This is a genomic window from Flavobacterium sp. (genome assembly GCF_035299245.1).
Taxonomy (GTDB): Bacteria; Bacteroidota; Bacteroidia; order Flavobacteriales; family Flavobacteriaceae; genus Flavobacterium.
This window is the reverse complement of sequence record NZ_DATGWY010000014.1, coordinates 230,685-346,027: the sequence shown is the minus strand read 5'-3', so window position 1 is coordinate 346,027 and position 115,343 is coordinate 230,685. Positions and strand designations below refer to the sequence as shown.

The window sequence follows — 115,343 nt, the reverse complement described above, 5'->3', positions numbered from 1 at the left end:
ATTCCACGTGTCATCACAGGTGTAAAAAGAAGCCACTTCCATTCCGTCAAAGCCAAAAGCATTCACAATGGCGTTGTGTAAATCTTCTAAAGTATCAGTTTCAAGAATCGCGATGTCTCTAAAAACATCTTCTTCAGCATCGAGAATTACTCTGAATTTATAAACCATAATCCATATTATTATTGAGAGCGCAAAGGTAAAATTTAATTGTGAATAACGAATTGTGAATTGCGAATTGTTGATAAGATTTTCGACCGACTTTAAGTGGTTGTAAATTAATTAACGAACGAAACTCGACTTGATTTTTAAGGCAATTCCTTTTATCGAAGTGATATTTAGCGGAAATTCAAAAAAGACATGAATTAGGCTGAGGAAACTCAACACTATAAATCCAATCTTAAAGTTGTAAAGGTACAACCCGACGCTGATGGCCCAAATGCCCAAAATGGTAATCAGTTTTGATTTCGAAATACCTTTATCCCATTTGATGATAGAGGTTTTGGAAAACCAGTTCAAGTAATGATAGGTATAGGCAAATGCGACAAAAATCTGGATTTTGATTCCCATTACAGAGAAAAAAACAAACTTGTCTTCTTTCTTGGAAAGGAACAATTCTGAAATCCGCATGTTCAATCGGCTAAAGTTACTTCCGTCGTACGAATTCCTTATGGATTCTGAAACATTAGCATATTCCATCAAGTTTATTTTGCTGATCATGATGATGAACGGAGCCAGTATCAACAGTAGTATTGCAATCATTCCCGCCGTACTTTTCGAATTCAAGTATCCGTAAATCATGAATAAAAGAGTAAAAACATACACGTGGATTACCGTTGGTACAAAAACCAATGTAGCAATGGCAATGGTGGGAAAATAATTCAATAGGAAAACCGAAAAGACAGTACTTCCGATAAGGAAAAGCGTTAGCGTGATTTTATCCTTGAAATAAATCAAACCGATAGCAAACAGTAATGAAATCAGTAATATCTCATCCGAATAACCAATGATTCCAGAAGCTATCTGTTTGTTTAACGAAGGTTCCATCAGATTGGAGAAAATAGGCAATTTCAAAAAAATCGGAATGGAAAATATTAAGGCAAAAACCAAAAACAGCCACATCCATCGCACTTCTTTAATAAAATAATTTTTTTCCCTGAGCCAGTTGATTTCGGTTAAATAATGCAACGGACCCAAAATGGCATACGAAAAAATAAACAGATGAAACGGAATGCTAAAAGCCAATGCTAAAGAGACTACGATAAGAATAACGTTCAGAATATCGATTTCTTTGGTGTTCATTAGGTTTTTGAGTTTTAGAATCCTTTTTTCGCAATGGTTTCATGAATTTCATTTACTTTCATCAAAGCAGCGCTACAATACCAAGGAGTCAATTCGTATTCGAATATTTTAGCAACCACAGCTGGATCTGACTCAACCAACGCTTTGGCTTCTTCTACTGTAGCTACATTAAACACAAAAATGCCACGGTAGTTTTTATCGTTTTTCATAAAAGGTCCGGCAATTGCCAATTTACCTTCTTTAGCCAAACGCTGAATATTTTCCATATGACCTTTGAAATAATTGTTGCGTTCTTCGGGAGTTGCCGTAGTATTGGAACCCGTTTTTAAGATGCAAAAAACGTATTGTTTCATCCCGTAATCGTCGGCATTTAACGATTTAGCTAATTGTTCATCGTATTTTGATTCTTGAGAAAATCCAAATTGGAATACAGCAAAAAGTAGTATAATTAGTAGTTTGTTTTTCATGTTGCACAGTGTTTAAAATCAAAATTACACATTTCTAAAACTAATTTTACAATTCATCTGCAAAAATCTACAATTCGGTAATTATAAATTTTATAGTTTTAGCATTTGATGCAACTTTGCTTCATCAAAATACAGCAACCATGAAATCAATTTTTACTTTACTCGCTTTTGTAGTTTCAACACTACTTTTTTCACAAACCAAAGTGACTGGAAAAGTCATCGACGAAAAAAATAATCCTATTTCTGGAGCCAATGTATTCATCGATGGTTCCTACGATGGCGGTTCTACCGACGACAAAGGCGAATTTGCATTTACTACAACTGAAACTGGCTCAAAAAACCTTAAAGTAAGTTTCCTTTCGTATGAAACAGCAATTATTGCGGTTGATTTATCGAATTACCAATTTGTGACCGTAAAAATGAAAGAAAGCGTTAATATGCTCGACGCTGTTGTAATCAATGCCGGAACTTTTGAAGCGGGTGACAAAGCCAAAGTTACCGTTTTAAAACCATTAGATATTGTTACCACAGCGGGTTCCAACGCCGATATTGTGGCAGCTTTGCAAACTTTACCAGGAACACAAACCGTTGGAGAAAGCGGTCGATTATTTGTTCGCGGAGGTGAAAGTGACGAAGCACAAACGTATGTTGACGGAATTAGAGTGGCACAACCGTATGGCGCAACTACTCAAAATTTGCCCACTCGTGGCCGATTTTCACCGTTTTTGTTCAGTGGAATTTCGTTTTCCACTGGAGGTTATTCGGCTGAATATGGCGAAGCTTTATCGAGTGTACTTTTATTAAATACTATTGATGAGGTGACCGAAGAAAAAACCGATATTTCGTTTATGACGGTTGGTTTAGGTTTGGCTAATACTCAAAAATGGAAAAACAATTCGATTAGTTTCAATACGGCTTACATCGATTTGGCTCCGTATCAATTAATTGTGCCACAAAATGTAGATTGGAACCGAGCGTATCAATCATTATCAGGTGAAACGGTGTACCGTCATAACTTCAAAGAAGGTTTGTTAAAAGTGTATGCCGCTTTTGATACTTCACGTTTCGATATCAATCAAGAAACCATCAACAGTACTGAAAAAACACGAGTAGACCTGAACAATAATAACTTCTATCTCAACACTTCATATAAAGTGAATTTAATGAGAAGATGGCAGTTGAGTACTGGATTGAGTTACGGTTATGGTAAAAATAAAATTGGTTTAGATACTGATAAAGTAAACAATACGGAACACGCTTCTCATCTTAAAGTTAAAGCAAGAAAATCATTTTCAGATCGAGCTAAATTGACTTTTGGTGCGGATTATTTCATCACACAATTTGATGAAGATTTCAACTCTACTTTTAAAAGTGGTTATGATGCCAACATTGCTGCCGCATACTCCGAAATTGATATTTTCTTTTCTAAAAATTTAGCTGCAAAAGCCGGATTGCGTGTGGCCAACAATGATTTACTCAACCAAGCGGCGGTTTCGCCAAGAGCATCATTGGCATACAAAGTAAGTAAAGCCAGTCAGTTTTCATTGGCGTATGGCGAATTTGAGCAAGCACCACGTCAGGATTATTTGAAATACAATTCCAATTTCATCAATGAAAAAGCGTCGCATTACATTTTGAATTATCAATACAACCATAATAAACGTACTTTTAGAAGTGAAATTTATTTTAAAGATTACCGCAATTTGGTTAAGTACGATTCTGATTTTGTGGCATTCGATTCGGAGTTTAACAACAATGGTTATGGGTTTGCCAAAGGATTGGATATTTTTTGGAGAGACGGAAAAACCTTTAAAAATTTAGAATACTGGATTTCGTATTCGTACATTGATACACAACGCGATTATAAAAACTACAGAGCCGAAGTAACACCAAGTTTTGTAGCCAAACACAACTTATCAATTGTAACCAAATACTGGATTGACGACTGGAAATCGATGGTTGGTTTTTCGCATACGTTCAACTCCGGCCGACCTTACGATAATCCAAATGAAACCAGTTTTATGAACGGGAAAACCAAAATGTACAACAATTTGAGTTTCAGTTGGGCCTACTTATTATCACAACAAAAAATTCTGTATTTTTCGGTGAATAATGTTCTCGCTACAAAAAATGTTTTTGGTTATGAATACGCTAATACACCCAATAGTAACGGAGTTTTTGACCGAAGAGAAATTACGCCAACTGCCGATCAGTTTTTCTTTGTAGGCTTCTTTTGGACCATCAGTGAGAACAAGAAAGACAATCAGTTGAATAATTTGTAAAATTAAAGCTTCAATTTATCAAAATCTAAGAAGTCTAAGTCAGTCTAAAAAACAATTCATCCTCAAAAAACAACAGTTCAGTCACAATTAGTTTTATACAAAGCAAAAGCAACCGAAATTTGTCTCATCAAACTAAAAGAAATTTTAAAACCATATTAAACAATATCATTATGAAAACAATTATCACAACAATTACATTATTCGTTTTGAGTCTGGTATCAGCCCAAAGTCAATTTGAGCAAGGAATGAGCAAAGCCTTCAGTTTATGGGGCGAAGGAAAATCAACAGAAGCTTCGGCACTTTTTGAGCGCATTGCTTCGGCAGAAAAAAACAACTGGTTGCCTAATTATTATGTAGCGTTAGTGAATACAACCGATGCTTTCGATCCGAAAAACAAATCAAATGCTCCAGCATTATTAGACAAAGCTCAAAAAGCATTAGATGAAGCAGCTGGAATTAGTTTTGACAACCCAGAAATAATGGTGTTACAAGCTTTAATTTATACAGCATGGTTGGTTCAAGATCCGATGACCAACGGAATGAAGTATTCGGCATTAGCCATGAAAGAATACGAAAAAGCATTGGCAATTGCACCGAACAATCCAAGAGCGGTATTTGGGAAGGCCGAATTTGAAATAGGAGGCGCCAAATATTGGGGAACCGATACCAAACCAATGTGTGAGCAAATCGCTAAATCAATTGAACTTTTTGCTAACTTTAAACCAGAAAGTGAATTCCACCCAAAATGGGGTTTAGATAGAGCGCAAGAAACATTAAAAACATGTAAATAATTTGTCGTTTCATCTGAGTAAAAGCTAAAGTCATGATAAACAAAATTATAAAAGAACTTCCAAGAGCTATAGTAATCTCAATTGCCATTTTCTTTGTATTAGTGGTAATTCGATTGATTGCTGGAGTCAAAATTCAATTGGATGAGAATTTGTTAATCAACTTTGGTTACTCAATGCTTTACGGACTTTCATTGTATCTGGCCAATGCAGCAATATTCATCTACTTGGATACTGTTTTTACAGCCGAACGATTTACCAAAAGGAGAGTTTTTATAGGGTTTACCGCTTCGTTTTTAGCATCCATTTTTGTGATTTTTTTGCTGCGTGTTTTTGAAGATGTAGTAATGAAAGGAGCTTCTTTTAGCACTTTTCTTTCTCAAGAGAAAATGGCTAATTACTTGGTTGCAATTATACTAACATTTGTAGTTACACTGGCTTTCCATGCTTTTTATTTCTACAAAGCGTATCAAGAAAATCGGGTAAAAGAGCAGAAAATCATTGCCGGAACTGCATCCGCTAAATTCGAAAGTTTAAAAAACCAAATTGATCCGCATTTTTTGTTCAATAGTCTGAATGTACTGAGTTCGTTAATAGAAGAAAATCCAGATAATGCACAACGTTTCACCACTTCATTATCAAAGATTTACCGCTACGTTCTTGAGCAAAAAGACAAAGAATTAGTTACCGTTCAAGAAGAATTAGCATTTGCAAAAACGTACATGAATTTACTTAAAATGCGATTCGAAAACAGCATTTCATTTGAATTGCCTGAAAATTTTGAAAACTCAGATGCCAAAGTAGTGCCACTTTCGTTACAATTATTATTGGAAAATACGATAAAACACAATGTGGTAAGCGAGCAAAAACCGTTGCACATCAAAATTTTTATTAAAGATAATTATCTAGTCGTGCAAAACGATTTACAGAAAAAAGAAGTTTTACAAGATCGAAAAGGAGTTGGATTGCAAAACATCATCAGTCGCTACGGAATTCTAACCAATCGCAAAGTACTGATTGACTCAAATGAAAGCATTTTTGCCGTTCATCTTCCCATTTTAACCAAACAAGTATCAACTATGGAAACAGTCTATACAAACAATCAAAATACGGCGTATTACAAAGCCAAAAAGCGAGTGGAAGAACTCAAAGGATTTTACGGAAATTTAATTTCGTATTGTGTGGTTATTCCGATTTTAATTTATGTAAATTTAACCTATTCGCCTCATTTTCATTGGTTTTGGTTTTCTGCAGGTGGTTGGGGTTTCGGATTGCTGATGCACGCATTCAAGGTTTTTGGCTACAGCTCCAATTGGGAAGAACGCAAAATTAAAGAGATTTTAGAAAAAGAAAATACAACTAAAAACTGGAAATAATGGAAGCAAATCAAACCTCAATTGAAGAAAAAGAACTGCTCGAATTGGCCAAGAAAAGAGTAAAACTGCTCAAAGACTTTTACATTCACTTGTTCATTTATGCAATTGGAATTACCATTTATGTTTTGAAAACGTACTACAGTTTTCCGTTCAATTTCTTTCCCATTCAGCACATCAACGGATTTGTAATGGCCGTTTGGACGTTCTTTCTGGTAGTTCAAGCTTTTCAACTATTTGTTAGTGAATTTGTATTTGGAAAGAAATGGGAAGACAAAAAAATCAAAGAAATTCTATCAAAAAAATCAGAAAAACAAACCTGGGAATAATTTAAAATGACAATTATGGAAACAAATTATAACGAAGAAGAACGCTACTATCAAGCCAAAAAAAGAGTAGAAGAAATCAAAGGATTTTACGGAAATTTAACCGCTTATGTTTTGGTAAACATCTTTTTAATCGTATTGAATTTAGTAACTTCACCCTCGTATTTATGGTTCTTTTGGCCATTGTTAGGTTGGGGAATCGGAGTTGTTTTTCACGGATTGAGCGCGTTTAAAGTGTCTCCTTTTTTTGGTAAAGAATGGGAAGAACGCAAAATGAAACAGTTCTTAGAAGAAGAAAAAAGAAACATCGAAAAGTGGCAATAACCAAATAATACAAACTTTATGGAAGTCATCAACAATCAAGACAGCAATCGAGAAGCCTATGAAATGGCTCGAAAAAAAGTAAAGAAGCTAAAAAACTTTTATACTCACTTAATTGTATATATTTTAGTGAATACTTATCTATTAATTAAACGATACAATAATTTAGATGATGGTGAACTATTTTTAAGCCTCGAAGCATTTTCAACTGCATTTTTCTGGGGAATTGGTTTAGTGGCGCATGCGTTTTCAGTTTTTGTACCGCATTTTATTCTCGGAAAAAATTGGGAAGAAAAAAAGATCAACGAATACATGAAGAATGAGCAAAATAAGAAGTGGGAATAGTTTGAAGATATAATTGTAGCAAAGTTATTGAGTTGTAAAGTTGCAGAGTTTCAAAGTTTCAAAGTTTGAGAAAAATATAATTTATAAACCATATAGACAAAATACTAGCCATGAAAACCTTTAGAGATTTATTAATTTGGCAAAAAGCCATGACTTTAGTTACCAACTGTTATTCAATTTCATCAAGTTTTCCTAAAGAGGAAATGTTCGGATTAACTTCTCAAATCAGAAGATGTTCTATTTCTATTCCGAGCAATATTTCTGAGGGTTATGGAAGAGGAACAAATAAAGATTATCATCGTTTTTTGACCATCTCTCTTGGATCGCTTTTTGAATTTCAAACCCAACTGGAAATTGCCTACAATCTGAAATATACATCTCTAGATAACTTTAATACACTATATGAAGACAGTAGAGAGCTTGAACGAATGTTAAGTTCTTTCATAAGCAAAGTAAAAGAAACTCTTTAACTTTGAAACTCTGCAACTCAATAACTCAGCAACACAACAAATGAACATCATCATCATCGAAGACGAAAAACCCGCAGCACGATTACTTCAACGTAAAGTTGAAAAACTCGGATTGCAAGTCAACCAAATGTTGCATTCGGTAGAAGAATCAATTAACTGGTTTCAAAATAATTCACATCCCGATTTGATTTTTCTCGACATTCAATTGTCGGATGGTTTATCGTTTGAAATTTTTGAAGCAATCGACATCAAAAGTGCTGTAATTTTTACCACAGCATACGATGAATATGCATTGCGCGCTTTTAAACTCAACAGCATAGATTATCTGCTAAAACCTATTGATGAAGACGATTTATCAATTGCAATAACAAAATTCAAAAATCAATTTCAAAAAAGTGGTGTTGGTGCATTGGATTTTGAAATGATTAAAAAAATGCTAATCAACCCAATTGATCGCATCTACAAAAAGCGTTTTACCATTAAAATGGGACAACAATTAAAAATGATTCCAATTGAAGAAGTTGAATGTTTTTTCAGCGAAAATAAAGGAACGTATTTACATACTTTTGACAACCGCGATTACCTCTTGGATGGAACCTTAGAGCAATTAGAAACCGAACTCGACCCAAACGATTTCTACCGCATTTCCCGAAAATTCATCATTCCGATGAAAGGAATTAAAGAAATTCAAATGTACAGCAATTCGCGTTTGAAAGTCATTTTACCTACTTATAAAGACGATGAGGTCATCGTTGCACGTGAAAAAGTAACCGATTTTAAGAATTGGTTGGGGTAATTCCAAATGCTAAATTTGATTTAATTTTTTGTTAACTAGCGAATTACTTCTTCGTTTAGTTAGTAACTTCGTGCATCAGTTATTTTCAAATTGATGTATAAGGTATGCGCATCTTAATTTCACTGTTTTTTTTCTCTTCTTTAGTACTTTGTCCAACAGTCAAATGTCAGGATTTGCTAACATTTGAAAAGTTTGAAGAATTAGAAAAAGAACTTGTAAAAGAAAACGATACTTTGTATGTCATCAATTTTTGGGCAACTTGGTGCGCTCCTTGTGTAAAAGAATTGCCTTATTTTGAATCGTACAACAATGAAGTAAAAGATCAGAAAATCAAGGTGATTTTGGTCAGCCTCGATTTTAAAAAGCAAATCGACAGCCATTTAAAACCTTTTTTGAAAAAGAAAAATTTCAACTCTCAAGTGGTTTTGTTGAACGATAAGGATTACAATTCGTGGCTCACCAAAGTGGATGATGAATGGTCAGGCGCGATTCCAGCTACTTGGCTCATCAAAGGCAATCGCCGATTATTTGCCGAACGCGATTTTGAAAATGTTGCTGAATTGAAAGAATATGTGAATTCATTTACTAATCAATAAAATACTATACTATGAAAATGATTGCTCTTATTGTTGTATTCTTCACAACATTGTTTACATCTAATCCGCCGGTAGCAAGTGGTTACAAACCTGGCGATAAGGCTACCGATTTTAAATTGAAATCGGTTGACGGAAAAATGTACAGCATGTCGGATTACAAAAATGCCAAAGGCTTTATAGTGGTTTTTACGTGTAATCACTGTCCGTTTGCCGTAAAATACGAAGATCGAATTATTGATTTAGCTAAAAAATACGAACCGAAAGGATACATTTTATTGGCCATCAATCCAAACGATCCTGAAGCACAACCCGCCGATAGTTATGATTTAATGAAAGTGAGAGCCAAAGAAAAAGGATTTACATTTCCGTACTTATTTGACGACGGACAAAAAATTTACCCACAATACGGTGCTACTAAAACACCACACGTGTTTTTATTGGATAAAAATTTAATTGTAAAATACATCGGAGCCATTGATGATAATGTGGAAGACGCTTCGGCTGTAAAAGAAAAATACTTGGAAAATGCGATTGCCGCTTTAGATAGAAATCAAACGCCATCGCCTGAAACAACCAAAGCAATAGGTTGTTCCATCAAAACGAAAAAATAAATTAATTGTAATGGGTTAATGAGAGAAGAGTGGAAGCTTAGGTTTTCACCCTTTTTTTTTACGATTTGATCCAAATCTTTCTGATGGCAATCATTACCAAAATCAATACAGAATAAGCAATAAAAAATAAACCAATGTATTCGATGCAATCAAAAGTAAGCATTACTGCGATGATTAATAGTTGAAATCCCAATCCGTAAAGCGAAAGTAACGTCATGAACCAATTGGGAAAGGTTTTGACTTTGTAAGCATCCTGATCTAAATAATGAATGATTTTATCAAAAACACCATAAACAACAGTATAAATTCCGAATAAAATCGTAACCGATTTCTGAGTTTCGCCTGGTAGAGCTTTAGGTGTTTTGTATTCGAAAATTTTGCTAGTAGTATCGCCACCAACTGATTTATTTCTCAAAATAACATAGTAGTAATTGTACAATGTTCCTTGCAATTGAATACCGATAAACGCTAAAATTACCACCCAGAAAGAAGTGTTGGAAACATAACAAATCGCCATCAAAAAAAGAAAGTTCAAAATGATGTCAAAAACACTATCCAAATACCTTCCAAAATACGATGGTGTGTTTTTTAGACGCGCCAATTCGCCATCGGCAGCATCAATTCCGGATTTTAAAATGATGAAAAAACCGGCTAGAAAAAAATAATTATTTGTAATACAAACAATGGCCAATAAGCCCGAAATTCCAAATAGAATTGTAACGTGAACAGGAGTAAATCGAGTGTTTTTTAATTGATTAGCTAAGAATTTTCCAAAAGGTCTTCCGTAATCGGATAAGTCAAGAAATTGATCTTGAGCTGTAAGTTTTGACATTTAAAGGTTATAAAAAGAACTGCGACAATATAGTCTGTAATTTATTTGCTCAATCGGTGTAAAGTGTACGTCATCGCACTCAACAAGAAGAAAGCGGTAATTTGATGAATCAATCCCAATGCTAATGGAACCGAATAGAGTAATGTAAAAACGCCCAATAAAAATTGGAGGAAAACCAATCCAACAAGCGCATTCAAACCTCTTCTTTGTTGTAAAGTAAGTACAAATTGTTTACTTTTTATATACAAGAATACAATCAACCCTACAACAACATATGCCATAGTTCTGTGTACGAATTGAACACCGCTTTTTCCTTCGGTTAGGCGCAACAACCAAGAGTCTTTTTCGAGTACAATACTTTCGTGAAAAAATTGTCGATCACTCATCATCGGCCAATGATTGTGAATCAATCCGGCATTCAATCCAGCTACAAATCCGCCGTAAATAATTTGAATGATCAATACAACTAAGGCAATTCGAGCCCATTTTCTTAACGGAAGAATTGCTTCTCTTTTCGTCGGATAAATCAAATCCAATGCTACCCAAAGTGTGTAAGCAAACGTAATGAAGGCAAAAGTTAAGTGTAAAGCCAATCTAAAATGACTCACATCGGGATTATCTATCAATCCGCTTTTGACCATAAACCAACCCAAAAATCCTTGAAAAGCGCCCATTCCTAAAAGGATAACACATTTGTTAATTGTGGCTTTGTCCAGTTTCTTTTTAATCAGAAAATAAACAAACGGAATGATAAAAACGATTCCAATAATTCGACCAATAAAGCGGTGAAACCATTCCCAGAAGTAAATGAATTTGTAGTCGTCTAAGTCAAAATCATTGTGAATATTGATTTTTTGGTATTCGGGAAATTTCTTGTACTCGTCAAATGCGGCTTGCCATTTTTCTTCGCTCATCGGCGGAAATGTGTCGGTTACCAAATGCCAATCGGTCATTGATAATCCGGAGTTAGTCAAACGCGTAATTCCGCCCACGGTAACCATTATGAAAAGTAAAATACAACCTGAAAGTAGCCAGTAGATAACTGATTTATTTGAATTCATTTTTTAAGTTCTTAATGACTGAGCAACCGAGTTGCTAAGTCAGATGTGCAAATTTATATAGAAACTAGTTTTTTATTATGCGAACAATTTATAATTATTTACTAATTAATTTTAGAAGAACTCAGTCGGTTACTCAGTCGCTTTTTTCAAACCCATTTTGGCTGCTTTTGCCATAACAAAGTCGAATGCTGCTTGGTATTCATTCGGAATCTCACCTTCTAGAATGGCTTCTTTTACAGCTTCTTTCAACACGCCAATTTCACGTGATGGCTTTAAATTGAAGAGTTCCATGATTTCTTCGCCTGATATTGGTGGTTGGAAAACACGTACTTTATCGCGTTCTTCTACTTCAATTATTTTTTTGCGAACAATGTCAAAATTGTTGTGGTATTTTTTGAATTTCGCCGGATTCTTAGTCGTAATATCGGCTTCGCACAAGGTCATTAGATTATCAACATCTTCACCTGCATCAAAAACCAAACGACGCACGGCCGAATCGGTTACGATATCTTCCGACAAAACAATTGGTCGCGAACTCATCATGACCATTTTTTGAACAAATTTCAATTTATTGTTCAATGGCATGTGCAAACGTTCGAAGATTTTTTTGACCATTTTTCCGCCCAAAAATTCGTGTCCATGAAACGTCCAACCTTGTTTTTTGTGAAATTTCTTTGTGGGTGCTTTTCCAATATCGTGTAATAATGCAGCCCAACGCAACCAAACATCATCGGTATTCGGACAAATATTATCTACAACTTCTAAGGTGTGGTAAAAATTGTTTTTGTGGGTGTGACCTTCAATTTCTTCTACATTATTTAATGCTGTCAATTCAGGAAGAATAAGGTCTAGAAGTCCGGTTTTGTACAAATGCAAAAATCCAATTGATGGTTTTTCTGTAGATAAAATTTTATTCAATTCATCAACTATGCGTTCACCAGTTATGATTTTCAAACGTTCGCTGTTTCTTTTGATGGCTTCGAGCGATTCGGATTCAATTTCAAAGTTGAGTTGAGTAGCAAATCGAATGGCGCGCATCATTCGCAACGGATCATCCGAATACGTAATGTCGGGATTCAAGGGTGTTTTGATGATTTTATTCTGCAAATCCGCTAATCCATTAAACGGGTCAATTAATTCGCCATAATTGCTTTCATTCAATGAAAATGCCAACGCATTGATGGTAAAATCACGTCGGTTTTGATCGTCTTCCAATGTTCCGTTTTCTACAATTGGGTTGCGACTTTCTTTGTTGTATGATTCTTTTCGAGCTCCAACAAATTCAATATCTATTTCTTTGTAGCGCAACATTGCGGTTCCGTAGGTTTTAAAAACTTGAACTTTGGGTTTGTTCGGAAGTAATTCGGACACTTTTAAAGCCAATTCAATTCCGCTTCCAATGGCAACAACATCAATGTCTTTTTTAAAATCGCGTTGCAACAAATAATCACGCACAAATCCGCCAATGACATAACTGTCAACACCGAGTTCTTTGCTCGCTTGCGCAATAATTTTGAAAATAGGGTTTTTAAGAGCTTCTTTATGGTTGTTTTCCTTAGCCACGAATTCACGAATTTTTAAAAAAAAGAAATAACTATAAAATTATTCTTTTGTATTCTAATGAGTCATTATTGAAGTTAACTATCAAAGCTAATTGATTTCCTGATACTTTAAGATAATTTATTGCTTGCGCAATGTGCGAATCGGAAATTGAACTAGCTGATTTAACTTCTAAAATTATTTTATCCATTACAACAAAATCAGCATAAAATTTATGCTTCAATTCTGTTTCTTTATATTGTATCGAATACTCTTTTTCTCTTTCGAAAAAAATCTTTGATTTTTCCAATTCGTATTCAATTGCATCTTTATAAACTATTTCGAGAAAACCTTTCCCTAAGTTGTTATGAACTTCAAAAAGAATCCCTAAAAGTTTATAGCTTTCAGTTTTATAAATGATATTTGGCATGTAAATTCGTGCATTCGTGGCTTATATTAATTTATATATTTCTTACTTTCTGATAATTTTCACTTGATTATCCAACGTCAGTTTGATGATTGTTGAAGGTTTGTCACAGATTTTATCGTGGTGCAAATTTACTACATAGTCAACTCCATTTACAATTTCGGGGCTGATTTCTTTGAATGATTTGGGCGTAAACATTCCCGATATATTAGCAGAAGTCGAAACCAATGGTCTTTTCATTCGCTCCATCAATTTGAAGCAAAAAGGTTCTTTTACCAATCGAACTCCAAGTGTTTTGTCTTCGGCGATGATGTTGGGAGCTACATTTCGAGGATTATCTAAAATGAGTGTAGTTGGTTTCTCGGATAAGTCGAGGATTTGCCATGCAGTTTCTGGAACTTCCTTAAACACATTGTACATCATTCGATCTCCATTCATCAAAACAATCATGCTTTTCGAATCATCGCGTTGTTTCAACTTGAAAATTTTAGCGATAGCTTCTTCATTGGTAGCATCACATCCAATTCCCCAAACCGTATCAGTAGGATAAAGAATGATTCCGCCGTTTTTTATCACCTCAAAGGCATTGTGAACTTCGGTATTAATGTCGCTCATCTTATGAATTCAATTTGTTTTTTATGTAGTTGTAATCGGCTTCTAAGAGTGATTTTCTCTTGATGGTGTATTTTTTCTTAATGATGTACTTAAAGAACGATTTTAGGAATTTTGGTTTTTCAATTCCGAATTTAATTTGGTCGTTACTTAATTTTTTTGAAGTAAAAATATGTAGATTACCGTTTTTGCAATAGTAATTTTTATTGAAATGTTTCGCTATCAATTGCATGGCTTCTTCCGAATAAAAAGCGATGTGTTGCCCAGTTTCTTCCGTAATGTACCACCAATTTTCAATTTCTTTGTTGGTTTTTGGAGTGATTTCGGTCGAAAAAATAGCGTTATCCGAGTATTCGAAAATGGTAGCAATGTCATTCATCGGATCGTTAAAATGCTCCAGTACTTCAAATCCAGTAACCAAATCAAATTTTTTAATGTTGGTATCAGTTACATCAAAATAGTTGGCAAAAATATTATCACAGTAATCGTCTTGTCGATAAAAATTGAACCCTTCATCTCGCATCAATCGAACAAAAGCGCCGTATCCACCAGCGTAATCCAGCATGGTTTTGGCTTCAGGAAAGCAAATATTGATGATGGGTTTAACTTCTTTTGCCAAATGATTGTTTCGGTAAATCAAACCAATGTCTAATGAAGTAATAGCCGACTCATACGCTTCTTTCAACCAGGTTACTTCGTCGGTTTGAACAAACGAACATTGAGTACATTTATAATAATTAGTAGGGTATTTTTGAAGAATGGTTTTCTCGAAAATTTTTTCGGATGGGCTTTTACATATTTTACAATTCATCCTTTAGTTTTATTAAATGAAATCTAAATTTATATTATATCTTTGCTCAAATTTGGTCGCTTTAAGCCTCGACAAAATTAGTGAAAAAATATTACTTGTATGCGAATACTTTTAGAACCTCAAATATTTAAAGACCAAAAATTTGGCGGAATATCGAGGTATTTTTCTGAAATTTACAAACACATCCGAAATGAGAACAGCGACTCAATTCAACTTCCACTTGATTACACCGAAAATTTACATATCAAAGACCAAATAACAGCCGAAATTCCTTTTTTGTACAATTTGGGAATGAAAATTCCTTTTTTGAAGAAAAAATGCCGCAAAAAATTGGTCAAGCTTTCAGTAAAAAAAGCCAAAAAAATACTCAAACAACAACAGTATGATTTGGTGGTTCCAACGTATTACAATCCGTATTTTTTAGAACTTATTGGCGATAAACCTTTTGTTTTAACTGTCTATGATATGATTCACGAAACGTTTCCGAATTATTTCAAAGACGACCATCATACTGTACCCAACAAAAAGTTGCTTATGGAAAAGGCAAATAAAATCATTGCCATTTCACAAAGCACCAAAAACGACATACTCAAATTCTATCCTCATATTGATGCCAAAAAAATAGAAATAATTTACTTGTCGCAAAGCATCGATACTCAAAATTACGTATCGGTTGATTTGCCTGAAAATTTCATTTTGTTTGTTGGAAATCGTGGTTTGTACAAAAACTTTACTTTCTTTATTGAAGCCGTGGCCGATTTAGTGCTTGAAAATCCAGATTTACATATAGTTTGCGCTGGCGGAAATGCTTTCAAACCCGAAGAAATAGAACTGATCAATCGTTTGCAATTAACTGACCGAATCATTCAACGCAATTTTGAGGATGACGAGTTGGCTTCGTATTACACCAAAGCAAAATGTTTCGTTTTTCCTTCAGAATATGAAGGATTCGGAATTCCAGTTTTGGAATCGATGGCATGTGGTTGTCCTATTGTTTTAGCACATCACAGTTCTTTTCCCGAAGTTGCAGGCGATGCTGGAGTGTATTTCGAACTCAACAATAAGCACGATTTAAAAGAAAAAGTAAGCTTACTTTTGCACGATGAAAATGTACGTAAACAATATGTTGCAAAAGGATACGAACAAGCTCAAAAATTCAGTTGGAAGAAAACCGCTGAAGAATGTTATGCCTTATTTAAAACCGTAATTTAATGACAAAAAGAGCGATAATATCTGGAATTACGGGACAAGATGGATGCTATTTAGCCCAACTTTTATTGAACAAAGGCTATGAAGTTATTGGTCTTTCGCGCTCTTTAAATCATTTAAATGATAGTGGATTAAAGTACCTTGAAATCAGAGATAAAATAACTTTAGTTGATTGTGATTTGTTGGATGTCAATCAGATTTTTGATTTACTTACTAAGTACCAACCCAACGAGTTTTACAACCTCGCCGCTCAGAGTTCGGTTTATTTGTCGTTCAAAGAACCGATTGATACCTTTCAATTCAATACTCTTAGCGTTTTTAATTTGTTGGAAACCATAAAAAAAGTCGATCCCAACATTCGTTTTTACCAAGCCAGTAGCAGCGAAATGTACGGACGCGTAAATAAATTACCCATAACGGAAGAAAGTGTTTTGCATCCGTTAAGTCCTTATGCAATTTCTAAAGCTGCAGCGCATTTCACTTGTATTCATTACAGGGAAAGTTACGGAATGCACATCAGTTGTGGTGTTTTGTTCAACCACGAATCGTATTTGCGACAAGAAAATTTCTTTGTGAAGAAAGTCATACGAGAAAGCATCAAAATCAGCAAAGGTCAACAAGAATTTTTACTTGTTGGAAACATTGATGTCAACCGCGATTTTGGTTATGCACCCAAATACGTTGAAGCCATGTATTTGATGCTGCAACAAGAAAATGCCTCGGATTATTTGATTTGCTCAGGTCAATCAATTAGTTTGAGGGAAATTGTAAATTATGTGTTTAAAAAATTGAATATTCCAGAAAGTGCTTTAAAAATTAGCGAAGATTTGTACCGACCAGCCGATATTGAAGACATGTACGGTAGCAATACAAAGGCAAAGTCAAGTTTAGAATGGAACTATAATTTGACTATTTTTGACACATTGGATTTACTCATAGAAGAAGAAGTAAAGAATAGTAATTAATACAGAAGAAAAATGAAAGTAGCTTTGGTAACTGGGATTACAGGGCAAGATGGAGCCTATTTAGCCGAATTATTATTGTCTAAAGGGTATATGGTGCATGGTGTAAAAAGAAGAAGTTCGTTGTTTAATACACAACGAATTGACCACATTTATGAAGATCCACACATTGATAATCAACATTTTCGTTTGCATTATGGCGATTTGAGTGATTCGACCAATCTCATCCGAATCATTCAAGAAACACAACCCGATGAAATTTATAATTTGGGCGCAATGAGTCACGTAAAAGTGAGTTTTGATATGCCCGAATACACCGCAAATGCTGACGGAATTGGAACATTACGTATTTTAGAAGCTGTTCGTTTGTTAGGTTTAACCAAGAAAACTAAAATCTATCAAGCATCTACTTCTGAATTGTACGGATTAGTTCAAGAAGTTCCGCAACGCGAAACAACGCCCTTTTATCCGCGTTCGCCTTATGCTGTGGCCAAAATGTATGCCTATTGGATTACCGTGAATTACCGCGAGGCTTACGGAATGTTTGCGTGTAACGGAATTTTATTCAATCACGAAAGTCCGTTGCGTGGTGAAACTTTCGTAACTCGAAAAATCACACGCGGAATTGCTCAAATGGCTATGGGAATGCAAGACACGCTTTTCATGGGAAACATCGATTCTAAACGCGATTGGGGTCACGCCAAAGATTATGTAGAAGCCATGTGGATGATTTTGCAACAAGATCAACCCGAAGATTTTGTAATTTCAACGGGAGTAACTACCACAGTCCGCGATTTTATTAAAATGGCTTTCGCCGAAGTAGGAGTAGAGCTTGAATTTACAGGAACTGATGTTAATGAAATTGCTACTGTAAAATCAACTTCTAATCCTGAATTTGCTTTTAAAGTAGGTCAAGTGGTCATCAAAATTGACCCAACTTATTTCCGACCAACTGAAGTAGATTTGTTGATTGGTGACAACACCAAAGCCAAAACTAAATTGGGTTGGGAACCAAAGTATACTTTAGAAATGCTCGTAAAAGAAATGATGCAATCGGATGTTGATTTGTTCCGAAAAGAAAAGTTTTACAACGAAAATAAATAATGGAATTACATTCTAAAATATACGTTGCCGGTCACCGCGGAATGGTAGGAAGTGCCATCGTAGCCAATTTAAAGGCCAAAGGATTCACCAATATTATTGAGCGAACATCTTCAGAATTGAACTTAATCAATCAGGAAGATGTGGCCAATTTTTTTGAAAAAGAACAACCCGAATACGTATTCTTAGCAGCAGCAAAAGTGGGCGGAATTGTAGCAAATAATACCTACAGAGCCGATTTTATCTACGAAAATTTGATGATACAAAACAATGTCATTCATCAAAGTTATAAAAACGGAGTCAAGAAATTAATGTTTTTGGGTTCGTCGTGCATTTACCCAAAATTAGCGCCTCAACCGCTAGTTGAAGAATCACTTTTGACCGGTTTGTTAGAAGAAACAAACGAACCGTATGCCATTGCCAAAATTTCGGGAATTAAAATGTGCGATGCCTACCGCGACCAGTACGGCTGTAATTTTGTATCGGTAATGCCGACCAATTTGTACGGTTTTAACGATAATTACGATCTACAAAATTCGCACGTATTACCTGCTTTACTTCGTAAATTTCACGAAGCCAAAATCAATAACTCACCATCAGTAACGGTTTGGGGAAGCGGAACGCCTTTGCGCGAATTTCTTCATGCTTCCGATATGGCCGATGCGTGTGTTTTTTTAATGCAGAATTACAACGAAAAAGGATTTGTAAACATTGGTTCTGGAGTGGAAATTTCCATCAAAGATTTGGCTCATTTAGTCAAAAATATAGTAGGATTTACAGGTGAAATTGTTTTTGATACTTCAAAACCCGACGGAACTCCACGAAAACTAATGGACGTTTCCAAACTCACCCGTATGGGTTGGAACTACAAAATTGGTTTGGAAGAAGGAATTAGAATGGTGTACCAACAAAAGTTTATCGAATAAGAATGAAAATATCCATCATCACAGTCAATTACAATGATAAAGTTGGGTTGGAACGAACGATAAACAGCGTTCTTTCTCAAAACAATAAAAACTTTGAATACCTCGTTATTGACGGTAACAGTAATGATGGTAGCGTTGAAGTTATTGAGAAAAATAAAGACAAAATTGACTTTTGGGTCAGCGAAAAAGATTCCGGAATCTACAATGCCATGAACAAAGGAATTCGAACTGCCAAAGGTGATTACTTATTGTTTTTGAATAGTGGCGATTGGCTTTATGACGATAATGCCATTAGCAATGTTGAATTACTCATTGATGGTTCAAAAGACATTTATTACGGAAATGCCATTTTTAAGTTCGACAAAAAAGATAAAATAGTCAAATACGACCAACCTATTTCGTTTGAGTTTTTTACGTATGGGAATTTTTGCCATCAGGCAACTTTCATTAAAAAAAGCCTATTCTTTGATATTTCTTTTTACAACGAAAAGCGAAAAATCGTTTCCGATTGGGAGTTTTTTGCAGTGGCAATTTGCTTAAAAAATGCCTCACATCAGTACATGGATGTCATTGTGGCGAACTATGATTTAACCGGAATTTCATCGCGTCCAGAATTTGAAGAACTCAAAATGAAAGAGCGAAATGACGTGTTTCAAGAGTACTTTCCGATGTTCATCAACGACTACAAAAGCATCAATGAACTCAATTCCAAACGAATTCAGAACGTGTTACACATTAAGAAATTTTCGTTTGCTTGGAAAGTCTTCAAGGGAATTCTTAACCTTTTTATGCTCTTTCTTCCCAAAGAAAAAAAGTAGATTGAGAGATTAATCTGTGAATCTGTGGCAATTTAATAACTACCAATTGTTGCAATAATCGACTTTAAGTGTTCTACTGAAAACGGTTTCAAACTGTCTTCCGAATGATTTTGCAATTCCAACCACAAGTTTTTATCGGTATACAATTCGATGATTGCTTTGGCAAAACCTTCTTTGGTATCGTCAATCAATGCATTTTTTCGGTCGACTAATTTCATTCCTTCAGCACCAATTGAGGTTGTGACAACAGGTAAATAATATTCAAATGCCTGACCAATTTTTCCTTTTACTCCGGCGCCAAATCGCAACGATGCTACCATAATTCTATTGTCGTTGAAAAACGTTTCAACACTCGGAACATAACCGTGAAACACAAAATTGGGATGTTGAATGTCGTCGATGGTTTCTCTCACATTTCCGACTACATTTACTTTTACATCGGGCAATTGTTCCCAAACTATCGGCATGATTTCGTTGTATAAAAAGTACAATGCATCAATGTTAGGCGTGTGCGCCGAACCGATAAACAACAATCCATCGCGTTCTTCAAATGATTTGGTGGTAGATTTTTCAACTTTCGGATAGTGAATATTTGAAACTGTTATGAGTTTTTCGGGTTGAATGTACTGACTCATGATTTCTTTTTCAAGGTCGGAAATCGGAACGACTAAATCGACTTTTTTGGCCAATTGGGTTTCAATTTTTAAGTATTTTTTATAGCGTTTTCGGAGTGAAATTCGGGTTGGATCCAATTCAATGGCACGTTGGTAACGCAAAAAATGTATGTCAACCATATCAAAAATTGATTTTGAATGAGGTAGAATTTTAGATACTTTTTTGAAATTGTCTTTTAATGTATTCGGACTGTAATACCAAATGTAATCTACTTTCGGAATCGATTTTAAAAATTCAAAATACGACTTGTAGTGTTTCGTTTCTACATAAACAATCAAACCTAAGTTGACATAAAATTGAATGTATTCGTCGGTTCTATACGCATTTTCTGTACAAATTATGCAATTAAAACCTTCTTCTTTAAAATTCAAAATGATTTCTTTCAAACGATTGGAACCCGAATCACGATCGTGAGTAGGCATACTTCCATTAATGAAAACAATGGTTTTTTTGGATGCATCGTACTGATCAAAATTCGGAATCGAATGATCCAATTGTTCTTTTACAATCTTTTTCTTCTTGAGATAGAGCTTTATTTTTTTGAATAAACCCATTTTAATCGACGATTTTTTGTTTTAGTTTGAGTGATTTTGATAAAGGTGCGCCCGCCAAAAGCACTTTAAAAATAGGCCAATATTTGGGTTTAAAAATGCTTTTGAAGAAAAACTGTAAACGTAATTTATTGAGTAAAATCTGATGCCAAAAATAGCCGTAATGTTTACGAATTACGTACAAAAACGAAATTTTCAGTTCGGTTTTTATGGCGGTATTTTGCGGTGTACTTATTCCGTGATAGTGAATGAATTCGGCTTCCGGAATCAAATAGGCGTATTTGTTGATAGTTCGCAATCTCTTACACAAATCGGTTTCTTCGAAATACAAAAAGATATTCGTATCAAATCCGCCAACTTGATGGAAATCAGTAGCATTGACCACCATAAAACTTCCCGCAATAAATTGACCACGTTGCGGTTGCGTGTATTTTATCGTTCGTTTTGGATAGTAATTCGGATTGATTTTTTCGAGTAAATTACGTCCGAAAAATTCTTTCGCAGGTGAAGCAAAATGATCTAAAGTTGGTAGCATTTCGCCGTTTTCTTTGTAAGCGAATGGTCCGCAGATGCCAAATTCTGCATTCGACTTCATCGTTTTGATAATAATCGAAAGACAATCATTCATCAGAACCGAATCATTATTCACAAAAGCATAAAAATCAGCATTAGAGTAATGAACACCCAACATATTTCCGCCACCAAAACCTTGATTGATGTGATTGCGAATGAGTTGTGTGTTTGGGTGTTTTTTTGAATTAATGTAGTTTTCCAACGATAAATAATCGTCTTTTTGAGATGCATTATCAATAATTACGATTTGGTAATTCAAATCAGAAGCCGTTTTTTCAATAATACTTTCAATGCATTGCTGAGTGTAGGCACTGGAATTATAATTGATTAAAATTACGGCAACTTCATATCGTTTTGAATCCATCATAAATACTGATTTATTCCTTTTTCTATAAAAGTAAGTTTTTTTTCTGTGGTTTGACGTTCGATTTCATTATTGATTTCGATGTGACTTTTGGATTGCTCTTTGTGGTAAATATGATAAGCAATTCCGGCGTATTTCAAGCGTTTTCCTTTGATTCCGATGTTGTGTAACCGTTGAATCAATTCGGAATCGTCAATTCCCCAACCCACCAAACCTTCGTTAAAACCATTCACTTTAATGCAATCATCCCGCCAAAACGACATATTGCAACCGCGTAATTTTCCGGAACGCATGTCGTGCAATTTGGCCCATTTCATCATAAAAGGTAACCGAATCGTTCGTCCACGTTTCTTGATTCCGCTTGCAAATAATCCAAAATGGATGGTTTTATTTTTGAATATAGATTCTAAAGCGGATTGTTGAATATTTACTCTCGAACCAAACAAATAAACACCTTTTTCAGCATTTTCAAGATGATCTTGTACAAAATGACGATTCATAATAATATCGCCGTCAATTTCAACAATGTAATCATATTGGGCTTTTGCAATTGCCTTATTCATAATTTTTGGCTTTTGGTTTCCGTTGTCGGGATGCCAAATATGAATGAGTGGAATTGGGAATATCTTTTGAAATTTTTCTATAAGTTGTTTGGTTTCTTCTTTTGAACCATCATCAGCAATTATGACTTCGTTGGGCAAATGCGTCTGATTAAGTACACTCAGCAAAAGTAACTCTAATGCTTCGGGCCAATTATACGTTGGTGTAACGAGCGAACAAGTAGGTAGATTACTCATGATTATTCTATTTTTCGATACATCATCCACAGTTGTAAATAGCGTTTGAACACTGAAAATGAGTGAACATACGCTAAAATAAATCCTTCTTTACCATCTAAAACTCCCAATCGAAAAATGTATTGCCACAAGAAACGGTAAGTTGGCCGAATGAAAAAATGGTACAAATTGGGCCTCTTTTTTAGTTTGTATAAATTTTCCGCTTGTAATTTGCTGTACAAATTGAGTTTGTCATTGTAGTTATCAAAATTCTTATAACTAAAATGATCCAATTTGTTTTTTAAAACACTCGTTTTTCCGCTGCTTTGCACTAGTTCGTGAACCAAACCGTTGTACTGACACTGATTTTTATTAAATAAACGAATCGCTTTATCGTTCTGCCAACCGCCATATTTGATACGCTTTCCCATAAAATAAAAGTTACGCTTGATGTAAAATGCAACGATGTCTTTTGGGTTTTCAAGTGTCAATTTGATTTCTTTTTCTAAGTCGGCAGCAATGATTTCATCCAAATCAAAAAACAAAATCCAATCGTTGTTCGCTTGTTGAATGGCAAAATTACGTTGGTTGGAAAAATCATCAAATTTACGTTGAATGACTTTTACGCCCATTTGTTCAGCAATTTCAATGGTTTTATCAGTGCTTTGTGAGTCTACGAAAATAATTTCATCTGCAAAAGACAAACTTTCAACATAGCGCTTGACGTTTTCCTCTTCGTTATAAGTGATGGCTAAGGCAGTAATTTTTGGTACCAAATTATTTCGTATCTTGTAGTGTATATAATCACAAAAGTAATAATTTTACACAAACTATTTATTCCAAATTCATAGAAATGGCGCGATTACCCGTTTTAATGTACCATAATGTAACACCCAACATCAACGAAAGTGTTGAGTTGACCATTTCTACGAGCAAATTTGAAGAGCAATTACAGTATTTAGCCGAGAAAAACTATACTGCCATTTTTGCTTCTGAGTTGATGAATTCAAATGAAATTCCGCCCAAAAGTGTGGTGCTGACTTTTGATGATGTTACCGAAAATCAACTCCTGTATGCTTTGCCGTTGTTGAAGAAATACAAGTGTAAAGCAACTTTTTTTATTCCGTTTGCTTACATTGGAAAAACAGATGCTTGGAACGATGGTTGTGAAAAAATAATGAGCATCGAACAATTGCAATCACTCGATTCTGAGGTGGTTGAATTGGGTCATCATTCGTATTTGCATCGAAAATATGCTTCGTTAACAGCTGATGAAATTCAAGACGACTTTGATCAGAGTTTTGAAATCATTCACCAAAATAATTTAACTGTAGTTCCTGCTTTGGCTTATCCGTATGGAAATTTTCCAAAAAAAGGAATTCAAAATGAAGTGTTTTTTGAATTATTAAAGAAAAACGGAATCCAATTGGCGTTTCGAATTGGGAATAGAACCAATAAATTTCCATTGAGAGACAATTATAAGATAAAGCGAATTGACATCAAAGGTCAAGATAGTTTGCTCACTTTTAAATGGAAATTACGCGTAGGAAAACTGCGTTTATTTTAAGTCTTTTTCGATTAAAATCATCTTTACATAACGCGAAAAAACGCCGTAAGCATCAATGGTTGCAACGGCCAAACCTGGAATTCCATCCAAAAATCCTCGTCGAATAAAATAGGTGTGAAAAAAGCGGTAAAACGGCTTGAAAACCAAATGCAAATAGGTTGCTTTTTTGTTTTTGTCTTTACTCATTTTTGCCTGAAACCAAGCGTACGAATCTTTCTTTTTGATGTAATGAAACAAACCTTTGTAGGTATAATGAATCATGAAATTGTTGAGTAAACCAACCGTTCCTTTATGAATGAGTTTTTCATGAACTTCGCCTTCAAAATACACACCATCATTTTTTACCAATCGTACCACTTTATTTTCGGTATGGTACAAAAACCGATTCATATAAAAATGCGGAAACTTGATCTTGTAGGCGTTGTGTTTCGGGTTTTCGATGGCTTCCAACAACTCGTATTTTAATTTGTGAGGTACGCGTTCATCGGCATCTACAAATAAAATCCAATCGCCTTTAGCTAGTTTTATTGCTTCGTTTTTTTGATTAGAAAAATTATCAAATTGGCGTTGAATGATTTCGCAATTGAAGTTTTTGGCAATGCTAAGCGTATCATCAGAGCTGAATGAATCTACAATAATAATCTGATGAGCAAAAGCAACCGAATGCAAACAATCTTGAATGTATTTTTCTTCGTTGAAAGTCGGAATGATTACAGTGAGCGTTTGCATAGTATTTTTGGTAGAGTTCAAACATAGAAAAAATATTTTATCTTTGCAATCGAATGAAAAAAGATATTTCAGTAATAATAAGCACTTACAATTCGCCCGAATGGTTGGCCAAGGTTTTGTATGGTTATAATGCGCAAACATTTCGAAATTTTGAAGTAATTATTGCAGATGATGGTTCGGATGAGCGTACAAAAAAGTGCATTGAAGAACTGCAAAAGGAAGTTTTTTACCCAATTATTCACGTTTGGCACGAAGACAATGGTTTTCAAAAAACGATTATTCTCAACAAAGCCATTTTAGCTACTACTACTGATTATATTTTAATGACTGACGGCGATTGTGTTCCGAGAGAAGATTTTGTAGAACACCACGTCAAACACCGTGAAGAAGGTTATTTTTTGTCGGGCGGTTATTTCAAATTACCGATGCATTTGTCACAGCAAATCACAAAAGACGATATTTATTCCGGACGTTGTTTTGACATCAATTGGTTGCGAAGAAACGGAATAAAAATTTCATTCAAAAACAATAAACTAATCGCTAGTGGTTTACGAAGCTGGTTTTTGAATTTTACTACTCCAACTACTCCAAGTTGGAACGGTCACAATGCTTCGGGTTGGAAGACCGATTTTCTCGAGGTCAATGGTTTTGACGAACGCATGCAATACGGTGGAGAAGACAGAGAATTTGGTGAGCGTTTGGTTAATAATGGATTGAAGTCAAAACAAATTCGATATTCCACGGTTTGCATTCATTTGGATCACGCTCGCGGTTATGTTAAACCCGAAATGATTCAAAAAAACCTCCAAATCCGTAAAGAAACCAAAGAGCAAAAGAAGAAGTGGACGGAATTTGGTATTAAAAAATAGCGATCCAAACCGCTAATTGCTAAAATCATATAGTATCATTTTTTTTACCACAGATTCACAGATTATAAATCATTTAAAATCAGTGACACGAGGACGAAGGACGAACTGACGAAGTAATCTGCGGAAAAAGATTTTGAAATGCTTTTAATGCAAGTTATCTTTCAAAAAGGAATCCAATTCAGGAATGATCATTTCGGGAGTTAATTTCAAATACAATTCGCGCGGATTCTTCTCGATTTCCTTGTATTTTTCATAGGTCAATTCGGAAATCGCATTCGGTAAAAAATCGAGTAGGTGTACTGATTTGTGGAATTTCCCATCTTCAAAACTCGACCAATCGTCTTTGTTAATATACGGAGAAAATATCGTGAACGTAGGTTTATTCAGCGCTTTGGCAATATGAACTGTTCCTCCTTCGTTGGAAACGAGAACCGAACATTGATTCATCAGCACTGCAAAATCGCGAATACTCGGCGCATAAATGTCTAAAATAATGTTGGATTTGTGCGTGCACAAGTTGTAAATCTTGTCGGCTTCTTCTTTTTGACTGGGCGAATAATTAAATAGAAGATAGCAGTTGAATTGCTCTGAAATATGATCCACCAGTTGCGCTACGTATTCGTAAGGCATTGATTTTTGAGGAGTACTTCCCAAGATTCCGAGCATGATTATGGGTTTGTCTTGGTAGTTGTAGGGAACTTTAAATTGCTGTTCTTCTTCGGTTAAAAAGATTTTCGGTTCGTAGTTGATCGTATCAAGTGAGATTACTTGTTGCAATAAATGAATCCGATCTTCAATGGCTTTTCCGCAGATTTGGGTTTTCTCTTTCAGAATTTCTACTGGATGTGTGTAATAACCCAAATTACCTATTTTCTTGCGGCTTTTGTGACCAACGGTTTGTTTTGCACCACCAAATTTGCAAATGAGTCTGCTTTGTAATTTAGAATACGGATCAAAAATAATATCGTATTTTTCTTTCTGAACTTGTCGGATGGTTTTGAGCAGATTTTTGAATTTTTTCAACTCTTTTTCATTGATGGAAATGATTCTATCGATGTTGGGATTGTTCTGAATCACACCATGAGTGAACTCGTACGCCATCAAATGTACTTCGCTGTCGGGGAATTTTGCTTTGAAATTATTAGCAATAACCGAACTGATGAGTACATCACCGATGCGTTTGTTTTGGATGATTAAAATTTTTTTCATACGACTAATTCTTGGTGCAAAGTACTATTTTTTTTATACTTTTAGAGCAAATTATACTGCGATTGTGAAAATTACGATTCATCCCAAATACAAAGAACAACACGAAGCCATTGTCAACTTAACAAAGACCTTCTTTCAAAATAATCGCGTTTTGGTTGAAGGTTCGCGCAACAGTATCAAAACCAGTTTTTTGGGTGATGAAGAAGTAAACATCAAATTTTTTCAGAAACCCGGTATTATCAAATCCATCATTTATTCGTTTTTCAAAGCAACCAAAGCCAAACGTTCATTTGATTATGCGAGTTATTTGATGCAAAATGCTATTTTGACTCCGTTTCCGATTGCTTATATTGAAGAGCGAAAGGCATTCGGATTATTAGGAAATAGCTTTTACATCAGTCATCAAGTGAATTGCGATTTTACGTTTCGCGAATTAATTCACAATCCTAAATTTCCAGAAAGAGACGAAATTCTAAAACAGTTTACTGCTTTCACGTATAAAATGCACGAGGCTAAAATTCACTTTCAGGATCATTCGCCCGGAAATACCTTAATTGTAAAAAAAGAGAATGGTTTGTACGATTTTTATTTGATTGATTTGAACCGAATGAAGTTTGAAGAATTATCGTTAGAGCAACGTATGGACAATTTCAAAAAGTTGTGGCTGTCCAAACAAATGATTCAGATTGTTGCCAAAGAATATTCCCAATTAGCTCAGCATCCGGAAGAGTTAGTGTTGAAATTGTTGATGGAAAAATCGAGGTTATTCAAGCAAAAAACAGCCCGAAAGAAATACATAAAAAAGTTTCTTGGGAAAAAATAGATTGCCTTATCGCGTTCCCCATTCCCACAAACCGAAAGCAATTTTTTTATCAATTGGATGTCCCGATTGTTTCAAACATAAAACAATTTGTCCTCTATGATGACTTTCATGCGAAATAATATAACCCAAAAATGCCGTCGGATGTGGTTTAAAACCTTTTAATTTGCCTTCGTTTACTGCTTTTTCTATCATTTTTGTAATAGCAACTCCACTTTGATTCAGTTGATTGATAAGAAGATCTTTGGTTATGTTCTCTTTATCAATTTTTTCAACAGAATCCAACAGTTCAGGCATACCCGATTTTAACCACATCAAACGTACATTGTGTATGTGAGCGAAATGTTCGGCTACAGTTCGACCTTTAGAGAGAGAAACGGATGATAAATGAGCTTCTTCAATCGAATTCAATAGATACAAATTGATTCGATTGTGGATTTCCCATGTTTCAACAATTTCGTTCATACTATATATTTAATATTAAACCGCTACATTGTATTCTCTCAACGCATCGTTGAGTGAAGTTTTCAGATCGGTTGAAGGTTTGCGTTTCCCGATGATCAAAGCACAAGGAACTTGGTATTCGCCTGCTTCAAATTTTTTGGTATAGCTTCCTGGAATCACAACTGAGCGCGCAGGAACAAATCCTTTGTATTCAACAGGTTCATTTCCAGTTACATCAATAATTTTTGTTGAAGCTGTCAAACAAACATTAGCTCCTAAAACCGCTTCTTTTTCTACGCGAACGCCTTCCACTACTATACAGCGCGAACCGATGAAAGCGCCGTCTTCAATAATGACTGGTGCTGCTTGCAATGGTTCCAAAACGCCACCAATTCCAACTCCGCCACTCAAATGAACGTCTTTACCAATTTGAGCACAACTTCCTACGGTTGCCCATGTATCAACCATCGTTCCTTCGTCAACATAAGCACCAATGTTTACGTAACTGGGCATCAAAATTACACCTTTCGAAATGTAAGCTCCGTGACGCGCAACGGCATGTGGAACAACTCGAATTCCTTTTTCGGCATAACCTCTTTTCAACGGAATTTTATCGTGGTATTCGAAAATTCCAACCTCAAAAGTTTCCATTTTTTGAATCGGAAAATACATGACTACGGCTTTCTTCACCCATTCGTTTACTTGCCAACCATTTTCATTAGGTTCGGCTACGCGTAAAGTTCCCGCATCCAATAAATCAATGACTTCTCTGATGGCTTTTGTAGTGGATTCTTCTTGTAATAAAGCACGGTTTTCCCATGCTTTTTCTATTGTTGATTGTAGTTCGTTCATAAAAAAAATTTTTCACAAAGATAACTGATTTGTGCTATTCTAAAAACAGAGTGGGTTGAGAAATGTATTTTCAACAATTGTGAAGAAAACCCCAAATAAATTATGTATATTACTATTTTATAGTAGATTTGTTATCAATTTAAATAAAATAGCATCAATGAAATTAAAATTTACCCTTTTAGCAAGTTTCTTTCTTATTCTATCACAAGCTCAAACGCCATGTACTAATGGTTTTGCAGGAGTTTATCCGTGTGATAATGTTGATTTATTAGCCCGAATGGATTTTCCTCAAATAGGAGGAAATACCAATACAGAAGGAAATGATTCTTGGGGTTGGACTGATCCACTAAATGGTAAAGAATACGCCATTATGGGTTGTACTAGTCATACGGCTTTTGTTGATGTCACTAATCCTACTAATCCGATTTATTTAGGTAAAGTAAATTCACACAATAACATTAGCAGTATTTGGAGAGACATAAAAGTGTACAATAATTATGCGTTTATAGTTTCAGAGGCAAGTGGCCATGGGATGCAGGTTTTTGATTTGACTCGATTGAGAAATGTAACGACACCTCAAACTTTTTTACCCGACACTCGTTATCCTGGATTTGGCAATTGTCATAATATTGCTATTAATGAAGCAACAGGTTTTGCTTATTGTATTGGGAGCAATACTTTTTCTGGTGGGCCACATGTTGTAAATATTCAAGATCCATTGAACCCAACCTTCTCCTTTGGCTATTCTTCTGAAGGTTACACTCATGATGCTCAAATTGTAAACTATAATGGACCAGATACCGAACACATTGGTAAAGAAATTTATTTTGGTTGTAATGAAGATAAAGTAATTGTTTTGGATGTTACTAACAAGTTGAATCCGATTCTGATATCCACGTTTTTTTATTCCAATACCGCTTATACACATCAAGGCTGGTTAACTCAAAATCAAAAATACTATATAGTTGGAGATGAATTAGATGAATTGGATTTTGGTTTTAACACTCGTTCGGTTGTAATTGATATGTCCGATTTAGATAATCCTACGTTAAAATTTGATTATTCGGGCGCAACGCCAGCCATCGATCATAATGGTTACACCACTAATGATAAATTTCACTTAGCCAATTACAGAGCTGGTTATAGAGTAATGGATATTTCTCAAATTGATAACGATGAAATGACTGAAGTAGGTTTTTTCGATACTTACCCAGCCAATAATAATGCTCAGTTTAATGGAGCATGGAGTGTTTATCCTTATTTTTCAAGCGGAACAATAGTTGTAAGTGACATCGACAGAGGTTTATTTTTAGTTCGATTGAATGCCAGTTTAACTAATTCTTTGTACGAGAAAAAAGAATTTGCTATGAGTCCGAATCCGGCTCAAAATACCTTTTCTGTGAAAAGTGAAACGGATATTGAAACTATTGAAATCATTGATGTTTTAGGTAAAACAGTATACCAAAACAAAGCTGTATTTGCAAACGAATTTACAGTTGATGTAGAAGATTTGCAATCGGGAATGTATTTTGTAAAATTCAATTCGAATTCGATTCAAAAACTACTAATTGAATAAATTAAGATCATGAAAAAATTAGCGTTTATTGGCTTATTAGCTGTATTGTTTTCTTGTTCTAAAGACGAGGAAGCGCAGCAACAAGGCATGAGCGGAACCATAGCTTGGGCAAAAACGCTCGGCGGTTCGCTTGACGACACTACTGCTGGTGTTGTGGCAACTCCCGATGGAGGTGTAATTGTTGTGGGTTATTCCAAAAGTACGGATGGAGATGTGAACAAAATATTCAATCTAAATGATATTTGGATCACTAAATTGGATGCTAATGGAAATGTTGTGTGGAATAAAACCATTGGTGGTTCGGGAGATGATTATGCCATCAATATTATTAAAACCAACGATTCAAATTATGTAATTGCAGGTTATTCGGGAAGTTCCGATTATGATGTTCCTAGAAATTTAGGAATGCACGATTTTTTCATCTTTAAAATAAATGAAAGTGGCAACACCATTTGGTCTAAAGTATACGGTTTCAGTAGCCACGATCACGCGCACAAAATTATCCAAACCCGGGATGGTGGATTTTTTGTTGCGGGTTATGCTGATTATGCAGGTTTAAGCGGACAACCCGACAATGGCGAAGGTCATCAAATGGATCGTAATTCGTACAGCGTTCAACATGGAGTAGGCGAGTTTTTCGGAATTAAATTGGATGCACAAGGCGAATTTCAATGGTATCGTTATTATGGCGGAACTCAAAATGATCGTGTGAATGATATTGTAGAGGCCAACGATGGTGGTATTATCATGGTTGGTTATTCGGAAAGTAGTGATTTTGATGTGGAAGGTGCTAAAGGCAGTTACGATTACTGGGTAATCAAAATTGATGAAATGGGTCATTTGCATTGGAAGAAAAACTACGGCGGAAGCGATATCGATCAAGCATACGGAATTGTCAAAACCGATTACAATTCGTATTTAATTGTTGGTCAATCCAATAGTACTGATGGCGATGTTTCCCATCCCAAAGGCAATAGTGATGTTTGGGTGATTCACATTGATGATCACGGACATTTAATTTGGAATAAATCGTTTGGTGGAAGTCAGTTTGAAACGGGTTATGCCATCAAAAAAATGGCTAATAATCAATTCATGATTGCAGGACACACTAGAAGTAATGATAATCAGATCGAAAATAAAGGCCAAAACGATGCTTTTTTATTGACCATTGATGCACAACCGAATTCGGGTCTTCTTTGGCAAAAAACAGTCGGTGGTTCGAGTTTTGATTTAGGAAATGATTTCACACAAACTAAAGACGGAAGTATAATAATAGTAGGCGACACACAAAGTAGTGATGGCGATTTCACTCTCAATAAAGGAATGAATGATCGGTTTGTTGTCAAAATAAAATAAATAAAAAAATCCCAGTTTTGAGCTGGGATTTTTTTTATGATTCGGTTTTCAAATTTTGATTTTCGCTAATTTTATTTTCAGTATTGGGTTTTGCTTTGCGCATTAAAATCAAAGAACAAATTAAGGCTACTATAATTCCCAGCGGTAAGATTTCCATAAAAGTGAGAAGAATAATATAAAGTGGGTTTTTATACCATTCTTTCATCATGTTGACTTCGGCTAATTTTGCATTTATTTGTTGTGCACTTTCTCCTGCAGCTTTTGCATCATCAACTACACATTTACTGTACAAATCCATAAAATCAGGAATGAAATTGTAGTACAGAATTAACCAAGCCAAAACATAACAGGTTGAGGCAATCAAGGCAATTAAAGAGCCAATTTTAAAGGCTTTTCCAAATGAGATCGCACCATTATTTTCATTATCACGATAGCTTTTTATTCCGATAAAAATAAAAGCAAAAGCGATAAGCATTCCGGTAAAACCATAAACAGCGGTGGGTTTAAAATTGGGATCGGTTTTCCATAAATAAGTTGAAATAACCATAAAGAGCACTACAAGTGCACTTGCAATAAGTCCGTTTTTAATAATAATTTTTTTCATACGATTGAGTTTGATTAGGTTGCAAAATTGAAGGTTATTCTAATAAAATCAGTCATACTTTAGAATGATTTTCAAAAAAATACTACTAAAGTGCTATTGAATTAGTTCTAATTTTTTTGCGGTTTCAATTGCTTGGGTTCGGCGCTTAACTTCTAGTTTTTCAAAGAGATTAGAAGAATGAGTTTTGATGGTATTGAGTGATACAAATAGGCGAGAGGCAATTTCTTGATTACTCAAACCTTCGGCCATGAGTTCCAACACTTCGAGTTCGCGTTTGCTTATTTTTCGTTTCTCCAATTCCATTTGATTAATTGAAAATGCTAAGTTTTTTTGAACTACAATTTCTTTTTCAATAACTACTGTTTCCACTTTTGGCTTGGATAATTTTTGCGACACCCAAACGCCGAGTAACGTAAAAAACAAAGCAATTAGTCCGATGTAAAATTCAGTTTGACTTTTTAAAAACAAAAAATGATATTCACTCCAGCGCAATATCAAAAGCAGAAATGCCATCGAAATTCCGTAACCAATAAACTCTTTATGTTTTTTTATCAGATTCAAATGAAATAAATAAGAATACCAAAAATAGATAAAATTTTCATTCTTGAAGTGCTTTCATCCAATTAGAAATGATCAAAATTAAAGCGCTTTCATTAGCTTTTACTTCTTCCAAAGTGGTAAAAGTTAGTATAGCTCTGTCGTTGGCTGCCCATTTTAGTAGCTTAGAATCGTCAGTGATTAAATGATCTTTAGGCTGTTCTTTGACTTTGGCACCACGATGAAAAATGAGTTGAATGTTTTTGGGTGGAAATAATTTAAACGTTAGAAAATCGGTTTCATTTGTTTGGTAACTTGGTGCATTCCATTTAATGACTTCATTCAATTGCGGAAAGTGATTGCAAATGAGACGTCTAATTTCTATGAATACATTTTTTAACGGATGTTCTAATTCGGTTATGTACTGATCTACTTGACTATTCATCGTATATTGTATTGTTTCTTGTAAAAATAATTAAATAATACTGTAAATTTACGCTAACCATTTACAAACAAAAATTAGAATCATGAAGAAAGAAGATTACTCACAATTGACTATCGAAGAGCTTACTAAAAAAGAAAAAACGGCAAAAACAGCAACCGTCATGCTAGCGGTTGTAATTGTGCTTCAGTTTTTGGTTGGTTTGTTTTTAACGTTCAAGCAAGGCTTCAATGTTTTTACAATTTTACCAGTAACTTTTTTACCTATACTGATTGTAAATTATTCTATCATAAAAAAAATCAGAGAGGAAATCAATTCGAGAGACAAAAACTGATTGTTTACTGAAGCTATTTTTTGCTTTTTTTTGCCAACGGATTGAAATCTAAGCACAATTGCAACCAATGTTCTAAATCTTTCGGGCTTTTAATTCCGTTTTCAGTAACATAAACATAGCCTTTCATTGGTTTTCCTGTGAATTCCATCGGAATGCAGTTTACGATTTCTAATGCTTTTTCGTATTCATTTTCACCAATCCGGCACAATAGAACGTCTTCGTTATTTTTTTTATCGACGTGAGTTCCACAACACATTTTATCATCCACCATAAAACAAATTCCACTGAACATTTTCTTTTCAGTAAAAACTATATTTTTTTCATAAAACGCATTTCGAATGCGAATGGCTAAGGCTTCGTTGTAAGGCATTTTTTAAGAAATTGATTAGTAAATGTATAAAAAAAAAACAGAGATTACTAGTAAAAGTAATCCCTGTCAACAAATAATAAGCTACTATCTCAATTTTATTCACACCAAGTGACCATTGTAATTTCTACAACACCATTTGAATTTACTAAACTTGGAGTAAGTGTTACTGTAGCACTTCCTGTTCCACAAAGGCTTCCTTGTGAGGGAAATGAGAAAAATTCATAAGTGCCAGATGGTAAATTCACAAAACAATTTCCGTAGCCATAATCTTGTCCATTTGGATCACCAGGATAAAATAGCTCTCCAGTTGTGGTGTTTTGCGCTCCAAATCCACCATCTATAGCAGTATTCCCTTGAGAGTCTGTAAGATATAAACAAACATTGTAGGTTCTGATGGCTGTTTTTATTGCCTCAATATCAGTTATAATTTTGCCTGATCTGTTGAATTGTTTAGTCAAAGCTGAACGAATGGGTTGTACTAAACTCAACGCCAAAGAAGTATTGTTAGCATTAATTGCAGCTGTCATTTGAGTTGTTAGTGCCATGATGATGTCGTTTTGATTGACCAATTCATTGCAATCATTTACAATTGATGTAGAAGAAAATGGAATTGACGAATTGCTTTGTGCTAATCCAACAAAATACTGAACATCATCTGAATTATTCAAAACAGAATTTACGTGATAATTCATTTTCGATTCGAATAAAGCAGCATTTGGAGTTCCTAAAACGGTCAATTGTTTTACTAATTGATTTACAGCTTTACGAGCCACAGTAACTTCTTGTTGAACATTTTCAGCCGATTGAATAGCCGAATCCAAGTTCTGTTCTGCAACCGATTGAGCAACCGATTGACCAAAAGCAAACACGCTTAGTGTAAAAGCAAAAAGAATAATTTTTTTCATGATTAGATTTTTTAAGATTAATACTAGTTCAAAGGTAAATTTGACTATTGAATTGGAATCTTTTTTTGAATTATCTAATCGTTAAAATTACTCATCTAAATATGAAAAACTTATTGATTTATAAATGTTTAAATAATTGGTTTTTAACTTTTGAACTATAATTTTAGTAGTTTGTAGCTGATGTTTTTTGTGCTTTTAAAATTTTATTTTTTTCGAAAGAAAACCCAATAATTACTACAATAGTGAAAGTGTTTAATTTAATACAATCTTGTTTTTTGATTAATTCTAGTTTAACACTACTGAACCAAATTTGCCACATCAATTTTAGTTGAACGGTTATTGACTAAAAGTGACAATAAAGTAAGTAGTAGGTAGTTTGTTTGTAGAACCCTTGGCGCAAGTTGAGGGTTTTATTTTTCGTAAAACTCAATGGGTAATCCATCAGGATCAGAGATGAATGTGAATCGTTTTTGAGTGAATTCATCAATGCGAATGGGTTCTGCTTCAATATTATTTTGATTGAGATGCTGGATGATTTTTTCAATATCGTCCACTTCAAAAGCTAAATGACGCAAACCGCAAGCTTCAGGATACGATGGCCTTTTTGGTGGATTGGGAAATGAAAACAACTCGATGATGTACGTTCCATTCAAAGTCAAATCCAATTTGTACGATTGACGTTCTTCTCGATATACTTCACGAATAATTGTTAATCCTAAAACATCAGTATAGAACTGTTTGGATTTTTTATAATCCGAGCAAATTATGGCGGTATGGTGAATGGAGTTAAGCATTTATTTTTGAATCATTTTTTTTAACAAAACAACCTGTCCCAAATGATAATAACTGTGTTCAATCATTGCGTCGATGTTTCTTAAATAGGTTCCGTATTTTTCATCTACAAAAGAGCGATTGAGTTGTTCATCAGACATTTTTTCTATGAAAGAGGTAAATTCTTCGGCATCGTTCCAAAATTGTACCAAGAAAGTTTCCCATTGATTTTGTGAAGTAATAGGAGCAAAGTCAAAACTAAATTGGTCTCTTATGTCTAGATTTCCACCTCTAAAAACATTTAATATTCCGTTGATGTAATAATGAATATGTTGCGCTAATACAGCAATTGTATTGAAAGAACCAATTTGGGTTATTGCTATTTGATGATCTAAACCATCCAATTGGTCTTTGAAATTGGTATTGGCAATCCAAGTTCCGTTGAGAATGACTTCGCGGAAACGTAAAGCGGTTTGTTGTGCAATTGTATTCATGTTGCTTCTATTTGTTAAACTGACCAATGTGCCACAAAATTCCCGATGGATCGTGAAGATAACACACGCTTCCCCAATCGTGCTTTTTAACAGGAAGTAGTCGTACAGTTGGGTATTTTGATGGTAAATTTAGAGCAGCGATTTGATTATAAAAGAAATTTACATCTTCCACTTCCATAAAAACCATAGTATTATCAATCCAGTCTTTTACGTAAGCATCTTGCAAATAAAAACCAATGGTTTCATTTTGAAACAACGACATATTGGGAAACAAAACCACTTCTTCAAAACCCAGATCACGGTAAAACTGCCTTGAAACTTCGTAATTATTAGCTCCGATAAAGGGTCGAATGGATTTGGTGGGTTGCATAATCTTCTTTTGAACAAATATAAGAATTTATGCTTTTGCAGAAAAAGAATTAGCGGTTCAAAAGCTCTTTTAGAAGTGTTTGCAAACTGCTACCAAACGAGTTTTTGCTGAGTATTTTTCCGTTGCTGTCCAAAACATAAAGTGCGGGAGTAGTGGTCACATTGTAATTGGCAACTACTGTCGATTTTTTAATGGGAACCATTTCACAAACGTTTTTCCAGTTTTTGTTTAAAGTTGTAACCTTTTCCCAATCTTCTTTTTTTTCATCCAAAGAAACAGCATAAATGCCCAAACCGGCTGACTTGTATTGGTTATATAGTTCGTTTAGTTTTGGAATTTCAGATTGGCATCGAGCACACCAACTGAGCCAAACTACAACTAACGTTACTTTGTTTTTAGCTGTATATTCTCTCAGCGAATGGTATTTCCCTTCTTTGTCAGGAAGCGATATTTCGGGAGCCAAACCGCCAACCGACAATGCTTGTAGGGTTTGGAGTTTTTTCAACTCTTCAAAAGGCAAGTTCAAAGCACATTCATTACCGTATTTTTCCATTAAGTATTTTGATAATGGTTCACTCTCTAATTTGATGAATGTTTTTAAAAGTAAATTGTAAGTAAAACTTGAAAGTTCGGAATTGCTTTTTAATGTTTGCATTATAATATCAACCCCTTTTTTAGTTCCTTCCTCGTTTTTATCACAAAAAGTACTCAAGTAGTAAAAGATTTTATCCTGAAAAGCGTAATGATATAAGTTTGAATTGTCTTTAGTGTTACAATGCATGAAAAAATTTTGATGCAAAAACGAAAAATAACTATCGTACTGCTGCGCCCATTCTTCTTTGACCGACCGAACCGGTATCAATGCTAAAGGAATGAGAGTTTGCGTTACATAGGTGTTGGGGTATAATTCACCTAATTTGGCTAATTTGTTGTTGTAATTGTATTGAATGTTTTCCGTTTCGTGCTCAATTTCAATTGCCTTTTGTTTGCTGTTTGGATCAAATAATGAATTAGATAATCGCTTTTTTACTAGTTTTTCTAAAGTATTTTCAAATTCATTTCTCAACAAGTTGAACTTGGTATAGACTTCATTTTCTCTTGATTTTTCGATACTCAATTCACCATTTTTAAGTTGGTAAAAGTGTGCATCCATTTTTAAATTTTCCGAAGGATTCCAAATAAATTCAGCTTTATTGATTTCTTTTTCACTATTATCACCAATAAAAATAGTGTACAATCCAGTGGCTGAGGAATTGGGTATTTCAAAAGTAAAAACAGCCACCGTGTCTTTTACTATGGATTGATGGGCAAAATGATGAAATTCTCCGTCGTAGTAGCGGCCTAAAACTAATTCATAATTTTTGCTAGCGGCAACTCCTTTGTTGGGGATACTGTGTAAGGTAAACTGCAGTTTTGATTGTCCAAAGGATGATGTTATGGCTAATAAAAGCGCAATTATAAGTGTTTTTTTCATCCAGAAATTAATCAAAGTTCATGCAAATTGCTGTACAATTAGTGGCAGTTGTATCGGCAAAACCTTCTAAATACATAAACCAATTTGGGCGCTGATTGAATTGGTAAGTAAAAAAACTATCCCATTGATTGGCTTCACCAGCATCAGCATGAGCATTAGGATAAACTGAGCATTGTACATCATCGTCTTCGTCTGTTGCTGCATTTACATTTCTAAATCCAAATGCGCCTACTGCACAAAAATCCCAAGCGCCTAAATTATGTGTTTGCGAACCCCAACCAAATCCAGCAGTACTTCCGTAACGATTGATCCATCGATAGTTTTTACGCATGCGAATTCCTCCGTCTTCTATATCCAAACCTGTGGTGCCTGTTCCACCACCTGCAGATCGATATGCTGAATTTATGATTACTCTAGAACCGCCAGGAGGTGAAAGATGCAAATTACTGTTAGTTGATAATACGCGACCTTGTATCACTAAATCGCCCCAATTTGCTCCTGCTCCGTCAGTAATATCATAAGCATTGGCAAGGCCACAATCATTACAATCAAATAAAACGGCTCGATTGATAGCGGTTGTTCCGTTTCCATTGATGTTAATTCGATCAGCCGCTGACAATCCGGTTCTAAAAGCAATATCATCGTCGCTGTCGTTAACATTAGCGATAACAAGTTTGGTGTTTTCTCCCGCTTCCACATAATGACGTATGTAAGCTTCATCTCCACCGCCGCCACCCGGATTTGGTGGGAAATAGATTCCTGAAGTTAAGTTGTTTCCCGTTTGAGGCATGATAGAACCACCTACTACTTGTAAACGAGCACCAGCAGCGGGAACGGCGATCCCTATTCCTACATTTCCTGCGGAAGTCACCCGCATTCGCTCCAGATTAGCAGTGCGAGTAACAAAATCAACAGCATCTGAAGTTCCAACAAAATTTACACTTGCATTGGTACCGCTATTTCCGAATAATGTCCAAGCATTTGTGTTCATATTTCCAGTTGTAATTAATCGAGTCCAGCTTTGTGTTGCTGAATTGTTGGTTTTTCTGAACCAAAGTTCTTGGTCAAAGAAGCTACCCGCAATTTGCAATGCATAATTATTAGCATTATTCGAATGTCGGGTGTCAATTAGATGCCACCAACTAGTTGCTCCAGCAGGAAAATTTACTGGATTGGCTGCTTCAAAAAAACCGGATTGACTGGTTCCGAAAGCACCTGCATTGTCTCGAGTTTCAGTTCTAGAACGATACGCACCTGATGTACCATTTCCAAAACCGAATGTAGAACCTAATTCCAACCCATAAGCTGGATTAGTCATGCCCATTCCTATATTTCCCGCTGAGGTAACCCGCATCCTTTCAGTATTGTTCGTACGTGTTACAAAATCTACCGGATTGGTTGTACCAATGAAATTAATCGCAGGATTTGTAGTGTTGTTTCCCGTCGTAGTCCAATCAACAGAATTCCCACTTTGTAAACGAACCCAACCTGTACCACTCCAATAATAGTATCCTGGAGTTACATCGCCTGCTGTAGCAGTATTGAAGACCAATAAAGAAACATCTGGGGCTGCTATAGGAGAAGCACTGGTTGTTAATGATAAAGCAACTCTCGGGACTAATAATCCTTTATTGGTGGATACGACATCAAGCATTGAACTGTCACTTGGGCTAGTTGTTCCAATTCCTACTTGTGCAGTAAGAGTAAAACAGAAAAGAAATAAAAATGCTGTTAAAAAACACTTTTTCATTTTGATTATTGTTGGGTTAAACATAAATATTATTTGAAACTAATTTAGTTTCAAAAAAGTAGTTTACGAATTTGATTTTGGGAATCGGTTGCTAATTTAGATAAACTTTTTTTGGTAATAAAAAAAAATAATTAGCACAAGTTGTTCATCGATAAAAAAAGTTTTACATCTATCAAAAAGAAATAAGGCTATTATTAAATACGAATTTTCTTAAAGAAAAAACCAATGGTTTGGTTTTGGAGCAGCACACATTGTGGAACAAAACCACCTATTCAAAACCCAAATCACTGTAAAATTGCCTTGAAACTTCGTAATTATTAGCTCCGATAAAGGGTCGAATGGATTTGGAATTGTGTTGCATAGTTTTGCATTTTATATGCTAAAGATAGTGTAAATTTAAACTCTAAGTAAGCCTCGAAAACCACGTGCAGCATAATACGATTGCGCTCCATTATGATAAAAGAACACTTTGCCGTAACGGTAATCTGCAAAAAGTGCTCCACCCAATTTTCTTATTTCAGATGGTGTTTTAATCCAACTTGACGTTTTGGAGTCAAACTTACCCAATTGTTGTAAGTTGAGGTAATCTTCTTCTGATACAATTTCAATTCCCATCTCATTAGCCTTATCAACAGCGTTGTTTTCGGGTTTGAATTCTTTTCGCGATTCCAATCCTTCTTTGTCGTAACACAAACTTCTTCGTCCAGCTGGACTTTCAGTCGAACAATCAATAAAAATGTATTCACCTGATTGCTCATCAAAACCCACAACATCTGGTTCGCCTCCTGTTTGTTCCATTTCATTAAGCGACCATAATTTTTCTGGATTGTTTTCTAGCTTTTCTTGAATTGTACTCCAGTCCAAATTTTTGTGGCGAATGGTGTTTTTTTCGAAACGAGTTTTTAGGATGTTGAGCAATTCTGCATGTTGTTCAGCTGATAGTTGTTTGTTAGAACTTTTTTCCATTGTGATTTTTTTTTGCAATTAACAAATATAAAGAAAAAGCTATCACATTTTTATAGCTCTTAGAACTCTTGTTTTTGCAAAAGACGTTTCTCAACTAGCCCCGATTGGAGCGGCACGCAGTAAAGCGTAAAGCGGGAAAATGGATTACAAGAAAGCCCAAGCCATTTGCTACAAAAACTAAAAAAAAGCCCTAACAGATTCACTACCTGTTAGGACTATCAAACCAATTACTAATTATGAAAATTTATTTTACAAAGTCAAAACTCTATATTCTATTGTCTCTTTTCTCAGGCACTCAATTACTCATTCGCTCCATTCCTAAAAACGAGCTGACCATCAAAACAATCGAGTAAAATAATACTGTCAACTGTTACTTTTCCTGCTAGAATTTCTTTGGAAAGTTGGTTTAACACTTCACGTTGAATCACTCTTTTTACAGGTCGTGCTCCGTATTGCGGATCAAATCCTTTTTCAGCCAAATAGCCTATGGCTTCTGGAGTGGCATCCATAGTAATGTTTTGTTGCGCGAGCATTTTGATAACATTTTTCAACTGTAAACTTACAATTTGTTTGATGTTGGCTTCGGTCAACGGCGTAAACATTACTATTTCGTCAATACGATTGATGAATTCAGGTCGAACCGTTTGTTTTAATAAACCTAACACTTCCAGTTTGGCTGCTTCAGTTGCAGCTTCAATGCCGCCTTTCAAATTTTCAAACTTCTCTTGAATGATATGACTTCCCATATTCGAAGTCATGATGATAATGGTGTTCTTGAAATCGGCAACGCGACCTTTATTATCGGTCAACCTTCCTTCATCCAACACTTGCAATAAGATGTTGAAGGTGTCGGGATGCGCTTTTTCGATTTCGTCTAATAAAATTACTGAATACGGTTTTCTGCGGACTGCTTCGGTCAATTGTCCACCTTCGTCGTAACCCACATATCCTGGAGGCGCACCTACCAAACGACTCACACTGTGGCGTTCTTGGTATTCACTCATATCGATGCGCGTCATGGCATTTTCATCGTCAAATAAATATTCGGCAAGTGCTTTGGCTAATTCGGTTTTTCCTACACCTGTTGTACCTAAGAAAAGAAAACTTCCGATGGGCTTTTTCATGTCTTGCAATCCTGCTCGACTTCTGCGAACCGCATCACTCACGGCTTCAATGGCTTCTTCTTGACCAACAACTCTTTGATGTAATTCGTCTTCTAATTTCAACAGTTTTTCGCGTTCACCTTGCAGCATTTTCATTACTGGAATTCCCGTCCATTTGGCAACCACTTCGGCAATGTCTTCGCGAGTAACTTCTTCTTTAATCAGTGAATTTCCTGCCTGATTTTCGGCTAATTGTTTTTGCAATGCATCCAAACGCTCTTGTGCTTCCTTGATTTTTCCGTACCGAATTTCGGCTACTTTTCCGTAATCGCCATTGCGTTCGGCTTGCTCGGCTTCGGTTTTGAAATCCTCAATTTCGAGTTTTACCGTTTGAATATTATCGACTACATCTTTCTCCGATTTCCATTGCGTAAAAATCTCGTTGCGTTCTTCTTTTAAGTTGGCCAAATCCAAACCTAAACTTTTGAGTTTGGTCTCGTCATTTTCGCGTTTGATTGCTTCAATTTCGATTTCCAACTGCATAATTTTTCGATCCAAAACATCGAGTTCTTCGGGTTTTGAATTGATTTCCATTCGCAATTTTGACGCAGCTTCGTCCATTAAATCAATGGCTTTATCGGGCAAAAAACGATTGGTAATGTAGCGTTGCGAAAGTTCAACCGCGGCAATAATAGCGTCGTCTTTGATGCGCACTTTGTGGTGTGTTTCGTATTTCTCTTTGATTCCGCGTAAAATCGAAATGGCACTTTCAGTATCGGGTTCGTCAACCACCACTTTTTGAAAACGGCGTTCGAGTGCTTTGTCTTTTTCGAAGTATTTTTGATATTCGTCTAAAGTTGTGGCACCAATTGCACGCAATTCACCGCGCGCCAAAGCAGGTTTTAAAATATTCGCGGCGTCCATCGCACCTTCGCCACCACCAGCACCAACTAAAGTGTGTATTTCGTCAATGAAAAGTACGATATCACCTTCGGCTGAAATGACTTCTTTGACTACCGATTTCAATCGCTCTTCAAATTCACCTTTGTATTTTGCTCCAGCTATGAGCGCACCCATGTCGAGTGAATAAACGATTTTATCTTTTAGATTTTCGGGAACGTCACCATCTACAATTCGGTGTGCCAAACCCTCGGCTATAGCGGTTTTACCAACTCCAGGTTCACCTACAAGCATCGGATTGTTTTTGGTACGACGCGTTAAAATTTGCAGTACACGTCGGATTTCTTCATCACGACCAATTACAGGATCAAGCTTGCCACTTTTAGCTAGTTCGTTGAGGTTTTTAGCGTATTTACTGAGCGAATTGTAGGTTTCTTCAGCAGAAGCAGAGGTTACACGTTCGCCTTTTCGCATTTCTGAAATAGCGGCTTCCATGGCTTTCTCAGTTACACCTTGGTCTTTTAAAATTTGGGCTACTTTGCTTTTTGATTTGAAAATGGCCAACAGTAAATGCTCAATAGAAACGTATTCATCGTTCATTTTTTTGGCGATGCTATTGGCTTCATTCAGCATTGTTCCTGCATCTCGAGAAAGCATAATATCGCCACCCGAAACTTTCGGAAAACTTTGAATAGTGCTGTCCAAGACTTTTTTGAACAAATCGACATTCACATTAACCTTTTTCAAAATAAAAGGAGCAACGTTTTCGTCCACTTCCAAAATACCTTTGAAAATGTGTTCGTTTTCGAGCTGTTGTTGCCCGAAACTTTGTGCAATTTGCTGCGCTTGTTGCAAAGCTTCTTGCGATTTTATGGTTAAATTATTAAAATTCATTTTAGTTTTTATCTGGTTTACTGTTGTTTGGTCAATTTATGTTCCATTATTAAAAACAAGTCAAAATGACGTATTTTGGAATATATTTACCGTAATTTTGCGTCAATTAGTCTGATTTAATGACAACATATGAGTTTTTTTAAAAATATATTCGGAAGTTCGGAAGACGAGGCGGTAAATTCAAAAGTACATTGGCGCGAATTGACTGATTTAGGTCAGTTGAATGAAATCATCAATGAATCTACAGAGCAACCTGTAATTATTTTCAAGCACAGTACACGCTGCAGCATTAGTCGTTTTTCCTTGAAACAATTTGAATCGGAGTTTGATTTACATGATAAAATAATTCCGTATTACCTTGATTTATTGAATCATCGCGATATTTCCAATGAAATAGCCAGTCGTTTTGACATCGAGCATCAATCGCCACAATTGATTTTGATTCAAGACGGAAAAGCAATTTACGATGCGTCACATGATGCGATTTCGGTTGCTGGTGTTAAACGTAATTTAGAATAATTGCTAATGAAAATTACCAGTAAACTTCTTTTACTTTTTTCAATTCTATTGATGAGCTGTTCCACTTCTAAAAACAACACTTATTTAGTAGGTACGTATACCGAAAACAAAAGTCAAGGAATCAACATCATCGATTTTAATGAGGCTTCGAAAGTAATTTCGTTACAAAAAGTAGTAAATGAAATCGAAAATCCGTCGTTTGTAATTACGAATAAAGCCAAAACGATTGTAGTTGCTGTTGAAGAAACGGCAAGTACAATAGGAGGAAAGGTGACTTCGTTTTCTTATGATTCTAAGTCATCCACTTTCAAAAAAATCAATTCACAATTTACGTTGGGAGATCATCCGTGTACGGTGGCTTTTAGTTCGAATGAAAAGTTTGTTTTAGTTGGAAATTATTCAGGAGGAAATTTGTCCGTTTTCCCAATTGATGCCACGGGGAAATTATCTGAAGCGAATCAAACCATCACTTTTCAAGGAAAAAGTAGCAATGCACAGCGTCAAGAAAAACCACACGTTCATTGCATTGTTTTTCATCCAACAGATAATAAAATAGCGGTTGCCGATTTAGGAAGAGATGCAATTGATGTGATTCCATTTGATGAAAAGGCTCCTTTATTTTTAATTGAAAACAAAATTATTTCTACCAAAGTTCCTGCTGGCTCGGGTCCGCGTCACTTGATTTTTAATTCCAAAGGAAATCGCTTGTACGCTACTTTTGAATTGACCAATGAAGTGGCTATTTTTGATTATTCAGATGATAAATTACAACTTTTGAAGACGCTTTCTTTGACAAAAATTCCAACACAAAATGGTTCAGCTGCTGAGGTTCGGTTGAGTGATGATGAGCAATTTTTGTATGCTTCGGTACGTGGAAATGACAATCAATTAGTTGTAATTCAATTGAACGATGGTAAAAATGCCAAAGTAATTCAATCTATTTCTACTGGAACATCACCGCGTAATTTTATCATTTCTAACAATCAAAAATCAATTTTAGTTGCCAATCAATTTTCCAATTCGATTATCGTTTTTGATCGAAATAAAAAAACAGGCTTGCTAACGCCAACTTCATCTGAATCTGAATTGACCATTAACCAACCGGTTTATTTTTATCCTTTTTAAGAAGTTATCGTCGGAACTTATTCCGAACAATGATGTCTTTGAGTTTGGCTTTTAAATCTTCACCCGAATCGTAAACCATTTGTTCGTTGCTAGGAAACGCTACTGCACGTTTATCAAAATAAGGCAAATAACTGTCGTCACACGCTCTTCTATCTCCGTTGTATGTTGAGTAAATGTGTTCAAAAACAAATTCGCTAGCTAAAGGAAAAGTATCGATTAATTGATTTGTTTTAAAATCGATGTAATCTACTTTTGCCGTAACTTGGGTGGATTTGAATTGACGGAATTCGTAGATGTTAATGCGAATTGTTTTGAAATTATCCACCATAATCACATTACCCAAACTGTCTTTTACTTGTTGACCTTGGGCGTTGACCAATGGTTTTTTTCCGTCTTTGATTTGCTTTTCTTTAATGAATTCTTTTTCTTTCACTTGTTCAGGAGAAATGTTGATTTCTCTAAAATTAACGATTAATCCATAATCATAATTAATGTCTTTCATGCGATTACTGTGGTACACAGTCCATTTATCATTCAAACCAAACGTACTGAAATCCAATAAATCGTTTTGCAAACGTACAGGAATCACCATATTGGTTTCGTTTTTGGTGAATACACTTACGTAATCGGTTCCTTTGAATTTGGCTTCGTCCATTAATTTGGCTACATCTTTATAACCCGGACTTAATTGATCCAAATACACTAAATCATCGTAAGCGCGACGAATACTCATTTTGTCTTTTGAACCTAAAAGTGCTTTCGAATTGTCGTATAAATGTTTCGATAAGGCATTTTTACTACTTACAATCTGATCCGTATAATCATCAAAAGGGAAAATAGCGTTTCGACCTTCTTTTAATAATTTTAAAGGTAATAATGGTCGAATCAATTCCTGACGATTGTTCAATTGCTGATAAGTATTGAATATTTTTTCTAAGTTATTAGGATTAGCGTCTTTAAACCAAGTTGCAATGTTACGCAAATCACGTTCTTTAGCTTTAGCAAACGCCTCTTCTAATAAGTACACATAATCTTGTTTTCCTTTGGCATCTTTGCGGTTGCGTAATCCTTCAACAGCATTTTGAATGGCTGAATCATAATCGCCTGAAGTGAGCGATTCTCTAGTTTGTCGTACTCCACATGAAGTGATGAGAACAAAAAAGGTGAGTAATAAAGTAATTTTCTTCATGGTGTGTAGTTTTAAAGTTCTATTTGAAATAATCCAAATATTGAGCCACAATTATTTTCTCACAAACGGCGGCAATAACTTACTCGAAACTTCACCAAAACCAATACGAACAGAACTATTCTCACAATAGCCTTTGAAAGTCACAGTGTCATTATTATTGATGAATTTGCGCTCGGTTCCATCACTCATTTTTATTGGGTTTTTTCCACCCCAAGTCAATTCTAGCATCGAACCAAAACTATCGGGTGTTGGTCCGGATATGGTTCCAGAACCCATCATATCGCCCGAATTAACGCGACAACCATTAGAAGTGTGGTGTGCTAATTGCTGTGCCATTGACCAATACATGTATTTGAAATTGGATTTAGAAACCAAAGTGGGTTCTGCTTTCTCAGGCTGAATGTACACTTCTAAATTGATATCGTATGAGTTTTTTCCTTTTTGTTGTAAATAAGGAAGTGGAGTAGGATCTTGGTTCGGACCTTTGGTTTTGAAGGGTAATAAAGCATCCATCGTAACAATCCATGGAGAAATGGATGAAGCAAAGTTTTTCGCCAGAAACGGTCCAAGTGGAACGTATTCCCATTTCTGAATGTCGCGCGCACTCCAGTCGTTCAGTAATACCATTCCGAATATGTACTCTTCAGCTTCACCAACTGGAATATTTTCTCCCATAATGTTGGCATCAGTGGTAATGAAAGCCGTTTCCAACTCAAAATCCACCAAACTCGAAGGTCCAAATACAGGAGAGCTTTCCCCATTAGGTAAAATTTGTCCCATTGGACGATGTACCGGAATTCCTGACGGTACAATTGTAGAACTTCTTCCATGATAACCAACCGGAATGTGCAACCAATTGGGCAACAAAGCATTATCAGGATCGCGGAACATTTTTCCAACATTGGTAGCGTGTTCTTTGCTTGAATAAAAGTCAGTATAATCACCAATTTGAACAGGTAAAAGCATTTCGATGTCTTTAATATCAAAAATAACTATGCTTCGATGTTCTTCATTATCTCTTAATTCTGGATTATTGATGTCGAATAATAACGCTAAACGATTACGAACCATTCGCCACGTTTTCTTACCATCAGAAATGAAATCATTTAAAGTGTCTTGCATGAACATATCGTCTGTAAGTTCGATGCCTTCAAAATACCCGAGTTGTTGTAAAGCTCCCATATCAATGGCAGAATCTCCGATTCTAGTTCCAATGGTTACTACATCATCTTTGGTTAAAAAAACTCCAAATGGAATATTCTGTATGGGAAAATCACTGTTTTCAGGTACTTCAATCCATGATTTTCTAGTTGGGTCGTTGGCTATATTTGGCATATTTTGGGCTGTTGATTTGTTGTTGAAAAATTTGTAATCAAATATATCATTTAGAATTTATATGACAAACATATTTTGTAATTTTGGAAAGTTTTAACGAAAATCCAATAAAAATGCAACGCGACGAACAAATTTTTGACCTAATTTTAGACGAACAAGACAGACAAATTCACGGAATTGAACTTATTGCTTCTGAGAATTTTGTAAGCGACCAAGTAATGGAAGCTGCAGGTTCCGTTTTAACCAATAAATATGCTGAAGGTTATCCAGGAAAACGCTACTACGGCGGATGCGAAGTAGTTGATGTTGTGGAGCAAATCGCTATTGACAGAGCCAAAGCACTTTTTGGTGCTGAATACGTAAACGTACAACCTCATAGTGGATCACAAGCCAATACTGCTGTTTTTGCAGCTTGTTTGAAACCGGGAGACAAGATTTTAGGTTTTGATTTATCGCATGGTGGACATTTAACGCACGGTTCTCCGGTTAACTTCTCAGGTAAATTATATACTCCTTCTTTTTATGGTGTTGAGCCTGATACAGGAGTGTTGAATTACGATAAAATTCAGGAAATTGCTACTAAAGAACAACCAAAAATCATTATAGCTGGAGCTTCTGCGTACTCTCGCGATATGGATTTTGCACGTTTCAGAGCGATTGCTGATTCAGTTGGAGCGCTTTTAGTAGCCGATATTTCACATCCTGCTGGTTTGATTGCAAAAGGATTAATGAACGACCCAATTCCGCATTGTCATATTGTAACTACTACAACTCATAAAACGTTGCGCGGACCAAGAGGTGGAATGATTATGATGGGAAAAGATTTCGAAAATCCATGGGGATTGACGACTCCAAAAGGAGAAATCAGAATGATGTCACACATTTTAGACATGTCGGTTTTTCCGGGCAACCAAGGCGGACCATTGATGCACATTATTGCCGCAAAAGCAGTTGCATTTGGCGAATGTTTATCGGATGAGTTTTTCCAATACGCAATGCAAGTTCAAAAAAATGCCAAAGCTATGGCTGATGCTTTTGTAAAAAGAGGTTATAATATTATTTCGGGTGGAACTGACAATCACATGATGTTGATTGATTTGAGAAACAAAAACATCTCAGGAAAAGAAGCCGAAAATGCTTTGGTAAAAGCTGAAATCACAGTAAACAAAAACATGGTTCCATTTGATGATAAATCGCCTTTTGTGACTTCAGGCATTCGCGTTGGAACACCAGCAATTACAACTCGTGGTTTAGTTGAAAGTGATATGGAAACCGTTGTTGATTTAATCGATAGAGTTTTGATGAATCACACTAATGAAGACGTTATAGAGCAAGTAGCCAATGAAGTAAATGAAATGATGAGTGAGCGACCAATTTTTGTATTCTAATTTTGAAACAAACGCTCTTCATAACCAATGATGGTTCAACATCCATTCGTTTGGATGAGTTAGACGAAACGTACCATTCTAAACACGGTGCCATTCAAGAAGCTTATCATGTATTTATAAAAAACGGACTTTCCTTATTTGAAGGAAGGTCCGTTTCTGTTTTAGAAATAGGATTTGGTACAGGCTTAAATGCTTTAATAACATTAAAAGAAGCTCAGAATTTAAAGCAAACTATCGATTATGTTGGAATAGAAGCACATCCAGTTTCTTTTGATATGATAATGCAAATGAATTACGTGCAGCAATTGGATCAAGATAACTTGAAATCGAGTTTTGAACTCATGCATCATTCGGATTGGCAAAAAAGAATTGCAATAACACCTAATTTTAGTCTTATCAAAGAGAAAAAATTATTCCAAGAAATCAACAATGAAAACCAATTTGACCTGATTTATTTTGATGCTTTTGGATTCAGAGTACAGCCTGAATTATGGTCGGTTGAGATTTTTCAGAAAATGTATAAAGCGTTGAAAAAAGATGGGGTTTTGGTCACTTACGCGTGCAGAACTTCAATTAAAAATGCTATGAAAGAATGCGGTTTCACTGTTGAAAAACTTCCCGGAGCACCTGGAAAGCGTGAAATGTTGCGAGCATTTAAAATTTAACAAACAATTAAAAAATCAAATTTCATTATTTTTTATATTTGTAACAATAAAATGTACTATTCTACGTTTTATGACAAGTTCTTCAAATAATTCTAACCAATTTAGCTAATTTTTTATGTCAAGATTAATTTATGACTACACTAAGTCAGTTCTTGAAAGAGTTAGTTTCGATTCTAAACTTTTTCGAAAAGAATTAGAAAAAGCAATTAAGGTGCTTTTACCTTATGAAGTTGAGCAGTTGACCGAATGGTTACTCAATTTTACTAAAGAGAAGCCCGAATTAAGGCAATGTTTACTGAGTATCAATAAATAAAAACTAAAGGAGCTTAAACGGCTCCTTTTTTATTGGAATCAATTAGGGTATTTTATTTTCAAAATGTTATAGTAGTAAATGGAAAGTGAAATAGAATATTAATTATAAAAATAATCTTACTTTAAAACTTAAAATATGTTTTTAATCGATAAAAATAGTTTTTAAACGATTTTAAATTTTGTTTTTTAAAGTTTTACTATTAGTTTTACTCTACGTTCTTAAAACAAGATAACCCTAAATCTTAACAACCTATGCCAAGAATGATCTATGATTACACAAAATCTACGTTGGAAAACGTGAGTTTTGACCCCAACCTTTTCAAAAAAGAATTACGAAAAGGAATTAAAAACCTAATGCCTTACGAAATAGAATTACTTGGCAGGTGGTTGATGTATTACACATCAAATAGACCCGATTTAAAAAATTGTTTGAGTGAGTTTAGTTCAGATTTCAACGAAAGAGGAGTCGCATAAAGCGATTCCTTTTTTATTTTACCGTTTTCGGACTTACGATTTGTACGTTATTAAAAACTATTGCGCCTTTTACAACTCCAGCAATCGTGCTTCTCAAGGCATCAATAATATGAATTTTTAATTCACTTTTTGGGTAAATCAAACTCACCTCGCGAGCCGGTTTTGGTTCGCTGAATTGCCTTAGTTTTAATTGGTCTTTTTCCTTCAAATCCAATGTATGTAAATAAGGTAAAAGTGTGGTTCCTAAACCTTCATCGGCTAATTTGATTAAGGTTTCAAAACTTCCACTTTCCAACTGGAAATGATTGTGCTCTGAGTTTTTGTTATTTCTACACAAGTTTAAAACGCTGTCTCTAAAACAATGTCCGTCTTGTAATAGCAATATTTCATCCAAATTCAAATCGTCAATTGTGATTTCCTTTTTATTGAAATGATTGTGATGTTCTGGTATGTACGCCACAAAAGGTTCAAAATACAACACTACTTCTTTTATTTTCTCTTCGTTCAAAGGTGTAGCAGCAATTGCCGCATCTAAATGTCCATTGTTGAGTTTGAAAATAATGTCTTCGGTATTCAACTCTTCAATAATCAATTTTACTTTTGGGTATTTTTTGATGAAATTATTCAAAAACATTGGTAATAATGTAGGCATTATTGTCGGAATGATACCCAATCGAAATTCACCTCCAATGAATCCTTTTTGCTGATGAACTATATCTTGAATGCGATCAGCTTCATTGACGATATTTTTTGCCTGATTCACAATTTTCTGACCAATTTCGGTCAACTGAATGGGTTTCTTGGTTCGGTCAAAAATTTGAATACTGAGTTCTTCTTCTACTTTTTGAATTTGCATACTCAAAGTAGGTTGCGTCACGAAACATTTTTCGGCGGCTAAAGTGAAATTTTTGTGCTCGGCTACAGCCAAAACGTATTGAAGTTGAGTAATTGTCATTTGGATAGTAAAATTTGATGCAAAGATAAAAACTATCAATTTAATTTATGGTTAAAATTGACTTTTTATTAAGAAATTTGTTAATAAAATTAATAGAATCATGAAACTTAATAGCATTGGTTTACCCCAAAAAGAAGCTGAAATTGTGGCTGCCGAATTGAATATTTTACTAGCCAATTTTCAGGTTTATTACCAAAATTTGAGAGGATTGCATTGGAACATACGAGGCAAACGTTTCTTTGATTTACATTTAAAATTTGAAGAATTATACAATGATTCTCAACTAAAAATTGATTTAATCGCAGAGCGAATTTTGACTCTAGATGGAATTCCGTTGCATACTTTTGACGATTACATCAAATACAATAAATTGGAAATTGGTAAAAACATCAATAATGATGAAAGAGCCATTGAGTTGATTTTGCAATCATTAACCCAATTACTAAAAATTGAGCGTGTTATCCTCAAAAAAGCAAGTGAAATTGAAGATGAAGGAACCACATCAATGATGAGCGATTTTATTGTTGAGCAAGAAAAAACCATTTGGATGATGAAAGCGTGGCTTGAAACCGAAGCCTAATTAAAATAATTGTTAAAAAATATTAAATAGCTTTTTATTACTGTAATGAAAAGCTATTTTTGCCATATGAAGTTAATAGCTCGATTCATATTATTCATTTTTGTAGCTTTTCTTTCAACACCAACTATTGTCACGTTGATTGAAAAGAATTCAGATGTATCGATGTTTTATAACTTCGCTGAAGAGGAAAATCACAAAGAAATTAAAGAAATCAAAGCCGATTTAAGCTTGGGTTTCGATTATCCTTTTATTGAGTTGCAACAAAATTGTGATTCCAAAATTACTTCAAAAAACTTACTACGTCATGACAACATCGCGGAAGAAATATTCATTCCGCCCCCAGAATTAGTTTAATACTGCATTTTTGAATGTTCGCTTGTGCGAATGCTTTTAGTATTAAATTAATTTATGGTATGACAAAAAAAATCAATCTTTTTGCTAACCTTAAGTCTGATTTCGCATCAGGTTTAGTGGTTTTTTTAGTGGCTTTGCCACTGTGTCTCGGAATTGCATTAGCAAGTGGAGCACCTTTGTTTTCTGGAATTATTTCAGGAGTTGTGGGCGGAATTGTGGTAGGTTATTTAAGCCAATCTCATTTGAGTGTTTCGGGACCAGCAGCAGGTTTAACAGCCATCGTTTTAACCGCAATTTCCGATTTAGGAGCATTTGATGTGTTTCTTCTCTCGGTTGTATTGGCAGGATTGATTCAGTTAGCTTTAGGCTTCATTAAAGCGGGTTCTATTTCCAATTACTTCCCAACTAATGTTATTGAAGGAATGCTAGCCGGAATTGGAGTCATCATCTTTCTAAAACAAATTCCACATGCCTTTGGGTATGATAAAGACTATGAAGGAGATTTGGCTTTTCTTCAACCCGATGGTGAAAATACATTCTCAGAAATGTTTCAGGCTCTGAGTCACATTCAATTAGGATCGGTAATTATCACATTAATTTCGCTTTTCATACTAATAGCGTGGCCTAAAGTTGATTTTCTCAAAAAAATAAAATTACTTCCACCTGCCTTAATTGCGGTAATTGTAAGTATAGTTGTAAATGAGATTTTTATACGTACAGGAAGCAGTTTTTCCATCAAAAAAGAACATTTAGTTAGCTTACCAGTGCCAACATCTATAGAAGAATTTAAAAATATTTTTATACTTCCAGATTTTACTGCCATTGCAAACACAAAAGTGTGGATAGTAGCCATTACAATTGCTGTAGTAGCTTCGATAGAAACTTTATTGTGTATTGAAGCTTCCGATCGTATGGACGCTCAAAAACGATATACGGATACCAATGTCGAATTAAAAGCACAAGGAATCGGAAACATGATTAGTGCAATGTTAGGAGGTTTACCAATGACATCTGTGGTTGTGAGAACTACCGCTAATAATTCTGCCGGTGCCAAATCAAAGATGTCAACTATAATTCACGGCTTCTTTTTAATGGTGAGTGTTCTTGCTATTCCTGTAATTTTGAATAAAATTCCACTAGCAACATTAGCAGCCGTACTTTTATTAATCGGATACAAATTGGCAAACCCTAAAACCATCAAACACTTTTGGGAAAAAGGAAAATACCAATTCATACCTTTCATTGCCACCTTTTTAGCGGTTGTTTTTACAGATTTGTTAAAAGGCGTAGCTCTGGGAATGATCATCAGCGTGATATTTGTTTTGAAAGGAAACATGAAACGTGCTTACAATTTTAGAAAAGAGCAATACCATGATGGTGATATTATTCATATTGATTTGGCTCAAGAAGTGTCTTTTCTTAATAAAGCAGCAATCAAAACAACTCTAGCATCCATTCCAGAAAATTCAAAGGTTATTATCAATGCATCAGATACCGTTTATATTGCTCATGATGTGTTGGATTTGATTAAAGAATTCAAGAAAACGCGCTCTAAAGAAGAGAATATTAAAGTAAAATTAGTAGGTTTTAAGAAGGCTTACGACTTAGTGAACACAGGTGACGAAGAAAAACACGTTTTTGTTGAACATAAATAATTAAAATACTATAAAATGAAAACTTTAAATAAAGAATTACAAGCTCAAATTACGCCAAGAAAAGCGTTAGAATTATTACAAGAAGGAAACAAAAGATTCATCAGCAATTTAAAAGCTCATCGTGATTTATTGGAGCAAGTAAACGAAACTCGCGATGGTCAATGGCCTTTTGCTACTATTTTGAGTTGCATTGACAGTAGAACGTCGGCCGAATTGATTTTTGATCAAGGTTTAGGCGATATTTTTTCAGTTAGAATTGCCGGAAATATAGTAAACACTGATATTCTTGGAAGTATGGAATTTGCTTGTAAAGTAGCAGGTTCTAAACTAATTGTGGTGTTAGGTCATAGTAAATGTGGAGCAGTAAAAGGTGCCTGCGATCATGTTGAAATGGGTAATCTAACGGAGTTGTTGTCCAAATTGCAACCTGCAGTATACCAAGAAACGGCGACAAAAGAAAACCGAACTTCCAGCAATTCACCGTTTGTTGAAAATGTAGCCCAAATCAATGTAAAACGCAATGTAAAAAACATCATTGAGCGCAGTTATGTATTGGAGCAAATGATAGAAAATGGCGAAATCGGAATTGTAGGTGCAATGCACAACATTGAAACCGGTGAAGTTACTTTTTACGACGATGTTGTTTACATTAAAGACGAATTAAATCCAGCTTTTTCTGTAGCTGAGTTACGATAATTTTTTGGTTAATTAGGTTAATAGTTGCCATTAGCCACAAATCCAAACGATTGTGGTTAATGGCTTTTTTATTTCACTATCTTTGATTTTTATCTACCATTATGACTGATTTTTACAAAAGAATTCTTGACAACAACAAAAAATGGGTGGAAGACCAACTCGCCATCGACCCAGAATATTTCAACGATTTATCCAAAGGACAAAATCCACCACTTTTATGGATTGGTTGCTCCGATAGCAGAGTTCCAGCTAACGAAATAATAGGTGCTAAACCCGGTGAAGTTTTTGTTCACCGAAACATTGCCAATTTGGTTATACACACCGATATGAACCTTTTGAGCGTTTTGGATTATGCGGTAAATGCCTTAAAAGTAAAACACATTATTGTTTGCGGACATTACGGTTGTGGTGGTGTGAAAGCGGCTATGGGAAATGAATCCATTGGAATTATTGATAACTGGATTCGACACATCAAAGATTTGTTCCGAATTCACCAAGAAGAACTACTAGCTATTCAAGACGATGAACAACGTTTCAATCGTTTGGTTGAGCTTAACGTGATTGAACAAGTATACGATTTAGCCAAAACTTCCATTGTACAAAATGCTTGGAAAACCGGACAAAAATTGAATCTTCATGGTTGGGTGTACGGACTCAATTCGGGCTATGTAACTGATTTGAATGTGAATTTCAGTTGTGATAAAGATCTCGACGAAGTATTCAAACTCGATTTCTAATCCTCTAAATTTTCATTAAATGCCGATGGCAATAACTGCGGAATAAATTTTATCAAAATCGGCAATAACAATCCGCCACCAGGAAGTAAAAAAATAGTCAACGACGGAATTGATTTGCAAATATCTAAAATCTGTTTTTTTACTTTCTTTTTTTCTTCCGGACTCAAATCTTTGCTCGTTGATTTGGCCAAAAGCTGCATCAATTCTTTGCTTTCCGAAATTTCTTTGGTCAGACGTTTTTTATTTCGAGTAATCAAAACCTGAACTCCAGTTGTGGTTTGGTCGTAAAAATGCTTCACCGGATTGGAGTAGTGGAAGTACTGAATTTCACTTTTGTATTTGGTGATGAACGCGTCTGTGTCGGTTACACTTTCGTTGACAAAATCATCTGAAATGCTTATTTTTTCAGCTAATTTGTGTAAAAAATACAACTCATCATTTTCGATAACTGCGTCGTTCCAAAGCGTCAACCCAGCCAAATCCAGTATGTAGTATTTTTCTAAATCAGCTGAAAGATGATCAAAATCAAGGGATTCTAACACCTTATTCTTCGATTTTTCATTGTCGATGGAAAACTTGCTGTAACGCACCGACGACTCAAAAAGTTTGATCAGCAAATCATCGTTTTGCGATTTGATGGTTTTTACTTTCAAAGCCAAAGTGACTACGCTGAGAATAATTTCCTCGATATTCTTGATGTATTTATTCGAAATTTTTCCCGTCATCAAAAATTGACGAAACGCCAAAACATCCACAAAAAGCAACGCATTAGTGACTATGTGCGAAAAGTTTTTACTGATGATGTCTTTGTTGGTTTGGATGCGTTCTCTGATGATGCTTTCCAACTTTGAGCTGTTCGAATGCGATAAAATTTTATCAAAAAGATCAAAACCTTTCGGACTCAGTTGATTGTAAAATTCGATGGTTTTTTCGACGAATATTTTGAAATCCGAATCATTCTGAGTAAATAAATACATCGAATACAAATGAGTCAACAAAGCCACTTTCGAAATTTCATCCGATTTCCAATGCGAAATATCAAGGGTTAACGATGGGTCAATCTCTACCACATGTCCGTAAATAAACCCAGTTTTCCGAATGTTTTTATACAACGACAATTCATAGGTAAAGTTGTTGGTCATTAACTTTCCTTGCTCTTGAAAAAATTTGTCAATCCAGCCGTTTGCCGATGGGTTAATCATAGTGGTAATTTGAATTGTAAAACTAAGTTTTTTTATGAATGTGAAGAGTAAATCAACTTTAAGTTTTGGTAATTTTTGTCAAAATTTATTGACGTGATTTGATGTTTTTAGCACACAAATCAATGATTTCGGCAATTCGATTTTGTCGTGTTTCTTCACGTTTGGCTTGATTGAGCCAATACAGATAACTTTTTTTATACGTTTTACTGAAATTGTTATAGTTGTTGAAAGCCAATGGGTTAGTATCAAATGCACTTTGTAAATCAACTGGAATTTCTAAATTTTCCACCGCATCTAATGATTCCCAAGAGCCATTTTTCTTAGCAGTTTCAATTTTTCTTAACCCGCTTTCGTGCATCAAATTTTCTCGGATTAACTCTTCAATGTACGTTTTGTTGAGTTTACTCCATACGCTTTTGTCTTTTCTGGGAGTAAATAGTTGCTTACGGCGTTCATCATCCATTCGTTTTACAGTCGAATCAATCCAACCGTAACAAATAGCCACTTTTACGGCTTCTTCCCAACGCATACTTTCAAATTCGCTATCCACTCGATAAAAAATAAGAAAAACACTGTTGTGCAAATGATGATTTTCGTGCAACCATTCGCGCCATTCTTGAGCATTTTTGAAGTAGAGATGTGGTTTTTCAGACATACTATTCTTTTATGATTAGTTCGTATTTATCCAATAATCCTCTGATGTTATACGTCGAAAAAATCGCTCTTTTCAATTTGTTTTTTTCAGGATCGATGGAAAAATTGTAGCTGGTATACAAATCGGCTTTGTTCATAATAGTTTCACTAAAAACAGCCAAGCGTAAGTTGCAATTGTCAAACAATGACTCACTCAAATCACTCGCCATAAAATCGACCGAAACCATGCTGCAATTGATGAATTGTATTTTTTTCAACTTCAATTTGTAAAACTGAGCGTAATCCAGCAAACAATCTTTAAAGTTGAATTCGTAAATCACTTGATCGGTCATTGCAAAATTAACACTTGTAAAATTGCATTTCGTAAACCAAACACCACGCAAGGATACGTGATTGATTTTGGTACTTTGAAAGTTACATTCGATAAAATTACAATCTGAAAATGTCACAGCCTGAAAGAAACACGCTCTAAAATCACAGTCAATAAACGTGCAATTCTCAAATTCAGTTTCCCTAATTTCTTCCGAAGTAAATGCGTGATTTTTGTATTCTTTATCGAAAATAAAATGCAATCCCATTGTGTAGTATTTTGGTTCAAAAATAACGATAAAAAGTGTAGTTTACTGTTAATAAAAAGACACTTTCTTTTAATAACTAAATGTGCATTTTTTGCATTAAAACTCTAACTTTGACAGTAAACTAATGTGAATTATGAGAATAGAAACCGACTTAAAATTAGGATTTAAAGATGTAATGATCCGACCCAAACGGTCTACTTTAAACAGCAGATCAGAAGTGTCTTTGGAGCGCGATTTTAAATTTTTACACAGCACGGTCGAATGGAAAGGAATTCCAATTATGGCAGCCAACATGGATACGGTTGGAACATTTGAAATGGCAAAAGCGTTGGCTGAGAAGCAGCTGTTTACTACCATTCACAAACATTATACTTTAGAAGATTGGAAAAACAATTTGTCGGATGTATCGGCTGATTTTTTCAATTATATCGCCGTAAGTACAGGAACGGGGAAAAACGACCAAGAACATCTGAGTCAGATTTTGAACGCTTTTCCACAAATTGATTTCATCTGTATCGATGTGGCTAACGGTTACTCAGAACATTTTGTGAAATTCGTCAGTCAAACACGCAAAAACTTTCCCAATAAAGTAATCATCGCTGGTAATGTAGTTACAGGCGAAATGGTCGAAGAACTTCTCATTTCAGGTGCTGATATTATTAAAGTCGGAATTGGTCCGGGTTCGGTGTGTACGACTCGAGTAAAAACAGGCGTGGGTTATCCGCAATTATCCGCCATTATAGAATGTGCCGATGCAGCACACGGTTTGGGCGGACAAATCATTAGTGATGGTGGTTGTACAACTCCAGGTGATGTGGCTAAAGCGTTTGGAGCTGGAGCCGATTTTGTGATGTTGGGCGGAATGTTGGCTGGTCACGTAGAAAGTGGCGGTGAATTAGTCGAAGTCAACGGCGAAATGTACAAACAGTTTTACGGAATGAGTTCGGAAACCGCCATGAAAAAACACGTAGGTGGCGTTGCCAATTACCGCGCCAGCGAAGGTAAAACCGTTCGTATTCCGCTCAAAGGAAGTGTCGAATTTACCATTCAAGATATTTTAGGCGGAATTCGCAGTACGTGTACGTATGTAGGTGCTTCTCGTTTAAAAGAACTAACCAAACGCACGACTTTTATACGCGTAGCCGAACAAGAAAACCAAGTCTATCCCAAATAAATGATTGATTTCTCAACCTCGTTTTTTACATTTTGCCCTAATTGCAAATCGCAACATTTTGATTTCAAGCAATTAGTCAAATTTCAGTGTCATGATTGCGGATTTGTTTATTATCATAACATTGCTGCAGCTGTTGCAGTGATTTTAAAATTCGAAGATAAAATTCTTTTTACTGTCAGAAACGTCGATCCCGACAAAGGTAAATGGGATTTGCCGGGCGGTTTTATAGATCCAAATGAGAACGCACAAGAAGCCGCTTGCCGTGAAATCAAAGAAGAATTAGGTTTGGATTTACAACCTTCTGATTTGCAGTTTGTAACCACTTCACCCAATAATTATCTCTACAAAAATGTTCCTTACCGAACCATGGATTTGTTTTTTGAATGTGAATTACAATCCGATACTATAAACATTACTGCCGAAGATGAAATCAAAGAACTGCTTTGGGTAAAAACAACCGAAATTGAGTTGGAAAAAATCGGCTTTGTATCCATTCGGAAGGTGATTGGAGAACAGTACGGACTTTAACTAAAAATTAATAGTCGTTCTCGAGTTCGGTTTAACTTTTAGTAGTAATTTTAACTCTATGGAAACGACGAAAAGAAAAGGGTTTTACTTCAAAACCTACGAAGCACCCAACTTATCTCCATTTGATCGTCTCTTTGAGATTTTCAAGGAGTTGATTACCTATACATCGGGTGATTTTGATGAGGCAATCGATTGGCTGCGTCAGTTGGATGTAGAATACAAGCTTACGGATGAAAACTATACTATCGATGATTTTATTGAAGATTTAAAGAAAAAAGGATACATCAGAGAAGAGTTAAAAGACGATGGAACATCCGGAATCGGAATTACCTCCAAAACAGAACGCGCCATCAGACAGCAAGCTTTAGATCATATTTTTGGAAATCTCAATAAATCGGGTTCTGGAAATCACAAAACAAAATACTCGGGTACGGGCGATGAAAAAACAGGTGAGTTCAGAGCCTATCATTTTGGCGATGGACTGGAGAATGTGGCACTAACCGAAAGCCTACGCAATGCTCAAATCAATAACGGAGCAGCCGAATTTCGATTAACTGAAAACGATTTGGTAGTGGAAGACACGCAATTCAAAGCGCAAATGAGTACTGTTTTGATGATTGATATTAGTCACAGCATGATTTTGTACGGTGAAGACCGAATTACACCAGCCAAAAAAGTGGCGATGGCGTTGGCCGAACTAATCACCACTCGTTACCCTAAAGATACCATTGATATTTTAGTTTTCGGAAACGACGCTTGGCCCATCAGCATCAAAGATTTACCGTATTTAAAAGTGGGACCATATCATACCAATACGGTTGCTGGACTCCAATTGGCAATGGATTTGCTCCGAAGAAAACGGAATACCAACAAACAAATTTTCATGATCACCGACGGAAAACCCAGTTGCGTGCGTGAAAAAGACGGAACGTATTACATGAATTCCAATGGTTTGGATTCGTACATCGTGGAGCAATGCTACAACCAAGCGGCGCAAGCACGGAAATTGCACATTCCGATCACAACCTTCATGATTGCCAACGATCCGTATTTACAGCAATTTGTCAATCAGTTTACCGAAGCCAATCAAGGGAAAGCATTTTACACCGGACTAAAAGGTTTGGGTGAAATGATTTTTCAAGATTATGAAACCAACAGAAAGAAGAAGATTAATTGAGAACGCAGAAGGCAGAAAGCAGAATTTAGAAAATAGAAGATAGATAATAGAGACTTCAATACAAAATTGAAACATGAAAGTAGAAAACATAAAAACATTCGGCGAATTAAAACAATCAGACTATGTATCGCGCAGTATTAAAGATGAATTACGCGATAATTTACGAGCTAAAATAAAATCGGGGCAACCCGTTTTTGAAGGTGTTTACGGATTTGAATACACCGTTATTCCCGAACTAGAACGAGCCATTTTATCGCGCCATAATATAAATTTACTCGGACTCCGAGGTCAGGCAAAAACACGTTTGGCTCGAAAAATGGTCGAATTATTAGACGAATACATGCCGATTGTGGCAGGTTCCGAAATTAACGACGATCCGTTCCAACCAATTTCCCGATTTGCCAAAGATCTTCTCGCCGAAAAAGGGGATGCAACTCCAATTCAATGGATTCACAGAAGTGAACGTTTTTCTGAAAAATTAGCCACACCCGATGTAACGGTTGCCGATTTAATTGGCGATGTTGATCCTATTAAAGCCGCTAATTTAAAGTTATCTTATGCCGATGACCGCGTGATTCACTTCGGTATGATTCCGCGTGCCAATCGCTGTATATTCGTTATCAATGAACTACCCGATTTACAAGCCCGAATTCAAGTAGCTTTATTTAATATCTTACAAGAAGGCGATATTCAAATACGCGGATTCAAACTGCGAATGCCTTTGGATATGCAATTTGTATTTACAGCCAATCCAGAAGATTACACCAATCGCGGTAGTATAGTAACGCCTTTAAAAGACCGAATTGGTTCTCAGATTTTGACACACTATCCTGAAACTATTGGCATTGCACGAACCATTACACAACAAGAAGCGAGACTAAATAAAGAACAATCGGAAACCGTTTACGTTCCATCATTGGCCAAAGATTTGTTAGAACAAATCAGTTTTGAAGCACGTGAAAGTGAATACATTGATGCCAAAAGTGGTGTGAGTGCTCGTATGAGTATCACAGCGTATGAGAATTTAGTCAGTACAGCCGAACGCAGAGCATTGCAATCGGGTAGTGAGCAAACTACGGTTAGGTTATCCGACTTTTTAGGAATTATTCCAGCTCTTACAGGCAAAGTCGAATTGGTTTATGAAGGCGAACAAGAAGGTGCTGCAGTAGTTGCACAACATTTAATTGGTGATGCAATTCATACTTTCTTCCCTGCATTCTTCCCGAAAATTGAAAAACTTGAACGCGATGCCGATGCGAGTCCGTATGCCAAATTACTCGAATGGTTCTTTGCCGAAACCGGCTTTGAATTGCTCGATGATGCTTCCGATGATGAGTACAAAAAACAATTGGACGCTATACAACCCTTGGAAGATCTCGTTCAAAAATACCAACCTGATTTCCCAAAAGAAGACATTTGTTTCCTGAAAGAATTTCTATTGTGGGGTTTGGTCGAGTACCAAAAGCTCAGTAAAGACCGAGTAGAATCAGGCTATCAATTCAAAGATTTGTACGGAAGTTTTATCAGTAAACTTTAGTATCATTAAAAAAAAATATCCTCCGCAATAATCATTTGATGTTGCGGATTTTTTTTTTTGGAAGCAAATTAGCTTGGGCTTTCTTGTAAACGTCTTTCCCGCTTTCCGTCGCACGCGGTGCTTCCTGCAATCGGGGCTAATTTCAGCAACGTCTTTTGTTAAATAACCATTTTGCAACACAAACTCAATTGTGATTTAATTCTAAAAAGTTATTTTTGATGAATTAAACGTTGTGATATGTCGTCCCAATCCAATAAAATTTCATCCATTTTCCAATTGATCAAGCAATCGCTCAAAGGCGAAGAACACGATTATACCAAAGGAAATGTAAAAATTGCCATACTATTACTTTCCGTTCCGATGATATTGGAATTGAGTTTGGAATCGGTTTTTGCCGTAGTCGATATTTATTTTGTGGGTCATTTACCTAATGCCAATGTAGCCGTAGCAACAGTCGGTTTGACCGAAGCCGTAATTTCGCTAATCTACACACTCGGAATCGGTTTAAGTACGGGCGCAACCGCAATTGTAGCGCGTCGAGTAGGTGAAAAAGATTTCATCGAAGCTTCTAAATCGGGAGCACAAGCCATTACAGTTTCGTTTTTGATTTCTCTCATAGTTGCTTTTTTAGGCGTTTATTTTGCCTCCGATATTTTGGCTTTAATGGGTGCACAACCCGAAGTTATAACTGAAGGAACCATTTTCGCTCAAATCATTTTTGCCAGTAGTCCGGCAATTATTTTACTCTTTCTAATCAACGGAATTTTCAGAGGTGCCGGAGATGCCGCCATGGCAATGCGAAGTCTATGGATTGCCAGTTTGATTAATATTATTCTGTGTCCGCTTTTAATTTACGGTTACGGTCCATTTCCCGAACTCGGACTCATGGGCGCGGCCATTGCGACCGCCACAGGAAGAACCATCGGAGTAATCTATCAATGCTATCATTTGTTCGCCAAAAGCAGAACGATTAAGATTTACAACCACTATTTCAAGCCCAATTTCGAAATTATTAAATCATTGCTGAACATCTCAATGCCAGCCATGCTACAATTTTTCATTCAAAGCGGCAGTTGGATTGTCTTGACGTATTTGGTTTCCATCACCGGAAGCACCGATGCCAGCGCAGGCTATCAAATTGCCATCAGAAATTTAGTATTTTTCATACTTCCCGCTTGGGGTTTAAGCAATGCCGCAGCAACTTTAGTGGGTCAAAATCTCGGAGCCAAACAGCCCGACAGAGCGCAACTAAGCGTACTCTTGACCACCAAATACAATATCATTTTTATGAGTTTGGTAACGTTCTTGTTTGTGTTTTTCTCTGAGTTCATCATCAGTCTTTATACCGAAAATGCTGTAATCGCCAATTACGGCAGCCAAGCGCTCCGAATCATGGGATTGGGCTTTATTTTTTACGGCATCGGAATGGTAATGATTCAGTCATTAAACGGAGCAGGCGATACCAAAACACCAACGTGGATCAACATTTTCTGTTTTTGGATCATTCAAGTGCCGCTGGCTTGGTTGTTGGCGGTGTATTTTCAACTCGGACCCATAGGCGCATTTATTGCGATTCCAACGGCAGAAACCGTATTGGCATTATTAGCGTTTTACTTTTTCAAAAAAGGAAAGTGGAAAACGGTTGAGGTGTAGGTTTTGTTATAGAATAAAGATTTATTTTTTTGAAGCTATTCCTGCTGTTCGTTGCAAGTCCTCAGTAACCGCTGTGTTTTTGTAAGTCGCCCACAAGCTTCCGTTGGTCGCTTTTGTGCATCAACAAAAACTACAGCTATTACTTGCGGGCTTTTCACTTCCATCAGGGCTAGGTTGTGTAAAGCATGAAAAAGTTTTGTGTTTGTTTTTCACGACTGGATTTTGCTGCGCAACATCCATCAAAGCTCCGCTTTGATAATAGTACAAAAGAAAAAATAACTTCAAGCAAAACTAGGTAATTGAGAAGTTTCACGACAGGATTTTGCTGCGCAACATCCATCAAAGCTCCGCTTTTATAGTATTCATTCGTGACCTCGACAGGATTAACTTCGTTGTTCCAGAATGCGCTCCGTAGTGGTAATGAAAAGTCTTTTTCAATCAGAGATTGAAAAACTTTTTTTGTTTTAATTTTTAATTTTATGTACAAGCTCAACATTAGAAATTAAAACAAAAAAAGCTCTGATGTTCATCAGAGCTTTTTATTCTTAAGTGACCTCGACTGGATTCAAACCAGTAACCTTCTGAGCCGTAATCAGATGCGCTATTCAGTTGCGCCACGAGGCCTTTTTTGTGGGTGCAAATATAGACATAATTGTGTAACTTGCAAACCAAAATTACGATAATATTAAAAAATATGCCACTAAAACAATACATCCGTGATATTCAGGATTTTCCAAAACCCGGAATTGGCTTCAAAGACATCACGCCACTTTTGATTAATCCGATTGCCCGAAAAGAAACACTCAACATCCTACTTTCTACTCTAAAAGATCAAAAAATTGACAAAGTAATCGGTGTAGAAAGTAGAGGCTTTTTCTTCGGAATGTTGTTGGCGGAAGAATTGAACGCTGGATTTATTCCAGTGCGTAAACCCAATAAATTACCTTATAAAACCATTTCAGCTTCGTACGACTTGGAATACGGTTCGGATAGTCTGGAAATTCACATCGACGCCATTCAAAAAGGCGATAGAGTAGTCATACACGATGATGTCTTAGCAACAGGCGGAACCGCCAAAGCAGTTTGTGAATTGGTAGAACAATTGGGCGGAACAATCGTTCAAGTCAACTTTTTAATGGAATTGTCGTTCCTGAACGGAAGAGAAAAATTAGGTAATCTACCTGTATTTTCAGCCATAAACTATTAGAAGTCAGACAACCGATAACTGAAATCCGACAACTATTTTTTTAAAGCACGAATTGTGACATAATAACGCCAACCAATGATTGCCATTTGCCATTTTTTGGCTTTTGATAAATCCAATTGCTGTTTGGTGAAACTGGGTAAAATCAGCTTGTTTATTTTGGCTAGAATTTTGTACATCGGATGATTTTTTTACAAAAATAAAAAAGACCACTCAATTCGAATGGTCTTTTTCAATTTTAGTATGAAATAAAATTGTGGATTTTAATCAATTAAGCTTTACGCACTTTTAATGACGATTTTGCTTTTTCCAATTCGGTTTTGGCCTTTTCCATTTCTTCTTTTGCTTTAATCATCTCTTCTTTGGCCTTGATCATTTCCTCTTTGGTTTTCTCCATTTCTTTAACATCTTCGCTTTCTCCTTTTGATGAGCCATTCATTTTACTCATCTCTTCACGCATTTTTTCAAATCGTTGTTTGATGTTTTCATCCGATTCTGAATTAAAATTGAAACTGTAGCTTTTTCCATCACCATACGAATCCATTTTGTAGCTTTTTTTGAATTCTTCAATTTCTTCTGGACTGTAATCATCAGCGCCTTCAATTACTTCACCATCTTCAATAACTAGAGGTTTTTTGCCATCTTTTTGAATTCTAATTTGTGTTTTAGAACGCGATGACATCGAACCATCACCTTCTGGAAAATCGAAAAACTGAGGCATTTTCTCAAAATTGAACTGCTTCATAAAACTGTCGCCACCCGCAAAACCGTTGAACGGACTTACACTAAAACCATTTCCATTGGACGGTTCACCAAAACCAATTTCATCATTGAATTTGAAGAACTTAATCGTATTGATTGGGTTTTGATTGTTCAATTCCATACTGCCTTTATTGCCTTTTCGATCGGAATATTCCACTTTTAGAGCAATAATTTCGTCTTTAGAATTTCGTTTTACACCCGAATACTTGATGGTGATTCCTTTCTCAGCCAAGGCTTTGATATCGTCTTTCATTTCACTTTCGGGCGTGTTTTTGTTCCACGTCATAACAATGTTATCGCTCGATGCTTGATCATCGCTCCAAGTAAACGACTTTTTGTCTTGAGCCATACCATTCGTTTGAAATAACAACGCTACAATGAGCATTGGAATCATGAAGGCAAAATTTCTAACTTTGGTTTTCATTTTTATTCTGTTTTTAATTAATTACTAAACAAATTTATAAATAGATTAAATTCAGTAAAATAGATTGACAAATTTTTAACTTTTAGCGTCTTAGTTCTGCTTTGGCTTTTTCTAATTCGGCTTTTGCTTTTTCCATATCGGCTTTCGCTTTCATCATTTCTGCTCTGGCTTTTTCCATCTCAGCTCTGGCTTTTTCAAATTCGGGACTATTTTTTTCGATGATTCGCATTTCTTTTTCGATTTGCGGAATAGCACGTTCCATTTGCACTCGTGCTTTTTCCATTTGATCTTTAGAAATAATCATCTGACCTTCTATTTGCTTCATTATTTCAGGTCGAATTCGTTTCAATTGCTCTAATGAACTATCCAAAGCATCGCCTTTTATTTTTTCAATGTTCAAATCGGTAAGCATTTTCAATTGTCCGTTATTGAATTGGTATGCAAATCCTTTTTTGAGTTCGTCAATTTCTCCATCCGAAAAACCTTCACCCAATTCGATTACTTTTCCATCAATCATGATCAATGGTTTTTTACCGTCTTTTTGAATGACAATTTTTGAAGTAGTTTCATCCACTATTTTTTGGATTTCATCTTCGTCAATATCCACATCAATATCGATGTCAAAATCCATACTGTCTTTCATTTTGAAGTTGAGTTCTTTTTCTGCAATTACATCATCAGAACCATTGCCTGAATAAACAATTACGCTATTGCTTTTTCCAAACCCAATTTTGGTAGGAGTTTTGTAAAAATAAATCGGTTTTATCGGCTCGTTTCCATCAAATTGAGTGGTTCCAGTATTGCCGTCTTTGTCTTTGTAAGTGACTTTAATTCCGGTTATTTCGCCATTTGCATTGCGCTTTACTTTTGAAAACTTCAGTGTTACGCCGTATTTTTCTTTGGCAAAGGCAGCGTCTTTTTTCATTTCGGCATCGGTGGTGTTTTTGTCGGTGGTGATGTAGATGCCGCTTTTAGAATTTTGAGATACTTTTACAATTTCGCGTTCTTGCGCAACGGTTTTTATTTGAAATAAAAATACAAAGGCAATGAGCGCCGGAATTACAACGGTGTACTTCCATGAATTTCTTTTGTGTGATTGATTTTTGTTTAACATAACGATTCGTTTTTTGATTAATGATTGATAAAAATGATTAGTAATAGGCAAGCAGTTCTGATGAGAAACTACCTTTAAGAGTGTTAATTGATATAATTTTTTGTCGTTGACTTCAATCGCTTTTTGGTCGGCGATGTATTCTAAATTTTGCACAATGGCTTTTTTGTAGAGTTGCATAAACGGATTGAACCAAAATACAATCGAAAAAAGCTTGGTAAATAATACATCTATTGAATGTTTTTGACTGCTGTGAATTTTTTCGTGTGATAGTATATTTTGCAATTCGTTTTCAGTGTACAATTTAGAATTGAAAACGATAAAATTGAAGAACGAAAACGGTGCGATGTCTTCTTCAACATCCACTAATGAGAAATTTTCTGTTTTATGAATGGTTCTTTTGTGTAAGGTTTTAAACAAAGAAAAACTATTGTAAATCACTTTAATTAAAAGGAGCAAAGCCACAATTCCGTACACCCAAAAACCTACTTGAAACCAATTGATTGGAGTAGCTTCTGCTGTTTGCGAAACCACAGTAGACGAACTTTGTGGTAGCTGAACGAGTTGATCCCAATTCATTGGAGTTGATTCGATGTACACTATTTTTTTAATGAAAAATAGAGGAAGCACAGCAGAAACAACTAATCCCATCAACAAAAACCATCGATTTGTGTTGAAAAAAGTTTCTTTGCGCAATAATAAATGATACACTAAAAAAAATAGTGTGATTAGAGCACTTGATTTTATAAAGTAGATGAAAAGAGTTTCCATACTATTTCTTTTTTTCGATGATTTCAAGTATTTCACGAAGTTCTTCGGCCGAAATTTTATCTTCTTGTGCAAAGAACGAAACCATACTTTTATAAGAGTTATTGAAATAATTCTCAATAGCGTTGTTCATGAAACGTTTTCTGTAGTCTTCCATAGAAACCACCGGAAAATACTGGTGCGTGTTTCCATAGGCGTTGTGCGATACAAATCCTTTCTCTTCCAAATTTCTAATAATGGTAGAAAGTGTGTTGTAGTGCGGTTGATCTTCAGTGATTTCGGCTAAAACATCTTTTACGAAAGCTTTTTTTAACTTCCATAAAATGTGCATGATTTCTTCTTCTTTATTCGTGAGTTTTTGCATGATTTCAATTTTAATAAATCAAACTTACAACTATGTTTTTAGTTTTACAACTATATTTATAGTTATTTAACTAAAAATTAAGTTTTATATTGTGTAACTGCACACGGAAATTAATTTTAAATACAAATAATAACAAAAGGAAAATAGTTGTAAATCATTGTTTTTTAATTTTTTAAATAGATGTGTGTGTTTATTTATCAATGTACTATAAGTTTATTTTGCCACGAATGCACAAATTCAGTTTAAACTTTCAAAGTAAAATTTGCTCATTTTAAATGAGCATTCGAATTAAATAAATATTTAAAATAGAAAATTCGTGCATTCGTAGCTCATAATTCAAAGCTTATGATTGAACTCATTTTTAGAGGTACTATAAAACGTTATCTTTGCCATGATGACAACAACAAAATACAATCGGACCAATTTTCACAAGCATACGTTTTGTGTTTTTCAAGAAGAGGATGTAACTATAGTTGGTAGTTTGCAACTGAATTACAAAAGCAAATCGGGGAGTAGTTATTTTTTTACCGATGATGGTGTGTATCGGTTATCGAATCATTGGAGTAGAGTGGCCAATTGCCGATGGCGATTACAAGAAAACCCCAAATTGCAAAAAACGAATCCCAATCGAATTAAGTTAGGCTTTGCCAAATGGACGGAATTTTATGCCGATAATGAACTAGAGAAACTGTATTTTATTGAAGTTGATTTTGATGAAAAAACGGCTGCTTTTCATCATAAAGAGAGTGATAGTTTTTCTGAAGATAAAATGCTCAGAACGGCATCTGAAACAGCCAAAATAATCAAGCAAATCCGACTTTTGTTGCTCGAAGATGCTTGGGCAAAATACCTTAAACCTATTGGTATTGATGAATTGCGAAAAGAAATCATTCAACAATTGATACAAACCAATCAATCGTTCAATGAAATTCGAAGAAAGTTCTTGGTTTAAATTTCGCGTTCGCCACCATCGGCTGGATGTGAGAAAAGGAATTCTTCTTTTTCGGTTTTGTATTTGGATTGTAATTGCTCTTCTTTAACCATTTTAAGCACCCAAAAACCCAATAATGTTCCGATTACACCCAAAACACCCATAAATGCCCAATTGATTTGGTAACCCATTTCGTATCCGTATCGTTTACCAAAAAAATCAATGATACTCATTCCAACTTTAGCACTCAATATGTGTGCTAAACTATAACTCATGGTAAAAATAGCCATATAACGTCCTTCGTGTCCTTTCGGAGCTCTACTCATTGCAAAGGAGTTGGAAAACGGAAACGAAAACATTTCGGCAAACGTCATAAACAACATCATCAAAAGCAACATTCCCGCCCAAAAGTTAATGAGAAGAATAAACATACTAATGGCCATCATTAAACAGCCTATAGATACTATTTTTACTTTATTGAGTTTTTTGCGTTCAATATAGCTTACAATTGGCATTTCTAAGAAGAAAACCAATACACCATTTAGTGTTAATAGTAATCCGGTTTGGAACTCGGTTAAATTGTATTGGTCTTTATGGTACAGCGGAATGGTTGTAAACAATTGAAAGAACAGTATTCCCGAAATCACACAGCTGAATAAAAACACCCAAAAAGGTTTGTCTTTGAACACCGATTCGCGATTGGCTTCTAACAATTGCTTTTCCTCTTTAGAAATAGGAATGCTTTTCTTTTCTTTCACCAACAACCAAAAAACAAGTATAGCAATGATGCACGTTGCCCCATCAACCCAAAACAATCCTCCATAACCAATTCCCATAATGATTAAACCACCAAAAGCGGGTCCGGCTGCAAATCCTAAATTAATAGCCAAACGAACCAACGTCAAAGCACGAGTTCTGTTTTCGGGTTTGGCATACGCACCAATCGATACAAACATGGCAGGGCGAAACATATCGGCGATGGTCATAATCACAAACATAGCAATGCATAATCCAACAAAACTAGTTATGTATTGCAGTGCAAAAAACAGCAAACCGCTGGTGAATAAGCTGAAAATCATGATTTTGTAAAAGCCTATTTTGTCAGAAAGTTTTCCGCCTAACCACGATCCTAACATCGATCCAATACCGAAAAAAACCATAACCCAACCTACTTGGCTGTAGGAAAAATGCAAATCTTCTTTTAAATATTTGGATAAAAAGGGCAACACCATCGTTCCGGCACGATTGATAAAAGTAACCAACGTCAATATCCAGATTTCTCTCGAAAATCCTCTGAAATTATCGATGTATTTACGAATTCCTCTTTTTAACATGAAAGTATTGGTTAGGTGACAAAGGTAAAAAACTTTGTGGCTTTTCTACTTTGCGACCTAACACTTTTACGCTATTTTTGTAAAAAAAATGTACCATGAAAAAGGCTTTGCTGATTGTAATGATTTTGAATGCTTATTTTGTTGCATCTCAAGAAAATGCACCGAAACAAACCTCAAAAGAATTTCAAGAGGAATTGAATCGCGACTATGCTGATTCTACTAAAAGTCCGCTGACCGAAGCCGATTTAAAAGTATTCAAGGAATTGGATTTCTTCCCAATTAATGAAAAATTCATTGTAAAAGCCCAATTTAAGCGTACCAAAAAAGCCAAAGTATTCAAGATGAAAACCTCTACATCGCGAACACCCGAATACAAAAAGTACGGCGAGTTGTATTTTACAATTGACGGAAAAGAATACCAATTGAACGTCTACCAAAGCATCGATTTATCTAAAAAAGAAGAATACAAAGACTACTTGTTTTTGCCATTTTCAGATTTTACTAATGGAAAAGAAAGTTACATTGGTGGACGATACATTGATATGAAAATTCAGGATGCTAAAGTATGGGAAATTGATTTTAATAAAGCCTACAACCCTTATTGTGCCTACAATCATAAGTATTCGTGTCCGATTGTTCCTTTGGAAAATGATTTGGATGTAGCCATTTTGGCCGGTGTTAAAAAATTTCACGACTAATGGAGTACTTCAACTTACATACGCACCGACGTACTTATGACGCCAATACATTGGAATTGCTGAACCAATATCCGTGGGAATTTGACGCTACTTTTCCGCAATATTCCATCGGAATTCATCCGTGGCACATAGACGAGAATCGTTTGGAAAGCGATTTAAACATCATCGAAGAGAAGTTGCAATTAAACGAATGTTTGGCTTTGGGCGAATGTGGTTTGGATAAGCGAATTGAAATTCCAATGGAATTGCAAATTTCGGTTTTTGAACGTCAGATTGCTCTAGCCGAAAAATACCAAAAACCGTTGGTGTTGCATTTGGTTGCAGCGTTTCAGGAGTTGATCGAAATCAAAAATAGGTTGAATATTTCGGTTCCGATTGTGATTCACGGATTTTCAAAAAATGAACAAGTAGCGAAACAGCTAATCGATAACGGATTTTATATTTCATTTGGAAAATATTTATTGAGAAATCCGGAGTTGAAATCAGTTTTTCTATCAGTTCCCGATGATCGTTTTTTTCTCGAAACCGATATGATTGAAGAAACATTAGAACAAGTATATAATCTAGCTGCGAATTATAAAAACATAACTTTAGACGATTTGAAACGAATAGTAAATACTAATTTTGCCACCGTTTTCAAACAACTTTAAACTCTTAATAAATTAAATATAGAATATGGCAAAGTGGCAAGAAAGAGCGGAGCTTTTATTTAAAACAGAAGGATTAAACAATTTAAAAAATGCCAACGTTTTAGTGGTTGGATTGGGCGGCGTTGGCTCGTTTGCAGCCGAATTTTTAGCTCGTGCTGGAGTGGGAAATATGACTATTGTTGATGGAGATGTGGTCGATATTACTAATGTTAATCGTCAATTACCAGCATTACATTCAACCGTGGGAATGCCAAAAGTACATGTAGTTGGCGATCGATTGATGGACATTAACCCAGAATTGAATTTGACACGATTGGAAGAATTTTTATCGCCCGAAAGAGCATTAGAAATTGTAACACCTGAGTATGATTATGTGTTGGATTGCATCGATAGCATCACGCCAAAATTGAATTTATTAATAGCATCCAAACGCAAAAAAGTAAAAGTCATCTCGAGTATGGGCGCTGGCGGAAAATACGAAGCGAGTAAAGTCAAAGTGCGCGACATCAGTCACACCGAATATTGTCCGCTAGCCAAAAACATTAGAAAAAGATTAAAAGAACATAAAATTTCCAAAGGAGTCAAAGCTGTTTTTTCAACAGAAATGCCTGATCAATCCAGTGTGAAATTAACCGATGGTAAAAACTACAAAAAGTCGTTTTACGGGACCAATAGCTGGATGCCATGCCTTTTCGGATTGCATGCAGCAGAAACGGTGGTAAAATATTTACTAAAGAAAAACTCGGCAACTCAGTCACTCAGCCACTCAGCCTCTTAATATGATACAAACCGTAATTTTTGATATGGATGGCGTAATTGTGGATACCGAACCGGTCCATCATTATGCATACAACCAGCAATTTAAACAATTAAATATTGAGGTTTCTCCCGAAATGTATGCTTCGTTTACAGGAAATTCGACCAAAAATATTTTTGAAAAGTTAAAAGCTCAATTCAATTTAGAGCAAGATGTTCAAACGTTAGTTGAAACCAAACGAAGTTTGTTCAATGAAGCTTTTGACAGCAAAGAAGATTTGTATTTGTTGGATGGAGTAGAAGAGTTGATTAAAGATCTGCACAGCAACGGAATACAATTGGTATTGGGCTCGTCTTCGGCAAAAGTGACCATCAATCGAATTTTTAATCGATTCAATTTACATCGTTATTTTACTCATATTGTTTCGGGAGAAGATTTTCCTAAGTCAAAACCACATCCTGCTATTTTCCAACATGCGGCATATTTAGCAGCAACTCCAGTTGAAAATTGCATCGTGATTGAAGATAGCACTAACGGAATATTAGCAGCAAAAGCAGCCGGAATTTATTGTATTGGATACGACAGTTTCCATTCCAAAATGCAAGACTATTCCAAGGCAGATTTAGTTATCCGACATTTTAATGAGTTGAGTTTTGAGAAAATTATAAATCTGTAGAATCCTTTTCTCTTTTAAGATAGTTTAGTATTTTTTTAATTTTAATGTACCCTAAATTACTTTCAACTTCTTTTACTTTAAGTCGAATATTATTTTCTTCACCTGCCATTACTGCGGGAAGTGTAGCTAATTCCTCGGAATTTGTTAAAAGCAGTATTTTTTCGCCTATTTTTGACTTCTTAACCCGATCAAAAACAATCACTTTTGTAATTAATACGGCAGAATCGAATTTTCTTTCTCTTAGGTAAATTTTGGGTTTCAAATACTGTATATCATAGGCATATACTATGTATTTCGAATTTTTAACTTCATTGAATTCTTTTGTAAACAGTGCTATTTTTTCCTTTTTTTGATTAATAGTAATAGAATCGTGTCGATCATAATTTGATTCTTTTTCGTTATGAGCATCCCAAATTGCAAGAAAGTTGATCGAAATTAATCTTTCGTCTTCGTTAAAAAAATCCAAATCAAACTTATATTTTGTAGCAATGGATGAAGTATCGTTTTTAAATCCAAAAAGACTTAAGCCATCATATCTAGTTACCAAAATGGTAGTTAATGGATCGAATTTGTATTCTTTATTCAAATAAGTAGAATCCGTAAGCAACTGAGGAAGTATTTTAAACATAAAGTCTTCACTGCTTTCTAAACTATCTGCGATACTAATTTTTTGGTCAAATGTCTTTTTAATGTCATCAAACAACTCGATTTCTTGACAGATGTCAATTAAGATTTTTTTGTTTTTATTATAAACACTGTCTAGAACTTTTGCTTCAGTAGTTATATATTTATCCTTATTAGATCCATTACAGGAAATAAGTAACAAAAGAACTGCTGAAATTAGGCTAATGATGTACGTCTTCATAAAAAAAACATATAATAACACAAACATAATTATTTTCGTCATTTCTTGTCACTTAATTTGCTAAATTTATAAAATCTAAAGTTGCATCAAATAACAATAAACTCAAGAAATATGAAAAAAAGCCTTGTTTTTTTGCTAACTCTCTTTTTATATCTCACTGCTTTTTCTCAAGAAAAACCTTTCTGGGATGAAATTCAAGCCTTCAGAAAACAAGATAGCTTGCAACCACCCAAAGACGGAATGATTCTCTTTATTGGTAGTTCTTCTTTTAGATTGTGGAAAACACTCAACGATGATTTTGATAATGAAACCATAGTCAATAGAGCATTTGGAGGTGCAACACTTTTGGATTTGATTCACTATCAAGATGATGTAGTATTACAATACAAGCCCAAAAAAATCTTTATTTATTGTGGAGAAAATGATGTTGCCAGTTCTGAAAAAGTGAGTGGTTTAGCGGTTTTCGACCGATTTATGATGCTGCATGCTACTTTGAGGAAAAAATTTCCAGTTACTCCAATTGTGTTCGTATCAATAAAGCCGTCTATTTTAAGATGGTCGATGAAAGAAAGGATGATTGCTGCCAATACATTAATTAGGAATTATTTGAAAAATGATTCTAATGCAACTTTTGTAAATGTTTGGGATTTGATGCTTGAAAATGGCCAGCCTATGAACGATATTTTTGTTGAGGATAATTTACACATGAATGCCAAAGGATATGCTATTTGGACCAAAGCGATGTATGAATTAGTCAATGAATAATTTTTTTTAATAAAAAAAGCCAGTTCAAACTGGCTTTTTCTTTTGTATTTTATAATGAAGTTTACTTTTTAACTTCAATATCTACCGACTTACCTTTAATGTCAACTCCATTACTATCAATTTTCACAGAGGTTCCATCAGTTTCAGTAGGCTCAGCTACTACGGTGTCAGTTTCTTTAACAACGGTGTTTGTCTCAATAGTTTCGGTTGTTTTCTCTACCTTTTTTTCACATGCTGATATCATTAAAAATGAAATCAATCCTAAACACAATACAATCTTTCTCATGAGCTATACTTTTACGGTTAGTTGTAAAGGTAGTCATAAAAACATCATCAAGTCATTAAATCTTATCCAACCGCTACTTTATAGGTTTTCAGGCATTTTTCTCGTGCTTCTTTATGATCCACAATCGGGTTTGGGTAATCTAAACTGTTGAGTTCGGGTATCCATTTTTTGATGTAGACTAAGTCTTTGTCGAATTTTTTGATTTGTTCGGTCGGATTGAAAATTCGGAAATACGGTGCAGCGTCGACACCACTTCCGGCTGCCCATTGCCAATTGCCCACATTACTAGCTTGTTCGTAATCCAATAATTTAGAAGCAAAATAACTTTCGCCCCAACGCCAATCAATCAATAAATGTTTGCATAAAAAACTTGCTACTATCATGCGCACTCTGTTGTGCATGTGACCTGAGTTATTGAGTTCGCGCATTCCTGCATCGACAAAAGGATAACCTGTTTTTCCTTCGCACCATTTTTGAAACAAATCTTCATTGTTTACCCATTGAATTTCATCGTATTTGGGTTTGAAACTTGACTTCACGGTATGCGGAAAATGCCATAAGATTTGCATAAAAAATTCACGCCAAATCAATTCTTTTAGAAACGTTTCGTTTTTGCTTTGCAGCGCTTTTGCTACCATTTTTCGGATGGAAACCGCGCCAAATCGAAGATAAATACCCAAATAAGAAGTTTTATTTAAAGCGGGAAAATTCCGAGTTGCTTCGTAATGATCTATGAGTGAATCGGAAACATCAAAAGGAGTGACTTTGATGGATGAGGTTACAAAACCAATGTCATTCAAACTCAAAAACGGATAGGAGTGAAGCGCTATTTTATTCAAAAAATCTTCCGATTGATAGTGAATCAATGGAGTTTTTTTGAAAAGTTCTTTCCATTTATTAGAATAGGGTGTGTACACTACGTATGGTTTTCCATCGTCTTTTACGACTTCACTTTTCTCAAAAATGACTTGGTCTTTACTGGTTTTAAATTCAATTCCGTTTTCTTTAAACAAATGATACAATTCCAAATCGCGTTTACGTGCATAGGGTTCGTAATCGTGATTAGTGAAAACTGTTTTTATGGAATTTTCAGATATTAATTTTTGATACACTTCAAATGGCGTTCCGTGAAAAACAGCCAATGATTTTCCGATTGCTTTCAGTTGGTTCTGAATTTTTTCCAGTTGCTGATGAATGAAAGTTACTCGAGCATCATCTTTATCTAGTTGTGAAAGAATACTATGATCAAAAATAAAAATAGGAAGTACTTCTTCACCGCTTTTTAAAGCATGAAAAAATCCGATATTATCGTCTAAACGTAAGTCGCGTCGAAACCAGAAGATGTTCATATATTAAAGTGCAATGTCAATGACAAAAATCAAATTCAAATTCGAGTAATTAATGTTGTCATTGAATTTTGTAATTGTTATTGATTTACTAATAAAGTTGACATTCCGCCATCTACATGGAAAATTTGACCCGAAATCCAACTGCTTTTATTACTTAATAAAAAAGCGGCCATATTTGCAATGTCTTCGGGTTTTCCGTATCGTTTTAACGGATGACGCTCAGCCGATTTTTCCTGCTTGGTTTCGTTGTTTAAAAATTTATCTGCCAATGGAGTATCCGTCAACGATGGTGCAATTACATTCACTCTGATTTTGGGCGCATATTCCGCAGCTAATGCCTTGGCAAAACCTTCAATCGCTCCTTTTGCAGCTGCAACGCTAGTATGAAATGGCATTCCCATACTGGCGGCTACCGAACTAAAAACTACTATACTCGATTGTTCGGAAGCTACTAAATTAGGTAAAACACTTTGAATTACTTTCACCAAACTAATGAAATTTACCTGTAAATCAGTTTCAAAACTTTCTGGTTTTAAACCTTTAAAAGGACGTAAATTAATGCTTCCAGGCAAATACACCAATCCATCGATCACTTCTGGAAGTAAACTGGTGTCTAATGTGTCAGTAGTAGCATCAAACGGAATGTGAGTGATGTGCATTTCTTCAATATTTTCCTTGGTTCGAGAGGCAATAAAGACTTTATTCTCAAATTGTAATTCTTTTGCAAGCGCTAATCCTATTCCGTAAGAACCACCAATTAAAAGTATGTTTTTCATATCTTATCCTTTAAATTCACCAAAAAGTTCGATTAATTTTTTTCTTCTGAAATCAAATATTTCTTTGAGTTTTGGGGCAACTAAAATGGGATGCACTAATTGGCCTAAAATTCCCATTGGCACTTTATAATCAACAATGTCTTCCATTTCAACACCGCCCGGAATTTCCTTTAAAAAATGTTTGTGATGCCAAAGAGCGTATGGTCCGAAACGTTGTTCATCTACAAAATACTTTTTGTCTTGCACGTGCGTAATTTCAGTTACCCATTTCATCGGAATTCCAAAAACCGGAGTCACAATATATTGTATAATTTGACCAGGAAACATGGCTCTGTCATCTCCCGAAAGTGTTTTAAATCCCATATAATCAGGCGTAATGGTTTTTAGATTTTTCGGGTTGGATAAAAATTCCCAAGCCTCGTCTAAGGTTATTGGTAAGTTTTGTTTGGAATGTAAAGTGTATATTTTCATTATTGTTATATTTCGATGTAAAATTACTAAACGTTTAACGATTAAACTAAAAAGTTAAACAAAATATTCATTCATTTAAGTTTAAATTAACATTTCAAAAAATTACAATTTGTAATTTTGGACATCTAATCAATATATCATGAAAAAAATTATCTTTTTTATCGTAGCTGTAATTGCTAACTTTACTATTGAGGCTCAAGTAAAAACGCCTCAACCGAGTCCGAAATCAACTTTAAATCAAACAGTTGGGTTGACGGAAGTTGTTGTAGAATATTCTAGACCAAGTGCTAAAGGAAGAGTAGTTTTTGGTGATTTGGTACCGTTTGGAAAAATATGGAGAACGGGTGCCAATGCCAATTCTACCGTTTCATTTAGTGATGATGTTACTATAGGTGGAAAAACACTCAAAAAAGGAAAGTATGCTATTTATACATTGCCAAAAGCAGACGTTTGGGAAGTTGATTTCTACAGTACTACTGACAATTGGGGAACACCTGAAAATTGGGATGAAAATAAAGTAGCCGTAAGCGTTATGGTGGATCCAATTATGTTAGGAAACAACGTAGAGACATTTACAATCGCTGTGAATAATATCACCAATGATAGTGCAACTTTGGATATTTCTTGGGAAAAAACTATGGTTTCTGTGAAATTTGAAGTTCCGTCTCACAAAATGGCAATGGCTAGTATTGAAAAAGTATTGGCAGGTCCAACGGCGGGTGACTATTTTTCATCGGCGCAATATCTGTTACAATCTAATGGCGATTTAAACAAAGCGTTAGAATACATCAACAAAGCGGTTGCAATGACTAAGCCAGGAACTGATGTTCCGTTTTGGTATTTGAGACAAAAATCATTAATTCAAGCAAAATTGGGTGACAAGACGGGAGCTATTGAAACTGCAAAACTTTCTCTTGCTGGCGCTACCAAAGAAAAGAATGATGATTACGTTAAAATGAATAACGACAGTATTAAAGAATGGAGTAAAAAATAAATTACTTTTTCATCTGGACAGAACCACGAATCTTAAATTTAGGATTCGTGGTTTTTTTATGCTTTAATTGTTTCTTTTTTAGATACAACTTGAAACAATAATCCGAGTAGAATGGTCAGAATTGCCCCGATGAAATTCAGCCATAGATAGCCTAATTTTTCATCGCCTGGATGAATATGAATCGCAAAATAATAAATGACAATAATGGTCGATTGACTGATGATAGCACTCCAAAACATCGCATTTGCTTTTACGTATTTAATATAGAAACCGACTAAGAAAATTCCCAATACAGTTCCGTAAAAGACCGAACCAATAATGTTTACCAACTGAATTAAATTCTCAAACAAAGCACTCACACACGCAAATAGTATAGCTATAATTCCCCAAAGTATGGTAAAATATTGCGTTGCATTTACAAAATGTTTCTCCGAGCGTTCGCCTTTTATATTTCTTCTGTAAATATCGATTGCAGTTGTCGATGCCAATGCGGTCAAACCCGATGCAGACGATGACATGGCAGCAGAGATGATAACGGCTAACAATAATCCGATCAAACCATTGGGTAAATAGTGCAAGATGAAATGAATGAAAACGTAGTCTTTGTCGTTGGTTTCGGCTTTTCCGTCTACTTTACTAATCAAATCTTTGGCTTGATCGCGCAAGTCCTTTTCTTTTCCGGCAATGGCAACGAGTTCGTCTCTCAAAATTGGATTATCGTAGTTCTGATTCAAATGGTCAATGTACAATAAGTTGTATTCCTTTTTTTCTTCAGTCAACGCATCCAACTGTTTTTCAAGATTGTGGTATTGATCGGCGTATTGTGATTTTTCTACCAAGGCTTTGTTATTCGGATTGAAATGCAGTGGAACCGGATTGAATTGAAAAAAAACAAAAACCATTACTCCAGTCAACAATATAAAAAACTGCATCGGAACTTTTAAGAAGCCATTCATAATCAATCCCATCTGACTTTCTCGATCGGATTTTCCGGATAAATAACGTCCAACTTGCGATTGATCGGTTCCGAAATACGCCAAAAACAAAAAGAATCCACCTGCAATTCCGCTCCAAAATGTATAACGCGTTTCTGGGTCGAACGAGAAGTCAACAATTTTCATTTTGTCATTTGCACCCGCAATGTGCATGGCATTGCTCAATGTCATTTCGTTAGGCAAATAATGTAAAATCAGATAAAAAGTGATGAACATTCCGCTCATAATCACAAACATCTGTTGTTTTTGAGTTACGTTTACCGCTTTGGTTCCACCCGAAGTAGTGTAAATAATTACCAGAATTCCGATGATAATGATGAGCAAATTCAGGTTCCAACCTAAAATTGTTGACAAAATTATTGCTGGAGCATAGATGGTAAATCCTGTTCCTAAACCACGTTGAATCAAGAAGATGACCGAGGCAAACGAACGCGTTTTTAAGTCGAAACGTTGCTCTAAATATTCGTAAGCGGTAAAAACTTTCAGTCGATGGAAAATCGGTATAAAAGTGTAGCAAATTACTACCATTGCAATCGGCAAACCGAAATAGAATTGCACAAAACCCATTCCGTCGTGGTACGCTTGCCCTGGTGTAGACAAAAACGTAATCGCACTAGCTTGAGTGGCCATAACTGACAGTCCGACTGTCCACCAATTGGTTTCCTTGTTTCCTAAAATGTATTCTTGTACGTTTTTACTTCCTTTGGTTTTGTATACGCCATAGACTACTATAAATAGCAAAGTCAACGTCAGAATGATCCAGTCGAGTTGTTGCATAGTTTAATCGAAAGTTTGCATTAGGATAAAAAACACAATAATATAAATGGCGTTGATGACCAAAAGCCATGTATAATTGTTGTTCCACGATTCTTTATTCGATTTCATAATTAATTGCGTATTGAAATCATGTTGGCGATCAATCGGAAAGCACCCGAAACACCTTCAGGCAATTCTCTGAAAAAACTAATTCCGGTATAAATATACGTTCCTTTTCCGTGTTTTGCTACCAAGATAGCGCCGTCTTTTGCCTTTTCACCTTTGTCATTTGAGGAAATAATCGGAGTGAAATTAGCATCCCATTCGTTAGGATAATACAAACCTTGTTCTTGTTTCCAATTTTTAAAATCGTTGGAAGTAATTTTGTTCGGACTGTTCAAAATTGGATGTGATGGAGCTAAAAATCGAACTTCGGCGTTTTCTTCAGTGACACGATCGCGTGAAATTTTTAGTGGGAATGGCGCAATTTCTTTCGTAACCAAATCGTCAGTGGTATTGTACTGAACAATCATCGTCTTACCATTTTTTACAAAATCCAACAACACCGGCTGTTTGAAATTCAATTCAGTTAACACATTGTACGCTCTAATTCCGGTCATGACTACATCAAATGAAGCCAATCGTTCAGTAGTGATTTCGTTTGGTTTCAAGATAGTAACTTCATAACCCATTTGTTTCAGACTATTCGGAACTTCGTCGCCTGCGCCCATGATGTAAGCGATTTTTTCTCCGTTGGTTTTGATGTCCAATTTAATGGCTTTGGCTTCCGAAGGTTGCAATACCATTTGTTTGAAAATATGAGGATAATTGATGTCGATTTTTTCTTTATCGAATTGAGTTCCATCCACAGTTACAATACTTTTTAACGTTACTTCAGATGCTTCTTTAGATGGAGTTACAGTGAATGAAACTTGTTTTTCTTCTCCATTTTTTGCTAGTGAAAAAGTGTGTGAAGTAGGCGTAACGGACCAATTGGTAGGCATATTCAATTGAACTGAACCCGAAACAGTATCTTTTCCGGCTTTGATTTTGACCGTTACTGTTTTCGATTTATTGGAATTGAAAATAAATACCTTTTCGGTAATGGAAGAAGTCACAATCGGAACTACATCCAATGGTTGATAGACTTCGCCTTTTACATCGTCGTTGTATTTGTAGATGATGTTGCGTTCAAACGGAATTGTGGTTTCGTTGATTTTAATATTGAATGTTGCGTTTACAGTTCGAATTACATCGGGTTTTCCAATCAAATTCTGGTCGTCTACACGATACATCCCAACAGTTCCTGGTTGAGACAACCAATACGGCGAGGTGTTTTCTTGGTTTTTTGGAAGAAGAACTTCCACATCAAAATTATTTACTTTATTGAATTCTAGATTTTTATTGAATGGCGTGTTGTTTGAATTGGGTAATGATATTGAAACCAACTCCATTGCTACATTACTTCGATTGATGGCTTCAATTTTTAAATCCAATTCAGCACCCGAATTGGTTTCTTGTGAATTCGCTTTGGCCTCGATATACAAGCCCGAACAAGCGGCTATGATCTTCTTTATTTCTTCGCTTTTGATGGTTTTCCAATGCGTATCTTTCAGGTTTTGAATCAAATTGTAGGCTTTTATCAATTCGGGAATACTAGCTGATGGGTTTTTAAAATCAAAGTTTTTTTCTACAGCCCAAAGTACGATTCCGACTTCTTTTCCGCCATCAAGTCGATTCCACGTCGTATCAATTCCTTCAAAAATATTGGTTTTGTCTTTCGGAGTTTCTCCTTTTAAAAATTCTAGGTATTCGTCTTCTTCACCACGAGTTCCTGTATTTCCGAAGCCTTGCGATTGGTGGCAACTTCTGCTCAAAGCCGCAATTTCTTGGTTCGATTTCCCAATGGATTGATAGTAAACACCCGTTTTCAAATTGACTAAATTGGTTTTATCGGCTTTTTCAAATTTTTCTCTACTGCCATAAAACCACCATGAAGTATTGAAATAGGCGCGTTTGGGTTGCCAAACGGAAGTGTATTGCAGTTGTGAAGCAAAGGTATTTGGGTCATTGGCCAAATCGAATGCTTCCAAGCCAAGCATGGCTGAAGCCGTGTGATGACCGTGAGTGGTTCCGGGTGAACGATGATCAAAACGATTGATGATGACATCGGGTTTGAAGGTACGAATCGCCCAAACAACGTCACTTAATACTTGTTCTTTATCCCAAATGGTTAGGGTTTCGTCGGGAGTTTTAGAATAACCAAAATCGTTGGCACGAGAAAATAATTGTTCGCCACCATCAATTTTGCGTGCTTCGATTAATTCTTGAGTTCGGATTACGCCTAATAATTCGCGCAATTCGGGTCCGATTAAATTTTGTCCACCATCGCCTCGAGTTAGAGATAAATAGCCGGTTCGCGCTTTGACTTCATTTGAAAAATAAGAAATTAAACGCGTATTTTCATCATCAGGATGTGCCGCTACATACAAAACGGTTCCCAAAAAATTCAGTTTTTGAATCTGATTGTAAATTTCAACTGAGTTGGGTTTTTGTGGTTTCTGAGCCATTACATTTAGTACACTCAGCAGCAAAAGGAGAATAAAGTATTTTTTTTGAATACGCATTTGATTCTATTTTTTTCAATAGTTTCAAATGTAGTAATAATAATAAAGACACGAATTGTTTTTCAAAATTTTGGAATTTCTTTAACAAAAAAAAAAGAGTAAAAGATGACTCTCTTACTCTTTTATAAATTTAATCGTGTTTCCCTTTTCCTTTTCCCTTCCCTTTTCCGTGACCTTTATGCTTTCCTCTATCATGGTCGTGTACTACATAATAATTGCCTCTTTTTTTGTATTTTACTTTATGTGCTTTGTAATAGGTATAAGGAGCATTTCCTCTGTAATCAGTAAGGTACACTATATTTCCTCTTCTTAAGTCATAGTTTCTGCAACGATCTGGTAAATATGCCGAACGATGCCAAACTCCGTTGCGGATGTAGATGAAACGAGCCGCTGGCACATCGTAATATACATCAATATCGGGTAAAAAATAGTATTGTGATTCAACGTAATTAGCTGGCGCCCAAACAGGTGGTGGGCCGATGTTTACGTTGACAGAAACTTGAGCTTTTGACGATGAAAAACTCAGTACAATTAATAATAGTATTGTGCGGATTGTTTTCATGATTTCTAGATTTTATAAATTAATTAAATTGTTTTAATGATAAAGTACTATAATTATTCAAAAGCTATTAATTGTTGTTTTTCTTTTGCTTGTTGTGCTTTTAGAGCAGCTAATTTTCCTTTTCGGTCATTAGAATAGTACGGAAATTGTTTTTTGTGATAGGTCAATCTTTCGTAGGGTTTATCATCAAAATAATCGGTAATGTCTACTCTGTAGTTATTGAATAAAGAATAACCTCTGTAACCACTCGGAATTTCTTTGGCTACTTTCCATTCGCCTTTATCCTTGTAAATAAACTCAGAAGTTTCAGTATTGAAGTAGGCTTCTAAATTAGGATAATACTGATATTTTACAGTACTAATAGTAGTTGCTGAGTTGAATTCTGGAAGCGAATTAACTGTTCTGTTTTCTTGTGCATTAGTTTGATTAACTACTAATGAAAGGAACAATGCGATAAGATAAACTGACTTTTTCATATTACTAAAATTTAGATATGTAAAGGTCAGTATATAAGGTGTTACGCTTATTATATGATTTTTAGAAAAAGTTACAGAATCTTCAGATGAGCTTAATCAGTGTATTCTTTATCGTCTATTTTAGGATCGATAATGGAAATTCCTTTTTGAAGTAATAGATTGTTAGGATAAGTGATTCGTTCCCCATCAATGGTTTTTAAGTTGACGTGAAATGCATTGATGTCTTCAATTTCGGCTTGAATCGGAAAATCTTTATCATGAATTTTGATTACATCTCCAATTTTAAAAGGAAAGAAAAAGAATAAAATGATGCCTGATGTGATGTTACTCAAAATCGACCACTGGGCAAACATCGCTACACCAATTACGGTTGTAATGGAAGAAACGGTGAGTAAAATGTCTTTTTTCTGTACACCCCAAATTACGATTAAAGCAATTACAGCAATAATGTTAATGAGTAAATCGATGTATTTGATGACCAAGTTGGCTCGTTGTTCGATGATTTGGCTGGATTTAGCGTAACGTCGAACCAATTTTGCTATTAAAAATCGAAGTATAAAAACAACTACAATTACACTTATGGTAGCAATAACTTCAATAGTAAAATTCGAAAAAACATCCATGCGATTACAAATGACCAGTGTCAGAGCGTTGGTTAACGTATTTTAATTGGTGTTCGGCAACATAGTTACGGAACAACGAAAGTAAATTGTCGTAGTATTTTTGAAGGTTTTTAACGTTGACTTCAGGGTTGCTGTCTATCGGAACAGTAATGGGCATTTCATTTAAATACTTCAACAACTCGGGGTAATTTTCTTGAATCACCATCGTCACTTTCATAATTTTTGCATTGATTTCTTCTTCAGTCTCCATTTGTCTTGAAAATTTATTGAAATAAGTAGAACGTAAAATTACTTATTTAAAACGAAATTTTTTGTTAAATAATTATATACTTTTTCAGTAGGCAATCCAACTACATTGGTATACGATCCTTCAATTTTTGAAATACCAATTAATCCAATCCAATCTTGAATTCCATAGGCACCGGCTTTATCAAATGGTTGATCTTTTTTTAAGTAATAATGAATTTCTTCATCGGTAAAATCAGAGAAAGTAACTTTGGTCACTTCGTGAATTACTTCCGATTTTTCGGTCGTTTTAAAGCAAACGGAAGTGATGACTTCGTGAGTCGAATTGGACAACGATTTTAAAATCTGAAACGCATCGTCGTAATCTTTGGGTTTTCCTAAAGCTTTATTATTATGCCAAACGATGGTGTCGCTAGTAATCAGCAATTCATTTTCCGCTAAAGATTCGTTGAACGCATTAGCTTTTAATTCGGACAAATAATTGGTGATTTCTGCTGCCTTTAAATGTTCAGGGTAGACTTCTTCAACTTCTTTCAATCGAATTTCAAAATTAAAATCAAATTCCTTAAAGAATTGCTGACGTCTCGGCGAACCAGAAGCTAATATGATTTTGTATGCTTTATCCATGATGGTTGGTGTTGTAAGTAATTACAGCAATTGAAAGTATTCCGAATAGAATAATCCATTTTAAAACGGTACTGATGAAATGAAAATCGCTTTTCTCTTTGGCGGACCAAATTTTTACCAGACAAAAAATCAGCGGTGCTACAACCAATGCAGCTATATAAATAACACTAGTATACAGATTATGATTAAAAAGATAGTTCTGAATGTAAATTAAAAGATAAAGGGTAGGTAAAAGAAGTAATACAAAGGCAATTTTACTGGTTTTTTGGACGCCGATTAGTACAGGAAGTGTTCTCATACCTTGTGAATGGTCGCCTTTTACATCTTCACAATCTTTTATGATTTCACGTACCAGATTGATAATGAATGCGAATACGGCATAATCCAATAGGATTTCGAAAGCCATTTGCATTTGGTCTTTGTTGAAATCAAAAGTATTCGGATAAATATCAAAAATTCCTATTATAATGACACTAAAGGCAAGTACTGAAGCAACCACCAAATTTCCTATAAATGCAATCTGTTTCAATGTACTGGCATAAAAATAGAGTAGTGTAGCAACCAGTACAAAAATGACACTTAAATTGGAATGGTTGACTGTATTTGCAAGGATAAAACCAAGTGCAACACCAATAATAGTCAATGTTACATATAATGTATACGCTTTAGATTCCGATATGTATTTACCAACAATGACTTTTTCAGGATGATTTTCCAAATCGGTTTCTTGATCCATGATGTCGTTGATTATGTATCCGCCAGCAGCAATTAAAACAGTAGCAGCAATTAACATAGCATACTGCCAATACCACAGTGAAAGTGGAATTTGAATCGGTTCTAAATACCCCAATCGGAAAATGAGTTGCATTAAAGCAAGAAGTAATAAATTTTTGTATCGGATGAGCTTAAAAAAATGTAACATTCTTATAAATAATAGATTGTAGTCAGATTAATCGTGTTGGCCATTGTAATACGTATGCCATTTTCCTTGTGTTTTCATGGTTTGTTCGATGACATCTCGAACGGCACCTTTTCCGCCATTTTTATGCGAAATATAATTGGAAATGGCTTTTATTTCAGGACTCGCATCTTGTGGACAAGTGGGTAAACCGACTAATTGCATCACATGAAAATCAGGAATATCATCACCCATGTACAACACATTTTCAGGTTGAATATTGTATAATTCGACGTACTCTTTGAAAGTAGCTACTTTATCAGGTGAACCCAGATGAATATCGGTGATTCCTAAATTGCGCAATCGAATACGAACACCTTCGTTGCTTCCACCCGAGATAATGCAAACGTTGTAACCACTTTCTATGGCGGCTTTCATTGCAAAACCATCGCGAATGTGCATCTCTCGTAACATTTCACCTGTGGGAGAAACATGAACAGTTCCATCAGTTAAAACTCCATCCACATCAAAAATAAATGTAGTGATGGAATTCATAATTTCTTTATAACTTTTTGCCATGATCAATTATGGATTTGGTAAGAATTTTATAGATTTCTTTCTGATTTTCATCGGTTAAAATAGCCAGATGTTTATTGATTGTAGTGGAGTCGTTTCTTTTGGCTGGACCCGTTTGAGCATCAGTAGGAGCAAGCGTTTGAATCTTTTTGGCAGTTTCGTTAATTAACGGTTTTAAGATTTCAAACGGCACTTCATGTTCGGTACAAATATCGTTTCCAATTTTGTACAAGTGATTGGTAAAATTACTCACAAAAACCGCTGCAACGTGTAGTGATTTTCGTTGATCTGAATTGACATTGTACACATGATCCGAAAGACGGTTGGCTACTTCAGTTAAAAGTTGAAAATCAGCCTGATTTTGAGCTTCAATGCAAATTGGAACTGTGGTAAAATCAACTTCTTTTTTCTTGGATAGGGTTTGCAACGGATACAAAACAGCTTTCCGATTGGAATCGTTTAAATCTTCCATGGAAACACTTCCCGAGGTATGAGCCACCAATTTATCTGTGAAAATAAGTGAATTGGAAACACTCTGGATAGCGTCGTCTGAAACCGAAATGATGAACAAATGAGCTTCTTTTAAAGCGGCAATTTCAGAGGTAATTTGATCCGAAGATATCAAATGCGAAATAGTTTCTGGATTTCGAGCAAAAACCTGAACCAGTTCCAATTGATCGGATTTTACAATCGCTTTGATAAGATGTTGAGCTACATTTCCGGAGCCAATGATACTAATTGAAATCATTCGGCAAAAGTAGTAAAAAAGCAATCAACAATGAAGTACAACTACTTTAGAATGCTATTAGTTCTTGATTTTTTCTTCCAATAGCTTTAATCGCTCTTCCATCGATTTGATTTTTTCTTCCTGACTTTCGATTATTTTTTGCTGTTCTTGGATGGCTTTTACCATGGGTGAAAATAAGTCGTTGTAGCGCAAACTGTACATTCCATCGTCGTCTTTAGTCAGAATGCCAGAGTTGGTTACGCCCAATGAATTAAGAGTTTCTTCTAACTCTTGCGCTATAAATCCGTACTCCAATCTTTTGAGCGAATCATTTTTCCTCAAATACGATACTGGATTCAATTTTGTAATAAAATCAAGTCCTAAATTGGAAGGCATAATATCCGATTTCCATCTTCTATCCGAAGTAACGGATAAACCCACTTGACAGCCCAAATAACCAATAAAAATATTTCCCAACCTCATTTGGTCATTTCCAGCTGCATTGGGTACTTGTGCTGTATCTCCAATTCCGATGTTGTTGGAACCCGTCGTAACATTACTCAAAGCGCCTTTACCAACAGCAGTATTGTAACTTCCTCTTGAGTTGTACAATGCATTAATTCCGATAGCTGTATTGTCAAAGCCTCCAATATTGGCGAACAATGCGTTAATTCCAACAGCAGTATTGTTAAAGCCTGTACTGTTTGTATACAAAGCGTTGTATCCAATAGATGTATTATTAAAACCATTTTGATTGGTATAGAGCGAAAAATTTCCAACGGATGTATTTTGAATTCCAGATGTATTTGAGGCAAGACTATAGTAGCCCATAGCAGTATTATCGTTTCCTGTATTGTTGCTTCCTAGCGAATTGTTTCCAAAAGCTGAATTCTGATATCCTATTGTATTGGCGCCCAACGATGAAACACCGTAGGCTGCATTATTAATTCCTGTTGTATTACTGTACAATGAAAACATACCATTTGCGGTATTAGAATAACCGACAGTATTGTTATTTAAAGCATAAATACCAGTAGCTGTATTGTTAAATCCAGTTGTGTTAGTAGTAAGTGCATAGGATCCAATTGCCGTATTGTCTTGACCTGAAGTATTTGTAGTAAGGGCATTGTATCCAATTGATGTATTGTTGATGCCCGTTGTATTGGCGAGAAGTGAGTTCAAACCCAATGCTGTATTGTTAAATCCAGTATTATTTGGATTAGCGTTGAGTCCGAAAGAAGTGTTGTCGATAGTTAATCGACCAGCCATAGCATTGTTTCTTTTGAAAACAACATCAGCATTATCAGCAGTACCAATAAAATTAACACTCGGATTGGTTCCTAAATTTCCAGTTGTTTCCCATCCATTATCGCCATCTATTCCTTTCCATGAAGTAGATGAATTGTCCCAGTAATAAAAACCAGATTCTTTAGTGCCCGAAGTTGTGGTTAGAAAAACTAGCATTCCATTTTGATTAATAGTTGGGTTTACAGAAGGAAATGTATTGATTCGCGGAATAATAATTCCGTCTGTGTTTTCAGGAAAGTTACTGTTGGATGAATTTAAGTGAAGTCTGGCGCTAGGAGTGGTTTCACCGATTCCGATTTTTCCGAAGTTGATGTTGCCCATATCGCTACCATAAATGACATTATCAATAGACAATTGATTGGAACCAGAATTGTCGGGAACTTGTGCGCCGGAACCAATTGCAATGTTGGAATATCCAGTTGTTAAATTACTCATTGCGCCAGTCCCAATAGCTGTATTGCTATTACCTACATTCATACTTTCTAATGCCGAAGCTCCTAAAGCTGTGTTTCCCGAACCCGTTGTGAGTCTTGACGAATTCTGGCCAACTGCAGTATTTGAAAGACCAATACTATTGTTTTGTAATGCACTATGGCCGATGGAAGTGTTGTTGTTTCCAGTTGAGTTTGAATAAGCAGAATTCGCTCCGATGGAAGTATTTCGTTGTCCAGAAGAATTAAAATACAAGGATTGATACCCCATGGCAGTATTGAATCCACCGAGCACATTCATCTCCAAAGCATGGCTTCCTGTGGCTGTGTTGTAATTTCCAAAGGTGTTGTTATAAAGCGAATTATAACCCAAAGAAGTGTTTTCGAATCCTGCATCATTATTTAGTAATGAGTTTGCACCAACTGCCGTGTTGTAACTTCCACTACTGTTCAGAAAAAGACTGTTTTTTCCGATGGATGTATTTAAAGAACCTGAAAGATTGTTATTCAGGGCTTCATGGCCAACAGCAGTATTGTCGTTACCGTTTTCATTGAAAGCCAATGATTCCGATCCAATGGCGGTGTTGAAATTACCGGATGTATTACCCGCTAAAGAAAATGAACCAACGGCAGTGTTGCTCGAACCATTGGTGTTGTTGATCATTACATTACTGCCTATTGCAGTATTGTAATTTCCGACAGTGATAGAAGATAAGGAATGGTTTCCAAAAACAGCATTTTGCGCTCCAGTAGTAGTAGAATTAAAACTGCTGTTTCCAAAAGCAGTGTTGTAAGTAGCCAATTGTCCGGCCAAAATAGTATTTCGTTTGAATACTACATCGTTGTCATCTGTAGTACCCATAAAATTGGTGCTTGTATTGGTTCCAGTATTTCCTGAAACACCCCAACCTTTATCGCCACCCACCGATTTCCAGGTACTTGTTGTTCCATCCCAATAATAAAAACCAGGTTGATTCGAACCAAAAGCTGTCGTCAAAAAAATCATCATTCCGTTTTGGGAAGATGTTGGGATAGTGGCAGGGAAGTTGTCGACTCTCGGAATCAGTAATCCGTCGGTATTGGCTGGATTTATTGGGTTAGATGATCTAATATCTAAAACAGCACTTGGAGTTACAGTATTTATTCCAACTTGTGACCATGACTTAGATAAAAAACAAAGTGCAAACAAAAAAATAAACCGTTTCATGATTTTGGATGTTTGATTTTAGGGTAATTGAACAAAGTTAAATCACTAGAATAAAATTGTCAATCCACCTTTTGTATCATTTTTACCAACTAAAAACTAATTGATTGGCATGGCCAAGACACTCATGTATTTTCCATTAAAATCAACAGCAATTCCAGTACTAGTGCTTCTTCCTGAAACTCTTAAGGTATATGAACCAGGATTTAAATCAATCATGTAGTTTGAAAACGTACCGGTTGAATAGGTATCATTCAAATTGTAAAGTTGAACGGTAGTTCCGTTGAGAGGATTTCCATCCAATTCCAAACGAATTTCTCCCCAACCACCGATTACCGAAGCCAATTGCCAAGCATACATGTTAACTACAGCGTTTACCATTACTCTTGATCGTACGGGTAAGTTAATGACTGTTGTGATGCCTGGAATTTCTGAAAAACCAGTTCCATAGTTTTGGGTATAACAACTAATACTTGTACAGTTGTTTGAGGTTTGCCAGCTCAGCATTACGTTCCCCAAATTGCTCCATGAAGCGGTGCCACTTCCATCAGAAGTTAGTATTTTTCCGGCACCTTGTGTTCCATCGGTCATTTTAATTTTACCGATGACGTCTAACTTTTGAGCCGGATTTGTGGTTCCGATTCCCATATTTCCGGCATTTGTAACTACTGCTTGATCAACATTTCCAACTCTAAATCCAATATAGCCAGCTCCTGTATTTTGTTTGTTGATAAGTGCGAAGTTTCCATCAGACGAATGTAAAAACCCGTATCCCGTTGTGTTAGCTTGATTATAATGCGAAAACCCACTCCAAGTGGCACCATGTCCTAAATCACCAATAAACGTATTATTGATTCTAGCATTTCCATTTTGAACGTCCAATTTTTGAGTAGGTGTTATGGTTCCAATTCCAACATTTCCATTTACCAAACTCATAGCACGAACGGATCCAAATAAATTTCCTGCACCCGAACCGTTGGTGTAAAAATCCAATCGTCCAGTAAAGCCACCATTATCTCCATCTTCAATGTAAGCAGGACGCCATTCGCTACCCAATCCACGATCACTAATCATTGAAAAACGAGTTGGTCCAAAACCAGAGGTTGAGCTTAGTCTGATTTCGGTTGTTCCTGCGCCACTCACTTCTAATTTTGATAATGGGTTGAATGTGCCAATTCCCACATTTCCGTTTCCTTTTACACGCATCAATTCGTTAGAGCTGACTGAATTTACACCAGCAAAGAAAACATGATCGGCCAAAACAGAGTCGGTCTGATAGCGAAAAGTAGCACCATTAATTCCTAAACCATAATATTGATGGTCATTGTTATTGGTGTCGTATAACACTATTTTACGATTACCGGTTGAGTTTGAAAATTGCAATGGTGCATTGGGTGTTGAGGTTCCGATTCCAACATAATCTGAAATTGTTGAAGGATATAAATGACCTGAAACACTCCGTGACCAAAAAGAACTATTATTTTGCCATGCAGGTCCGCCTGCGGTTTGAGTTAACACTTGGCCAACTGTTCCAAAAGCAGTTGGAACTAATGTTCCATTGGCATCGGCTGCAACCATACGTGTTCCCACGCCAGCTAAATTGGATGAACGAATATTGCCATTAACATGAAGTCGTTCGAAAGGTGTTGTGGTTCCTATTCCAATATTTCCACCATTTAAGACAGTTAGTTTTGGGGAATTATTGGTGGTCAAATGAAGCGCACCAAAATTTCCACCATAAGTTCCAAACTCAATGTCTTCAGGATTTCCAGCATAACTTCCAAAGTAACCACGATTGATTCCGTTTTCTGCAAATGTGAGGTATAAAAAATCACCACCATCAAAAATAACCGGATTGGAACTTGAAGAAACCAAATGTAAATTGGTCTGCGGATTATTCGTTCCAATACCAACAAAATCGGTTAAAGTTGTTGGGTATAATTGTCCGAAACCACCTCTTGACCAAAGTTGAGGTGTATTGTTGTCAAATAATTTGGTCCATTTTGAACCATCCCAATAGTAGTAACCAACACCATTTCCTCCAGTAACTGCAGCATTTGTATTGTATACTAATAAACTAGTTGCTGGAGAAGATACAGGTGTTGTTCCATTGGAAATGTCAATTAAACTAACTCGGGGAATTAACACTCCAGATGAATTGGATGAAATATCTAAACTTGACGATGCGTTTGGGGTTGTAGTCCCGATTCCGACTTGGGAAAAGGAATTCCAAGACCATAAAAATAAAGTTGAAAGTAGTAGTAGTTTTTTCATAATGATTGTTGGAATTAACTGATTTTCAATTAATACTTAGTAGAATCATTACAAAAGTAGCGGTTGGGTTAGGTGATGTCAATCCACCTTTTGTATCATTTTTGCATAAAAAAACCGAGTAGAAACTCGGCTGATTGTATTGATTTGAATTACTTTCCGTACAGTTTATTCACCGCTTCGGTTTTATTTTGTACTTGTAATTTTTCGTAGATATGATTGATGTGACGTTTTACGGTGCTTATCGATATTGACAATTGATCGGCAATTTCTTTATATAAAAAACCTTTGCTCAATAATTCGAGTACTTCAAACTCGCGATGAGTTAGCAAATTTTCTACTTTTTTACTCGATAGATTGCTATTAAACGTATTGATTACTTTTCGGGCAATTGACGGCGACATCGGACTTCCGCCTTCACTTAATTCGATGATCGATTCGATGATTTTGTTTGGAGTAGTGTTCTTTAAAATATAACCGCTGGCACCCGATTTCAAGGCGTCAAATACTTGATCACTATCTTCATAAATAGTAAACATGATGAATTGTATTTGAGGAAATAGATTCTTAATGTATTTTAATGCATCGATTCCGCTTTTATCAGGAAGGTTGATATCGGATATCACTATATCGGGCATTAGTTGAGGTATTTCTAACATTGCTTTTTCAGCAGTGGTAAAATTTCCAATTATTGAAAACCGATGGTCTTTTTCGAGTAAATCAACCAAACCTTCATTGATTTCGGGAATATCTTCTATGATGCAAATTGTTAACATACTATAAATTTATAACAAAATTAAGAATATAGTTTTTCAAAAAAATAGTACTTTAGGTTGATTTATTTGATGGGAACAAATACGACTATTTTGGTGCCATTATCATTACTAAAATCAACTTTCCCGTCCATTTTTTCTACTCTATTTCGGATGTTTTTTAAGCCGTTTCCGTTGTTAGTATTTTCAATGTTAATTCCGCTACCATTATCGTGGATAATTAACTCAATATTTTTAGTACTTTGAAAAATGAACTCCACTTTTTTAGCTCCAGAGTGCTTCACTACATTGTGTAACGCTTCTTTAACAATCAGATAAATGTTTTTTCGAATGTCGCCTCTAATCTGTAATTTTTCATCAACGATTTTTGTGGTAAAATTGATTTCAAGGTCGTTTTCTTCGCAATACGTGTTGGCGTATCTTTTGAGGTAGGAAATCAGTTCAATAATAGAGTCGTTTTCAGATTTCATCGACCAAATCAGCTCACTCATGTTTTTAATAAGTTCTTTTGCTTTTTCTTGAATTTTGCTATTTGAATCCTGTTTCTGACTCAAATAGGCAATTGCTGTTAGGCCTGAACCCAAATCATCGTGCATGTCGTGAGCAATTCGTTCGCGTTCCAATTCGACCGCTTTTAATTTTTTAATTTCCGCTTCCTGTTGATTTACTTGAGCCAAATAATATCCTCGTTGAGTAAACCAAATGGTAAATGCAAGAAAACCAAAAACAAGCATCCAAAACCAAATGCTTTTCCAAAAAACCTGATGTACAACAATTTCGATTGATTTCAACTGATTGTTATCCGGTGTTTTGACATAAAAGGTATAATTTCCGGCAGGTAAATTGCTGTATCGAATGATTTGATTGCTTTGCCCAGAAATCCACGTTTTGTCTATTCCGTCCAATTTGTACAACAAATCATGTTGAATCAAACTCGAATTATAATTGATAATGATGGGTTTTAAGCTGAAGGTAGTTTGATTGTTTTTTAAGACTAAGGCTTTTTTTGATGAAAAATGAAGCGATTCTTCAGTGATTTTATCTTCAATTTTTAATTCATCAAATAGAATAATATCCTTGTTTTTAGAAGTATAATTTTCATTTGGATTGATGATGTTCAATCCGTTGGTTCCTCCGAAGAAAAGAACACCTTGGTTATTTTTTGCGAAAGCTTTGGTATTGAATTCATACCCTTGCAACCCATTACTCAAGTTGTAATGGGTAGTTTTGTCTTTATCAATATCAAATTTTGTAATTCCGGCATTATGGCTCACCCATAGATTTCCATTGTTGTCGGGTAATAAACAATACAAATACGAGTTGGTCCATTTGTCTTTAGAATTGTCCAAAACAACTTTATTGCTGCTTATGGTGTGTTTTAAAATTCCCAATGTTGAAGCAAACCAAACCTGATCACGATCTTTACAATACATATCCTTAATGCTGGCATTTATCAAAAATGACTTCATTTTTTTCAAACGATTGTTTTCGTAATTATACAAATCAAATCCTTTGTAAGGCCTACATACATAGAGGTATTTATTGTTTACTATGTAACATCGTAAGTAGGTTTCATTTTTATCAAAAACAGAGAAATTGGTCGAGGTTTTAAAATCTTTAGAGACTACATGAATACCTTTCTGAGCAGCAATTATGTAATGATTTTCGTCAAAAATAGTGATGTCGTTAAAAGTGTTGTTTTGTAATCCAGGGCAATTTATTTTGACTTCAACTATTTGTTTTTCCTTTATTCTTAATTCGTAAAGTTTATCCAATCCAGAGACAAATATTCTGCCATCAAAACCATTGTGCAAGTAAAGATCACCACCAAAATTGGTTCGGTTAAATGAGTTGATATTGGCTATTTTAGTAATGTTTTTTCCTTCTTGATTTACGGTGTAAAAATCGCCCGATTTGGTGTAAACCAAAACATCATTATTTTTCAAAGGCAATAAACTACAAATGTATTGGTCATTGATTATTTTGTTGGTCACATCCGATTTGGTAAAACTGTACTTGAACAACGAATTATTTTGATCATAGCACGCGATTCCTTTTCCCCAAAGCGTAAAAAACACATTTTCTTGTTGGTCTACAAACAATCGTTGAATACCATTTTTTTTGCATTCGTTTTGGTCTTCTTCAGAAAAAAAAGATTGTAAAAAAATGGTGTTTTTTTGAACGTCTAGTTTATAAATTTCGCCGTTTTTGGTACTCAACAAAAACTGTGAAGCATTGATGTCGTCAATAGCAGTTACATCGTTTTTAAATTGTTCTGATAAATAAGATGATATTTTTTTGGTTTTTAGGTCAATCAAACTCAAACCCGAATTAGTTCCGATGAGATAGGTGTTTTCGTTTATTTTTTGGAATGCTTTGGTATCAAAAGCGGTATTGTTATGGGTTATTTTAGGCTTACTCAAGTCGGATTTTGAGAATTCATAAACTCTGAAAGTAATTTTTGAGTCTACTTTGCCATCGTTTGGTTTTCCTTTGATGAATACGATATACGAAGAGCTAGTTTCAAATGTTTTGGATGAAAAGTTAGTGTACTTAAACGCTTTATCAACAAAAAAAAGTTTTGATTTATAGGAAGTAATATCAGTAATGTAAAAACGATTTCCTTTTTGAAATACCACCGAATTTTTAGTAGCAAAAAGCGGATAGTGATAGAAATTACTCTTATCGTCTACTTTAACGTGTTTGAATTTATTTTGATGGTACCGATAAATGTTCAAACAACTATTTCCGCCTGTCCAGATGTTTCCGTTTGCATCTTCAACAATGCCAATGGATAGATTTCCCAGAAAAGAACTTTTATCATTATAATCGTAGGTGAATTTTGTGATTTTATTACTGTCAAATTTATTAATGCCATCATAACTAGTAAACCACATAATACCTCTACTGTCTTGAAAAATATCATAACTAATAGCCTGACTTAATCCTTTTTCTGTGGTCAGATAAGTCAGAGGTGGTATTGAGTTTTGAGCAATTGAGAACAATTGAAAAAAAACAAATGCAAAAAATAAGTAGGTATTTTTTAAATGTTTCAAAGGTCTTTTTTGAGTAAAAATAATACTTGTAAATGTATTAAAAAATAGTACAAATGGTTGATTTTTGAATAAGTCTGTACATCTCTTAAAAAAGACTTAAAACGAGAGTAATTAATTCTATAAATCCACTTTTTTAAATTACTTTTGTGCGACTCAAAAAATACATTCCAATTCAATTATGGAAAAGCTGAAATCAATCCTTTTTTCTACTCGTTTAATGGCCGTTTTATTTTTTACTTACGCATTTGCCATGGCGTGTGGAACCTTTATAGAGAGTAAATACAATACAGATACCGCCAGAATATTAGTCTACAACGCTTGGTGGTTTGAAGCCATTCATGTTTTTTTTGTGATTAATTTTTTCGGAAACATTCAACGGTATCAATTGTATAAAAAAGAAAAATGGGCCACGTTGATTTTGCATTTATCGTTCATTTTTATCATTATTGGAGCATTTATCACACGCTATATTAGTTACGAAGGAATGATGCCAATTCGTGAAAACGAAATCTCAAATTTGGTGTATTCCGACAAAAATTTTCTCACAGTTTTTGTAGATGGCGATTACAAAGGCGAAATGAAACGCAGAGTTTTTGAAGAACCCGTTTTGTTGTCTGCTGCAACATCCAATAATTACTCTATCAACGATAAGTTTGCTGAGATTCCGTTTGAAGTAGAGTTGTTGGAATACTTGATGGATGCAAAAGAAACCATTAAGCCCAATGCGAATGGTAAACTTCATTTGAAATTGGTTGAATCCAGTGGTGGAACACGTCACGAACATTATTTAATTGAAGGTGAAGTACAAAATATTCACAATATTTTATTTGCTTTCAATAAAGAAACCAAAGGAGCAATCAATATTACCTTCAAAGACAATAAAACAACCATTTATTCGCCTTTTGACGGACAGTTCATGAGAATGGCCGATAAGTTGCAGGGAAAAGTAGCCAAAGACAGTGTACAGGATTTAATGTACCGATCGTTGTATAATTTAGCCGAAGCACAATTTGTTTTTCCGGAACAACCCATCAACGGAACCAAAGATTTTGTGTCGAGTGGTAATTATAAAAACAAAAGAGCGGAGGACATTTTAAAACTTAAAATATCTTCTGGTGGAGAAGAAAAAATAGTTACTGTAAAAGGTTCAAAAGGAAAACAGGGCGAACCGGTTTCGGTTAAAGTAGGTAAGCTAGAATACACTTTGTTTTTTGGTAGTAAAGTATACGAATTGCCATTCAAAATTAAACTCAACGATTTCATTGCACAAAAATATCCTGGAACAGAAAAGAGTTTTTCTTCTTTTGAAAGTCAGGTTACCGTTATGGATGGAGCCGAAAACAAAAACGAGCGCATTTACATGAACCATATTTTAGATTACAAAGGCTTCCGATTTTTTCAAGCCTCGTACGATGAAGATCAAAAAGGAACTGTTTTGTCTGTAAACCACGATTTTTGGGGAACCAACATCACTTACATTGGGTATTATTTACTTTATTTTGGATTGATGGCGATTTTATTTACTAAACATTCGCGTTTTGGCGATTTAAAGAGAAAATTAGAAGCCATCAAGAAAAAGAAATCGGCTTATTTAACGATACTATTGTTAATGTTAACTTTAGTTGGGTTTTCTCAAAACCATGCCAATCACTCTCAAATTCCTACTTTAAAGCAGATTGATTCCATCATCAACAAATATAAAGTAGCACCAAAACACGCAGCGCAATTTGGTCGATTGGTAATTCAAGATGAAGGCGGACGCATGAAACCCATTAATACTTTTTCTTCTGAATTATTGAGAAAAGTAAGTAAAAGCGATACCTACAAAGACATGAATTCCGATCAAGTATTCATGTCGATGACTCAATTTCCAACGGTTTGGTTTGAAGTGCCAATTATTTACTTGAAAAAAGGTAACGATAGTATTCGTAAAATAATCGGAATCAAAAGCGAAGATCAATATGCTTCTTTTCGCAATTTCTTTGATGAAAACGGAAATTACAAGTTGTCACCTTTCTTAGATAATGCTTATAAAACAGCTAATCCCAACAATTTTGAAAAAGATTTTATCGAAGCCGACAAAAAAGTAAATTTACTTAACAGCGCTTTGAGTGGGAAAATTTTACGTGTTTTTCCAGTGCCTAACGACAGCAATAACAAATGGGTTTCGTTTTTAGAAATCAATCATAAAACTGGAACTGCCTTAGACACTGTAAAAAATGTACTACCTGTTTATTTTGATGAATTATTAAAAGCTACTGACAAGAATGATTATACAATGGCCAATACCTTTTTGGTAGGTTTAGAAAATTACCAAAGAAAAGTCGGGGCTGCTGTTCGACCTTCAGATGATAAAATTGATTCTGAGATTTTATACAACAAATACGATGTTTTTCAAAAACTGCCGTATTTGTATTTAACCATGTCAATTTTAATGTTGATGTTTACTATTCTTCAGATTTTTTATGATAAAAAAGGGTTGAGTATTGCGATAAATGTTTCCCATATAATCATCGCGTTATTATTTGCATTGCACACTTTTGCATTAATTGTACGCTGGTACATATCGGGTCACGCACCGTGGAGTGATGCTTATGAGAGTATTATTTATGTTGCATGGGCGACAATGTTCTTCGGACTAGCATTTGATTTTAAATTAGTAAAACGTTATCTTCCTAAACCATTATTACCATCCGAATTATCAATAATTTCAAGTTTAATGTATGTAAGGCTAAAGGTTGAAAGTGAATCTAAACTAACAGTAGCTTCTTGTGCCTTTGTTACCGCAATGATTTTAGCGGCAGCTTATGCCAACTGGATTGATCCAGCAATTGGTAATTTACAACCCGTTTTGAACTCGTATTGGTTGATGATTCACGTTGCAGTAATTGTGGCGAGTTATGGCCCATTTGCATTAGGAATGATTTTAGGTTTTGTTGCTCTGTTATTGATAGCATTTACCAATTCGAAGAACAAAGCAAAAATGGAATTAAGTATCAAAGAAATCACCTACATCAACGAAATGGCACTGACCATTGGTTTGGTGATGTTGACCATTGGTAATTTCCTTGGCGGACAATGGGCGAATGAAAGTTGGGGTAGGTATTGGGGTTGGGATCCAAAGGAAACTTGGGCTTTAATCAGTATTATGGTGTATGCTTTTGTGATTCACGCTCGATTTGTTCCTTTGTTAAGAGGATTATGGATATTTAACTTAATGAGCATGTTCGCTTTTGTGTCGATATTGTTTACCTATTATGGTGTGAATTTTCATTTAGTTGGATTGCATTCATACGCCAGTGGAGAGGCCAAATCATTGAGTTGGATTTATTACACCTTATTTGCTTTTTCAGTCATCGGAGCATTGGCTTATCCGAGTTACAAGAAATACTACAAAAACAAAAAAGTGAATTAATATCGAGAGTTTCAACAACTTTTATATATTTGAAAATCAATATGAATTAAATAAATTATACAATGAAAAATATAGTAGTAATCCTAGCCATGTTGTCGTTCAGTCTTGTTTCTTGCGGACAAAACCAAAAAAACAACACACCAACATTAACTGTTAATAACGAAAAGAAAATGGATAAGCCTTCAATTCATCAATTTAAAGTAACTGATATTAATGGCGAAGAATTTAATTTTGCCAAATATGCAGGTTATAAAATTCTGGTTGTTAATACTGCATCAGAATGTGGTTTGACGCCTCAATACGCTGAACTACAATCGCTTTACGATCAATACAAAGACAGAAACTTGATCATAGTAGCTTTTCCTGCGAATAATTTTGGGGCACAAGAACCAGGAACCAATAAACAAATTGCTACTTTCTGCCAGAAGAATTACGGTGTAACTTTTCCAGTAATGAGTAAAGTTTCGGTAAAAGGCGATGATATGTGTGAAGTGTATCAGTTTTTAACCCAGAAAGCAAAAAATCTAACTTTGGGTAGTACTGTAGAATGGAATTTTCAAAAATACTTACTCAATGAAAAAGGCGAATTGGTTCAAATGTTTTCGCCCCAAACAAAACCAATGAGTGCAGAAGTGATTCGCGCCATAGAATCGCTTTAAAAAGATAAAAGCCTTGTGAATTTCACAAGGTTTTTTTATAACATCTTTTGCACAAACACCGAGTGCAACCAACGGTCAAATTTGAATCCGGTTTCTTTAATAACAGCTACTACTTTGAATCCGAATTTTTCATGAAATTCAATGCTAGAAGTGTTTTCCGAATCGATTACACCAATCATAGTGTGAAGGTTTTGTGCTTTTGCTAATTCAACTAATTCGGTCAAAATCAATTTTCCAATTCCTTTTCCAACGTGATTTTGATGAGCGTAAACGGAGTGTTCTACAGTAAATTTATAGGCTTCTCTGAATCGAAATTCACTGTAAAAGCCAAAACCGACCACTTCATTATTACTTTCGGCTACAATTACAGGAAAACCTTTCTTTAATTTATCGTCAAAAATGGCTAGCTGTTGGTCTGTAGTTCGAATGTTGTAATCGTATAAAGCAGTCGAATTCAGTATGTTGTAATTGATGATTTCTAAAATGGCAGCAACATCTTCGTTGCGGTAATTTCGTATTGAGATTTCCATAAATTGGGATTGTAAAGGAGTGTTAAAAAAACAACTCAAATGTAGCAAAAAAGTCCGCAACTTAGTAACTTTGCAAATTACAATCTATGAAAATGATGTACCCAAAAATACCTTTAGCACAATCAATTATTGAAATTTTTCGTGCCAAAGGAATTCAAACTATAGTAATCTCTCCAGGATCAAGAAATGCACCGTTAACAATCGGTTTTTCTAACAATTCAGCCTTCAAGTGTTATAGTATCGCCGATGAACGCTCGGCTGGTTTTTTTGCTCTTGGAATGGCACAACAATTACAACAACCAGTTGCATTGTTATGTACTTCTGGTTCTGCTGTACTCAATTATTATCCTGCATTTGCCGAAGCATTTTACAATCAGATTCCGTTAATTGTTGTTTCTGCCGATCGACCATTGGATAAAATTGATATTGGCGACGGACAAACCATTCGCCAGCAGTACGTGTTTTCCAATCACAGTATTTTCAATGCCAATCTCAATGAAGCAGCTTGTGATGAAAACGATACGTTGATTAATGAAGCCATCAACCTTTCCATTTCCAAAAAAGGACCGGTTCATATTAATGTTCCTTTTGAAGAACCGCTGTATGAAACTGTCGAGGAAATTAGCGTTGAACCAAAGGTGGTAACTTCTATTCAATCGAAGCCTATACTGAACGACTTAAGTATTTATGCTCACTTTTGGAATCAGTCCAAAAAGAAATTGGTATTAATAGGAGGTTTGGAACCCAATACCATAGAGCAATCTTTTTTAGATGTTTTAGGAATGGACGAATCCGTTGTGGTAATGACTGAAGTGACTTCCAACGTGCATCATCCTAATTTCATCACCAACATTGATACAATAATAACACCATTTACCGAAAAAGAATTCTCAGAATATCAACCTGATTTGTTGATTACTTTTGGTGGAATGATTGTTTCAAAGCGCATCAAATCGTATTTGAGAAAATATAAATCCATTCAACATTGGCACATTGATGAACTCAGAGCTTACGATACATTTGGTTGTCTTACCAAACACTTTGTGGTGGCTCCGAATTACTTTTTCCAACAGTTTTTTCTTCAAACAATTGCCGTCGAAAGCGATTATCAAGCCAAACTTTTGAAAATCAGAAGCGATAGAGAAAAGAAGCATCAAGAGTATCTTGACGCAATTCCGTTTTCAGATTTGAAAGCATTTGACATCATTTTGCCCACCATTTCAACTCATTTTGATTTGCAAATAAGCAACAGTTCTCCTATTCGATATGCGCAATTGTTTTCTATAAATCCGAAAGTATCCGTTTTTTGCAACAGAGGAACCAGCGGAATTGACGGAAGTACTTCAACGGCAATTGGAGCAGCTGTCGCATCCAAAAGACCAACTATTTTAATCACTGGCGATATTGGGTTTTTATACGATAGCAACGCGTTGTGGAACAATTACATTCCGAAAGACTTTAAAATAATCCTCATTAATAATGGTGGCGGTGGCATTTTTAGAATTTTACCCGGACATCAAGAAACGCCCACATTCAATACTTTTTTTGAAACATTCCATTGCTTAACAGCCGAGCATTTAGCCAAAATGTACCAACTGGATTATGTAGTTGCCAGTAACGAAAAGAGTTTAAAACGTGGTCTGAAACATTTGTACGAGCAAAATGACAAGCCTTGTATACTGGAAGTTTTTACTCCAACGCTAGAAAATGACACTATCTTGCTCGACTACTTCAAAGCTTTAGTTTAGTTTTTAACTAACCTTGCTTGTGAATTTGTACCTTTGTGCCTTTATACTTGAATTATGATCGAAATAGGGAAATACAACACACTCAAAATTGAACGTTCTACTAACGTCGGACTTTTTTTATCTGATGGAGAAAAAGACATTCTATTGCCTAATAAATACGTTCCCAATGTGTATGAAATAGGCGAGGAGTTGATTGTTTTTGTGTATTTGGATCATGAGGAACGACCAGTTGCAACTACTTTAGAACCGTACATCAAATTGAATGAATTTGGTTGGTTACGCGTGAATTACATCAACGAGTTTGGTGCTTTTTTGGATTGGGGTTTGGAAAAAGATTTGTTCGTTCCTTTTAAAGAGCAAGCGCGTCCAATGGAACAAGGGAAACGCTATTTGGTTTACATGTATGCCGATGAACGTTCGCAGCGATTAGTGGCATCCAGCAAAACCAATCAGTTTTTAAGTAACGATGAAATCAACCTTGAAAAAAACGAAGAAGTTGATTTGATTATTTCACATATTACCGATTTGGGAATCAACGTCATCATCAACGAAAAACACAAAGGTTTGGTGTACAAAGACGAAGCCTATGTTGATGTGAAACCAGGTCAGCGAATGAAAGGCTACATCAAAACTATTCGTCCTGATGGAAAAATTGATGTCAGTTTTCAAAAATTAGGCTATGAAAGTGTCGAACCCAATGCAGAGAAAATTTTGAGCGAACTCCGATCGAGTAGAGGTTTTCTTCGTTTGAACGATAACAGCCATCCCGAAGACATCAAAACGGTACTTCAAATGAGTAAAAAAACCTTCAAAAAGGCGATTGGTTTGCTTTATAAAGAGAAGATCATCGAAATCAAAGACGACGGAATTCACCTCGTTCAATAATCCATTTGTTAAATTTTCTTTAGAAGATAGTTGTTTTTCAAATTACATTCATACATTTGTATATACAAATGTTATGCATTGGAACGCAAAGATTTTATAAAAACACTACTAGGAGCAATGGCAATAACTTCGCTAGAACCTTTCTATAATTGGTCTAAAAAATTACAGACCAATGATGATTTAATGCCCGTTTTATTCATAGGTCACGGTTCGCCTATGAACGGAATAGAAGATAATGAGTTTTCACGTTCGTGGTCAAAATACGGAAAAGAGATTCCGCAGCCCAAAGCGGTTTTAGTGGTTTCAGCACATTGGCTAACCAACGGAACGTATGTAACTGCTATGGAAAATCCGAAAACGATTCACGACTTTGGTGGTTTTCCGAAAGAGTTGTTCGATGTTCAATATCCCGCAAAAGGAAGTTTAGAAGTCGCACAAGACACCCAAAAGATAATTACATCAACTAATGTTCATTTGGATCACGATTGGGGTTTGGATCACGGAACGTGGACAGTAGTTCGTCATATGTATCCAAATGCTGATATTCCGGTGCTTCAATTGAGTATTGATTATAATAAACCGGCATCGTATCATTATAATTTGGCAAAAGAATTGTTGCAACTGCGACGAAAAGGAGTGTTGATTATCGGTAGCGGAAATATGGTGCACAACCTGCGAATGGTCGCTTGGGATAAACTCAACGTAGATAACTACGGATTTGATTGGACGCAAGAAATGAATTCCATTTTTAAGGAAAAAATTTCAAAAGGCGATCATCAAGCCTTAATAGAATACGAAAAACTAAATAAAGCAGCTGTAATGGCAATACCAACTCCCGATCATTACTACCCAATGTTGTACGCATTGGCGTTGCAGACTCCAAATGATGCAGTAGAATTTTTTAACGATAAAGCCGTTGGAGGATCACTAACAATGACATCAGTGAAAATTGGTTAATCCATTTTGATTTCGATGTTCGGATTAATTTTCTTTAATTCTTCTAAAAAAATGGAACTGTTTCTAGGTGAAACAAACACATCATCGTATTGATTGTAAGTAATAATGAATCCGTTAGTATCTAATGCAGGTTTCATTGAAACGGGAACAAATAAACCAGAATGTAATTTAATTTTTTTAATTTTGGTAATATCAATTCGACCTCTAAACGGACCCGAACGGTACAATAAAAATTGGGTTTTGATAACGTAACGCGTGTCCAATAAAATCCAAATAATCACACCTATTGACAAACCTAAAATCACAATTGGAAGTAACGGCATATCATCCATTAGTAATCCATTGACTAACAGAGCGGTCATTACAATTACGATTCCCCAGAGAATAATCTGAGTTACTTTATTTTTGGTAGATAAAAAACGTTTCATAGCACACTTTTTTACAAAATTACTAAATATTTGTAATTAACAAACCGCTTTTTTATTAAATTCCTAATAAAGATCGAGTTGCGCTCAACAAAGCATCTTTGTGAACCATAACCGAAATCGCTTTTAATTTCATGTAAGCTGCACTCATGTAGATGTATCCATTATGACCAGCGTTATCCGTTCCCCACGAGTTTTTTACTTTGTAATAAATGGTTCCTTTTTGATCTTTCATTTTTCCAACAATGTGCATCAAATGATCATCTGTTGTGTTGTAGTTTTCAAATTCTGCCTGACGTAACTCGGGTGTAACTTTTTTTTCGGGTTTAATTTCGGTTAAAATAGTCGTGGCATCATTTTCATTTTCGGGTACAACTGCAATTCCGTAGATTTTAGAAAATGTTTTTTCACTCACATCGGCATCTAAAGCCACGGTATACCCATTCTTTAAAGCATTATCAATATTCTCAATAAATTCATCCAAAGGCAAATTCATAAAAGTTCCATTGGCAAAGTTATCAGGTATGTTTAAAATGAACTTCGAATAATACGGTTCGTGAGTAAAAGAAGTTATAGTAATATAATCGGCTAATTTCAGTTGAGTGGCTTCTAAAAATTGTTTTGGAGTGTATTGTTTTCCTTCAAAAGTAAATTCGGTTACCGGTTTTCCAATATTTTGATCTAATATGGCTTCGTACTCGCTTTTCCATGTTCCAGCTAACTTTACTGGATTTTTTACCACATTATTCAAAACATCTTCCAAATCTTTTACCATTTTAGAGTGGTTTAATTTTGGACCATTTATTCTTCCTGAATAGGCACTTTCGGGAACCAAACCATATTCCAAAGCACTGTTAATGACATCATGATTCAATCCGCCTTCACCAAATTGCGCTTTTCCTTGTCGCATTACATAATTCAATGCTTTTTTAGGATAGGTTTGTCGAACAGAATACATCTCTGATAAATCAATCGGTTTGCCTGTTATTCTCAATATTTCAGATTCTAAAAATGAAGTAGAAGAAAAACTCCAACACGTTCCCGTATTGTCTTGTGAAATTACAGGCAAACACGGAACTTCTGTTACGGTCTGAAAATCATACTTTTGTGAGAAGCAAATTGCTGATGTTGAAAGAGCAAAAAGCAACACTATTTTTTTTCCGAATAAAATCGATTTTTTCATTTCTTTTAGTAAATAATTGGGGTTAAATATACTATTTTTACGCTAATAAACTTTTTCTGTATGGATAAAATTAACTGGCAAACTGTCAAAGAGTTTGAAGATATAACGTATAAAAAATGCAATGGTGTTGCACGCATTGCTTTCAATCGACCAGATGTGAGAAATGCATTCCGACCTAAAACCACATCCGAATTACTACAAGCCTTTCACGATGCTCAAGAAGATACTTCAATTGGGGTAGTGTTACTTTCTGCCGAAGGTCCATCTTCAAAGGACGGAATTTGGTCCTTTTGCAGCGGCGGCGATCAAAAAGCACGCGGTCATCAAGGCTATGTTGGTGATGATGGTTACCATCGTTTGAATATTCTCGATGTACAGCGGTTGATTCGGTTCATGCCCAAAGCAGTAATTTGTGTAGTTCCGGGTTGGGCAGTTGGTGGCGGACACAGTTTGCATGTGGTCTGCGATTTGACATTGGCCAGCAAAGAACACGCTATTTTCAAGCAAACGGATGCCGATGTAACCAGTTTTGATGGCGGTTATGGTTCGGCCTACTTAGCCAAAATGGTCGGTCAGAAAAAAGCACGTGAAATTTTCTTTTTAGGGCGAAATTACTCGGCTCAAGAAGCTTTTGAAATGGGTATGGTCAATGCCGTAATTCCGCACGATGAATTGGAAGATACAGCCTATCAATGGGCACAAGAAATCTTAGCCAAATCGCCAACATCGATCAAGATGCTCAAGTTTGCCATGAATTTGACCGATGATGGAATGGTGGGTCAACAAGTATTTGCTGGCGAAGCGACTCGTTTGGCTTACATGACTGATGAAGCTAAAGAAGGAAGAGACGCGTTCTTGGAAAAAAGAAAACCGAATTTTGATAAAAAATGGTTGCCGTAATTTGGTTATTTGTTTCAAGACCTTTTTACATTTAAAATGAATTAAATGAGTCAGTAAAAAATATGGAAAACTTTACCAACGAAACCATTGATACCAAACAACTTCCTCGTTTTGAAGAAGTACAACTTTCGGCTTTGCATCCAAAGTATTGGATTGTGTCGTTGATGAATACAACGATAGTTTTTTTTGTACTCGGAATCGTGCTTGGTTTTGTTTGGTATAATGCGGAAGAATTTTCCCATGTCGGAATCTACTTTTTATTGGCCTATTTATTGATTTTGGCAATTGCTTTTTTACTCACTCGAATCGGATTCAAAAAGAAAGGATTTGCTTTTAGAGAGCACGATGTAATTTACCGAAGCGGAATCATTGCAACCAATACCATGGTCATTCCGTATAATAGAGTGCAACACGTGGCGTTACACGAAGGATTGATTTCGCGCTATTTCGGATTGGCAAAAGTGGAGATTTTCACAGCAGGTGGAAGTTCGAGTGATGTTGAAATTCCAGGAATCGCCAAAGAAGAAGCCGAAAACATCAAACAACTTTTAATGGGTAAAATCCAAAAACAATTGTAATGGAGGTCAATTTCAATCAGCCACAACGTCAATCTTCAACTGGAATATTGGTTATGTTTGTTGATTCTTTGCAAAAATTTGCAAGGGCTTTTTTCCCTTTATTGCTGATTTTTTTCTTCAAATCGGATAAAGTAAATACAATTTTTGTGATTTTAGGGATTGTTGGAGTAGTCGCAATTGTTGGCGTTGTTGCGTATTTGAAATACATCAATTTCACCTTTTATATTGATGATGAAAACGATGAATTCATCATTCAGGAAGGCATCGTCAACAAAACTAAAACTACCATTCAGCTCAATAAAATTCAACAAGTAAACATCAATCAGTCACTCATTCAGCGATTAATTGGTGTGTATGCTCTTGAAGTAGACACCGCAGGAAGTGACAATAAAGAAGGCAATATCAAAGCCATTTCGCATTCATTGGCATTGGCTCTAAAGGCAAAATTGTTGGAAAATACCAAGAAAAGTGAAGTTGTTGAAGCTGTCGAAAGTGAAGTGGAAACAATTACTACATCGGAACAACCATTTTTAAAAATCAATTTACTGAGTCTGATTAAAGTCGGAATCACATCCAATTACGTAAAAAGCATCGGTTTAATCCTAACGTTCTTTTTTACCATTATGGAAAATTTAAAGAACATCGGAAAAGACGATGTCATTAATGAAGATGAGATTGAACGGTTAGTAGCCAATTCGGTTTGGTATTCTCTTCTAGTGATGATTATTATTCTGTTTACCATCGTTTTCATCATCAACGTAGTTCGTACCTTAGTAAAATACTTCAATTACACCATTACCAAACAAAAAGGTTCTTTGTTACTCTCATTCGGATTAATCAATACTAAAAGCACCATCGTAAAACCCGAGAAAGTGCAAATGGTCTCGATTTCAAGAAATTATTTTCAGAAAAAACTTAACGTGCTCGAAATTAAAATTAAGCAAGCGGTTCGCGATGAGAAACAACACAATAAAGCGCAAATAGAAGTTCCGGGTTGTGATGAGCATGAGAAAGATGAAATTATAAAACTCATCTTTAAAGAGTTGCCCCAAAAAGGGAAAATGATGAAGCCTAATTTTCGTAAACTAGTATTTTCTATTTTTATGATAATTGTACTACCTTTATCAGGATTTTTTACAATTGCTAACTATAACCCTAAACTTCTAAATTATTCAAGTCTTGCTGTCTTATATGGATCATTTTTCTTGATAATTTTGTTTTTTGGTTTTAGAAATTACCGATTGTTTGTAAGCGATAATCACATCATCAAACAAAGTGGCGCTTGGGATATTGATAATGTTATCATTGAAATCGATAAAATTCAAGCCTTGTCAACTTCACAACTATTTTGGCACAAAAGTTTGAATATTGGTTCGCTAACGATGCATACAGCAGGCGGAAATGTAACGTTTCAGCTTGGGAATTATGACAAAATTAAAGAATACGTTAACCTTTGGTTGTACCGAATTGAAACGACCAATAGTAATTGGATGTAATAAAATAGTAGATTATTAATAAATTGGATTGTAAGTCTAACATTCTAAAAATCTAACAGTCTAAAAATCTAAAAAAATGAAACACTGGATTGAAGCCGCAAGAGTACGTACATTACCGCTTTCGGTATCGGGAATATTAGTTGGAAGTTTTGCCGCTATTTCGCAAGGAGCTTTTAATTGGAAAATTGTAATATTGGCACTTTCTACTACTGTCGGGTTGCAAATTCTATCCAATTTTGCCAACGATTATGGTGATGGTGTAAAAGGTACAGACAATGAAGATAGAGTGGGTCCCAAACGCGCTATACAAAGTGGAACGATATCGCCAGGTACCATGCGCTACGCTATTTTTGTAACGGCTTTTCTAACATTAGTTTCTGCAATGTTACTCATTTACGCTTCATTCAAAGGTAAATACTTTTTGTATTCCATCATCTTCTTTGTGTTGGGAATACTAGCCATCGCTTCAGCAATTCGATACACAGTCGGAAAAAATCCTTACGGTTACCGAGGTTATGGTGATGTTTTTGTATTTGTTTTCTTCGGATTAGTGAGCACTTTTGGGGTGTATTTTATGTTTTTAAAGCAAGTAGATTGGTTGTTGTTTTTACCCGCTACAGCAGTCGGTTTTTTGAGCGTCGGAGTTTTAAATCTCAACAACATGCGCGATGAAGCTTCAGATGCAAAATCCAATAAAAACACATTAGTAGTCAAATACGGCGGTGCATGGGCAAAGAAATACCATTATTTTTTGATTGTATCGGCCATGATTCTCCTCGTCGTTTTTGCATACATCAACGATATGAGAGATGGTGTCTTTCATTTTGATCAGTATTTGTTTATTGTTTTTTATATTCCGCTAATCAAACATTTAAAGAGAGTTCACGCCAACACTGAACCACGTCTTTTAGATCCAGAATTAAAAAAACTGGCGTTAGCTACATTTTTTATCTGCACAACGCTTTCGTTTGGTTTAATTTTTCTTTTTACCGATATATTACTCTACTTAATTCAAAATATACTATAATGAAAATTACTTTCTACGGTCATGCTTGCTTAGGCATCGAAGTAAGCGGAAAACACATTATTGTTGATCCATTCATAACAGGAAATCCAAAAGCATCTCATATCGACATTAATAGTCTAAAAGCAGATTATATTTTGCTCACACATGCACATCAAGATCATACGCTCGATGTAGAGGCTATTGCAAGCCGAACGGGAGCAGTTATAGTATCCAACTACGAAATTGCCTCTCACTATGGCGCAAAAGGCTTCAATTATCATCCAATGAATCACGGCGGAAGTTGGAATTTCGATTTTGGAAAAGTGAAATACGTGATTGCTTTACATACCAGCTCGTTTCCCGACGGAAGTTACGGCGGTCAACCGGGCGGATTTGTAATTGAAGGTGAACATAAAAACATTTACATCGCCGGCGATACAGCACTTACCATGGATATGAAACTCATCCCAATGCGCACTAAGCTCGATTTGGCAATTCTCCCAATAGGTGACAATTTTACAATGGATGTAGATGATGCTATTATTGCTTCGGATTTTGTCGATTGTGATAAAATTCTTGGCTATCATTTCGATACATTCGGCTACATCGAAATCAACCACACCGAAGCCAAAAAGAAATTTTTCGATGCTGGAAAAGACTTGATGCTACTCGAAATAGGAGAAAGTATCGCGCTTTAGTATCATTGAGAGCCGTCATTGCGAGCTGACAAGCGAAGCAATCTCATATAAAGTAGTTTGATTATCAGAAGCTATTTCCAGCTATTCGCTCTATCTTTTTACTGTCAGTCACCCTGAGCGCAGTCGAAGGGCTTTTTCTTTAACAGTAAAAAGGATGCCGCTTCTATCTGGGCTAGGGCAATCTGCATCAAAGTAATAATTCCTTAAAATTGGCACTCTAATTGTTATCTACACTTTAAAAATTAAAATGAAATTAATTAGAATTTTACTGTTTTTACTTCCATTTGTGTCCATTTCCCAATCCAAGGAAGGTTATTGGGACAGTGTTCGCATTACATCAGAAACCATTTCAGTCAACTCAAGTGAAAAGAAAATTATAAAAACCGCTAATTTTCCAGAAGGAACAACAGAAGTGGTGTTTAGGGTAACTGTCCTCGATGATAATCAACAGCTTTCCAGTAGTTTGGTTTCACTTCTAAAAGCCATTCCTGATCCAACCGGAATAAGTCAAGGTTCGGCTGGTGCCGTTTTTCTAGTTTCTAAAATAGCAGGCGAGGACAAATGCAAGTTCTCTGTTTTTTCTTCTGCTATTGATACTGAAAATTTTGTAAAAACTGGAAAATCGAACAATGCGATTTACACCCAAAATACTCCTGTTAATAAAGATGCTAAATTATTTACAACAGAATCGGATAATTTCTGGTTTGTGTTTGAAAGCAACAATTGGATTCTAAAAGAAAAAATTGCACTTGAGGTTGTGCCGTGGGTAGATCATAAATTAAGTCGAGGTTGGAATTCAGACACCAAAAAAGAGTTAATTTCACTACTCGAAAAGCAAAAAGTAACGGCTTCGTTAAAGAAAAAAGACGAATTTTTCGCCTTGTTTTTAGATGATTTCAGTAAAAAATACACGTATAAAGAATACAAACAATTACTTCAAGTAGAAAAATCTAATGCGCTGGAAATCTGTACAGAAAATTCATTAAAAAAATCAGGAGAAGTAGAAAAATTATATAATGCTATTCGTGATAAATCACGTGATCTTTTTCAACAAGGAAAAACCAATGAAGCGATTGATGTCATCGCCACCGAAATGATTGAAAAGAAAAGAGCGACGTACAAAGATTTCGGAATCCTAGGAGATTATTATCTGCTTTCAAAACAATTTACTAAAGCTGAAGAAGCTTATCAAAACGGATTGAAATTAAAACCTTCAGAGATCAATTTTCAACTCAACCTTGCTCACGTGTATTTGTTTACTGAACGTGTCTCAGAAGCCAAAGAAATATATAAAAAATACGCCAACCAAACGCTGTTCACAGGTAAAACATGGAAAGAGCAAGTGAAAGCCGATTTTGAGAATTTTGAGCAACGTGGATTTCCAAAACAAAACTACAAGAAAATTCTTCGAATGATTGAATAAATCAGGCAATGAAAGCTACTTACTACAAATACATTCTCACTTTTAAAAAGCCTTCAGGAACGTCACGCGGTGTGATGATGGAGAAAGAAACCTGGTTTATTGTTTTGGAAGAAAACGGTAAAAAAGGAATAGGTGAGTGCGGAATTCTTCGAACGCTAAGTGTTGATGATCGACCCGATTACGAAGAAAAATTACATTGGACGTGCCAAAACATTCATTTAGGGAAAAACAAGCTATGGGAAAGTTTAATCGAATTTCCGTCGATTCAATTTGGAGTTGAAATGGCATTTTTGTCGTTAGAAAGTGAAAATCCATTTGTTTTATTTCCATCTGAATATACAAAAGGCGTAAAGTCAATCGTAATTAATGGTTTGGTTTGGATGGGTGAAGAGTCGTTCATGAAACAGCAAATCGAAGACAAACTAGCGCAAGGTTTTAGCTGTATTAAACTTAAAATTGGAGCCATTGATTTTCAAAAAGAACTCGACTTATTGAACTTCATCCGTAGTAATTTTGATGAAAACACCATCGAAATCAGAGTGGATGCAAACGGCGCTTTTTCTGAAAATGAAGCTTTAGATAAACTCAATCAATTGGCTGGTTTTAAGTTGCATAGTATCGAGCAGCCAATTGCTAAAAGCCATACTGACACTATGTCAGAGTTGTGTAAAATCACTCCTTTTCCGATTGCTTTGGATGAAGAACTTATTGGCGTGTTTTCTTTAGAAGATAAAAAACAATTACTTCAAAAAATTCGACCACAATACATCATTTTAAAGCCTAGTTTGGTTGGAGGTTTTAGAGGAACAAAAGAGTGGATTGATCTTGCAGCACAATTGAATATTGGTTGGTGGATTACTTCGGCTTTAGAAAGCAATATTGGATTGAATGCTATTGCTCAATTTACTTTTTTACAAAACAATCCAATGCCACAAGGTTTGGGTACAGGAAGTTTGTACACCAACAATTTTGATTGTCCGTTAGAAGTTGAAAACGGAAACTTATGGTATCGAAACAATAAAAAATGGCAAGACGGTATTTTCGAGTTACTCTAATTACTTACTCGCTTTAATATTGGTAAAAAAATACGTAATAGCTTTTGTTTTCAGCGCTTCTTTATTGATCGTATTACTTTCAAATTCTAAAAACAGGTAATAGCTATCTTGTTTAAAACAAAAGGCATAACCATTAAAAAGCGAATTGTTTTTATTTACAGTATAAGTAATGGTTTTTAAGTCTTCACCTTCCATTACAACCGATTTTAAATCTGAACCACGTTTTAAACTTTTAAAAACAGCATCTGTATTTTCTTTACTTTCAAAATCGTGAATAAATACCGTTAGGTTTTCAGGAGTTTTAAATGCC

At 35.4% G+C, this 115,343-nt stretch carries 120 protein-coding genes and 1 tRNA gene (2 of these 121 cut by a window edge); 57 read left to right on the top strand and 64 right to left on the bottom strand.

The genetic code is table 11. From position 1 onward, the window contains the following. The 3 genes from VK161_RS10545 to VK161_RS10535 form a co-directional block, all read right to left on the bottom strand. Window positions 1-168, bottom strand: partial view of an IS1096 element passenger TnpR family protein gene (locus tag VK161_RS10545; RefSeq protein WP_324214744.1) — the 5' portion only. Its footprint begins 372 nt before the window's first position; only the first 168 of its 540 coding nucleotides appear in the window; its start codon is at window positions 166-168; its stop codon lies beyond the left edge, outside the window. Between the two features lie 111 nt (window positions 169-279). Continuing rightward, a complete protein-coding gene (locus VK161_RS10540; RefSeq protein ID WP_324214743.1) occupies window positions 280-1,299 on the bottom strand; it encodes a hypothetical protein in 1,020 nt (339 codons plus the stop codon). 14 nt (window positions 1,300-1,313) lie between these two features. Next, window positions 1,314-1,766 carry a YciI family protein gene (locus VK161_RS10535; RefSeq protein WP_324214742.1) on the bottom strand — a complete coding sequence of 151 codons (453 nt, stop codon included), beginning with the start codon at window positions 1,764-1,766 and terminating at the stop codon, window positions 1,314-1,316. A 140-nt stretch (window positions 1,767-1,906) separates the two neighbouring features. Between VK161_RS10535 and VK161_RS10530 the strand changes: the two genes are divergently transcribed. The 10 genes from VK161_RS10530 (at window position 1,907) to VK161_RS10485 (ending at window position 9,674) form a co-directional block, all read left to right on the top strand. Next, on the top strand, window positions 1,907-4,048 hold the full coding sequence (locus tag VK161_RS10530) for a TonB-dependent receptor (protein WP_324214741.1): 2,142 nt from the start codon (window positions 1,907-1,909) through the stop codon (window positions 4,046-4,048). 170 nt (window positions 4,049-4,218) lie between these two features. Further along, window positions 4,219-4,839, top strand: coding sequence for a hypothetical protein (locus VK161_RS10525; RefSeq protein WP_324214740.1), 621 nt, complete (start codon window positions 4,219-4,221; stop codon window positions 4,837-4,839). A 32-nt stretch (window positions 4,840-4,871) separates the two neighbouring features. After that, on the top strand, window positions 4,872-6,212 hold the full coding sequence (locus VK161_RS10520; protein WP_324214739.1) for a histidine kinase: 1,341 nt from the start codon (window positions 4,872-4,874) through the stop codon (window positions 6,210-6,212). Beyond that, the gene (locus VK161_RS10515; protein ID WP_324214738.1) at window positions 6,212-6,538 is read left to right on the top strand and encodes a 2TM domain-containing protein; all 327 of its coding nucleotides are present in this window, start codon (window positions 6,212-6,214) and stop codon (window positions 6,536-6,538) included. Before VK161_RS10520 ends, VK161_RS10515 begins: the two co-directional genes overlap by 1 nt. A gap of 15 nt (window positions 6,539-6,553) precedes the next feature. Then, window positions 6,554-6,859, top strand: coding sequence for a 2TM domain-containing protein (locus tag VK161_RS10510; RefSeq protein WP_324214737.1), 306 nt, complete (start codon window positions 6,554-6,556; stop codon window positions 6,857-6,859). An 18-nt stretch (window positions 6,860-6,877) separates the two neighbouring features. Beyond that, window positions 6,878-7,201 (top strand): 2TM domain-containing protein, encoded by a 324-nt coding sequence (locus VK161_RS10505; RefSeq protein WP_324214736.1) that lies wholly within the window; start codon window positions 6,878-6,880, stop codon window positions 7,199-7,201. A 110-nt stretch (window positions 7,202-7,311) separates the two neighbouring features. After that, complete coding sequence (locus VK161_RS10500) at window positions 7,312-7,671, top strand: four helix bundle protein (RefSeq protein ID WP_324214735.1); 360 nt, start codon at window positions 7,312-7,314, stop codon at window positions 7,669-7,671. Between the two features lie 40 nt (window positions 7,672-7,711). Then, window positions 7,712-8,467: a LytTR family DNA-binding domain-containing protein gene (locus VK161_RS10495; protein WP_324214734.1), complete on the top strand. Its 756-nt coding sequence runs from the start codon at window positions 7,712-7,714 to the stop codon at window positions 8,465-8,467. Between the two features lie 104 nt (window positions 8,468-8,571). Then, window positions 8,572-9,063, top strand: a complete 492-nt coding sequence (locus VK161_RS10490; RefSeq protein ID WP_324214733.1) for a TlpA disulfide reductase family protein — start codon at window positions 8,572-8,574, stop codon at window positions 9,061-9,063. Between the two features lie 17 nt (window positions 9,064-9,080). Then, window positions 9,081-9,674 carry a thioredoxin family protein gene (locus VK161_RS10485; RefSeq protein ID WP_324214770.1) on the top strand — a complete coding sequence of 198 codons (594 nt, stop codon included), beginning with the start codon at window positions 9,081-9,083 and terminating at the stop codon, window positions 9,672-9,674. 58 nt (window positions 9,675-9,732) lie between these two features. Here VK161_RS10485 and VK161_RS10480 read toward each other — a convergent pair whose 3' ends face one another. The 6 genes from VK161_RS10480 to VK161_RS10455 all read right to left on the bottom strand — a co-directional run bounded on the left by VK161_RS10480 (window position 9,733) and on the right by VK161_RS10455 (window position 14,956). Beyond that, window positions 9,733-10,506 (bottom strand): CDP-alcohol phosphatidyltransferase family protein, encoded by a 774-nt coding sequence (locus VK161_RS10480; protein WP_324214732.1) that lies wholly within the window; start codon window positions 10,504-10,506, stop codon window positions 9,733-9,735. A 41-nt stretch (window positions 10,507-10,547) separates the two neighbouring features. Further along, window positions 10,548-11,567: a COX15/CtaA family protein gene (locus VK161_RS10475; RefSeq protein WP_324214731.1), complete on the bottom strand. Its 1,020-nt coding sequence runs from the start codon at window positions 11,565-11,567 to the stop codon at window positions 10,548-10,550. Window positions 11,568-11,696: 129 nt separating this feature from the next. Continuing rightward, the gene (locus VK161_RS10470) at window positions 11,697-13,130 is read right to left on the bottom strand and encodes a CCA tRNA nucleotidyltransferase (RefSeq protein ID WP_324214730.1); all 1,434 of its coding nucleotides are present in this window, start codon (window positions 13,128-13,130) and stop codon (window positions 11,697-11,699) included. Between the two features lie 31 nt (window positions 13,131-13,161). After that, on the bottom strand, window positions 13,162-13,536 hold the full coding sequence (locus tag VK161_RS10465; protein ID WP_324214729.1) for a GxxExxY protein: 375 nt from the start codon (window positions 13,534-13,536) through the stop codon (window positions 13,162-13,164). A 42-nt stretch (window positions 13,537-13,578) separates the two neighbouring features. After that, a complete protein-coding gene (locus tag VK161_RS10460) occupies window positions 13,579-14,148 on the bottom strand; it encodes an L-threonylcarbamoyladenylate synthase (RefSeq protein ID WP_324214728.1) in 570 nt (189 codons plus the stop codon). Between the two features lies 1 nt (window position 14,149). Then, on the bottom strand, window positions 14,150-14,956 hold the full coding sequence (locus tag VK161_RS10455) for a class I SAM-dependent methyltransferase (protein ID WP_324214727.1): 807 nt from the start codon (window positions 14,954-14,956) through the stop codon (window positions 14,150-14,152). 99 nt (window positions 14,957-15,055) lie between these two features. Between VK161_RS10455 and VK161_RS10450 the strand changes: the two genes are divergently transcribed. From VK161_RS10450 to VK161_RS10430, 5 genes are read left to right on the top strand one after another with little or no spacing between them, the layout of a single operon-like run. Next, window positions 15,056-16,168, top strand: a complete 1,113-nt coding sequence (locus VK161_RS10450) for a glycosyltransferase family 1 protein (RefSeq protein ID WP_324214726.1) — start codon at window positions 15,056-15,058, stop codon at window positions 16,166-16,168. Next, window positions 16,168-17,130 (top strand): GDP-mannose 4,6-dehydratase, encoded by a 963-nt coding sequence (locus VK161_RS10445; RefSeq protein WP_324214725.1) that lies wholly within the window; start codon window positions 16,168-16,170, stop codon window positions 17,128-17,130. Before VK161_RS10450 ends, VK161_RS10445 begins: the two co-directional genes overlap by 1 nt. A 12-nt stretch (window positions 17,131-17,142) precedes the next feature. Beyond that, window positions 17,143-18,231 (top strand): GDP-mannose 4,6-dehydratase, encoded by a 1,089-nt coding sequence (gene gmd, locus VK161_RS10440; RefSeq protein WP_324214724.1) that lies wholly within the window; start codon window positions 17,143-17,145, stop codon window positions 18,229-18,231. Continuing rightward, entirely contained in the window at window positions 18,231-19,154 is a 924-nt protein-coding gene (fcl, locus tag VK161_RS10435; protein ID WP_324214723.1) for a GDP-L-fucose synthase, read from the top strand. The genes gmd and fcl overlap by 1 nt, the downstream gene beginning before the upstream one ends. A gap of 2 nt (window positions 19,155-19,156) precedes the next feature. Next, the gene (locus tag VK161_RS10430; RefSeq protein WP_324214722.1) at window positions 19,157-19,972 is read left to right on the top strand and encodes a glycosyltransferase family 2 protein; all 816 of its coding nucleotides are present in this window, start codon (window positions 19,157-19,159) and stop codon (window positions 19,970-19,972) included. A 32-nt stretch (window positions 19,973-20,004) separates the two neighbouring features. On the opposite strand, the gene VK161_RS10425 is transcribed toward VK161_RS10430, so the two are convergent. The 4 genes from VK161_RS10425 to VK161_RS10410 are packed head-to-tail and all read right to left on the bottom strand — an operon-like array spanning window position 20,005 to window position 23,687. Continuing rightward, entirely contained in the window at window positions 20,005-21,201 is a 1,197-nt protein-coding gene (locus VK161_RS10425) for a glycosyltransferase family 4 protein (protein WP_324214721.1), read from the bottom strand. A 1-nt stretch (window position 21,202) separates the two neighbouring features. Next, entirely contained in the window at window positions 21,203-22,138 is a 936-nt protein-coding gene (locus VK161_RS10420) for a glycosyltransferase family 2 protein (protein ID WP_324214720.1), read from the bottom strand. Then, a complete protein-coding gene (locus tag VK161_RS10415; RefSeq protein ID WP_324214719.1) occupies window positions 22,135-22,932 on the bottom strand; it encodes a glycosyltransferase family 2 protein in 798 nt (265 codons plus the stop codon). The genes VK161_RS10420 and VK161_RS10415 overlap by 4 nt, the downstream gene beginning before the upstream one ends. Before the next feature lie 2 nt (window positions 22,933-22,934). Beyond that, window positions 22,935-23,687, bottom strand: coding sequence for a glycosyltransferase family 2 protein (locus VK161_RS10410; RefSeq protein WP_324214718.1), 753 nt, complete (start codon window positions 23,685-23,687; stop codon window positions 22,935-22,937). Between the two features lie 77 nt (window positions 23,688-23,764). Here VK161_RS10410 and VK161_RS10405 point away from each other — a divergent pair, with 77 nt between their 5' ends. Continuing rightward, window positions 23,765-24,478 (top strand): polysaccharide deacetylase family protein, encoded by a 714-nt coding sequence (locus VK161_RS10405; protein WP_324214717.1) that lies wholly within the window; start codon window positions 23,765-23,767, stop codon window positions 24,476-24,478. Here VK161_RS10405 and VK161_RS10400 read toward each other — a convergent pair. Further along, window positions 24,470-25,207, bottom strand: coding sequence for a glycosyltransferase family 2 protein (locus tag VK161_RS10400; protein ID WP_324214716.1), 738 nt, complete (start codon window positions 25,205-25,207; stop codon window positions 24,470-24,472). The genes VK161_RS10405 and VK161_RS10400 overlap by 9 nt on opposite strands. 53 nt (window positions 25,208-25,260) lie before the next feature. On the opposite strand from VK161_RS10400, the gene VK161_RS10395 reads away from it, so the two are divergent. Then, window positions 25,261-26,076, top strand: a complete 816-nt coding sequence (locus VK161_RS10395; RefSeq protein WP_324214715.1) for a glycosyltransferase family 2 protein — start codon at window positions 25,261-25,263, stop codon at window positions 26,074-26,076. Window positions 26,077-26,220: 144 nt separating this feature from the next. On the opposite strand, the gene VK161_RS10390 is transcribed toward VK161_RS10395, so the two are convergent. Continuing rightward, on the bottom strand, window positions 26,221-27,285 hold the full coding sequence (locus VK161_RS10390) for a glycosyltransferase family 9 protein (protein WP_324214714.1): 1,065 nt from the start codon (window positions 27,283-27,285) through the stop codon (window positions 26,221-26,223). A 64-nt stretch (window positions 27,286-27,349) separates the two neighbouring features. On the opposite strand from VK161_RS10390, the gene VK161_RS10385 reads away from it, so the two are divergent. Further along, on the top strand, window positions 27,350-28,108 hold the full coding sequence (locus VK161_RS10385; RefSeq protein ID WP_324214713.1) for a lipopolysaccharide kinase InaA family protein: 759 nt from the start codon (window positions 27,350-27,352) through the stop codon (window positions 28,106-28,108). A 6-nt stretch (window positions 28,109-28,114) separates the two neighbouring features. On the opposite strand, the gene VK161_RS10380 is transcribed toward VK161_RS10385, so the two are convergent. Then, window positions 28,115-28,570 carry a DinB family protein gene (locus tag VK161_RS10380; RefSeq protein WP_324214712.1) on the bottom strand — a complete coding sequence of 152 codons (456 nt, stop codon included), beginning with the start codon at window positions 28,568-28,570 and terminating at the stop codon, window positions 28,115-28,117. Window positions 28,571-28,585: 15 nt separating this feature from the next. After that, on the bottom strand, window positions 28,586-29,401 hold the full coding sequence (locus VK161_RS10375) for a 2,3,4,5-tetrahydropyridine-2,6-dicarboxylate N-succinyltransferase (RefSeq protein ID WP_324214711.1): 816 nt from the start codon (window positions 29,399-29,401) through the stop codon (window positions 28,586-28,588). 157 nt (window positions 29,402-29,558) lie between these two features. Here VK161_RS10375 and VK161_RS10370 point away from each other — a divergent pair, with 157 nt between their 5' ends. Beyond that, window positions 29,559-30,977 (top strand): choice-of-anchor B family protein, encoded by a 1,419-nt coding sequence (locus VK161_RS10370; RefSeq protein ID WP_324214710.1) that lies wholly within the window; start codon window positions 29,559-29,561, stop codon window positions 30,975-30,977. Window positions 30,978-30,986: 9 nt separating this feature from the next. Continuing rightward, entirely contained in the window at window positions 30,987-32,333 is a 1,347-nt protein-coding gene (locus tag VK161_RS10365; RefSeq protein ID WP_324214709.1) for a hypothetical protein, read from the top strand. A gap of 34 nt (window positions 32,334-32,367) precedes the next feature. Here VK161_RS10365 and VK161_RS10360 read toward each other — a convergent pair whose 3' ends face one another. From VK161_RS10360 to VK161_RS10350, 3 genes are all read right to left on the bottom strand, one after another. Continuing rightward, window positions 32,368-32,937: a DUF4199 domain-containing protein gene (locus VK161_RS10360; RefSeq protein ID WP_324214708.1), complete on the bottom strand. Its 570-nt coding sequence runs from the start codon at window positions 32,935-32,937 to the stop codon at window positions 32,368-32,370. Window positions 32,938-33,030: 93 nt separating this feature from the next. Further along, a complete protein-coding gene (locus VK161_RS10355; protein ID WP_324214707.1) occupies window positions 33,031-33,498 on the bottom strand; it encodes a response regulator transcription factor in 468 nt (155 codons plus the stop codon). A 37-nt stretch (window positions 33,499-33,535) separates the two neighbouring features. After that, window positions 33,536-33,919, bottom strand: coding sequence for a DUF1801 domain-containing protein (locus VK161_RS10350; RefSeq protein ID WP_324214706.1), 384 nt, complete (start codon window positions 33,917-33,919; stop codon window positions 33,536-33,538). Between the two features lie 82 nt (window positions 33,920-34,001). Here VK161_RS10350 and VK161_RS10345 point away from each other — a divergent pair, with 82 nt between their 5' ends. Continuing rightward, a complete protein-coding gene (locus tag VK161_RS10345) occupies window positions 34,002-34,250 on the top strand; it encodes a redox-active disulfide protein 2 (protein WP_324214705.1) in 249 nt (82 codons plus the stop codon). A 13-nt stretch (window positions 34,251-34,263) separates the two neighbouring features. On the opposite strand, the gene VK161_RS10340 is transcribed toward VK161_RS10345, so the two are convergent. The 9 genes from VK161_RS10340 to clpB form a co-directional block, all read right to left on the bottom strand. After that, window positions 34,264-34,620, bottom strand: coding sequence for a TfoX/Sxy family protein (locus tag VK161_RS10340; protein WP_324214704.1), 357 nt, complete (start codon window positions 34,618-34,620; stop codon window positions 34,264-34,266). A gap of 95 nt (window positions 34,621-34,715) precedes the next feature. Then, entirely contained in the window at window positions 34,716-35,525 is an 810-nt protein-coding gene (locus tag VK161_RS10335; protein ID WP_324214703.1) for a hypothetical protein, read from the bottom strand. A gap of 410 nt (window positions 35,526-35,935) precedes the next feature. Then, on the bottom strand, window positions 35,936-36,319 hold the full coding sequence (locus tag VK161_RS10330; RefSeq protein WP_324214702.1) for a VOC family protein: 384 nt from the start codon (window positions 36,317-36,319) through the stop codon (window positions 35,936-35,938). Beyond that, window positions 36,320-36,790, bottom strand: a complete 471-nt coding sequence (locus VK161_RS10325; RefSeq protein WP_324214701.1) for a DUF1572 domain-containing protein — start codon at window positions 36,788-36,790, stop codon at window positions 36,320-36,322. A gap of 7 nt (window positions 36,791-36,797) precedes the next feature. Then, window positions 36,798-37,160, bottom strand: a complete 363-nt coding sequence (locus VK161_RS10320; protein ID WP_324214700.1) for a glyoxalase — start codon at window positions 37,158-37,160, stop codon at window positions 36,798-36,800. Window positions 37,161-37,209: 49 nt separating this feature from the next. Then, the gene (locus VK161_RS10315) at window positions 37,210-38,634 is read right to left on the bottom strand and encodes a TlpA disulfide reductase family protein (protein WP_324214699.1); all 1,425 of its coding nucleotides are present in this window, start codon (window positions 38,632-38,634) and stop codon (window positions 37,210-37,212) included. A gap of 7 nt (window positions 38,635-38,641) precedes the next feature. Continuing rightward, complete coding sequence (locus VK161_RS10310) at window positions 38,642-40,384, bottom strand: hypothetical protein (protein ID WP_324214698.1); 1,743 nt, start codon at window positions 40,382-40,384, stop codon at window positions 38,642-38,644. Between the two features lie 396 nt (window positions 40,385-40,780). Further along, entirely contained in the window at window positions 40,781-41,350 is a 570-nt protein-coding gene (locus VK161_RS10305) for a DUF4256 domain-containing protein (RefSeq protein WP_324214697.1), read from the bottom strand. A gap of 299 nt (window positions 41,351-41,649) precedes the next feature. Then, the gene (clpB, locus tag VK161_RS10300) at window positions 41,650-44,247 is read right to left on the bottom strand and encodes an ATP-dependent chaperone ClpB (RefSeq protein WP_324214696.1); all 2,598 of its coding nucleotides are present in this window, start codon (window positions 44,245-44,247) and stop codon (window positions 41,650-41,652) included. A 129-nt stretch (window positions 44,248-44,376) separates the two neighbouring features. On the opposite strand from clpB, the gene ytxJ reads away from it, so the two are divergent. Both ytxJ and VK161_RS10290 read left to right on the top strand, forming a co-directional pair. Then, window positions 44,377-44,766: a bacillithiol system redox-active protein YtxJ gene (gene ytxJ, locus VK161_RS10295; RefSeq protein WP_324214695.1), complete on the top strand. Its 390-nt coding sequence runs from the start codon at window positions 44,377-44,379 to the stop codon at window positions 44,764-44,766. A 6-nt stretch (window positions 44,767-44,772) separates the two neighbouring features. Next, on the top strand, window positions 44,773-45,891 hold the full coding sequence (locus VK161_RS10290) for a lactonase family protein (RefSeq protein WP_324214694.1): 1,119 nt from the start codon (window positions 44,773-44,775) through the stop codon (window positions 45,889-45,891). A 4-nt stretch (window positions 45,892-45,895) separates the two neighbouring features. Here the strand turns inward: VK161_RS10290 and VK161_RS10285 are convergent, their stop codons facing one another. Both VK161_RS10285 and fahA read right to left on the bottom strand, forming a co-directional pair. Then, entirely contained in the window at window positions 45,896-47,080 is a 1,185-nt protein-coding gene (locus VK161_RS10285) for a hypothetical protein (protein WP_324214693.1), read from the bottom strand. A gap of 51 nt (window positions 47,081-47,131) precedes the next feature. Then, window positions 47,132-48,415, bottom strand: a complete 1,284-nt coding sequence (gene fahA, locus VK161_RS10280; protein WP_324214692.1) for a fumarylacetoacetase — start codon at window positions 48,413-48,415, stop codon at window positions 47,132-47,134. A gap of 113 nt (window positions 48,416-48,528) precedes the next feature. Between fahA and glyA the strand changes: the two genes are divergently transcribed. The 4 genes from glyA (at window position 48,529) to VK161_RS10260 (ending at window position 51,254) form a co-directional block, all read left to right on the top strand. Then, complete coding sequence (glyA, locus tag VK161_RS10275) at window positions 48,529-49,803, top strand: serine hydroxymethyltransferase (RefSeq protein WP_324214691.1); 1,275 nt, start codon at window positions 48,529-48,531, stop codon at window positions 49,801-49,803. Between the two features lie 2 nt (window positions 49,804-49,805). Beyond that, complete coding sequence (gene mnmD, locus VK161_RS10270; RefSeq protein WP_324214690.1) at window positions 49,806-50,468, top strand: tRNA (5-methylaminomethyl-2-thiouridine)(34)-methyltransferase MnmD; 663 nt, start codon at window positions 49,806-49,808, stop codon at window positions 50,466-50,468. Between the two features lie 115 nt (window positions 50,469-50,583). Then, entirely contained in the window at window positions 50,584-50,781 is a 198-nt protein-coding gene (locus VK161_RS10265; RefSeq protein WP_324214689.1) for a hypothetical protein, read from the top strand. Between the two features lie 251 nt (window positions 50,782-51,032). Next, entirely contained in the window at window positions 51,033-51,254 is a 222-nt protein-coding gene (locus VK161_RS10260) for a hypothetical protein (RefSeq protein ID WP_324214688.1), read from the top strand. A 13-nt stretch (window positions 51,255-51,267) separates the two neighbouring features. On the opposite strand, the gene VK161_RS10255 is transcribed toward VK161_RS10260, so the two are convergent. After that, complete coding sequence (locus tag VK161_RS10255) at window positions 51,268-52,209, bottom strand: LysR substrate-binding domain-containing protein (protein WP_324214687.1); 942 nt, start codon at window positions 52,207-52,209, stop codon at window positions 51,268-51,270. Window positions 52,210-52,309: 100 nt separating this feature from the next. Here VK161_RS10255 and VK161_RS10250 point away from each other — a divergent pair, with 100 nt between their 5' ends. The 5 genes from VK161_RS10250 to can all read left to right on the top strand — a co-directional run bounded on the left by VK161_RS10250 (window position 52,310) and on the right by can (window position 56,231). Continuing rightward, a complete protein-coding gene (locus VK161_RS10250; protein WP_324214686.1) occupies window positions 52,310-52,789 on the top strand; it encodes a DNA starvation/stationary phase protection protein in 480 nt (159 codons plus the stop codon). 66 nt (window positions 52,790-52,855) lie between these two features. Further along, window positions 52,856-53,143: a hypothetical protein gene (locus VK161_RS10245; RefSeq protein ID WP_324214685.1), complete on the top strand. Its 288-nt coding sequence runs from the start codon at window positions 52,856-52,858 to the stop codon at window positions 53,141-53,143. 59 nt (window positions 53,144-53,202) lie between these two features. Next, entirely contained in the window at window positions 53,203-54,798 is a 1,596-nt protein-coding gene (locus VK161_RS10240; protein WP_324214684.1) for a SulP family inorganic anion transporter, read from the top strand. 15 nt (window positions 54,799-54,813) lie between these two features. Further along, complete coding sequence (locus tag VK161_RS10235; protein WP_324214683.1) at window positions 54,814-55,494, top strand: carbonic anhydrase family protein; 681 nt, start codon at window positions 54,814-54,816, stop codon at window positions 55,492-55,494. Between the two features lie 101 nt (window positions 55,495-55,595). Beyond that, entirely contained in the window at window positions 55,596-56,231 is a 636-nt protein-coding gene (gene can / locus VK161_RS10230) for a carbonate dehydratase (protein ID WP_324214682.1), read from the top strand. Here the strand turns inward: can and VK161_RS10225 are convergent. The 3 genes from VK161_RS10225 to VK161_RS10215 form a co-directional block, all read right to left on the bottom strand. Further along, the gene (locus tag VK161_RS10225) at window positions 56,228-57,433 is read right to left on the bottom strand and encodes an LETM1-related biofilm-associated protein (protein WP_324214681.1); all 1,206 of its coding nucleotides are present in this window, start codon (window positions 57,431-57,433) and stop codon (window positions 56,228-56,230) included. The genes can and VK161_RS10225 overlap by 4 nt on opposite strands. Before the next feature lie 85 nt (window positions 57,434-57,518). Next, window positions 57,519-58,088, bottom strand: a complete 570-nt coding sequence (locus VK161_RS10220) for a YdeI/OmpD-associated family protein (RefSeq protein ID WP_324214680.1) — start codon at window positions 58,086-58,088, stop codon at window positions 57,519-57,521. 1 nt (window position 58,089) lies between these two features. Further along, entirely contained in the window at window positions 58,090-58,665 is a 576-nt protein-coding gene (locus VK161_RS10215) for a pentapeptide repeat-containing protein (RefSeq protein WP_324214679.1), read from the bottom strand. A 133-nt stretch (window positions 58,666-58,798) separates the two neighbouring features. Between VK161_RS10215 and VK161_RS10210 the strand changes: the two genes are divergently transcribed. From VK161_RS10210 to VK161_RS10190, 5 genes are all read left to right on the top strand, one after another. Continuing rightward, complete coding sequence (locus VK161_RS10210) at window positions 58,799-59,839, top strand: GMP reductase (RefSeq protein ID WP_324214678.1); 1,041 nt, start codon at window positions 58,799-58,801, stop codon at window positions 59,837-59,839. Continuing rightward, entirely contained in the window at window positions 59,840-60,367 is a 528-nt protein-coding gene (locus tag VK161_RS10205) for an NUDIX hydrolase (RefSeq protein WP_324214677.1), read from the top strand. It begins immediately after the preceding gene. A gap of 58 nt (window positions 60,368-60,425) precedes the next feature. Beyond that, window positions 60,426-61,544, top strand: a complete 1,119-nt coding sequence (locus VK161_RS10200; protein WP_324214676.1) for a vWA domain-containing protein — start codon at window positions 60,426-60,428, stop codon at window positions 61,542-61,544. Window positions 61,545-61,617: 73 nt separating this feature from the next. After that, window positions 61,618-63,081, top strand: a complete 1,464-nt coding sequence (locus VK161_RS10195) for a magnesium chelatase (RefSeq protein ID WP_324214675.1) — start codon at window positions 61,618-61,620, stop codon at window positions 63,079-63,081. A gap of 237 nt (window positions 63,082-63,318) precedes the next feature. Beyond that, window positions 63,319-64,734 (top strand): MATE family efflux transporter, encoded by a 1,416-nt coding sequence (locus VK161_RS10190; RefSeq protein ID WP_324214674.1) that lies wholly within the window; start codon window positions 63,319-63,321, stop codon window positions 64,732-64,734. Window positions 64,735-65,284: 550 nt separating this feature from the next. Here the strand turns inward: VK161_RS10190 and VK161_RS10185 are convergent. After that, window positions 65,285-65,358: transfer RNA gene (locus VK161_RS10185), tRNA-Arg, on the bottom strand. A 70-nt stretch (window positions 65,359-65,428) separates the two neighbouring features. Between VK161_RS10185 and VK161_RS10180 the strand changes: the two genes are divergently transcribed. Further along, window positions 65,429-65,941 carry an adenine phosphoribosyltransferase gene (locus tag VK161_RS10180; protein ID WP_324214673.1) on the top strand — a complete coding sequence of 171 codons (513 nt, stop codon included), beginning with the start codon at window positions 65,429-65,431 and terminating at the stop codon, window positions 65,939-65,941. 32 nt (window positions 65,942-65,973) lie between these two features. Here VK161_RS10180 and VK161_RS10175 read toward each other — a convergent pair whose 3' ends face one another. The 4 genes from VK161_RS10175 to VK161_RS10160 all read right to left on the bottom strand — a co-directional run bounded on the left by VK161_RS10175 (window position 65,974) and on the right by VK161_RS10160 (window position 69,367). Then, window positions 65,974-66,117, bottom strand: coding sequence for an SsrA-binding protein (locus VK161_RS10175; protein ID WP_324214672.1), 144 nt, complete (start codon window positions 66,115-66,117; stop codon window positions 65,974-65,976). 92 nt (window positions 66,118-66,209) lie between these two features. Continuing rightward, a complete protein-coding gene (locus tag VK161_RS10170; RefSeq protein ID WP_324214671.1) occupies window positions 66,210-67,124 on the bottom strand; it encodes a hypothetical protein in 915 nt (304 codons plus the stop codon). A gap of 82 nt (window positions 67,125-67,206) precedes the next feature. Further along, a complete protein-coding gene (locus tag VK161_RS10165) occupies window positions 67,207-69,006 on the bottom strand; it encodes a M56 family metallopeptidase (protein ID WP_324214670.1) in 1,800 nt (599 codons plus the stop codon). Window position 69,007: 1 nt separating this feature from the next. Continuing rightward, window positions 69,008-69,367, bottom strand: a complete 360-nt coding sequence (locus VK161_RS10160) for a BlaI/MecI/CopY family transcriptional regulator (RefSeq protein WP_324214669.1) — start codon at window positions 69,365-69,367, stop codon at window positions 69,008-69,010. A gap of 391 nt (window positions 69,368-69,758) precedes the next feature. Between VK161_RS10160 and VK161_RS10155 the strand changes: the two genes are divergently transcribed. Next, window positions 69,759-70,319, top strand: coding sequence for a hypothetical protein (locus VK161_RS10155; protein WP_324214668.1), 561 nt, complete (start codon window positions 69,759-69,761; stop codon window positions 70,317-70,319). Here the strand turns inward: VK161_RS10155 and VK161_RS10150 are convergent. Beyond that, the gene (locus VK161_RS10150; RefSeq protein WP_324214667.1) at window positions 70,316-71,632 is read right to left on the bottom strand and encodes an MFS transporter; all 1,317 of its coding nucleotides are present in this window, start codon (window positions 71,630-71,632) and stop codon (window positions 70,316-70,318) included. The two genes, VK161_RS10155 and VK161_RS10150, sit on opposite strands and share 4 nt — an antisense overlap. 95 nt (window positions 71,633-71,727) lie before the next feature. Here VK161_RS10150 and VK161_RS10145 point away from each other — a divergent pair, with 95 nt between their 5' ends. The 4 genes from VK161_RS10145 to VK161_RS10130 are packed head-to-tail and all read left to right on the top strand — an operon-like array spanning window position 71,728 to window position 74,413. Next, complete coding sequence (locus VK161_RS10145) at window positions 71,728-72,330, top strand: DUF1684 domain-containing protein (RefSeq protein ID WP_324214666.1); 603 nt, start codon at window positions 71,728-71,730, stop codon at window positions 72,328-72,330. After that, window positions 72,330-72,980 carry a TatD family hydrolase gene (locus VK161_RS10140; RefSeq protein ID WP_324214665.1) on the top strand — a complete coding sequence of 217 codons (651 nt, stop codon included), beginning with the start codon at window positions 72,330-72,332 and terminating at the stop codon, window positions 72,978-72,980. The genes VK161_RS10145 and VK161_RS10140 overlap by 1 nt, the downstream gene beginning before the upstream one ends. Before the next feature lie 25 nt (window positions 72,981-73,005). Then, a complete protein-coding gene (locus tag VK161_RS10135) occupies window positions 73,006-73,758 on the top strand; it encodes a tRNA threonylcarbamoyladenosine dehydratase (RefSeq protein WP_324214664.1) in 753 nt (250 codons plus the stop codon). Window position 73,759: 1 nt separating this feature from the next. Next, the gene (locus VK161_RS10130; protein WP_324214663.1) at window positions 73,760-74,413 is read left to right on the top strand and encodes an HAD family hydrolase; all 654 of its coding nucleotides are present in this window, start codon (window positions 73,760-73,762) and stop codon (window positions 74,411-74,413) included. Here VK161_RS10130 and VK161_RS10125 read toward each other — a convergent pair. After that, complete coding sequence (locus tag VK161_RS10125) at window positions 74,400-75,278, bottom strand: hypothetical protein (protein ID WP_324214662.1); 879 nt, start codon at window positions 75,276-75,278, stop codon at window positions 74,400-74,402. The two genes, VK161_RS10130 and VK161_RS10125, sit on opposite strands and share 14 nt — an antisense overlap. Window positions 75,279-75,389: 111 nt before the next feature. On the opposite strand from VK161_RS10125, the gene VK161_RS10120 reads away from it, so the two are divergent. Next, a complete protein-coding gene (locus VK161_RS10120) occupies window positions 75,390-76,043 on the top strand; it encodes a GDSL-type esterase/lipase family protein (protein WP_324214661.1) in 654 nt (217 codons plus the stop codon). 61 nt (window positions 76,044-76,104) lie between these two features. On the opposite strand, the gene VK161_RS10115 is transcribed toward VK161_RS10120, so the two are convergent. From VK161_RS10115 to VK161_RS10100, 4 genes are all read right to left on the bottom strand, one after another. Further along, window positions 76,105-76,329 (bottom strand): hypothetical protein, encoded by a 225-nt coding sequence (locus VK161_RS10115; RefSeq protein WP_324214660.1) that lies wholly within the window; start codon window positions 76,327-76,329, stop codon window positions 76,105-76,107. 62 nt (window positions 76,330-76,391) lie between these two features. Next, on the bottom strand, window positions 76,392-77,678 hold the full coding sequence (locus VK161_RS10110; RefSeq protein WP_324214659.1) for a deoxyribodipyrimidine photo-lyase: 1,287 nt from the start codon (window positions 77,676-77,678) through the stop codon (window positions 76,392-76,394). A 77-nt stretch (window positions 77,679-77,755) separates the two neighbouring features. Continuing rightward, window positions 77,756-78,454, bottom strand: a complete 699-nt coding sequence (locus tag VK161_RS10105) for an SDR family oxidoreductase (protein WP_324214658.1) — start codon at window positions 78,452-78,454, stop codon at window positions 77,756-77,758. A 3-nt stretch (window positions 78,455-78,457) separates the two neighbouring features. Further along, window positions 78,458-78,925, bottom strand: coding sequence for an SRPBCC family protein (locus tag VK161_RS10100; RefSeq protein ID WP_324214657.1), 468 nt, complete (start codon window positions 78,923-78,925; stop codon window positions 78,458-78,460). A 139-nt stretch (window positions 78,926-79,064) separates the two neighbouring features. On the opposite strand from VK161_RS10100, the gene VK161_RS10095 reads away from it, so the two are divergent. After that, window positions 79,065-79,919: a DUF2911 domain-containing protein gene (locus tag VK161_RS10095; RefSeq protein WP_324214656.1), complete on the top strand. Its 855-nt coding sequence runs from the start codon at window positions 79,065-79,067 to the stop codon at window positions 79,917-79,919. 56 nt (window positions 79,920-79,975) lie between these two features. On the opposite strand, the gene VK161_RS10090 is transcribed toward VK161_RS10095, so the two are convergent. From VK161_RS10090 to VK161_RS10025, 14 genes are all read right to left on the bottom strand, one after another. After that, window positions 79,976-81,691, bottom strand: coding sequence for a sodium:solute symporter (locus tag VK161_RS10090; RefSeq protein ID WP_324214655.1), 1,716 nt, complete (start codon window positions 81,689-81,691; stop codon window positions 79,976-79,978). Between the two features lie 110 nt (window positions 81,692-81,801). Next, on the bottom strand, window positions 81,802-84,297 hold the full coding sequence (locus VK161_RS10085; protein ID WP_324214654.1) for a PIG-L family deacetylase: 2,496 nt from the start codon (window positions 84,295-84,297) through the stop codon (window positions 81,802-81,804). A 130-nt stretch (window positions 84,298-84,427) separates the two neighbouring features. After that, the gene (locus VK161_RS10080; RefSeq protein ID WP_324214653.1) at window positions 84,428-84,859 is read right to left on the bottom strand and encodes a hypothetical protein; all 432 of its coding nucleotides are present in this window, start codon (window positions 84,857-84,859) and stop codon (window positions 84,428-84,430) included. A 53-nt stretch (window positions 84,860-84,912) separates the two neighbouring features. After that, the gene (locus VK161_RS10075) at window positions 84,913-85,335 is read right to left on the bottom strand and encodes a hypothetical protein (RefSeq protein WP_324214652.1); all 423 of its coding nucleotides are present in this window, start codon (window positions 85,333-85,335) and stop codon (window positions 84,913-84,915) included. Between the two features lie 92 nt (window positions 85,336-85,427). Continuing rightward, window positions 85,428-85,958 carry a mechanosensitive ion channel domain-containing protein gene (locus tag VK161_RS10070; protein ID WP_324214651.1) on the bottom strand — a complete coding sequence of 177 codons (531 nt, stop codon included), beginning with the start codon at window positions 85,956-85,958 and terminating at the stop codon, window positions 85,428-85,430. Between the two features lie 4 nt (window positions 85,959-85,962). Beyond that, window positions 85,963-86,208: a hypothetical protein gene (locus VK161_RS10065; RefSeq protein ID WP_324214650.1), complete on the bottom strand. Its 246-nt coding sequence runs from the start codon at window positions 86,206-86,208 to the stop codon at window positions 85,963-85,965. Between the two features lie 38 nt (window positions 86,209-86,246). Continuing rightward, complete coding sequence (locus tag VK161_RS10060; RefSeq protein WP_324214649.1) at window positions 86,247-86,831, bottom strand: Maf-like protein; 585 nt, start codon at window positions 86,829-86,831, stop codon at window positions 86,247-86,249. Continuing rightward, window positions 86,824-87,753: a geranylgeranylglycerol-phosphate geranylgeranyltransferase gene (locus VK161_RS10055; protein WP_324214648.1), complete on the bottom strand. Its 930-nt coding sequence runs from the start codon at window positions 87,751-87,753 to the stop codon at window positions 86,824-86,826. The genes VK161_RS10060 and VK161_RS10055 overlap by 8 nt, the downstream gene beginning before the upstream one ends. Window positions 87,754-87,780: 27 nt before the next feature. Beyond that, window positions 87,781-88,308, bottom strand: a complete 528-nt coding sequence (locus tag VK161_RS10050) for an HAD-IIIA family hydrolase (RefSeq protein WP_324214647.1) — start codon at window positions 88,306-88,308, stop codon at window positions 87,781-87,783. Then, window positions 88,292-89,053 (bottom strand): Rossmann-like and DUF2520 domain-containing protein, encoded by a 762-nt coding sequence (locus VK161_RS10045; RefSeq protein ID WP_324214646.1) that lies wholly within the window; start codon window positions 89,051-89,053, stop codon window positions 88,292-88,294. The genes VK161_RS10050 and VK161_RS10045 overlap by 17 nt, the downstream gene beginning before the upstream one ends. Window positions 89,054-89,110: 57 nt before the next feature. Further along, the gene (locus VK161_RS10040; RefSeq protein ID WP_324214645.1) at window positions 89,111-91,978 is read right to left on the bottom strand and encodes a tail fiber domain-containing protein; all 2,868 of its coding nucleotides are present in this window, start codon (window positions 91,976-91,978) and stop codon (window positions 89,111-89,113) included. A gap of 96 nt (window positions 91,979-92,074) precedes the next feature. Next, the gene (locus VK161_RS10035; RefSeq protein WP_324214644.1) at window positions 92,075-94,249 is read right to left on the bottom strand and encodes a hypothetical protein; all 2,175 of its coding nucleotides are present in this window, start codon (window positions 94,247-94,249) and stop codon (window positions 92,075-92,077) included. Between the two features lie 149 nt (window positions 94,250-94,398). Continuing rightward, the gene (locus VK161_RS10030) at window positions 94,399-95,022 is read right to left on the bottom strand and encodes a response regulator transcription factor (RefSeq protein WP_324214643.1); all 624 of its coding nucleotides are present in this window, start codon (window positions 95,020-95,022) and stop codon (window positions 94,399-94,401) included. 62 nt (window positions 95,023-95,084) lie between these two features. Continuing rightward, complete coding sequence (locus VK161_RS10025; RefSeq protein ID WP_324214642.1) at window positions 95,085-98,075, bottom strand: sensor histidine kinase; 2,991 nt, start codon at window positions 98,073-98,075, stop codon at window positions 95,085-95,087. A 178-nt stretch (window positions 98,076-98,253) separates the two neighbouring features. Here VK161_RS10025 and ccsA point away from each other — a divergent pair, with 178 nt between their 5' ends. Both ccsA and VK161_RS10015 read left to right on the top strand, forming a co-directional pair. Continuing rightward, entirely contained in the window at window positions 98,254-101,490 is a 3,237-nt protein-coding gene (gene ccsA / locus VK161_RS10020; protein WP_324214641.1) for a cytochrome c biogenesis protein, read from the top strand. A gap of 62 nt (window positions 101,491-101,552) precedes the next feature. Beyond that, a complete protein-coding gene (locus VK161_RS10015) occupies window positions 101,553-102,149 on the top strand; it encodes a glutathione peroxidase (RefSeq protein ID WP_324214640.1) in 597 nt (198 codons plus the stop codon). Window positions 102,150-102,184: 35 nt separating this feature from the next. Here VK161_RS10015 and VK161_RS10010 read toward each other — a convergent pair whose 3' ends face one another. Then, window positions 102,185-102,679 (bottom strand): GNAT family N-acetyltransferase, encoded by a 495-nt coding sequence (locus VK161_RS10010; RefSeq protein WP_324214639.1) that lies wholly within the window; start codon window positions 102,677-102,679, stop codon window positions 102,185-102,187. Window positions 102,680-102,771: 92 nt separating this feature from the next. Between VK161_RS10010 and menD the strand changes: the two genes are divergently transcribed. The 3 genes from menD (at window position 102,772) to ygiD (ending at window position 106,269) form a co-directional block, all read left to right on the top strand. After that, window positions 102,772-104,427: a 2-succinyl-5-enolpyruvyl-6-hydroxy-3-cyclohexene-1-carboxylic-acid synthase gene (menD, locus tag VK161_RS10005; RefSeq protein ID WP_324214769.1), complete on the top strand. Its 1,656-nt coding sequence runs from the start codon at window positions 102,772-102,774 to the stop codon at window positions 104,425-104,427. 54 nt (window positions 104,428-104,481) lie between these two features. Continuing rightward, window positions 104,482-105,312, top strand: coding sequence for a CvfB family protein (locus tag VK161_RS10000; RefSeq protein ID WP_324214638.1), 831 nt, complete (start codon window positions 104,482-104,484; stop codon window positions 105,310-105,312). Between the two features lie 117 nt (window positions 105,313-105,429). Beyond that, window positions 105,430-106,269 (top strand): 4,5-DOPA dioxygenase extradiol, encoded by an 840-nt coding sequence (gene ygiD, locus VK161_RS09995; RefSeq protein WP_324214637.1) that lies wholly within the window; start codon window positions 105,430-105,432, stop codon window positions 106,267-106,269. Here ygiD and VK161_RS09990 read toward each other — a convergent pair. Next, window positions 106,266-106,697, bottom strand: coding sequence for a PH domain-containing protein (locus VK161_RS09990; protein WP_324214636.1), 432 nt, complete (start codon window positions 106,695-106,697; stop codon window positions 106,266-106,268). The genes ygiD and VK161_RS09990 overlap by 4 nt on opposite strands. A 55-nt stretch (window positions 106,698-106,752) precedes the next feature. Further along, window positions 106,753-107,877: a C1 family peptidase gene (locus VK161_RS09985; RefSeq protein ID WP_324214635.1), complete on the bottom strand. Its 1,125-nt coding sequence runs from the start codon at window positions 107,875-107,877 to the stop codon at window positions 106,753-106,755. A 60-nt stretch (window positions 107,878-107,937) separates the two neighbouring features. Between VK161_RS09985 and VK161_RS09980 the strand changes: the two genes are divergently transcribed. The 7 genes from VK161_RS09980 (at window position 107,938) to VK161_RS09950 (ending at window position 115,033) form a co-directional block, all read left to right on the top strand. Beyond that, window positions 107,938-108,777: a 1,4-dihydroxy-2-naphthoyl-CoA synthase gene (locus VK161_RS09980; protein WP_324214634.1), complete on the top strand. Its 840-nt coding sequence runs from the start codon at window positions 107,938-107,940 to the stop codon at window positions 108,775-108,777. Between the two features lie 62 nt (window positions 108,778-108,839). Beyond that, window positions 108,840-109,355, top strand: a complete 516-nt coding sequence (locus VK161_RS09975) for a PH domain-containing protein (RefSeq protein ID WP_324214633.1) — start codon at window positions 108,840-108,842, stop codon at window positions 109,353-109,355. After that, on the top strand, window positions 109,355-110,851 hold the full coding sequence (locus tag VK161_RS09970) for a PH domain-containing protein (RefSeq protein WP_324214632.1): 1,497 nt from the start codon (window positions 109,355-109,357) through the stop codon (window positions 110,849-110,851). Before VK161_RS09975 ends, VK161_RS09970 begins: the two co-directional genes overlap by 1 nt. Window positions 110,852-110,927: 76 nt before the next feature. Further along, window positions 110,928-111,878 (top strand): 1,4-dihydroxy-2-naphthoate octaprenyltransferase, encoded by a 951-nt coding sequence (gene menA / locus VK161_RS09965; protein ID WP_324214631.1) that lies wholly within the window; start codon window positions 110,928-110,930, stop codon window positions 111,876-111,878. After that, entirely contained in the window at window positions 111,878-112,555 is a 678-nt protein-coding gene (locus VK161_RS09960) for a metal-dependent hydrolase (RefSeq protein WP_324214630.1), read from the top strand. The genes menA and VK161_RS09960 overlap by 1 nt, the downstream gene beginning before the upstream one ends. A 247-nt stretch (window positions 112,556-112,802) precedes the next feature. After that, a complete protein-coding gene (locus VK161_RS09955) occupies window positions 112,803-113,978 on the top strand; it encodes a hypothetical protein (protein ID WP_324214629.1) in 1,176 nt (391 codons plus the stop codon). Window positions 113,979-113,986: 8 nt separating this feature from the next. Next, on the top strand, window positions 113,987-115,033 hold the full coding sequence (locus VK161_RS09950) for an o-succinylbenzoate synthase (protein WP_324214628.1): 1,047 nt from the start codon (window positions 113,987-113,989) through the stop codon (window positions 115,031-115,033). Here the strand turns inward: VK161_RS09950 and VK161_RS09945 are convergent, their stop codons facing one another. Further along, window positions 115,034-115,343, bottom strand: the final stretch of a protein-coding gene (locus tag VK161_RS09945) for a hypothetical protein (protein WP_324214627.1). It continues 365 nt past the right edge of the window; the window shows 310 of its 675 coding nt (coding positions 366-675); its start codon lies off the right edge, out of view — the gene reads right to left on this strand; it ends in the stop codon at window positions 115,034-115,036.

Bases quoted from the DNA above. Each gene is read 5' to 3' on its own strand.
- ccsA (WP_324214641.1), top strand. From the start codon at position 98,254: ATGGAAAAGCTGAAATCAATCCTTTTTTCTACTCGTTTAATGGCCGTT.
- VK161_RS10380 (WP_324214712.1), bottom strand. From the start codon at position 28,570: ATGAACGAAATTGTTGAAACATGGGAAATCCACAATCGAATCAATTTG.
- VK161_RS10540 (WP_324214743.1), bottom strand. From the start codon at position 1,299: ATGAACACCAAAGAAATCGATATTCTGAACGTTATTCTTATCGTAGTC.
- VK161_RS10525 (WP_324214740.1), top strand. From the start codon at position 4,219: ATGAAAACAATTATCACAACAATTACATTATTCGTTTTGAGTCTGGTA.
- VK161_RS10070 (WP_324214651.1), bottom strand. From the start codon at position 85,958: ATGGATGTTTTTTCGAATTTTACTATTGAAGTTATTGCTACCATAAGT.
- VK161_RS10350 (WP_324214706.1), bottom strand. From the start codon at position 33,919: ATGAATAGTCAAGTAGATCAGTACATAACCGAATTAGAACATCCGTTA.
- VK161_RS10460 (WP_324214728.1), bottom strand. From the start codon at position 14,148: ATGAGCGACATTAATACCGAAGTTCACAATGCCTTTGAGGTGATAAAA.
- VK161_RS10015 (WP_324214640.1), top strand. From the start codon at position 101,553: ATGAAAAATATAGTAGTAATCCTAGCCATGTTGTCGTTCAGTCTTGTT.
- VK161_RS10480 (WP_324214732.1), bottom strand. From the start codon at position 10,506: ATGTCAAAACTTACAGCTCAAGATCAATTTCTTGACTTATCCGATTAC.
- VK161_RS10360 (WP_324214708.1), bottom strand. From the start codon at position 32,937: ATGAAAAAAATTATTATTAAAAACGGACTTATTGCAAGTGCACTTGTA.
- VK161_RS10465 (WP_324214729.1), bottom strand. From the start codon at position 13,536: ATGCCAAATATCATTTATAAAACTGAAAGCTATAAACTTTTAGGGATT.
- VK161_RS10285 (WP_324214693.1), bottom strand. From the start codon at position 47,080: ATGAAGAAAATTACTTTATTACTCACCTTTTTTGTTCTCATCACTTCA.
- VK161_RS10170 (WP_324214671.1), bottom strand. From the start codon at position 67,124: ATGAAAACCAAAGTTAGAAATTTTGCCTTCATGATTCCAATGCTCATT.
- VK161_RS10335 (WP_324214703.1), bottom strand. From the start codon at position 35,525: ATGAAAAAAATTATTCTTTTTGCTTTTACACTAAGCGTGTTTGCTTTT.
- VK161_RS10370 (WP_324214710.1), top strand. From the start codon at position 29,559: ATGAAATTAAAATTTACCCTTTTAGCAAGTTTCTTTCTTATTCTATCA.
- fcl (WP_324214723.1), top strand. From the start codon at position 18,231: ATGGAATTACATTCTAAAATATACGTTGCCGGTCACCGCGGAATGGTA.
- VK161_RS10365 (WP_324214709.1), top strand. From the start codon at position 30,987: ATGAAAAAATTAGCGTTTATTGGCTTATTAGCTGTATTGTTTTCTTGT.
- VK161_RS10120 (WP_324214661.1), top strand. From the start codon at position 75,390: ATGAAAAAAAGCCTTGTTTTTTTGCTAACTCTCTTTTTATATCTCACT.
- VK161_RS10290 (WP_324214694.1), top strand. From the start codon at position 44,773: ATGAAAATTACCAGTAAACTTCTTTTACTTTTTTCAATTCTATTGATG.
- VK161_RS10345 (WP_324214705.1), top strand. From the start codon at position 34,002: ATGAAGAAAGAAGATTACTCACAATTGACTATCGAAGAGCTTACTAAA.
- VK161_RS10050 (WP_324214647.1), bottom strand. From the start codon at position 88,308: ATGGCAAAAAGTTATAAAGAAATTATGAATTCCATCACTACATTTATT.
- VK161_RS09955 (WP_324214629.1), top strand. From the start codon at position 112,803: ATGAAATTAATTAGAATTTTACTGTTTTTACTTCCATTTGTGTCCATT.
- VK161_RS10535 (WP_324214742.1), bottom strand. From the start codon at position 1,766: ATGAAAAACAAACTACTAATTATACTACTTTTTGCTGTATTCCAATTT.
- VK161_RS10390 (WP_324214714.1), bottom strand. From the start codon at position 27,285: ATGAAAAAAATTTTAATCATCCAAAACAAACGCATCGGTGATGTACTC.
- VK161_RS10505 (WP_324214736.1), top strand. From the start codon at position 6,878: ATGGAAGTCATCAACAATCAAGACAGCAATCGAGAAGCCTATGAAATG.
- VK161_RS10305 (WP_324214697.1), bottom strand. From the start codon at position 41,350: ATGGAAAAAAGTTCTAACAAACAACTATCAGCTGAACAACATGCAGAA.
- VK161_RS10330 (WP_324214702.1), bottom strand. From the start codon at position 36,319: ATGCTTAACTCCATTCACCATACCGCCATAATTTGCTCGGATTATAAA.
- VK161_RS10155 (WP_324214668.1), top strand. From the start codon at position 69,759: ATGATGACAACAACAAAATACAATCGGACCAATTTTCACAAGCATACG.
- VK161_RS10220 (WP_324214680.1), bottom strand. From the start codon at position 58,088: ATGTCTGAAAAACCACATCTCTACTTCAAAAATGCTCAAGAATGGCGC.
- VK161_RS10415 (WP_324214719.1), bottom strand. From the start codon at position 22,932: ATGAGTAATCTACCTACTTGTTCGCTCGTTACACCAACGTATAATTGG.
- VK161_RS10320 (WP_324214700.1), bottom strand. From the start codon at position 37,160: ATGCAACCCACCAAATCCATTCGACCCTTTATCGGAGCTAATAATTAC.
- VK161_RS10325 (WP_324214701.1), bottom strand. From the start codon at position 36,790: ATGAATACAATTGCACAACAAACCGCTTTACGTTTCCGCGAAGTCATT.
- VK161_RS10190 (WP_324214674.1), top strand. From the start codon at position 63,319: ATGTCGTCCCAATCCAATAAAATTTCATCCATTTTCCAATTGATCAAG.
- VK161_RS10175 (WP_324214672.1), bottom strand. From the start codon at position 66,117: ATGTACAAAATTCTAGCCAAAATAAACAAGCTGATTTTACCCAGTTTC.
- VK161_RS10080 (WP_324214653.1), bottom strand. From the start codon at position 84,859: ATGAAAACAATCCGCACAATACTATTATTAATTGTACTGAGTTTTTCA.
- VK161_RS10140 (WP_324214665.1), top strand. From the start codon at position 72,330: ATGGAGTACTTCAACTTACATACGCACCGACGTACTTATGACGCCAAT.
- VK161_RS10130 (WP_324214663.1), top strand. From the start codon at position 73,760: ATGATACAAACCGTAATTTTTGATATGGATGGCGTAATTGTGGATACC.
- VK161_RS10430 (WP_324214722.1), top strand. From the start codon at position 19,157: ATGAAAATATCCATCATCACAGTCAATTACAATGATAAAGTTGGGTTG.
- VK161_RS09970 (WP_324214632.1), top strand. From the start codon at position 109,355: ATGGAGGTCAATTTCAATCAGCCACAACGTCAATCTTCAACTGGAATA.
- VK161_RS10490 (WP_324214733.1), top strand. From the start codon at position 8,572: ATGCGCATCTTAATTTCACTGTTTTTTTTCTCTTCTTTAGTACTTTGT.
- fahA (WP_324214692.1), bottom strand. From the start codon at position 48,415: ATGCCAAATATAGCCAACGACCCAACTAGAAAATCATGGATTGAAGTA.
- gmd (WP_324214724.1), top strand. From the start codon at position 17,143: ATGAAAGTAGCTTTGGTAACTGGGATTACAGGGCAAGATGGAGCCTAT.
- VK161_RS10265 (WP_324214689.1), top strand. From the start codon at position 50,584: ATGTCAAGATTAATTTATGACTACACTAAGTCAGTTCTTGAAAGAGTT.
- VK161_RS10055 (WP_324214648.1), bottom strand. From the start codon at position 87,753: ATGTTACATTTTTTTAAGCTCATCCGATACAAAAATTTATTACTTCTT.
- VK161_RS10400 (WP_324214716.1), bottom strand. From the start codon at position 25,207: ATGCAAACGCTCACTGTAATCATTCCGACTTTCAACGAAGAAAAATAC.
- VK161_RS10035 (WP_324214644.1), bottom strand. From the start codon at position 94,249: ATGAAAAAACTACTACTACTTTCAACTTTATTTTTATGGTCTTGGAAT.
- menD (WP_324214769.1), top strand. From the start codon at position 102,772: ATGATGTACCCAAAAATACCTTTAGCACAATCAATTATTGAAATTTTT.
- VK161_RS10030 (WP_324214643.1), bottom strand. From the start codon at position 95,022: ATGTTAACAATTTGCATCATAGAAGATATTCCCGAAATCAATGAAGGT.
- menA (WP_324214631.1), top strand. From the start codon at position 110,928: ATGAAACACTGGATTGAAGCCGCAAGAGTACGTACATTACCGCTTTCG.
- VK161_RS10405 (WP_324214717.1), top strand. From the start codon at position 23,765: ATGGCGCGATTACCCGTTTTAATGTACCATAATGTAACACCCAACATC.
- VK161_RS10475 (WP_324214731.1), bottom strand. From the start codon at position 11,567: ATGAATTCAAATAAATCAGTTATCTACTGGCTACTTTCAGGTTGTATT.
- VK161_RS10040 (WP_324214645.1), bottom strand. From the start codon at position 91,978: ATGAAACGGTTTATTTTTTTGTTTGCACTTTGTTTTTTATCTAAGTCA.
- VK161_RS10455 (WP_324214727.1), bottom strand. From the start codon at position 14,956: ATGAATTGTAAAATATGTAAAAGCCCATCCGAAAAAATTTTCGAGAAA.
- VK161_RS10115 (WP_324214660.1), bottom strand. From the start codon at position 76,329: ATGAGAAAGATTGTATTGTGTTTAGGATTGATTTCATTTTTAATGATA.
- VK161_RS10235 (WP_324214683.1), top strand. From the start codon at position 54,814: ATGAAAACTTTAAATAAAGAATTACAAGCTCAAATTACGCCAAGAAAA.
- VK161_RS10060 (WP_324214649.1), bottom strand. From the start codon at position 86,831: ATGGATAAAGCATACAAAATCATATTAGCTTCTGGTTCGCCGAGACGT.
- VK161_RS10165 (WP_324214670.1), bottom strand. From the start codon at position 69,006: ATGGAAACTCTTTTCATCTACTTTATAAAATCAAGTGCTCTAATCACA.
- VK161_RS10180 (WP_324214673.1), top strand. From the start codon at position 65,429: ATGCCACTAAAACAATACATCCGTGATATTCAGGATTTTCCAAAACCC.
- VK161_RS10095 (WP_324214656.1), top strand. From the start codon at position 79,065: ATGAAAAAAATTATCTTTTTTATCGTAGCTGTAATTGCTAACTTTACT.
- VK161_RS10045 (WP_324214646.1), bottom strand. From the start codon at position 89,053: ATGATTTCAATTAGTATCATTGGCTCCGGAAATGTAGCTCAACATCTT.
- VK161_RS10105 (WP_324214658.1), bottom strand. From the start codon at position 78,454: ATGAAAAACATACTTTTAATTGGTGGTTCTTACGGAATAGGATTAGCG.
- VK161_RS10090 (WP_324214655.1), bottom strand. From the start codon at position 81,691: ATGCAACAACTCGACTGGATCATTCTGACGTTGACTTTGCTATTTATA.
- VK161_RS10500 (WP_324214735.1), top strand. From the start codon at position 7,312: ATGAAAACCTTTAGAGATTTATTAATTTGGCAAAAAGCCATGACTTTA.
- ygiD (WP_324214637.1), top strand. From the start codon at position 105,430: ATGGCAATAACTTCGCTAGAACCTTTCTATAATTGGTCTAAAAAATTA.
- VK161_RS09985 (WP_324214635.1), bottom strand. From the start codon at position 107,877: ATGAAAAAATCGATTTTATTCGGAAAAAAAATAGTGTTGCTTTTTGCT.
- VK161_RS10445 (WP_324214725.1), top strand. From the start codon at position 16,168: ATGACAAAAAGAGCGATAATATCTGGAATTACGGGACAAGATGGATGC.
- VK161_RS10420 (WP_324214720.1), bottom strand. From the start codon at position 22,138: ATGATGGATTCAAAACGATATGAAGTTGCCGTAATTTTAATCAATTAT.
- VK161_RS10315 (WP_324214699.1), bottom strand. From the start codon at position 38,634: ATGAAAAAAACACTTATAATTGCGCTTTTATTAGCCATAACATCATCC.
- VK161_RS10450 (WP_324214726.1), top strand. From the start codon at position 15,056: ATGCGAATACTTTTAGAACCTCAAATATTTAAAGACCAAAAATTTGGC.
- VK161_RS10100 (WP_324214657.1), bottom strand. From the start codon at position 78,925: ATGAAAATATACACTTTACATTCCAAACAAAACTTACCAATAACCTTA.
- VK161_RS10205 (WP_324214677.1), top strand. From the start codon at position 59,840: ATGATTGATTTCTCAACCTCGTTTTTTACATTTTGCCCTAATTGCAAA.
- VK161_RS10160 (WP_324214669.1), bottom strand. From the start codon at position 69,367: ATGCAAAAACTCACGAATAAAGAAGAAGAAATCATGCACATTTTATGG.
- VK161_RS10260 (WP_324214688.1), top strand. From the start codon at position 51,033: ATGCCAAGAATGATCTATGATTACACAAAATCTACGTTGGAAAACGTG.
- VK161_RS09990 (WP_324214636.1), bottom strand. From the start codon at position 106,697: ATGAAACGTTTTTTATCTACCAAAAATAAAGTAACTCAGATTATTCTC.
- VK161_RS10065 (WP_324214650.1), bottom strand. From the start codon at position 86,208: ATGGAGACTGAAGAAGAAATCAATGCAAAAATTATGAAAGTGACGATG.
- VK161_RS10135 (WP_324214664.1), top strand. From the start codon at position 73,006: ATGGCAAAGTGGCAAGAAAGAGCGGAGCTTTTATTTAAAACAGAAGGA.
- VK161_RS10085 (WP_324214654.1), bottom strand. From the start codon at position 84,297: ATGCGTATTCAAAAAAAATACTTTATTCTCCTTTTGCTGCTGAGTGTA.
- VK161_RS10125 (WP_324214662.1), bottom strand. From the start codon at position 75,278: ATGAAGACGTACATCATTAGCCTAATTTCAGCAGTTCTTTTGTTACTT.
- VK161_RS10000 (WP_324214638.1), top strand. From the start codon at position 104,482: ATGATCGAAATAGGGAAATACAACACACTCAAAATTGAACGTTCTACT.
- VK161_RS10515 (WP_324214738.1), top strand. From the start codon at position 6,212: ATGGAAGCAAATCAAACCTCAATTGAAGAAAAAGAACTGCTCGAATTG.
- VK161_RS10195 (WP_324214675.1), top strand. From the start codon at position 61,618: ATGAAAGTAGAAAACATAAAAACATTCGGCGAATTAAAACAATCAGAC.
- VK161_RS10310 (WP_324214698.1), bottom strand. From the start codon at position 40,384: ATGAAAAAGTGTTTTTTAACAGCATTTTTATTTCTTTTCTGTTTTACT.
- VK161_RS10110 (WP_324214659.1), bottom strand. From the start codon at position 77,678: ATGAACATCTTCTGGTTTCGACGCGACTTACGTTTAGACGATAATATC.
- VK161_RS09950 (WP_324214628.1), top strand. From the start codon at position 113,987: ATGAAAGCTACTTACTACAAATACATTCTCACTTTTAAAAAGCCTTCA.
- ytxJ (WP_324214695.1), top strand. From the start codon at position 44,377: ATGAGTTTTTTTAAAAATATATTCGGAAGTTCGGAAGACGAGGCGGTA.
- VK161_RS10375 (WP_324214711.1), bottom strand. From the start codon at position 29,401: ATGAACGAACTACAATCAACAATAGAAAAAGCATGGGAAAACCGTGCT.
- VK161_RS10250 (WP_324214686.1), top strand. From the start codon at position 52,310: ATGAAACTTAATAGCATTGGTTTACCCCAAAAAGAAGCTGAAATTGTG.
- VK161_RS10215 (WP_324214679.1), bottom strand. From the start codon at position 58,665: ATGGGATTGCATTTTATTTTCGATAAAGAATACAAAAATCACGCATTT.
- glyA (WP_324214691.1), top strand. From the start codon at position 48,529: ATGCAACGCGACGAACAAATTTTTGACCTAATTTTAGACGAACAAGAC.
- VK161_RS10510 (WP_324214737.1), top strand. From the start codon at position 6,554: ATGGAAACAAATTATAACGAAGAAGAACGCTACTATCAAGCCAAAAAA.
- VK161_RS10530 (WP_324214741.1), top strand. From the start codon at position 1,907: ATGAAATCAATTTTTACTTTACTCGCTTTTGTAGTTTCAACACTACTT.
- VK161_RS09975 (WP_324214633.1), top strand. From the start codon at position 108,840: ATGGAAAACTTTACCAACGAAACCATTGATACCAAACAACTTCCTCGT.
- VK161_RS10395 (WP_324214715.1), top strand. From the start codon at position 25,261: ATGAAAAAAGATATTTCAGTAATAATAAGCACTTACAATTCGCCCGAA.
- VK161_RS10200 (WP_324214676.1), top strand. From the start codon at position 60,426: ATGGAAACGACGAAAAGAAAAGGGTTTTACTTCAAAACCTACGAAGCA.
- VK161_RS10520 (WP_324214739.1), top strand. From the start codon at position 4,872: ATGATAAACAAAATTATAAAAGAACTTCCAAGAGCTATAGTAATCTCA.
- VK161_RS10210 (WP_324214678.1), top strand. From the start codon at position 58,799: ATGAGAATAGAAACCGACTTAAAATTAGGATTTAAAGATGTAATGATC.
- VK161_RS10495 (WP_324214734.1), top strand. From the start codon at position 7,712: ATGAACATCATCATCATCGAAGACGAAAAACCCGCAGCACGATTACTT.
- VK161_RS10010 (WP_324214639.1), bottom strand. From the start codon at position 102,679: ATGGAAATCTCAATACGAAATTACCGCAACGAAGATGTTGCTGCCATT.
- VK161_RS10225 (WP_324214681.1), bottom strand. From the start codon at position 57,433: ATGATTAACCCATCGGCAAACGGCTGGATTGACAAATTTTTTCAAGAG.
- VK161_RS09980 (WP_324214634.1), top strand. From the start codon at position 107,938: ATGGATAAAATTAACTGGCAAACTGTCAAAGAGTTTGAAGATATAACG.
- VK161_RS10340 (WP_324214704.1), bottom strand. From the start codon at position 34,620: ATGCCTTACAACGAAGCCTTAGCCATTCGCATTCGAAATGCGTTTTAT.
- VK161_RS10425 (WP_324214721.1), bottom strand. From the start codon at position 21,201: ATGGGTTTATTCAAAAAAATAAAGCTCTATCTCAAGAAGAAAAAGATT.
- VK161_RS09960 (WP_324214630.1), top strand. From the start codon at position 111,878: ATGAAAATTACTTTCTACGGTCATGCTTGCTTAGGCATCGAAGTAAGC.
- VK161_RS10485 (WP_324214770.1), top strand. From the start codon at position 9,081: ATGATTGCTCTTATTGTTGTATTCTTCACAACATTGTTTACATCTAAT.
- VK161_RS10245 (WP_324214685.1), top strand. From the start codon at position 52,856: ATGAAGTTAATAGCTCGATTCATATTATTCATTTTTGTAGCTTTTCTT.
- VK161_RS10255 (WP_324214687.1), bottom strand. From the start codon at position 52,209: ATGACAATTACTCAACTTCAATACGTTTTGGCTGTAGCCGAGCACAAA.
- VK161_RS10075 (WP_324214652.1), bottom strand. From the start codon at position 85,335: ATGAAAAAGTCAGTTTATCTTATCGCATTGTTCCTTTCATTAGTAGTT.
- VK161_RS10240 (WP_324214684.1), top strand. From the start codon at position 53,203: ATGACAAAAAAAATCAATCTTTTTGCTAACCTTAAGTCTGATTTCGCA.
- clpB (WP_324214696.1), bottom strand. From the start codon at position 44,247: ATGAATTTTAATAATTTAACCATAAAATCGCAAGAAGCTTTGCAACAA.
- VK161_RS10145 (WP_324214666.1), top strand. From the start codon at position 71,728: ATGAAAAAGGCTTTGCTGATTGTAATGATTTTGAATGCTTATTTTGTT.
- can (WP_324214682.1), top strand. From the start codon at position 55,596: ATGACTGATTTTTACAAAAGAATTCTTGACAACAACAAAAAATGGGTG.
- VK161_RS10150 (WP_324214667.1), bottom strand. From the start codon at position 71,632: ATGTTAAAAAGAGGAATTCGTAAATACATCGATAATTTCAGAGGATTT.